Source organism: Lewinella sp., from assembly GCF_050633125.1.
Classification (GTDB): Bacteria; Bacteroidota; Bacteroidia; order Chitinophagales; family Saprospiraceae; genus Lewinella.
Window position 1 is genome coordinate 292 of the sequence record NZ_JBOEFX010000031.1, and the last position, 96,041, is coordinate 96,332.

The window sequence follows — 96,041 nt, forward strand, 5'->3', positions numbered from 1 at the left end:
GTAACTACCAAATCGATAGTTCCTGTTGCTGCGCCGTTACAATCAGCATCCGTCAGAACAGTAGCGTCAACATCGATTTCTAAGGTCGTTGGCTCATCAATTGTGAAGGTTTCAGTATCACTACAATCATTCGCATCAGTCACAACGACTGTATAGGTACCAGCTACTAAACCACTGATATCTTCAGTGCTTTCCATAAAGCCGTCTGGCCCAGTCCAAACGTATGTGAGCGGGGCAGTACCATCATTTACTGACAAGTCAATCTCACCGGTTAAAGCACCATTACAATCGGCTGGAGTTATTGTTGTACCAGCCGTTATTGTTGGACCAGGCTCGTCCTCGATTGTCACGTCTGGCAGGTCAACTGGGCAGTCGCCACCGTTACCGTCCCAACTGCTCCAAAGGTCATAAGTATCTGGAGCAAGTCCTGTTATTGTAAAGCTACCCACATCATCCAGGCTACTGTAGGGATAGGTAGCTCCTCCATCAATACTAAACCGGATTGTCGTACGCACAGGCGCATCAGGGAAACTGAAGGTTATTGTGCCGTTAATATCGCCACAGGTTGCATTACCTTCAACAATACTAGTAATGACAGGAGTTGCCTCCACTATTACGGAGGCTGTCGCTTCATCCGTACATGCTGTGACACCTCCATCAGAGCTAGTGTAGGTACTCGTTACTGTCACGCTATAATTAGTAGTTGCTAATGGTGATACAGAAATCGAAGCTGTCGTTTCACCAGTGTCCCATAAGTAAGTATAACTGCCGTTTCCTGCTCCCGGAACAGCAACAAGCGTCGCTATTTCACCAGCACAGATCGTTTGATCAGCAACCGTCACTGTTGGATTTGGAGCGACTTCTACCATTACAATGTCACGTTCCTTACAACCGTTGACATCCGTTACTCTAACGAAGAAATTATTAACCTGACCACTAATAAGTTCCGCAGGTCCTACCGTCAACTCTGTTGTCGTTGATAAAATTGTTCCTGGATCTGTCGCATTCCACCATTGATAAGTAAAGGGTGGTGTACCAAAGAAGACATTTTCAACGATCAATGTAGTTGATTCGCCTTCACAGATCGTGAGGTCATCACTTACATCTGGTACTGGCAGCGGATTAACATTAACCGTTCCTGTCGCAATCGCTGTACACCCATCTTCATCCGTTACCGTCACCGTGTAGGTGTTTGTCGCAAATACCTCTTCGATCACAATCGAGGATGAGGTTCCTCCGTTACTCCACAAATAGGTGTAAGGTGGTGTCCCACTGCTGACTACTGCTACTAATGTTGCATCTTCGTCTGCACAAAGCGTCACATCTTCAACCGTTACTATCGGGACAGGATCAGCAATAATATCTATACTAATTATTGCGGTACAGTTATTCGCATCGGTAACTGTTACAGTATAGGTACCTGGTGCTAAATCAGTACGATCCTCCGCCGTATCTCCGTCATTCCAAGCATAGGTATAAGGACTCGTACCGCCGTTGACAGTCACGTCAATCGTACCATTGGCCATAGCGCAAGTTTCATCCGTTTTTGTTGCACTTGCCTCTAGCTCGGTTGGCTCAGTAACCTCAAACATAGCGGTGTCTTCACAACCGTTCATATCCGTTACTATCACCGTGTAGGTGCCAGCCGCCAAGCCAGAAATATCTTCCGTACTTGCCGTAAAGCCATTAGAGGCTGTCCAGGCGTAAGTATAGACTGGTGTGCCGCCGCTAATACTCAGGTCAATAGAACCGGATGCTGCGCCAATACAAGTAGTATTTATGACTATGCTACCACTAACATCAATTGCCAGTAAGGTAGGTTCGTTTATCGTGAAGGATTGCGTAGCAGAACAACCGCCATCATCACTCACCGTTACCGTATAGACACCAGCAGTAAGGCCAGTTCGATCAGCAGGGTCATTGATTCCCGCTAAATCATCCCAATCGTATACATAGTTACCTGTTCCTCCTGCAACGTTTAGCGTTATGCCTCCTGTAGCAGCGCCATTACAGTCGGCATCCGAGGACGACGAACCGGTTAATACTATCGGGTCTGCAATTGCAACATTGACAAAAGCAGTATCGGTACAACCAGAATTAGCAAAGACAATCACCTGATAGTTTCCATCTGCATTCGCTGTAAATGTCGCCGATTCCGTAAAGGAGAAGGCATTATTTACATCATTCAGTGGCGACCAAATGTACCCCGCAATACCATCTCCTGGGTTTGCTGGAGCAACGGTTCCTGTCGGGTTGCCCATCAAGGTAACTTCCGTGCCTGCACAAACCAAAAGGTCATCGCCAGCATCGGCAATTGGGTTCAAGTCCGGATCAACAACTACGGTTACTTCGTCTGTACGTGTACAGTTGTTGAGCGTAACTGTCATCGTGTAGGTCGTTGTTACCAAAGGACTGGCAACTGGCTGCGCGGAGGTAATGTCCGTCAACGTTCCATTGTCTGGACTCCAAGTGTAAATAGCACCTATCGGAGCAGATTGCCCTTGAGGAAGTCCAATCTGTACGCTTCCTCCCTGACAAATGGCTTTGTCATCGCCAGCGTCGGCAAAGACTGCCATTGAGATATTAACATCTTGGGTATAAACGCGGGTACAAGCCCCACGAGTAACCGTCAAGGTAACGGTATAAACTCCTGGCGTATCTCCCCAACTCGTCGTAAAGGTTTCTCCCGTACCAGAAGCTGGTGTTGCTGGCCCAGTAGCAGTCCAGCTATAGCTAGCTCCATCAACTGATGTCGCAGTGAAGGTCGTAGGTTCTTCTGCACAAAGGTTCCCCAAACCAGTGATTCCTGAAACGAAGGATGGATCTACCGTTATGGTTACCTCATCTGTAGCGGTACAGTTTCTGGTATCAGTCACTGTTGCAGTGTAGGTCTGAGTGGCGTTAGCCGTCACCGTTACGTTATTACCGGTAAGGTTACCTGGCATCCAAACGACAGACAAGCTGCCTGTGCCGCCGCTCGTGATCGCGGTAAGTGTAACCATATCGCCTTCACAAACGGTAGCATCAGCATTCACACTTATGGTAGGTGCTGATAATTCATTGATGGTAACTACGGTCTCTTCCGAACAACCATTAGCGTCTTCCACCATCACCGTGTAGTCGCCTGCTCCCAACCCTGTAACCGTACCCGTGTTGCCAACATCAGGCAACCAAGTAAAGGTTAGCGGCGCCGTTGCTTGCGTAACATTGACCGTAATTTCACCGTTGCTTTGTCCACAGGCAGCATCGGTTTTAACGATATCCAACTCAGGTAAAGAATTCACCGTCACTATAACTTCATCGGTATTACTACAGCCTAATTCATCGGTACCTGTAACGGTATAAGTAGTCGTCGTAATTGGAGAAACAACAACGTTATCACCCGTCAAAGTACCTGGCTCCCAAACGTAGGAAATTACACCTGTACCTCCAGTAGAGGAAACCGTAAGTGTTGCATTATTGCCAATACAAATCGCCTGATCTGCGCTAGCAGTAACCGTAGGTGGAACAGCGTCATTGAGTACAACAGGTTCACTACCCGCAACAATACAGTTATTGTCTTCGTAGCTAATTTCTATGTTATAACTACCAGCTCCAAGCCCGGTAAATACGTTGCTTGTTTGCCAAATACCTCCATTTATACGGTACTGCAAGTCGTAATCATCACTGTTATCAGTAGCAACAATTGTAATACTACCATTATCGTTACCGTCACATGCTGTAGGATCGACGATAATGACATCGGTAATCTCGGGGTCTTCAACAACGGTAATGGTCACATTGGCTACGCCTGCACAGCCTCCATCACTCGTGACGGTGACATTGTAAATGGTCGTAACGATAGGCAATACATCTACTTCCGCAGTAGTAGCATTTCCTGCATTGGCATCCCACTGGTAAGTCCCGCCACCTGATGCAACAAGGGTAATCAACTCACCAGCTCCTGAACAAATCTCAGTAGATGCTGCTATAACAATAGGTTCAGGTGCCTCGGTCACAGTGACCGAAATATCATCCGTACAGCCATTCACATCCGTTACAGTCACCGAATAGGTCTGTATCGTTTGAGGATTAACGGTAATACTTTCCGTTGTCTCGGTCGTACTCCACAAATAGGACCCGCCAGCACCTGCGCCAGCGGCCGTAAGCACAGTTACTTCTTTTTCACAAACCAGTGGATTACCTACTAAGCTCGCTACCGGATTATCATTCACAACAACCTGTACATTGCTTACAGTAACACAGCCATTGCCATCAGTTACGGTCACATCATAAGTTGCAGTGCCTGTAGGTGCAACCATAATTGAAGGTGTTGTTTCAGTCGTACTCCACAAATAAGAGGCACCTCCACTAGCTGTGATCGTAGTGGATTCCCCATTACAAATCTCCGTGTCGCCAGAGAAAGTGACAACAGGTAATGGATTAACATCAATGGTTACTTGATCCGAATTCATCACATCAAACTGGTAGGTTTCTACGCTGGTCGTTGGGTCAACGTACCAGAGTTCGGCCTCATCCATTGCCATGTTAGTCGTCGTCGTATTGTAAACAACGGCGTATTCCCAAACAAACTCTTCGTCGGAAACACCATCGTTATTATTGTCAATGAAATCGATATAGCCATTACCGTTAAGATCACTGGCGGCGACGAAATAAGCATCGCCTGGCATCAACATTCCGGCGAGGTTAGTGTCCTCTACGCTGATTTCACGCAATTGAAAACCATCTGCTCCACCCAACAGGCGTACTGTGAGGGTGAAGTTGACCTCTTCGCCTGCACAAATTTCTGTACGGTCGGCTACTTTTTCTACATTAATAAATGCACCAGTATAGTTGGATGGATCCGTATCCGTGACGGTTCCTCCTAGCGGGTTGTCCGCTGTAGCTGTTGCTAAATTGGAATAAGTGCCCAAGCCAGCAATACCCGTTTGGGTAAACGTCTGAGATGCACCAGCAGCTAGTGTACCAATGGTACCAATTTGCCCTTCCTGATCATCGTTGACAACCACATTGGTAATGTCTACAGACCCCGTATTTGTTACTACGTACGTCCAAGTAACGGTCGGAGGTGCTGCTGGGTCTACCAAAAGGACTAAACCTGGCAGTGCATCAGCATCAACACCATTCGTTGCTTTTTCAATAAGAATGCCAGCTGTCTGGTTGATAAGAAGGATTACTTCATCCTGGTCGTCTTCTGATAGTATGTCATTTGCAGGAGTAGAATCAATATCTCCACCACTATCGGTGGTAATTTCTGCGCCATTCGTAAGGCTGGTGCCCTGGAAGTTAGTGTTGATCGTTGTTTCTACGATAAAGGTTACCGAAGCCAGAGGATCTAAACTTGGAATCGTAAAGGTTCCATCTCCATTATTGACAACAGTCGTACCATTGGCATTAAAACCAGTAATGGTTAAACCAGCGGGCAAGTAGTCTGTGACTTCCGTACCTTGAGCGACGATGCTACCTTCGTTGGTAACTGTAATCGCAAAATCTACCTGACTGCCCTGGCTGTATGGGCCAGGCGTGCTACCATTAATAGCAATGTCCAATGCCAAATCAAACTGGGTAAGTCCTGCATCAATCGTGATATCTCCTTTGCCGCTTTCCAACACCAAGGTTCCTGTTCTACCCGTAATGGGGTCGGCATTGCTGTCTTTAGTGTTGTCTCCGCCGGTGAATTGTGACGTAAAGGAATAGCCGGCGGGCAATACAAATTCAACTTCGTAATTACCGGGTTCCAAGTCAGCAAATCCGTAAGTACCATTTTCATCGGTAGTCGCCGTACCAACAAGTTCCGGAACATTATTGTAAAGGTTCACCGTTACACCTTCGATGCCCGGCTCACCTGTATCAAATTGTCCGTTTCCGTTAAGGTCTTTGAAGACCAAGTCGCCCAGTTGCGTAAACAAGCGGTAAAGGCCTGCGTCGATATCATTATTCGTTTCACCAGGTGCCAGTGTGAATGGATTGGTGATGCCAGTGAATAGATTCGCATCACTATCAAGCGCACTGTCATTACCACGATTAGGCAATACCCGAATGTAACCCAACGGACGATCAAAAGCGACTTTATAGATTGCACTTGGCAGATTGGTAAATTCGTAGTAGCCACTCGCATTCGTGCTGGTCGTTGCCAGAACATTATCATCTGTGTCAAGTAATTCTACACTGATTCCTTCAATGCCTAATTCACCGGTATTTTGAATCCCGTTGGCATTATCATCTTCCCAAACAAAATCACCGATGATGCCACAATCTAAAATTGTCACGTTAACGGTAGCCGTATCCGTACAACCCGTCGTAGCGGTAACAATCAGCTCAAAGGTTTCATCCACGTTTGCAGTAAGCGTTGGGTTTGCCAAAGTAGCATCATCCAAACCTGTAATTGGTGACCAGCTGTAGCTGGCAATCTCTGTACTCGGCTCTGCCGGCGGAGGAGTACCTGAAGGTGAACCACCCAGCATCACTTCCTCCCCTGGACAAGTCGTTATATCTGCGCCTGCATCTGCAATAGGGTTCTTATTCACATCAACCGTTACCCGTACTTGCTGCGTGCGTACACAACCATTTTGTTCAACCGTCAGCGTGTAAGTAAAATCAAACGGAGGGCTCGCCGTTGTTTGCGGATCGCGATCATTTTCCAGGAAGAGGTTCGGTGTCCAAGTGTACTGAGCGCCTACAGGGCCAGCTTCTCCTTCTGGTAAACCGATGATGACATCACCACCCTGACATACGCTCTGGTCTGGTCCTCCCGAAACGAATACTGCTTGAGTAATTTCAATATTATGAACATAAGTTTCCGTACACAAGCCACGGCTTACCACCAAGGTTGCAGTGTAACTACCAGGAGTTGCGTAAGAAACGGTTACATTGCTTTGGGTAGAGGTCGTAGGTGTGGCCGATCCGTTAAAGGTCCAGCTGTAGGTTGCTCCTGCTACGGCCGGAGCCGCGCTGAACAATACGCCCTCTTCTGCACAAATACTCGCTGGTGCGTTGATACCCGAGACAAATGCTGGATCAACATTGATCGTCATTTGATCTGTAGCTGTACAGCCGTTGGCATCGGTAGCTGTAACTGTATAAGTCGTCGTGGTAATTGGAGCAACCGTTAGGTCATTACCAGATAAGTTGCCTGGCATCCAAGTCAAGGTGACAGGAGCTGTACCACCGGTAGTTGTTGCACTAAGTGTAGCGTTGCTACCCTCACAAATTGTCTGGTCAGCGGCAGCTACTACAGTAGAAGCTGCTAGGTTTTCAATCGCAATACTGGCCGTTCCAAAACAACCATTAGCATCGGTAACTGTCACGTTGTACGTGCCAACAGCGAGGTTCGTCGCAGTGGCTGTAGTACTCACATTTGGTGACCAAGTGTATTGATAAGCAGCTTCGCCGCCGCTTACACTTACGGCAACAGTACCGTTATCTTGTCCGCAGGTAGCATCCGTTTTGGTGAGGGTAGCTACTGGGTTTTCATTGACGGTTACTGTAACAGAAGCCGTAGAGGTACAACCCAACTCATCTAAAACTGTCGCCGTAAAAGTTGTCGTGACCGCAGGCGTAACCGTAATGCTGGCTCCCGTTTGGTTGCCAGGCATCCAGGTGTAAGTCAAGTTACCTGTGCCACCGTTTCCGGCAGCCATAAGGGTAGTACTATTTCCTGCACAGATGGCTACATCTGAACTAACGCTTACCGCTGGGGGGACTACAGGGTTAAGCGTAACTGTACTTGGGCCCACCATACAACGGGCACCAGTGTAGCTTACTTCTACATTATAAGTACCCGCACCTAAACCAGCAAATTCATTGCTCGCTTGCCAAGCACCTCCATTGATCCGGTATTGTAGCGTCGCAGATGCACCTGTCGCTGTGACGGTGATTGTTCCGTTTTCTGTACCATTACAAGAAGTTGGTTGCACAACCGCTACATCTGTAATGACTGGCTGTTCTAAAACGGTGATTATCACGCTAGCTTCATTGGCACAGCCTGCCGCATTGGTGACCGTCACATTATAAGTCGTTGTGACCAAAGGTGTGACGGTAATGGCTGCCGTTGTAGCATCACTCCCATTACTGCCCCACTGATAGCTAGCTCCACCACTGGCCGTCAGTGTTGTTGATTCACCAGCACACAGCTCAACTGAAGCAGCAACGACCGTTGGCGTGGGTGCTTCGTTAACCGTAATGCTCGTTTCGTCGGTACAGCCGTTGGCGTTGGTCACCGTCACCGTATAGGTTTCGATACCCGTTGGGTTAACGCTAATTGTTGCTGTAGTAGCGCCTGTATTCCAGGCGTAAGAACCACCAGCTCCGGCACCCGTAGCCGTAAGAGTCGTGCTTTGTCCGTTACAAACCAATGGGTTTCCGCTAAGCGCCGCTACAGGATTATCATTGACGATAACCGTGGCGCTGGCCGTATTGGCACAGCTATTGCCATCTGTTGCCGTCACGGTATAAGTTGTAGTACTCGCGGGGTTAACCGTGATACTTTCCGTAGTAGCACCGTTGCTCCAAAGGTAATTTGTGCCGCCAGTGGCCGTCAGTGTAGTGCTTTCGCCTTGGCAAATTTCTACATCACCTGCGATCGCAGGTGTAGGGAGTGGGTTTACGTTTACGCGCATTGCATCAGTACGTACACAGCCATTTTCACTTACCGTAAGGGTATAATTGAAGGTAAACGGTGCACTAGATGTTGGTTGCGCAATGTTTGCATTGTTCAAGAAAGTGCTGGGCGACCAACTGTAGGTTGCGCCATTAGGGCCACCCTGTCCGGCAGGAAGGCCTATTTGTACCGTCTCGCCAGTACAGATCGTCACATCGGGGCCTGCGTTTGCGAAAACGGGTGCCGTGATGGTAATGTTATGCGTGTAGGTTTCAATACAAGTTCCACGGTTTACTGTAAGCAGTGCCGTGTAGGTACCCGCGCTGGCGAAGCTTACCGTTTCGCTCGCGTTGGTAGAGGTCGCTGGCGTGGCCGGGCCACTGAAACTCCAACTATAAGTTGCTCCGGATACTGCAGGGCTGGCAACAAACAACACGCCTTCCTGCGCACATACGCTCGCTACGGCATCAATACCTGAGGTGAAAGCTGGGTCAACCGTGATCGTAACTTGGTCTGTAGAGGTACAGCCGTTTTCATCAACGGCGGTGACCGTGTATGTAGTGGTCGTCGTTGGGGAAACGCTTACGCTGGCTCCATTTAGATTACCAGGCATCCAGGTGTAAGTGATCGTTCCGGTACCTTCTTCTGACGTTGCAGTTAGGAAGGTAGCTGTTCCTTCACAAATGGTAGTATTAGCACTGGCTGTTACTACCGGGCCTAGTTCCTGAACGATGGTTCTATTAGCAATATCTACGGGACATTCGTTATTACCCCAACGCACCCAAAGGTCGTAGGTTCCAACAGCAAGGTTACTTACGGTGAAGCTTCCAACATTATCATTGGTAGTATGAGGATAAGTGCTTCCACCATCAATACTGAATTCGATTTCGGTACGGCTACTTTCGTCAGGAAACACAAAGGTAATGGTGCCATTTGCTCCTCCACAGCTGGCGTTGGTAGCCGTGCTGGTTACTTGTGGAATTGCCAGCACATTGACTGTTACCTCATCTGTAGAAGAACAGCCCAACTCATCCGTTACAGCAACCGTATAAACGGTCGTAACAGCAGGGTTTACATTAATACTTGCAGCCGTTTGTCCGGTAGGGGTCCAACTATAAGCAAGCGTTCCTGTCCCTCCGTTTCCGGAAGCCGTGAGGGTTGCTGATTCATTAAAACACATGGTAACATCATCACTTGCTACTACCGTTGGAGGCGTAACAGGGTCAAGGGTTACCGTTACCGGGCCAGCTGGGCAGCGATTACCTGTGTAGCTTATTTCTACATTGTAGGTTCCTGCACCGAGGTTGGTGAAATTATTCCCAAACTGCCAGGTTCCGCCATTTATCCGGTAGCGCAATACACCAGAACCTCCTGTTGCATTTACAGTAATAGTACCGTTTTCTGTACCGTTACAAGAAGTAGGCTGTACAACATCAACAGTATTAATAACGGGTTGTACTAGTACCGAGATGGTAACGCTCGCCTCTGTAGAACAACCGGCAGCATTGGTCACGGTCACCGTGTAGGTAGTCGTGCTAGCTGGAGTAACTGTAATTGCAGGAGTGGTAGCACTATTGCCATTGGTTCCCCATAAGTAACTTACTCCACCACTGGCAGTGAGTGTGGTCGATTCACCAGCACAGATTTCCAATGAAGCCGCTACCACTACAGGTGTCGGCGCATCATTGGCAACAATACTGGTTTCGTCGGTACAGCCATTAACATCTGTGACTGTTACCGTAAATGTTTCTGCGCCTGATGGAAAAACCGTAACACTGGCAGTATTAGCGCCTGTATTCCAGGCATAATCGCCACCCATACCAGCACCACTGGCCGTGAGGGTCGTACTTTCGTCTTCGCACACGAGTGGGTCACCCGTAAGGGAGGCAGTAGGATTGTCATTGACGATTACCGTTGCGCTGGCGGTGTTACTACAACCATTATCATCTGTAACCGTCACCGTATAAGTAGCCGTATTGGCTGGATTGACAGTAATACTCTCCGTTGTTTCGTTATTGCTCCAAACGTAGCTTACTCCTCCACTGGCAGTAAGCGTTGTACTTTCGCCTTGGCAAATCTCCAAATCGCCGGTGGTTTCGGCTACTGGTAAAGGGTTAACGGTCAGCGTTACAGGCACACGACTGGTGGTTGTACAACTACTGGAAACATTGCGCCCTTCGGCATAATAGGTACCAGCAGAAGGAGGTGTAAAGCTTAATGATCCTGCCAACAAGAGGTTGCCTCCGGTAGCAGCATCGTACCAATCAACGGTATTTGCCCCTAAAAGTCCTTGCGAAGGAATCGTTGCAGTGAAAGCAGGAATAGGATCACTGGCGCAGATTACCGCAGGGTTGGCGCTCGTGATTACGGGGTCATAAATATTCGGACAAAAACAACTTGGCGCGGTTACATCAATTGTAACCTGACAGCTGGTGGTATTATTTATTGCCGTAAGGAGTAAATTTTCATCTATATCAACACCGTTAATTGAGTAGTTGCCATTTCCGTTGTTGACCACCGTTCCGCTTGACGCGATTATGGTCTGTGCATTTGTTATATCAACTTCTACATCGTATGTGGTAAAAAGATTTAAAGGATTACAATCACTGCTTACTACTGTAATGGTTGGCACAGGATTAACCGTAATGGTTACGGTATTCGTGACGTCGTTTCCACAACCATTATTAGCATATGCCCTCCGGCGAAACTCCGTAGTTTCGGATATTAATCCAGGATCATAACTTTGCACATTAGAATTAGAAATATCAGCCCAGCTCCCTCCCGAAGGTCTTGACTGCCAACGATAAGATGGAGTGATATTATTACCAGAAGTAGCAATCGGAGTGCCTTCAATCTGTATTGGGTCAAAAGGCCCACAATTGGTTTGGTCACCACTGATGCTACCGTAATCTATGATACGGTCATTGACCACTACGGCTACGGAAGCAGTACCTGTACAGCCTATGCTGTTAGATGCTGTCACATTGAAAGTGGTCGAGACCGTTGGTGTTGTTACTTTTACTGCACCTGTGCCCAATCCGTTGTCCCACTGATACGTGTAGGTACTTTGCCCATCGACTGGAGCCGCAGTAAGCGTTACTGGAGTGTTTTCACAAATTTCATTATCTGAAACCGTCGCAATTATTGATGGGTAATCTGCTACCGTAAAGGTAATCGTGTTAGAAGTGGCATCCTGACAACCGAAACCAGGACAGGAATACATGGCTTGGTACTGGTAAGTGCCTGCGGTCAGCGTAGCATCAGTATTGAGTGTAGCTCCGGCGGTAGTCAATGTAGTCCAAGTACCAGAAGTACCGGCACGAAACTGCCAAATAACACTTTCGCAATCAATACCACCATCTGCTACAGCAGTAAGGGTGCTTGAGGCTCCAGTACATACATCAGCAGCATCGATACTGATGCTGATTTCTGGATCATCCAGGATAGTAACATCAATAGAAGTGCTGGCTATACAGCCATTAGCATCGGTAGTTGTAACACTGTAAGTACCAGAATGAAGAGAGGTTACACTATTAGAAATGACGGCATCTCCACCAGTACTAGTATAACCATTAGGGCCCATCCATTGATAGCTGGACATGCCATTGGGGTTGACAGAAAGTGCCAAGTATTCGCCTTCACATAGGATTACGGAACAATCTTCTTCCTCAAACCAAGCACCGTTGTGGTAGCTTTCGCAAATTAAATTCACAGCATCGTTAACGGTGATCGTTACGATATTTGAAGCCGTATTGGTGCATTCTCCTGTAGATGCTAAACGACGGTATTGGGTCGTTGCCGCCAAGGTGCCAGGATTATAATTTTGCCCGGTTGCGCCGGAAATATTCATCCAAGTACCACTATTACCTGCCCGAGATTGCCACTGATAACTGACCGACAAATCAGAAACTGCTGCGGTGCCCGTAATATTCGCCGGGTCAAAAGCTCCACAATTGGTTTGGTCGCTACTGATGGTGCCAGGGTCAAAATCGACACAATCCACACATTCTTTTTCTACCAAGACAAGGCCCGCGACTACGTAAGATTGGCCGTTCTGATTTGTAGAAACAGGACAAGAGCTACTGCTACCCGTAGGTGATTCTACCTCAATGGTAACTGTAGTGATGTTGCCGGGAACATTGTTAAGTGTAAGCTGTGGCACGGCCAAACAACAAGGTCCGTATACTGCGTCGGGTTGGTAAATCTGCTGAGTAGTTGTAATGCTGCCCGCCGTAGCGGTAATATTTAGAATCCGACAATCTAATGTCATTTCAGAGATAGGCAGGTCGATGACCAAATCCCGGGCAGTATAATCTTCCGGGAAAGAGATGTCAAAAGTAAAACTATCGTGGTAGCCACTGCGAGAAGTATAGGTACCAGAGTTGGCATTGCCAGCTGCTACATTTCGGAAAGCATAAACCACAATAGATTGGAGTTTATTTTCCTGTGCATTATCAATGTAAGTTATTTGAGAGGTTGAGCCCAACACAAGGCCGCGGTAGATTCTCACATTGCTACTCGTACCAGGAGGTGTCGTTCTGGTAAGCGTATAAAAATTACCGCTATCATCTTCAATGTTAACCGTATTCCCAGGGCTACCACCTTTGTATACGATTTCAATCGCGTACTGGTAGATGTTGCTAGAGTTAGGGATACTTACCACAGATACTTCGTCTCCATTCGTACCTGCACCGTAGAAATCGACCCTTACACCGTCTTCACAAGTGAAAGACCAATCGTTAGGTTCAGGAATATCCAGTCCATCAACAATTTGAAAAGTGATCGTTTCGGTATCACAACTGCCCCCATTTCCATTACTTTGGCTATATGCAGTAGCTTCTACAGTATAAGTACCTACACCAATAGACCAAGGGTCAGTGCCATTTGGGTAATCATACGGAGCCACATTCTCTGTTGCCGTACCACTATCACCACCACTGACATTAAAAACAACACTACCTATCGTCCCCGAAGTAAGGGCTGTGAGTCGAAAAGAAGAAGGAAGATCATCAACATTTAAAACAGCTCCATTGGTCAAGGTAACATCACTACCACTGCTAATTGCATCCAATACAAACCCGGTAATATCACCTGAACTATCATCACTGATGGTAAAATCAAAAGGTCCAGTATTACAAGTACCATTACTGTTTTGGATATAAATATAATGGCTGCCTACACTTAGGTCAGTAAAGGTACTACTTGCTTGCCAGGCACCGCCATCGATCCCGTACAGATAACTACCCGTTCCTCCGTCAGCAGTCACAGTCACAGATGCACCAACACCACACACGGCATCAGTGGTAGAAAGGGAAGCAGTGAGCTCACAAGCCTGTTCGCAAGTGTACTCCAAGAAAGGTTGCAAATTGGGGTTATCAGGAATATAGGTCACCAATCGCTCATGAGCACCTGTCAGATTGGAAGAAGTAACGGCAGCAATTGCACTCGAACAAAGGGTATTACAATTATCAATAGTTCCTGTAATGTACCATATAGCTTGGCTAATCGTCGTATAGTTATACCCAAGGCTTTCGCCATTACAAAAGATCCAGTTAATACGTTCTCCTTGCAGGGCTGTATAACCTGCATTGGTAGCTCCTTCTATTCTGGTGAAAGTTACTTCCCCATACTGATAACCCATACCAGGAGTTGGCTCCGTCAGGTTAAAATCGGCACAAAACACGCGTACTGAAGTTCCAATATTACAGTTGTCATCTACATAAGAAATACAGCCTTGGTAATCGTCATCGGTATAGATATAGGTATTAGACGACACCTCCGAGAGATTAATAGTAATCGTTTGGTTATCACAGTTGGTGTAATTAACGGTACCACTACCACAGTTCCCTGTACCACCTCCTCCGCTACAGGAAATACTGCCAAAATCAAAATTACCATTACACCAAAGCCATTCTGTATCACCACAGCCCGTTCGTGTAGCACTTGTTTCTGTTTGATAAATGGTTCCGTCTACTTCGATATAATTAACATAAACGTTCTTGTCACAGCCACCGCTCGTTGTGCCATCATTTGTGAATGCCACTTGTATCTGCTGACCATTATTAAAACCTGTATAGGAGTAGCTCGTCTCTGTGGTCGTGAGCGTAAAAGTCTGCACAGTGGTTCCATCTACGATCAATTGCATTGATTCTGATCCACAGTTTCCTCTTGCCCGAATGGTAATAGTACAACTGACACTTGTTACACTATTTCTTTCAAAAGAAATATTATCTGGTTCTAAACCAGTACGCTCTATAATATTCCCACTACTTATCTTTCCATTCAGTGTGAATACTGACAGAAGTAGTATAGAAAAGCACAGCGTTTTAACAATTGAGTAGCAATGACTCATATACAAAGTGTTGTTTGTGTTTGTGGGTCGTCTTCTAGACAAAGCATCAGAACATAGCAGTAGCTTTTGTCCGTTAATGCCTTGACAAAAAATCAAAAAACAGGTAGTAGATTAACCGGCTATCCGAAGATTTCCTTTTCAAAAAGCTCTCTGAAAATGGGTGCCATTTTCAATTATAAACGAGGGGGAATTGTCAACAGTAATTGTTTACGTAAATTCACTAAAGAAAGATGCGTAAACAAGTAACCGTTTGAAGGGGGAAGGAACTTAATTCTGTGTGATATGAATCGTAATTAACACAAAAATAGACCAAAACAAAGATGCCTCAATCTACTGCTTGTAGATAAAATAAAAAAATGTGACATAAAAAAATGCGTACAAACCTAAGTTTATTCAATAATCTCGCTCTTGCTATTCAGAACAAAAAGTACACTTTTTAAACTTTCATCACCCTAAAACATACACTTACTCCAAATAACCTAATAAATAAAACGAATTAACATACTTTTATTTTAATACTATAAAGTGACAAAAATTACATTCTCAAAATGATCTTATTCTGCAAAAAAGACCTAATAAGGGTATCTTTTCGTGCAAAAAATCACTTACAGAATACTTTCACCATACCCTGAACGACTTAATTTTATGAAGATTTTATTAATTGAAGATGAATTCCCTGCTTATAAGCGCTTACAAAAGCTGCTAAAATTTCAGCTTCCTGATGCCCACATCAGTGAACAGATTGAGAGTGTATCAGGCGCTTTGAAATACCTTTTAAACAACCCTGCCCCAGCCCTTATTTTCATGGATATTCAACTTGCTGATGGCTTAAGTTTTTCCATTTTCGAGCAATCCGAAATTCAAAGTCCGGTGATCTTTACTACGGCTTTTGATCAATATGCACTGAAAGCATTTAAAGTACATAGTATTGATTATTTGCTAAAGCCAATTGAAGAGGATGCTCTCGCAGAAGCCATAAATAAGTATAAAAAATACTACCAAACAAAGAACCAACTGCCGGCGCAAGCGCTCCAACAGTTGGTTCAACAAATGCAGCGCCCGGCCTACCGGGAACGCTTTTTAGTTAAGATCGGCAATTCCTTGAGCTACCTCAGCATCAACGATATTGCCTATTTCTATTCTGATCAAAGCCTCGTTTTTGCTAAAAAAAGCAATGGTAAACAGCACCATTTAGATACTACGCTAGATCAGCTAGAAAAAGAACTCGATCCTGCTCACTTCTTCAGGATTAGTCGAAAAATCATTGTTCATTTAGATGCAATCAGAAAAATAGATCCCTACTTCAATGGACGGCTTCTTCTATCGCTATTCCCTGAAACGGATTTACAAGCAACCGTAAGCAGAGACAGAGTCAATGATTTCAAGGCCTGGCTGGATCGGTAAAATGATTCTCTGGCATTTTTTGTGTCTAGAGTCAATCGAAAACAAAAATCACGCTCCTTAATCAGTCGTTTACGACTTTTGCTTTAGTTTGACCACAAAAAATGTCCGAGAAGGTATTAGTTATCCTTGCGGTTGATACTGATACTAGAACCATCTCCAAAAGGAACGCCCGTTTGAGATTCGTACAGTTCGATATAGCGCTGGCGCACATCATCTGACTGCGTTTTGCCATTGACTTTAAGCCGCTTATCCGATAGCTTAAAAGTGAAGTTCTTCGCATCATCAATCAAACCATCTCTAACTAATTGACGGCTCAGCCAATCTTCATCATTATCGTGATAACGAAGGCCGCGTATCCGTACCTCTCTTTCCATTTCGGCACGGCGTCCTTCCATTTCGGCACGACGCTCCTCCATTTCCACGCGGCGTTCTACCATTCTTTCGCTTCTTTCTACTTCTCTTTCGATACGCTCTTCGTCGATGACAATTCGTAACTCCTCTGCCGACTCCCGCCATTCTTCAATAGCTCGTAGTGCATCTTCTGACACCTCCTCGTCTAGTTCCGATAAACGCGCGCGCAATTCCTCCAAACGTTCGTCATCATCAATGTCAATTTTAAAAACATTCATTGATTCAATATCATCGGAATCAATATCAATTAAGTCGTCTTCGCCTGAACCACGAATGAAGATATGGTCTTCTCCATCTTTGGTTTTAATCTTAATAAGCCCCATTTGGTTGTCTGGTGCAACTCTGAAAATGTGGTCTTCATCATTGTCTTCTTCTATCCAAATATGGTGAGCACCACCCTCTTCATCGCCATCTTCTACCCAAATATGGTGAGCGCCATCCTCTTCGTCTGTCTCAATAACAATGATTTCTGTTGTTCCGTCAGCGTTATGAATTCGTTGCACTTCTTTTTTCTTAATAATCACCCTTGGCGCTGGGGGTGCCGGAGGAGCGGGAGGTGCAGGTACAGCACCCGGTGCAGGCGGTGGCGGTGGGGGAGCTGGTGCAGGCGGTGGTGGCGGCGGTGGCGGTGGCGGAATGCTCGCCATCTTTTCTTCCACCATACTTTCGTACTTAGGGAAATCTGCTTCAGGAATGACCTCGCCATTTATTTTCAGGCTGCGGATTTTTCCGTTCTTAACGGTTACATCCATGGTTTCTCCATCATCATCAATTTCCATACGAACATTCCCTTGCGGCAATGTATCGATCATAACGATAGCTGGATGTTCATCACTAGTAATAATAGTCTCTACGGGCCATGACCAGCCTGCTGTAAGGGACACTAGGAAGGCCAGTGATAAAAGAACACTGGTTACTGCAAATTTTTCTCTCATGTCGGGTTGTTTAACGGGTTGATTTAATATTCTTTGGATACGATTTAAAAGCTGGCGTTTGTTTCCGCCCAATAAACCAAGGGCAAATTGGGTAGGGAGTTGGCGCTGATGCTCAGCTACCGCCAGTAGTGTTTTTGCGTAGGTTAGCGAATTACCGGTATAGCGAATGGCTAGGTCATCACAACATTGTTCACGCAACATGCGGATCTCGGTACCCAACCACCAAATTGCCGGATGATAGTAAAAAACAGCCTCCAGAAACAGTTGAATCGAATTGAGTAGATAATCATAGCGCTGAAGGTGAGCCAATTCATGTGCCAGGATCGCTTCAACTTCCTTCAGCGATAATTGATTAACCAATGCGACTGGTAGTAAAACCAGTGGTTTCAGCTGGCCTATAAGCAATGGCCCTGACACCAACTCAGACAACCTGAGTTCTACCTTACGATGAATTTTCATCTTATTTTTCAACACCTGAAAACGATCTTCCCATGCCGTAGGCACCGGTAAATGATGACTTTGCCGTAAACTGTTCCACCAATAATAACTGACGGACAGGCGTAACAAAAAGAAAATCATGCCTACCCACCACACCACTACGATCAATGGCAGACTAGGTGCAATAAAACTTTCCAGCTCCATCCACCAGCTGGTTGAGCTTGCAAGCGCTGGTGACGTCGGCAACAATGGCAATGCTTCTGTCAGCCCTTGGGTAGCAGGCAAACTAACCGGCAGTAAATAGTAAAAAGTACCAATTGCAACAACCAACTGAGCCAGCAGAGCCGTATAAGCCACATAGTACCGTTTCTTGGCAGTCCACTTGGCTCCCAACTGCAACAGGATTTTCACAATCAGCGCCAGCAAAACCCCTTGCCATAAACTGTGAAGCACTGTCCACCCCAGGGTTTCTGCAATGGGAGAGTCGAGGAATAAGGAAACCATTTTCATACATCCTTGTTTTTATCGTTCTCCATACGGTTGATCAGTGCCTTTATTTCAGCCAATTCATCACCTGATGCCTGGTGTTGCCCCAAGGCTTCCATCACCAACTGGGCAGCTGAACCACGGAACGTCTTGCTTACAAATTGCTTGAGAAGACCGCGTTTTATCGATTGTTCTTCTACTGCTGCCGCATAAATATGCGTACGGCTACTGGTATCTCGCTGCAACAAACCTTTTTCCACCATAAGCTGCATCAGCTTTAGTGTGGTCGTATAACCAATCTCTTTGTGAGCAGAAAGATTTAACAATTCATTGATGCTGCGAACAGTAGCGGGACCATTTGCCCATAGCACCTGCAAAATTTCTAGTTCGCCTTCAGTAGGTTTATTCATATTCCTTTTATTGCGCAAAAAACCAGGGCAAATTCATGAATTTGCCCTGATGGTTAACAACAGCAAGTGATTTCAAAAAACTACGGGGTTATCCCGCAGCAACAGTCTACGAAATAATTCGTACTGCAATGATATACGAAACATTTCGTAAAAGCAAATTATCTACGAAATAATTCGTACTAAAATAGTTGCATATTCTTAACCTGCTCTAATTTGTAAAAGAAGTAAACCACGATATAACAGCCGGAATTCTTTACCTTTACTGCTCAATCAAACGCTTACGCTATGATCCGTGGCCACTTATCCCCTATGGTTTTGCTTATTGCTTTATTAATGATGGTTGCCTGCACCGACACTGGCACTTCGAGCAGTAGTAGTACAACCTCTACACCAGATACCTCTACCACTACACCACCTGAAGAAGATGCGCCCCCTACCCTGAGCCCGCCTGAATGCCAGATTAGCGGAGAGGTGCTAGATGGCAACCGTGTATGGATAAAATCCCCGGACGTACTGGCTGTCATTAAAGCAGATGAAAGCACAACTACCGAAGAACTAGGCCCTAGCCACCGAATACTGGAAATATTGGACGGCCGCAGCTGCGAACAAAAGTTCCAAACCACACTACCGGAAAATACTAGTCCTGATTTCCCCTATTACATTGCCGAGGTACAATACAACAGCGTCAGTAATATTATCGGTATCCAAGGCTTTTACAAGGTTATCGTCTGTGATTTGGAACAAGACTACAAACTCACGGAACTGAAACCGGAATTCTTTAATGAGCGCGAGTATGACGATCCACAGTCAGGCATGGTACAGCGCTTAGAGGTTTGGGAAGACTATCTTCTGGGTTATGCTCAAGATATTGGTGCTTTTGCCTTTGACCTTAGTGACCGTAATGCACCAAAAGCAGTTTTGCCTTTTGCCGAATGGCAAGACCCTGACAACAGCCGCTACCACTCTATGTTTCTGCTTCCTACCGAAGGTGGTGTACAAGCTATCTTGCCTTTTTATGATGCAGAAGAAGATAACTTCATGCTTCACCCTCTTTTTGCTGAACCACAGCGAGTTTCTGATCAGGTAACGCAAGCTGCTCGCAACAATCAGCTATTGGTATTACGCAAGCAAGACGAAAGCCGCACACCGATCGCCATCGACCTGGGGGCGCGTGATTTGGTGGATTTACCCGCCAACGTTGCTAACAAAAACACCCAGGAAATACTGAAGTGGATGCGGGCTCAGCAACAGTAACCCACCATCGCCTACAAGACAAATTCATGAATTTGCCTTGTAGGCGATGGGTTAGAAATCACAACCCGCCCCAAACTCTTTCAACCAAGCCTCCTTTTTTTCGTAATCCGGCATAGCCTGTGCTACCTCGGCCCAGAAGCGGTGCGAATGGTTGAGTTCCACCAAATGCGCCAGTTCGTGAATGATGACGTAATCTACTACTTCCTGTGGCGCAAATAATAGCCGTGTACTCAAGTTAATATTCCCCGAATTGGAACAGGACCCCCAATTGCTGTGGTTGTATTTTAATTTCACGCCTTTGATTGGCCGCTGAAAATATTGCTCATTCAAGGTGTGTACGCGTTGAGTAATTTGGGGCAAATAATCGGCCCCTACCACCCTACTAAGAAGCGTACGGATAGATTTAGAAAACTGCTGCTCGTCGAGATTTTTATCAAGGCGTAGTACAATCTGGCCTTGCTTCAAACTCGCTGCGCTCGTCTTGCGGTCCTCCTTACGTAATCTCAATTCATATTGTCGATCGCCTACCCGTAACGTATCTCCATCCTGATAGTCGGCCTTTTGGTAGCGCTGAAAAAGGCCCTCTTTTTTCTCGTATTGCTTCTCCAGCCACTTCGTTAAACGTTCCCTATGGGCGGTTTCTTCACCAACGGGCAGGTTGATCGGAAACCGCATAATCACGTTATCCTTCCCCATAGATGCTCGGATGCTCCGGCGTTTTTCACGGATAATCTGCGCGGGCACTTCTATCGTTCCTATCTTAAGCTTGATCCACTCCTCTTTCATAGCACCAAACATACAAAATCCCGAACTTCACACAATCGTGAAACTCGGGATTTCGACTAAAATGTATTTACATTGGAAAGAGGATCAGTAACTATTCTATGATCGCATTCTACGGTTGGGACACATTTATGTGTCTTGACCTCAGTAGAGGTCGTCCATTGGTAGAACCATGCTTATTAGGAGTTAAAACGACCTCGGATGAGCACCTTACGCATGCTTAGCAGCAAAAGCTTTCATCACATCGACCAATGCCTGCACACTTTCCAGTTCCATGCTATTGTAGATTGAAGCCCGGAAACCGCCCACGGAACGGTGACCTTTAACACCATCACAGTTTGCTGCAGCCGCAGCAGCTAAAAACGCTTGCTCCAACTCAGCGTATTGATCTTGTAATACGAACGTCGCATTCATCCGCGAACGGTCGGCTGCATCCGTCACTACACCTTTAAACATAGGGTTACGATCGATCTCATCGTAAATGAGCTTCGCCTTCGCCTCATTGCGTGGCACCATAGCTTCCACTCCGCCCTGAGCTTTCACCCAACGGAGGGTCAGCATACTCACGTAGATAGGAAACACCGGCGGCGTATTGAAGGAAGAATCCTTATCAATATGCGTCTGGTACTTCAACATAGAAGGGATCGCACGATTTACTTTCCCCAATAAATCTTTCCGGACAATCGCTAAAGTTACTCCCGCAGGGCCCATGTTCTTCTGTGCACCAGCATAGATGATTCCAAAACGATCAATAGGTAGTGGACGGCTAAAAATATCGCTCGACATATCAGCCACCAACGGTAACTTAGTCTCAGGAAACTCCTGAAACTGCGTACCAAAAATGGTGTTATTAGACGTGATATGAACATACTTTAAGTCTTCAGGAATCGCATATCCTTTAGGAATATAGCTAAAGTTGGTATCCTTACTGCTCGCCAACTCCTTTACCTCTCCAAAGAGTTTGGCTTCTTTAATCGCTTTGGTCGACCAAGCTCCGGTATTGATGTAACCAGCAGTTTCATCCTCGTTTAGCAAGTTCATTGCTGACATAAAGAACTGGCTACTCGCGCCACCCGATAAGAAAAGTACTGCGTAATCGTCGCTCAGTCCCAATAGTTCACGTACTAATGAAACAGCCTCGTCCAAAACTGCAACAAAGCCTTTCGAGCGGTGAGAAATTTCCAGAATAGACAATCCGCTACCATTAAAATCACGAACGGCTTCGGCTGCTTCAGCCATTACACTAGCTGGAAGTATGGCAGGACCAGCGCTGAAATTGTGCACTTTCATATCAGGTAAATTGTTGTTATTATTTTACAAAAATAAGGTTTTTCTAATCCCATGCTATGCTTTCCCCCTCGTACGTTGCCAAAATAAAGTCTAAACTACGATCCGTCTCTTTCGGCTTTTTTTACAATATTTGGGCCAGCTGCCAGATGCCCTTTTCCTAAAACAGGCACAATCCTGATTTTACAAAACTATTGATGGCCTTGAAAACCTGACACCAAATTTTTATCGCCCCGCATCTACAGCTTATATTTTGGTTAATTCTTTTTAAAAAGCTGTTATGCAAAAGATCATCCTGCTTTCTTCCTTACTGATTTGTTTGAGTGCATTATTACTTACCTGTACCCCAAAAACGACAGAAACAGTCACCACGCCTACCACTACAGAACCGGTAAAACCGGTAAGCCCTACCCCTCCTCCTGTAGAACTTAGCCCTTGTCCAAAATTCACCGACGCCCCTAATCAGGATGATGCGGAGACCAACTATGTGCTTTACCGCGATTTTCTCAAAGCTCAAGATTATGACGTAGCTTACAGTTATTGGAAAAAAGTCTACGCTGTAGCTCCCGCTGCCGATGGCCAACGAAACACTGTCTTCTCGGATGGTATCTTTTTCTACGAGTATTTCCTCAGCCAAACCGGAGACCAGGCTTATGTAGACTCTATCTTCGCACTTTATGACGAAATTGATAAATGCTACCCCAAAGGCGGCTACGTCATTGGCCGAAAGGCTTTTGATTACTACTACAAATACGAAGATCGTTCTACGCCATTAGAAACCTTCAACCTATTCAAGGAATCCATAGAAATGGATGGCCTCGACGCCAATTATTTCGTTATTAACCCTTTCACGGCACTCCTTACCGAGCTACACGACTCTACGCTCATTTCAGATGCTGAAGCCAAAGTCTACGCAGATCAGATACTGGCTATCATCGAACACGGACAGGAAAACTGTGAAAACACCGAATGCGAAGCTTGGGAGATCGTAGCCGAATACGCCCCCGTAAGGTTGCAGTATTTTGAAACCGTCAAAGACTTCTACCCTTGTGAATATTACGTAACAAAGTATTACCCAGAATTTGAGGCAGCACCCGAAGATTGCGATATAGCCCGCGAGGTGCTTAGCCACCTCAACTGGGGCGCATGTACAGAAGGCAACGACGCCTATGATACCGTCAAAGCGGTACTCGATGGCAAATGTCGCTACGAGTTTGCAGGCCCTGCCGGTATTGGCGTCAAATGCCTACAGGACGGAGAGTACGATTGTGCCATTGAAAACCTGTTGCTCGCCGCCGAACAAGAAGAAAAGGCCGTCCGGAAATCAGAATTATTACTCCTCGTTGCTAAAATCTACTACGTCCACAAGCGCAGTTACAGCAGTGCCCGCACCTATGCCCAACGCGCTGCCGATGTACGCAGCAATTGGGGCGAACCCTACATCCTCATTGGTCGCATGTATGCCAGCAGTGGTCCACTTTGTGGGCCCGGCCGAGGCTGGGATAGCCAGGTAGTCGTCTGGGCTGCGATCGACATGTGGAATCGAGCAAAAAGCGTCGACTCCTCTTCTGCCGCCGAAGCCAATAAATGGATCAACCAATACAGCCAGTACATGCCAAAAAAAGCTGACGTTTTCCAGCGCAACCTCAAAACCGGCGACAGCTTCTACATCGGTTGCTGGATTCAGCGCAGTACGGTAATTAGGACGGCGAATTGATATAATTGTTGATGGTTGATGGTTGATGGTTGATGGTCAAAATACTTTCAACCTCAATTCCCCAACTCCAGCTTTAAAAAGGTTGATGGGACAAGCAAGCTTCAACCATCAATTATAGTTCTCCCACATTGCCCCTGAGGGAAGATTTGCCGTGCTAATCTCTAAAATCATGCATGCCCGCCACCCCGCAGATCGGGGGGCGGCCGGGCTATCCGCTCTTATGCATTGCTGCGCATTGCATACCGCTACTATCCCTGCCTGTTACGTGCCTTCCGGCCCGTCGGGCTCCGCTAGCTGCGCTACGCCCCTCTGTCAACCACCTTGCCAAATCCCCATTTAGCCCCCTAAAGCTTCGGTTTAACCTCGTTATAACAAAATTAACGGCGGTCATTTAATGGTCACTTAGAGAAAAAAGTTAATTTTAGCCGAATTATAATTATTTACACGAAAGTCTAAAACAGATTGCCTCCGTTAAATCACATGATGGTAGCGATATTTTATACTAACATCCTTTTCTAAATTACCGCTTACATGACCAATCACGACAATGATCCTTTTAAAGACCAGCCAGAACTTTTCGGTCATCCGGTAGGGCTTTATTTCCTCTTTTTTACGGAAATGTGGGAGCGCTTTTCTTACTACGGCATGAGGGCTATCCTTACCCTTTTCCTGGCGGCTCCGATTTTACTCAACGACCCACAATCTGGCTATGGCTGGAGCAATGCAGAAACACTGTCGTTTTATGGTACTTATACCATGTTTGTCTACCTAACCTCTATTCCTGGAGGCATCATTGCCGATCGTTATATAGGACAAAAAAACGCGGTCATGCTCGGGGGACTTCTCCTTTGTGCAGGGCACGGTATCCTTGCTATCAACCAGGAATGGGCCTTCTTCTCTGGTTTGGTACTTATCGTACTTGGTGTTGGCTTCCTCAAGCCTAATATTTCTACCATGGTTGGGGGCCTTTACAAGCAAGGTGACGCACGTCGTGATAAAGGTTTTTACATTTTCTACATCGGCATCAACTTAGGTGCATTCTTCGGTGCCTTATTAGTAGGTATCGTAGCTGCGAGATACGGCTGGCACGCTGGCTTTGGCCTTGCAGGTATCGGCATGGCACTCGGCCAGATCGTTTACATCTACGGCCTTCGTTACCTGAAAGGTGTCGGCAACTTTATCGGCAAAGCAGACTCTCCTGACAAAGAGCTTATGAAAAAACCACTAACAAAAGTCGAAAAAGACCGGATGTTAGTCATGTTCCTGTCTTTCCTCATCATTATCGTTTTCTGGGGAGCTTTTGAGCAAGCCGGAGGGTTGATGAGCCTTTATACCGAACAAAAAACAGATCGTACCCTTTCTTTTGCTTTACCACTTATTGGCAATGAGGTACCTGCTGCTATTTTCCAATCCATCAATGCCTTTTTCATCATCGTTCTTGGTACTGCAGTTGGTTCTTTTTGGTACAAATGGGCTAAAAAAGGCAAAGAATCTTCTTCTCTTTTCAAAATGGCCATTGGTGTCATCATCATGGGTACGGGTTTCCTTTTCATGAGTAAAGCGAGTACAGAAGTAGTAATGGGCGACAATGGTGAGTTGGCACAAAAATCAGCCATGATTTGGCTGACCCTCGCTTATTTATTCCATACCATCGGAGAACTTTGTGCTTCCCCGGTAGCCCTTTCTTTTATCACCAAGCTGGCGCCGGTCAAATATGCGTCCTTTATGATGGGCGCTTACTTTGCTGCCACAGGCATCGGCAATAAACTAGCCGGATTGATCGGCGAATCGGCTGCTGGTTCGGGTGATTTCCAGACCTTCACCGGAATCGCTGTATTCTGTGTCCTCTTTGGCATTTTAGTACTGGCTATCCTCAAGCCACTGAAACGTCTGACCCATGGCGCAGAAGAATTGGACCCAACAACATAGTATTACCTTCTAAATTAGTGGCCTAAAGTAGACTTATCTACTTTAGGCCACTTTTCACAAAAGTATACGGCCTTAGCCCTACCTATCCATTCATAAAACTGATTAATTAACGACAATAATGAGTAATTCTACAGATTCCTTCTTCGAGTCGAAAGTCTTGGGGCACCCCGCAGGGCTTTTTGTACTCTTCTTTACCGAAATGTGGGAGCGCTTTTCCTATTACGGTATGCGTGCCCTATTGGTTCTCTTTTTCACCGCGTCCATTGCCGATAGTGGTTGGGGATGGCCACGAGAATGGGCGCTTGCCATCTTTGGTACTTACACCTCGCTGGTCTACCTTTCTACCATGATCGGTGGCTACATGGCGGATAATAAAATTGGTTATCGCTGGGCCGTCGTTATTGGGGCCTTACTGATGACCCTGGGGCATGGTTGTATGGCCTTGGAAACCCAATTCTTCATTTACTTGGGGCTTACCCTCCTCGTCTTTGGTAGTGGCTTCTTCAAACCCAATATGACCTCCATCATATCTGAGATGTACAAAGACCGCCCGGAAAAGAAAGACGGCGCTTATACGATCTTCTACATGGGGGTTAACGCAGGTGCCTTTTTAGGAATTCTCCTTTGCGGCTACCTGGGCGAGAAGGTTGGCTGGAGCTGGGGCTTCGGCGTCGCTGGTATCTTCATGCTCTTTGGGCTATTGCAGTTTTGGTTAGCCCAGGGGATTTTTGGTGACGTAGGAAAAGTACCTGACCCTAATAGCATCGCCAAACAAGAAACTGCAAACTTATCAGTAGTTACGCAAGTAAAACCTTATGAAAGTTGGCAAAAAGCCGTAGGTGCTCTAGCCCTGGTAGGTGCTGTGGTTTGGTTGTTTTTGGGTATGAATATCGCTTTAACCCTCGCTGGTATCTTGGCACTGGTCTTCTTTTTCAGCCGGTTCTCCATGTTTACGGCCGAAGAAGACGAGGAAGTTCGTAATCCATTTACGATGCCGCAAAAAGTCATCGCAGGTATCGCCGCTGCTCTAGGTTTAATCTGGATTATCAACGATCCTGCTTCTAAAATTTCAGAAGGCCAATTCAACCTTCTCGATTTCTCCATCAATGGTGTAGATGGTACCGGTATTACGATCTTGGTAGCCCTGACCATGTTCATCTTTTTATTGATTTATCGCTTGGCGATGTATGACCGAATCACCCGCGACCGGATGATTGCCGTATCGTTCTTTGCCTTTGTGACCATCTTCTTCTGGGCTATCTTTGAGCAAGCTCCTGGCTCACTCACCATCTTTGCCAATGATTACACCGAGCGGATGCTTGACGGCACAGCCGCATCCGTCTACAAAGTGGTCAACTCCTTGATGACCCTAATTCCTTTAGGAATCATTTCATGGGTATTGTATAAGTTATTCCGGCAGACGTTTGCCAAATACAGCTTATCTAACATCTTTCTGGCCCTAAGTTTTGTAATCGTTTGGGGAATTGCCATCTGGATGTTGAGAGAAGAATATTTCAAAGATGCTACGGAAGTACCTGCTTCTTGGTTTGGGGTTTTAAACTCCCTCTTTATCATCACATTCGCTCCGCTATTTTCTAAATGGTGGGAAAGTAAATACAATCCTAATGCCAACACTAAATATGCCATCGGTATGTTTCTACTAGGCTTGGGTATGGCTTGTGTGGCCATCGGTGCGCGTGACATTGAGCCTGGTGCTAAAACAGCTGCGGTGAGTATGATCTGGTTGGTATTGGTCTATCTCTTCCATACACTGGGCGAGCTATGTACTTCTCCTGTATCATTGTCTTACGTGAGTAAGCTGGTACCAGGGCGTATGATCGCCTTCATGTTTGGAATCTGGTACCTGGCTGTTGCTATTGGTATGAAGTTGGCGGGTGTCTTCGGCGAAAGCTCCGAAGCCATCGCTGCTGAACACGGCCTGAGTTATTTCTTCTGGATTCTTACCGCTATCTCGGTAGGTGTCGGGGTGTTATCAATGGTCCTATACCCGGTTATACGTAAACTCATGCACGGCGTACGTTAATTCGCCATTTTTATAAAAAATAGGAAAGCGATGATCGGCCAAAAACTGATCATCGCTTTTTTCATATACCTAATCGTCGTAACGCATACCAATTAATTTTTTCTTTACGCGCTTATCTTACAAATCATTAGATTTACATTATAAAGTATTTTGTCTTTACCCTGTGTCCTTTCCCATCACCTTACGTTATCCATATATACACTCCTCTTTTCTGAAAGGTGGTACTTGTACCCTTACTTTTTACGCTAGTATTATGGCTCATCACTGCGCCTGACTTACTGCTACCTCTTCATGTAAAAGCATCAACATTAGTAACTATGCAAGGCTTTATTTCCTACTTCAGCATCTGCTTTTTTATTCTTTTTTCGCTGACCAATTCAGCAGCACAATCGGCTATTTGGCAAAACACCAGTACCAATCAATTAAGCGACCAAGAAGAACGAAAAATTACACCTAACCGATTTCGCGTTTATCAGGCAGATACCACTGCTTTAAAAGATCTCTTAAGGTCTACTAGTCACGAAAGAGAGGTCAACCCCAGACAAAGTCCCCACCAAATCACCCTACCTACTCCGGATGGCGAATGGGAAACCTTCCAGTTTGTCGCCTACGACCTCCTACACCCACAGTTGCAAGCAACCTGGTCGTACATCAAAACCTGGCGAGGCGTCAGTACCACCAATCCAACGACGACCGTAAGACTCGACTGGACAGCCCGCGGCTTTCACGCCATGATACTTGAGCGAGGAAACACCTGGTTTGTCGACCCTTACTATTGGAACCAGCGAGATTATTACCAAGTTTACTACAAAAGACATTACCCGCAACCTGACGAAACATTCGAATGCCATACTGAAAGCGACCGCGACCCCATCACGGAAGAGAACTCCGTAGTGAGGGCCGGTGATTGTAATTTCCGAGAGTACCGTCTGGCCCTTGCTTGTACCGGTGAATACGCAGATTTCCACGGCGGCACCGTCTCAGGCGCAGCCTCGGCGATGGCCACTTCTATGAATCGTGTCAATGGCGTTTACGAAGCAGATTTAGCGATACGCCTGGTGCTGGTAGCCAATAATAACGACCTCGTCTACCTCGATGGCGGCACCGACCCCTACACAAATGGCAACGGGGGTACCATGCTGGGAGAAAACCAAAGCACTTGTGATGACGTCATCGGTACCGCCAATTATGATATCGGGCATGTATTCAGTACCGGTGGTGGTGGTGTTGCTTATTTACGTTCGCCCTGTAGAAGCAATAAAGCCGGTGGCGTAACCGGCAGAGGCGCTCCCGTAGGCGATCCCTTTGACATTGATTATGTCGCGCACGAAATGGGTCATCAGTTTGGGGGCAACCACACCCAGAACAACCCTTGCAACCGCTCCTCTGCATCCATGGAGCCTGGTAGTGCTAGCACTATTATGGGTTACGCCGGCATTTGCTCTCCTAATGTGCAGTCCAACAGTGACGCCTATTACCATGCAAGAAACATTCAGGAAATTGCCAATTACATGGAAACAGGGGAAGGAAACAACTGTGCTACCATTATTGACATGAGTAACTCCGCACCCAATGTCACTGCTGTCCAGGATTACGATATCCCCGGTGGTACACCTTTTGTACTTACCGGCAATGCTACCGACCCCGATGGCGACCCCATCAGCTACTGCTGGGAACAATATGACAATGAAGTAGGAGAAGACATGCCGCCGCTTCCTACCAACACCCAAGGACCTATGTTCCGTTCTTTTGACCCCGTCGCTGAACCAGAGCGTTATTTCCCGCGCTTATCTGACCTCGTCAACAATGTAGACCCCGAGTGGGAAACCCTCCCGGAAACAGACCGTGACATGGATTTTCGGCTTACGGTTCGGGATTTTGATGGCAACTACGGCTGTACTACTGAAGACCAAATAAGACTCAGTGTTGATGCTGATTCCGGGCCGTTTTTAGTCACTAATCCCAACACCAATATTAGCTGGTCGGAGAACAATACCGCTACCGTCGAATGGGATGTAGCAGGTACAAATACAGCGCCCATCAGCTGTAGCAACGTCGACATTCTTCTTTCTTATGACGGAGGGCTAACCTACCCGGTTACGCTGGTAAGTAACACCCCTAATGACGGCAGTCATAGTGTCAACGTTCCCGCTGGCACCTCGACTACTGCCAGGGTTTTAGTGCGATGCACCGACAATGTCTTTTTCGACATCTCGAATACCAATTTCACCATCACAAATAGCGTAGTGCCCAATTATACCTTTAGCTATGAAGGAGGCACTTTATCTGCTTGTGCCAGTGCCAGTGCTTCTTTGGATTTCATCGTAAGCACTACCAGTATTGGTGGCTACAATGACCCCATCACCCTTTCCGCCACCAGTGTACCCGTTGGCGTTAATGTATCTTTTTCTGCAAACCCCATTAATCCTGGAGACAATGTGACAGTAACCGTCAGTGACTTCAGCAGCCTATCTACAGGAAACTATACCGTTGAAATCGAGAGCAATAGTACTGCTGGCAACCTATCTACAAGTCTTCCGTTTCAGCTCACGGCCGCTCCTGCAGCACCTGGACTCATTGAACCCGCCGATGGTTTTGATGGCGCTTCTATATTCACTTATTTCAACTGGAATACAGTAGCCTCTGCGGATTCTTATATCCTTGAAATTGCCGAGGATATGTTTTTTAGCAATATTGTTTTCTCAACGACAACGAGCGAGACTGACCTCGTTCTTTCAGAAAACCTAGACGGTGATATTAGCTACTACTGGAGAGTAATCAGCAGTAGCGATGAATGCGGCCTGGGCTCTAGTTCTACGGTCAGGTCTTTCATAACAGAGCCCTGCTTCCTTTATGAAAACAATGAAAGCCTAGCTATCAGTAGTGGAGCAGCTGCCGATTATTCATCAGTGCTAAATATTCCTGACGGAGGAACAGTTCAAGACCTAGACCTCCTAAACCTTGATATAACCCACACCCGTAGCGGAGACCTAGAGGTGTCACTGGAAGCACCAAACGGAACAATTCGCAACCTCTTTAGCTATATATGCGGGAACAATGACGATGTCTTCCTAAGTTTCGACGATGGAACAGCGAACAATATCAGCTGCCCCCTAAATACCGGTGAAAAAGTTAAACCTAATCAAACCTTCTCCTCGTTCAACAACTTGGAAATGAATGGCGACTGGGCCTTAAACATCCGCGACAATGTCAGTCAAGAAGGAGGAACATTAAATGGCTGGAGCATAAAAGTTTGTACGAAAAACTTTTCGCCGCTTCCTGTCACTTGGCTAAGCTTTGCAGCTAAAGCTCAATCAAAGGCTATTGCCCTTCAATGGACAACGACCCATGAGGAGGACAATGCCGGATTTGACCTTGAAAGAAGGTCAGAACATGAGACTGATTTCCGGCCAATTAGCTGGATTCCAGCAACGGACAATCCAACCGTTACCAATCATTACGCCCACCTTGATGAAGAAGTACAACAGGGTCTCACGTACTATTACCGGCTACGGCAGATAGACTACAGTGGCAAGGCATCTTATTCTGAAATTCGTTCCGCAGCAATCGCTACTTCTACTCCGCAGTGGTCTTTCTTTCCCAACCCTACAGCAGGCGACCTGCAATTAAGGTGCTGGAATACCACACAGACGGTAACACTTAAACTAATTGATGTTCAAGGAAAAACCTTGCAGGAATGGACTATCAATTCAGGAGATGTTACCTCCCTGAATTTGACCAACTACCCTGCCGGTGTTTATTGGCTAAAAGCCAGTACGCAAAACTGGGAAGCAGTTGAGCGAGTCATTAAAATTTAAGTGGGAAATCGGAAGTGGGAAATCGGAACGTGTGTACTTAGTGGATACGGTCTTCCTGCCGGAGAAGTAAAACACGCTATAAGAACACCAATACACTTCCCACTTCCGCTTTCCCACTTCCGACTTTAAATTATCGACTCTTCATCGCGATCTGCAATTGAAACTCGCCTTCTTCGGCTCCTTCGGGGCCAACGACTACTATTAAAGCCTGATAAGGGTTATTGATCGCCAGAATATTTTTTACGGTACGGGTGTGATCCTGGGTGCGGTTTACATAGTTGCGGTCCCATTTATGATCGGCTTCACAGCGGATACAGCTGCTGAGGTTAGGGACGAGGTTGTCTTCGGTAATCTGGCCCGCTTGGTAGGCATAGAGGCTATAATTGGCTGATTTATCCGTTGGGACAACCGTGATTTCCAATTCTGAATAGCGAGGAATATCTACCAGATACATCACATGGCGGCCTCTGAATTTGCTCGCCTGGGTCTCTGGAAAACAAGCTACAGAACTGTTCCAGGCCCACGATAGGTCTTCCATAATCACACCATTCTCTAGGGTTCCTGCGAAGGCCACTGTTTTATTGGGGACCAGCTCCAGTTTGGTAATTTCTTGGGCAGTAGCAGAAAAGGTGAGGCCAAACAAGCAAAGTGTAAAAAGTAATTGATTAAGCATAGGGTAAGGTTTTAGAAAAAAAATAGCTGACATCGGTAACGAAACGCCAAAACGCCAGATAAACGTATGTAAGCACTCTGGCGGGAGTGCCAAAGCTAATCCTAAAATCTAAAAACCTTTTCTATGAAAACATTGATTACCCTCTTAATTACGATCTTTTCCTTCTTCTTCCTCACCGCACAGAATGACATCTGCCAGATTGATTTGCCTTCCACGAGAGTGGCGGCCTATGCGCACGGCGAGCAAGTAGAATTTACTTTTGAATACAGTATTGACGAGTCGGGTGGTGCACGCATTTTTGCGCGGCCATTCACCAACGGCAACCTTACGCCCGGTTACGGGGCCAGCGGATCGCCTATCTACAATGGCGATGGTACGGGTAGTTCTTTCTTCACCATCAACAGTGGCAGTGTGGTGGTTGATGAAATTCGTTTTCTCATTACCACTGCTGACCAAACTGCTACATTGCGGGAGTTTTACATCCCCGTCACCTACCAGTTTGGAGAAAATGGTGCCAATAATTTTTCCTTTACACAATCGCAGGAAATTGGCTCTCTACTGCTCGGTGAGCAGGTAAACATCACCTTTGACTACAATGTTTCGCACCCTGGCGGTGCCCGTATTTTTGTGCGTCCATTTACAAACGGTAACCTCACGCCAGGATATGGGGCTTCTGGCTCGCCTATCTTTTCAGGTACGGGAAGCCATACGGCCAATTTCAGTATCAATTCCGGTAGCAATATCCATGTAGACGCCTTGCGGGTAACCATCCTCAATGAAAGCCAAACACAAACGCTCAACACCTTCTTTATTCCCGTAAACTGGTACTGGAGTACCGTCAAGGTCACTAATTTTAATGCTGTAGGAGGCAACTACTTTGCCAATGGCGACAACGTTACCATTGAGTATGATTACGAAACCACAGAAGCTGCTGGAGCACGTATTTTCCCACGGCCATTCACCAACGAGGGGCTTACGCCTGGCTATGCTGCTTGCGGTTCTCCCGTCTATACTGGCAGTGGCTCATCAGCTTGCAATTTCACCATTAACGGAGCCAATCGGCGTGTCGATCATATCCGTTTCCAGGCTACCAATGCTGATCAAACGGAGGTGCTCCTGGAGATGCTGCAACCGACGGACTTGTTCTTCGGTAATGTGTTGATCGAAAACCTGGTGACGTGTCCCCCGTCGCCAGCACGCCTACTCCACGGTGAGCGTGTCAATGGCTATTTTGATTACACCAACAGCGAAAGCGAAAGCGGCCGTTTCTTCTTCCGTCCGGCGACGAATGGCAGCCTTTCACCTGGTTATGCTGCCGCTGGCTCTCCAGCTTACCCAGTGGGTAGCAACGCTGGCGACAGCTATTTCACCATCACGAGTGGGGATGTTATCGTTGATCAAATTCACTTTTTATTGGCCAACGAGAGCCAATCTGAAGACTGGGGCACTTACCGGTTCAATGTACATTACCAATACGGCGACGCCATGGTTTCGGCCAACGAAGAACTGACAGCATTACCGGAGCACCTGCAATGGCAAATGGCCCCTAATCCTGCTCAACAGCAAACGACACTTTATCTTCGTAGTGAACAAAGTGAAGAAGCTAGTATAGTGATCATGGATGCTTACGGCAAAGTACTACAGCAGTCTAAATCTCTCCAGCTTCTTGCTGGCCAGGAAATCCAGTACGTTTTAGATTTGGAAAGACTTGACTTGCCTAGCGGACTCTACCTTGTTCAGTTGCGTAGTGAGACGTTCCAGTCTACCCAGAAGTTGATTGTACAATAGGCGATTTTTGCCTAAAATGAGACTCAGTTTGAACTAGTCTATTGAACCATCATAAGGGATTATAAGGTCATTTAAGAACTAAAACAAAGCGCTTATATGTTCTTATAATCCCTTGCATGGTTCAAATTAATCGCCCTAGAAAGTCCTCTCTATTCTTACTGCACAGCAGGCTGCATGAAAAATAATATCCCTATCTTCCCACTAAAACCCAATGCCTGCCACTACGCTACTACATGTACCCACCGCTGAAGACATTCGTGAAAGCCATCGCCTGATCCAGCCACTTATCCACAGAACACCGATCATGACTTGTGAGGCGATCAATGAAATGACTGGTGCAGACATTCACTTTAAGTGTGAAAACTTCCAGAAAATTGGCGCTTTCAAAATGCGGGGTGCAGCCAATGCCGCCAGCAGACTGACTCCCGCTCAGCTGGAACAAGGATTGGCGACCCATTCCTCTGGCAATCACGCCCAAGCCGTAGCCCGAGCTGCTCAAGTATTGGGCGTACCCGCCTTTATCGTAATGCCCAAAAATGCACCGGCTGTAAAAGTAGCCGGAGTCAAAAGCTATGGTGCCGAAGTCGTTTTTTGCGAATGCACTATAGAAGCTCGTGAGACTAAACTGAATGAAGTTATAGCACGAACGGGAGCTTACTTTATCCATCCTTTCGATGATTACAACGTCATAGCTGGTCAGGCAACTGCTCCTAAAGAACTGCTAGAAGACGCTAATTTACCCTTCGATATAATTATGGCGCCTGCCGGTGGCGGCGGCTTACTCTCTGGCACTGCACTTGCAGCCCACTATTTCACACCAGACACCCAGATAATAGGGGCAGAACCTTTTGAGGTAGACGATGCTTACCGGTCTTTCCACAGCGGAAAAATAGAGCATAACGCAACCATTAATACCATTGCTGACGGTTTACGCACCTACCTCAGTGAAAAGACGCTGGCCATCATCCGGGAGCATGTTACCGATATCCTGAGAGTGGAAGAAGAGGCCATCGTTCATGCCATGCGACTAGTATGGGAACGTATGAAAATCATTATTGAACCCAGTTCTGCTGTACCTCTGGCAGCAGTACACGCTTATCCAGAAGTTTTCAAAGGAAAAACGGTAGGCATTATCCTCACAGGAGGTAATGTAGACATAGGGAATTTGCCTTTTTGAAGAAACAGCTGCTCAAAAACTGTACATTAGCATCCCATTTTAATTTCCCAGTAGTTTTTACCTCCATTACAGGAATTATTTTAGGCTAACTGGCATTGATATGACTATAAAACATCCACCTGCCCCCCCTACAGGGTAAAGTAAAAAATACGAAATGAAAAGGATTTTAACGGGTATTCAAAGTTCAGGAAAGCCTCATTTAGGGAATGTTCTAGGAGCTATTCTCCCAGCGATTGAATTATCGAAAAAAGCGGACAATGAGTGTTTCTTTTTCATAGCCGATTTACACTCTCTTACCACGATAAAAGACGCTGAAGCTCGCAAAAACAACGTCTATTCCGTCGCAGCTGCATGGCTTGCCTTTGGTTTTGATACGGGTTCCAACTTCTTCTATCGCCAATCTCGGATTCCTGAGGTTTGTGAATTAACCTGGTACACGAGCTGCTTTATGCCTTTTTCGCGCTTAAGTCTAGCGCACTCTTTCAAAGACAAATCTGATCGATTAGAGGATGTTAATGCGGGGCTGTTTTTATACCCTGTATTGATGTCATCAGATATTTTACTGTACGACGCAGAGATGGTTCCTGTTGGTAAAGATCAGAAACAACACCTTGAGATCACGCGTGAATTGGCACGAAGAATTAACCACCACTACAAGACAGAATTGTTTGTCGTTCCAGAAATTAAACTGGACGAAAAGGTAATGATCATCCCCGGAACGGATGGCCAAAAGATGAGCAAATCCTACAATAACTACATCGACATTTTCAAGCCCAAAAAGCAGCTTAAAAAGGATGTAATGAAAATTGTGACGGATACCAAAGCACTGGAAGACCCTAAAGACCCCGACACTTGCAACGTCTTCCAACTGTATGCTACCGTAGCCTCTCCGGAACAAATCGAAGAGATGGCCGCGAATTACCGCGCTGGCAACTATGGTTATGGTCACGCCAAAACAGCCCTTTTTGAGTTGCTTTGGACCAAGTTTGAAAAGGAGCGTGAGCAATACGATTACTACATGAATAACCTAGACGAAGTGGATAGGCTATTGAGTATCGGCGAAGACCGCGCACGCGAAACGGCAGTAAAGGTTTTGGATAGGGTAAGGAAGACGCTTGGGTTTTCTTAGCGTATGCGAGCAAGCAGAAAATGGCAACACTATGATACCCTAGGCAAATTGACGCATTTGTCGCAAGCTTTAGCGATTGTTGAAGCCGATTCTCACGGTTGTTTCTGGGGCTAAAGGGCTACGGCTGGGACACACCTCGACCAAAATCAGGAGTGAGATCAAGAAAAAACACCTCAGAGAGGTCGAATATTGGTAGAAAAGAATAAACAAATAAGGAAACGACCTCTACCGAGGTCAAAACACATAAATGGAGACTGTTCATTAATGTGTGTCTGATGAATAATTGCCGAAATGTATCTACTTGATAACCAGTAATAAAAAATCTCTGCGGGCTCTGCGGCTCTGCGCGAGACACACTATTTTGAACATTCTCCATAAATGTATCCCAACCGCAGGGCTAAAGAGAGAGCACAAAAAATGGTATAGGCATAAACCTCCTTACCCAAGCCGAGCTTACCGGATATACATCCATAAGATTTCCGTGTTCTCCTACCTTTGATTTATCACTTTGATTTTTTAGTCTTTTTCTTGTACTTACTATCTTTCCATTTGTTTGTACCTAATTCACTCGAAGCAATTAATTCTTTAAGCCGCTTTATTTTAGTTTTTTCTTGTACAGCAGAAATCACCCAGTATACCGAATGCTTCTTATACGATGGCGCAAGGGATTCAAAATAGGCCCAAGCTTTTGCGTTTTTCTTAAACTCATCTTCAAAATCACTTGGCAAGTTTAGTTCTTTTTGCCTGAAGGCATAATCGTAAGGTTTACTTTCAGCTCTGTTTTTAAAAATTTCAATCCCAGCTGGTTGCATTAAACCCTTCTTCGTTAGGTTTTCAATTTTTTCTAAATTGACAGGGCTCCAAACACTTGTTTTTTTCCGTGGCGTAAATCGGATTTGATAAGAATCTTCATCTATAGACCTCCGAACACCATCAATCCAACCAAAACAAAGGGCTTGATCAACTGATTGCGACCAAGTCATACTTGGATATCCACTTTTTACTTTATAAAAACCAACAAACAACTCTGTCTTTTTGTCATGGTTATTTGCTAACCATTCTCTGAATAGTGCTTGTGTCGGAAAGAACATTGGTTCATTCATAGGAAAGCTTCTTCAATTTTACGGATTTTTTGGTTGTATTTCTTTTGATCGCACACTATCACTTCACTACCCTCCTCACCCGTTTTACGCGCTTCAGTACCAAGATTCTAAAAATCAGTGCTGCGACGATAATGAGGCCGCCAATAATAGCCATTGCACTGGGGCGTTCGCCAAAACCGATGGCTACCCATACCGGGTTGAACAGTGGCTCGATCATGGTGAGTAAGCTGGCTTCTGTGGCAGTGGTACGCTTGAGGCCATAAGTGAATAACAAATAGCCCAACCCCATTTGAATAAGTCCCAAGTAGGCCAGCATGAGATGCTCGGAGCCGGTAAACGTTTCTGCAGCCATCAGGCTAGGTAGACCAACCAACACCACCAGAAAGTTACCCCAGAAAACGGCGGATACATGATATTCATGAGGATTCGACCGCTGCCCAAGCATGAACCCTGCGTACGCCACGCCCGACAAGGCGGCAATGAGTAAGCCCAAACCGCCGGATACGTCCAGCCCTTCCATAAAGAAGAGGCTCATTCCTAGAAAGCAGAGGATCGTCGTAATAATGTTAATGCGCTGGTATTTCTGCTTAAACAGCAAGGGTTCCAGCAGCAGCACGTAGGCTACTCCTGTATATTGTAGGAAGATGGCATTGGCCGCCGTTGTGAGCTTGGTAGCCGTAACAAAACAGATGAGCAGCGCCGCATAAAAAAGGCTATTCCATAAGGTCAGCCAGTTGAAAGTAAAGACTTTCATACGGTAAATTGCGAAAAAAACCAACATCGTATACAGTGCCCGAACACACAAGATCGTAAACGCTTCTTGAGGTAACCATTTGATAAAAAGCCCGGCACTACTCCATACCAATGCCGCCAACAAAACCGCGACTAAGCCTTTGTTTCTTTCGTTCATTCTTCAACAATTATTGATTCTCTGACATTTTTTTGTGTTTAGAGTCAAGCGAAAACAAAAATCACGTTCCTTACCAGTCACTTACGATTTTTGCTTTAGCTTGACCACAAAAATTGTCAGAGAAGGTAATTATTCCGCTAAACGAGCCATTATTGCCAGTAGCTTTCGGCGAGCATCACCACCGCTACCTTGGTAATTATTCAACAAAACACTAAAAGCCAAGACCCTACCTGAGCGACTGGTCACATAACCGGAATAGGCCCTTACCTGCTCCAGCGAGCCACTTTTGGCACGCAACTTCCCTTCAGCTGCCGTGCCTTTGAGGCTGTTTTTCAGGCTACCCGAGCGCCCCGCCAAAGGAAGACTTTCCCAAAAAACTTGCTGAATATCCTCATCTTGATACATGGCACTCAGCAAGTCACAGAAAAATGCTGGCGGCAGCACATTCCTCGGTGCCATCCCTGAGCCATCATAAAGCAACACTCCGCCAAGATCAAGTCCACGGCTTTCCCAATACGTTTTGATGGCCTCCAAACCTGCCTCTGCACTACCCTCTCCGTTCGCCTTTTGGCCAATAGCGCGTAGCAGGGCTTCCGCGTATAAATTGACGCTTTCCATATTCGTACGATCCGCGATATGCTGTAAGCGTGGGCTTTTATGCGTGTACAGTACCTTGGGTTCCCCTAGCGCTGGCAAGGCATCCCCTAGGCTGCGAGCAGTCGCTGGTGGCCGTAAACACAAAATTCCTACAGACTCCAATGTGCGCTGCAATTGCTGAGCTGCAAATAAAGGAGGATCAGGTATAGCTCCTTTGATAGTAAACGAGCCACTTCCCACCGGAATAGTGCCCCGCAGGTGGCGCTGATAGGTATAAGGAGCACCGTATATATAGGCATTATCGCCCGACCCACGGCCTGCGCTTTTTACCTCATTGGCAAATTGCAACCCGGGAATATCAGGCGAAATATTTGCTATGGGAGGAACGGCACCAAGCTGACTCCGTTGCTGAAAACGCAGATAGTACAAATTATCGTGTAAATTAAGCCCAAAGGCCCCACAGCCATAGTAATTCCCCATATCCAACCATTGCCAGTGGCTACCATTTGCGGCTGAACTAAAAGCGCGTTCATCGGTAATCACCCGGCCGGTAATCTGCCGAATACCTGCTTGCTGTACCGCTAAACTGAAACGTTCCAGCAGCGCTTCCAGGCCAGGGGTTCCTTCCATATCTGGCGAACCCAGGCTGGGGTCACCACTGCCGACGAGGTACAAATTGCCGCTGAGTACCCCCTCGGCATCCACATATCCATCGTAGGCCAGTTGTGTTTCAAATTGGTAATCAGGGCCCAGTATCTTCAAGGCTGAGGCCGTCGTTAGTAACTTCAAATTAGACGCCGGAATAAGACTTCTTTCACTATCATGCCCTGCCAACAATTCTCCTGTTGTAGCATCCGCAACTGCAATGCCCACACTTGTGTGCGTAAAATAATCGTCGGCTACCCATTCATCAATACTTGCTTGCAGCGACGTTTGCGCAGCGAGGACAGTATTTACAAACAACCCCAGCAAAAAGAAAAACAGGATACGGCGATACATAAGTTCGGTATTCATTATCTAATCGGCAATTTCGACAAGCAATATCGTAATAATGGAGATGTCCTAAAAGCTTTTATAGCCAGAAGAAGAATGCATAAAAAAAGCTCACTGCCTTGGGAGTCGCTTATTCAGGAAAACAAGCATAAAGGCAGTGAGCATAAAACAGTAAACTGTTCTTTGGTATTTTAATGCATATTAAAAACTACTGCACCAGTATTCTTACTGTTTTTTGTGCAGCGCCACTTTTCAAACGGAGCAAATAAGCCCCCGCCGGCAAGTTGCTTAAATCCAGTTGCTGAACACCCCTACGAGCAGATAGACGCTCATTCCTCAACTGTTGTCCATGTACACTGAAGACCTCAACAAAGAGATCATTCGCAAGTTCACCAGTAAGAGAAATTTGTACAGGGCCAGTCGTTGGATTCGGCCAAACCTCAAGGCGTGTGCCCGCCAGTTCCAGTACCGCATTGCTCTCCATAACCGTGAAGATAAAGAATCCAGAGATTGATTCTCCACAATCATTGACCGCCGCAACTCGCCAATAGTATTGCCCCGGTGCTAAACCGGCGGTATAGCTTGTGCCGTTAACTGTTTCCGCTAAGACTACATCTGTGAAGGTATCATCCGTGGCAATTTCCAGCCGATAGCTATCTGCGCCATCTACTGCTGTCCAAGAAAAATCTACCGGATTATCTCCTGGCAGTTCCGCCGTATTTCCAGGTAGCAGTGGCACAGACAGCGCCGGTGCTGTTTCTACATTGATGGTCACCTGGCCAACATTACTGTAGCCTTCACCCGTAATGGTTACCGAAAGTACGTAAGTCCCTGGAGTTATCCCAAGGAAGTTATCCCATACGAGGCTCAACTCTCGAGTATCTGTAGAAAAACTGGAGCTAAAACCGTTAAAATCGGTAGCAGGCATAGCACTGATAGTCACGGCATGCTCATCTCCAAGACCTTCACCAAGAGTAAATACTGCCGTTGTTTGATCCGTCAAACAGCTGTTCAGCATAGGCTGGCTAGCACTAATGGAGATATCCGGGCTGGTGGTGAAACTAAAAATTGGGCTGGGAGTTCCCGCACCACAATCGTTATTACCTACGACTTGCCAATAGTAAGTGGTATTGTAGAGCAATACGCCGGGCTGAACCGTTGGATTAAGGGCTGGAAAGACCAGAATCGGGTTACTTAAATCAGCATTTGTGGATAAGGTCAACAGGTAGTCTGTTGCATCTACCAATGGTGTCCACTGTACCAGTGTCGCCAAGTTTATATCGGTGGCACCGTCGGCGGGAGTGTTCAACACAGGGGCCCCTGGGGTGCTCAGTATTTCGAGTCCAACTATAGTTGTTGCCACCTCTACACCATCGGTACCTTGCAATTCGATATTAAAGTTGCCACTGCTCGTAAGGTTGTTAAGGGTAACGTTTACAGTCCCTCCAGGCATCACAGGGTTCGTTTCAAAGTCAGCAGTTGCGCCTCCAGGCAAGTTACTTGCACTAAGCGTTACAGGGCCATCGAAACCTGAACCTACCGTAAGTTCAACCACTGCGAAACTGCCATTACAAGTACTTAGTTCATCCACTGAAGGAGTCAGTACAACATTCGCAGGGGCCAGTGTACAAATTTCCAGGTTCCACCCCAATAAGTCTCCACCGTCCGCATTCGCATTGTCAACGATGGTCAGTATCCAGAGGCCATTGGCTTCTTCTCCGGCAAAAGTACTGAAGGGTTCTGCTGGTTGAAAATCGCCCTCAATGGCTGTACCCTCAGTTTCACAGGTTCCTTGAAATTCTGCAGCCGTTGCTGTTGCGTCATCAGAAAAACTGGCAAATATCCCTTCTTGGTTACAACTAGGTCGATTGAATAAGTCGATAACCGTCCCGGAAGGTGAAGTTAGAGTCGCATTAAGGTCACCCATCCAAGTATGGTTACTACTAAGGTTGGTGAGGCTTACACTCTGGATTTCTCCCGTTTGATTGACCATCAAAGCAGAGGTAGTGACTGTACCAAGGGCTGGACCAATAGTAATTCCTTTCGTAGAAGCGGTACTAATCGCACAATTGACCGCTATTGTGGTGAATTGGAAAGCTTCTGACCACTCTCCTTCTCCACATAAATTGGCGTAACGTACGCGCCAGTAGTAATTCGTAAGAACGTCTAGTGTAGGGGTAAGAAAAGAGGCTTCGGTAAGGTTTGTTCCTGTGTCAATGATATTGGTAAAGTCTGGATCAGTAGCAATTTCTACATCGTAGTTCTCCGCCAGCGGCTCTGGCATCCAAGAAAGTAATAGATTCGGATACTGATCAATCGCCATATTTTCTGGAACAAGTAAAGTTGCCCCAACAGGCACACCATTGAAAACAGTAAGCATAATGTCTTCGCTAGTCTCACTCGTGCCATCGGTACCCTCTAAACTCACATTAAAATCACCGCCGGTCAGGTTGTTAAAAGTAACCGTGATAGTGCTACCAGGCATTGCGGGGTTCGTTTCAAAATCAGCTGTTGCTCCACTTGGCAGGTTAGTAGCGCTAAGTGTTACGGGGCCAGCGAAGCCGTTACCTAAAGTAAGCTCTATTACCACAGAATCATCACAGGTACTCAGTTCGTTTACAGAAGGAATCAAAACAACTTCAGAAGGTATCTCCGTACAAACTTCCAGGCTCCATCCTAGCAAAGCACCACCGTCTTGGTTCGCATAATCGGTAATTGTCAATGTCCATTCGCCGGTCGCTAATTCACCCGAAAAGGTGCTGAAAGGCTGAGCAGGCTGAAAATCGCCTTCAATGGCTATGGCTTCCTGGGAACAGGTATTTTCAAAATCATTCGACGTTGCCATAGCATCATCATAGAAACTGGCTAATATTCCTCCACGGTTACACCCAGGGCGATTAAACACGTTAATAACTGTTCCTGTTGGTGAAGTGAGGGTCGCATCAAGGTCACCCATCCAGGTATGATCGCTACTAAGATTAATTAAGCTTACATCGACAATGAAACCAGGCTGGTTAATGGTCACGGTAGAAGTGGTAACCGCCCCTGCATTAGGGCCAATCGTAATTCCTTTGGTCGAAGCAGAGGAAGAGGTACAATTCAGGTCAAATGTGGTAAACTGAAACGGCACTGACCATTCACCGGCACCACAAAGATTATTCGAACGAACCCGCCAATAGTAAACCGTTAGAATATCCAGGCTTGGGGTCTGAAATGTAGTCTCCTCCAGGTTCATCCCTGTACCAATGACATCTGAGAAAGCTGGATCTGTAGCAATTTCTACATCGTAACTATCTACCATTGCTTGCGCAGACCAGGAAAGCGTCAGGCCTGCAAACTGGTCAACGGCCATATCTGCCGGGCTCAACAACGTTGCAGGGTCAGGAGCTGCTGTCAAAATATTGAGGCTTAGTTCTTGATTACTCTCATTGGTGCCATCTGTACCATTAAGCGTAAAGCTGTAATTCCCTTCGGCAAGGTTCTCCGTACCCATAATTGTCATCTGGGTGCCTTCGCCTGGGTTTACAGTTGTTTGGTCAAATACAACCGTCAAACCTGTAGGGAGATTGACTAACGAAAGGGTCACCGGCCCCGAAAAGCCTTCATTGACGCTGATATCATAACTGGCAACGGATGGCGCACATAAGGTTTGCTGAACAGGGTCTGCACTTGCAAAAAAGCTACACTGCATTTGCGATCGTCCTGAAATTTGAAGTACACCGGTATTGTCTGGATCCAGCCAATCACGTAAGCGAGTGCTCGGGGTTCCCCCTCCTTCCCAGGAGAAAAACATCCAACCGTAGCTATCATAAGCATCATTATTACAGGAAGCATCGCCACCATGCAATTGGCCAATGACTTGTTTATTTGTATTAAAAATCGGTGAGCCGGAAGAACCGCCCTCTGTCGTACCGATATCCCAATCTTCGATAATCAGGTGGTTGCCCGCAGCATTAGGGGTATCTCCTGGATAAAACCCTGAATAAACGCCATCAAACTCAAAACTGATCCGCTTTTCGTCGGTACTAGGGTGATGGATGCCAATGATCGTATCCGTTGCAATTACTTCGCGAGCATCCCAACCTGCAAACCAGGCATTGGCTGTTTCTGAAACAGGATCATCCAATTCCACCAAAGTCATATCTGATGGGCCATAAGCTGCGCGAAAGATGGAACCTGAATTAAAATCTGCCAAAGAGCCGTTTCCTACTCCTCCGCTGGCTCCTGTTCCGGGTTGGCGACAAACACTGTTGATATAATTCCAGTAAACCACCAAACTTGGTGCATTGCCATTATTGACACCACAGTGGTTGGCCGTCATAAAAAAGGGCGTACAATCTTGGCTCGCATTATTGACAAGAAAACCCGTACAAAATGTGTTTCCATTAAAGCCCATAACAGCTACCGATTGGATAATATCACGGTACTGATCTACAATCCCCCAACCATCAGCAGCACCACAAACGACATCCAGGTTACAAGAACCAGAGAGTACACTGGAAGCAATATCACCAAAGCCCAAAAAGTCGTGGTTTACCGATTTCAAATGAAGGCGTAGTTCACTTTGGCGAGCTACTGGCAGGCTTACCTCGATGACCAGTTCATCGCCAGGAATAACCGGCGTCCATAATTCTTCGTGTTCTTCATTATCGGCTGGCGTGAAAGGCCCTTGTACGAGCGCACCATCCGGGGTATACAACATCAGCTGCCCGCCTTGAGGCATACGAAATTGGTCGAAACCAAAATTAATTGACTTAGCTCCTGGCGAAGGTACACGTAGCCGCCAGACAGCAGTGCCTTTATTGATTTCCCAAGTACCATGAGTATTTGGAGAAACGTCCACCTCCATGGTCTCGGCAAAGCGCGGTGCCACACCAGGGCCACGACGAACCTCTTCCGCTTGTAGTAATTCTTCGTTATCCAGTGCTGGTAGTTTTAATTGTTCTACCTGACTGAGTGGTGTTGTAGTTGCTGCTATATTCTGTGCGGCGAGGCCATTAAGCGTTAGGCATACCGTCATTAGCAACAAAAGCATTGTCGTAAGCTTTTGCATATCCCTGATGTTGTTTGATATTGTCAATATATTTTGAGCTATTCCCTATCACCCAAAATTAATGGAATTGTGCAGATACCCCCAATAACACTGAATGTTTTAGCACCGTTGCAACAAAGAAACTAGCCTGTTATTGTGGTGACACTTATTCGCTCACTCAATCAAAATGATTACCTGTCATTTTTGTACCTGAAGTCAATCGAAAATTTTCACTTTAAATATTCATACAAAAACTCGTGAAGCTCCCTCTCTGAACTGTCAGACCGGTATAAAATCTCGCCCGTAGCAGGTGCAATAAAAACATAGGTAGGGTACCTGTCCACCTCTAAATATCGAATCAGGGTATTGGTGTCGTCCAATTTTTCAACGGCGGAGATTCCTGGAATTTCTCGCTCGGCGATATAGGCCATGATTTCTGCGTCTGACTCGCGATGTTGTGCTGTTACGCTGATCATGTCCATCCCGTTTCGCTGTAATAGTGGATAAACACGCTGAAGTTTTGGAATTTCTGCTTGACAAGCACCACACCACTTTGCGCCAAAGTAGATCAGATAAGGAATCGTTCGGTCTATTCCGAGGCTATCCCAATTGATGCTGGTATTATCTGCTGCCACCCATTCTTGAAAAAAGGTACCAGCTTTGTAACCGTAAAGCGGCTCATCCTTAGCCAATTCTTCCACTTGAATTGTTTTTTGGCAATAATCAAAGGCTGAAAACTTGAATTTACGGCCACCTAAGACAAATACTTCGTGCTCTTTATAATAGTGATTTTCAGAACTAAGCAACTTAAAATCGCCTTCGCCACCAACTTTGATTTTCACCTCCGGCAAGAAAGGCCAGACCGTTACATCATAGCTAGCATCCTCTACTTGAAAGGAAGTGGTATACAACTGATACGGACTAAAATAGATGTTTCCTCCATCAAACTTGATCTTTACCGGAAGGTTAATAATAGCGGCGTCTTCCGCAAGACTTCCAAAAGGATAAAATTGTAATTCCAAAGGGTCAAGAAGAGGCAAACGATAAATATCGTATCGCTCAAAAACAGCATCTCCATCCTTATCCACTATAAGGTAATCATCGCCTGCGTGACGCAATTGTGCATAATAAACCGGGTGGCAAACCATCCCTTCCGCAATTTCACCACGCAAAAGGTTGTGAATTTCTAAGCTATGAATATTCGTAATACGTCCAGAAGAAAATGTATCCAGGTTGAATTCAAAATCCGTGATATCCAAATTGGACCTTGAACCAGAATAGGTTAGAGAGCCTTTGAATAGGAGTGTATCTTGTAAGGTTAATATCGTTTGACTATTGGCCACCAAAGAGGCGAATAGGAATATTCCAAAGCATATTCCGGCTTTTAATTGTAGAGAAAGCATAGCGGTCTGGACTTGTTTCAGAAGAAAATTTAGGTCTTACCTATACCAGATATAATGCATATTTTAGTTTTAGTAACACTCCTTCTGCAAAATACCGCCAAAAAAGAGCTGCCATACGCTGGCTTTATTGCCCTACAGAGTAGGGTCCTTAACACGATGAGGAGGTCACAAAAAATGTTCACCAGAAGGCTTTTCTAGCAAAAAAACAACTAAGATGATCGAAAAACAATCAAAATCAGATATAAAAAATCATAATAAACACCGCATTCAATTACAAGTTAATTAACTAATAACCAGGTGGATACAACTAAACAGTTGCTTTTACTAAAAAAATGAGGCACAACACTAATACAAAATACCATCTGGAATTTCGCTAATTACTCCCTTATCTTTGAGTTGTTATTAAGGATAAGGAAATCACATTCACATGAAAACAGGATCATAGCATCCTGAAAAATTACACGGTTTTTTTAGATTCTCCGTGAAGACGGAGTATCTGAGTTTTAGGGTACCAAAACCGAACACTTCCCCTTAGTGTTCGGTTTTTTTTATTCTGCCTTCTAATAGAACCCCAACTTCAAAAAAAAACCTCTGTACTTAGCTAAGTACGGAGGTTTTCCTTTTATCGCAAGTGGTTATTCTACACCTACAAACTATATCAATTTTAGACCTTCTATTTCTATTAAGCGGCTTTCAACCTACTCAATTTTGATCTACCCAACTTCTCATCTGCATAAGCTGCAGTAATTTCGAAAGTCGTGATTTCCTTCTGCCCTGGTAGCTCAAACATGGCATCGGTCATGATGGCTTCGCAAATAGACCGCAAGCCACGGGCACCAAGCTTAAATTCCAGTGCTTTTTCAGCAATCAGATGAATTGCATCTTCGGTGAAGGAGAGTTCAATACCTTCTAATTCGAACAATTTCTTATACTGACGTAGTAGGGAGTTTTTCGGTTCTGTTAGAATCCGAACCAAAGACTCCTGATCTAGTGGGTCGAGGTAAGTTAGTACCGGCAAACGGCCTAATAATTCGGGAATCAATCCAAAAGACTTTAAGTCTTGATGATTGACATAGCTCAACATATTTTCCCGATCTATCTTTTCTTTTGTCTCACCTCGGTAGCCAATTACCTGGGTATTTAAGCGACGGCTGATAACTTTTTCAATGCCATCAAAGGCTCCACCACATACAAAGAGAATATTACTGGTATTGATTTTCACCAGCTTCTGCTCAGGGTGCTTACGGCCTCCTTGCGGTGGAACATTCACATCGGTACCTTCCAGCATCTTCAACAAAGCCTGCTGAACGCCTTCTCCTGATACATCACGAGTGATACTAGGGTTGTCAGACTTGCGAGCAACCTTGTCTATCTCATCAATGTATACAATACCACGCTCTGCGGCAGAAACATCATAATCACACACCTGCAACAAGCGACTAAGAATACTTTCTACATCTTCGCCTACGTAGCCTGCTTCGGTAAATACCGTTGCATCAACAATAGCAAAAGGAACATTTAGCAAACGAGCAATCGTCTTTGCTAACAAGGTCTTACCTGTGCCAGTACGCCCCACGAAAACAATATTGCTTTTTTCAATTTCAACCTCATCTTCCGCTACGGGCTGGGCCAAGCGTTTGTAGTGATTGTATACCGCTACTGATAGTACTTTCTTAGCATCATCCTGGCCAATGATATATTCATCGAGGCGTTGCTTAATTTCCTGTGGTTTATAATTGATCTTACTGCTAAAAGCTGGCGCTTCACCTGGTTTGCCTTCCGTAGGGCCATTAGGGTTCGCACCGCCATATAGCTCTTCTTGAACAATCTCACCAGCCTGCTCTACACAAACTTCACAAATATGTCCTTCAATACCGGCGATCAGGATCATCGCTTCCGACTTATCCCGGCCACAAAAGGAGCAACGGTAATTTTGTTTGGTACGACGCATAACTATATTTTGATACTGTTCTTTTTACAAAAAAAGAACCCACATTAGGTAGTTCTATAAAGATACTCATAATGTGGGTTCTTGTCCAGCCTTTGGGGTTATTTCTCCTCTGCGGCTTCGCGTGAGCTGTTGCGGTCTAGTACTTCATCTACCAAGCCGTAAGCTTTGGCTTCACCGGCAACCATCCAGTTATCACGATCACAATCTTTCTCGATAGTATCGTAATCCTGTCCGGTATGGTGAGCAAGGATATCATAAAGCTCTTTCTGCATCTGCTTGATGAGCTTGTAGCTGATTTCCATGTCAGAAACCTGTCCCTGCATACCACCTAGTGGCTGGTGAATCATCACCCGGCTGTGTGCCAAACAAGTACGCTTACCTTTCGTACCAGCAGCAAGTAATACTGCCCCCATAGAAGCAGCCAAGCCAGTACAGATGGTGCCTACGTCTGGTGCTACGTACTGCATAGTATCGTAAATGCCCAAACCAGAAATTACCGAGCCACCAGGGCTATTGATGAACATCTGCACATCGCGCTTGGGGTCAGTAGACTCCAGGAAAAGCAACTGTGCCTGGATAACATTGGCGACGTAATCGTTTACAGGTACTCCCATAAAGATAATACGATCCATCATCAGGCGGCTAAATACGTCCAGACCTACGATATTCATCTGGCGTTCCTCAATAACATTAGGGGTAAACCCTTGAATATTAGGAGCCATAACCGGGCCTGACTTCTCAGCATATTTTTCCAGATGCATGCTACTCATACCCAAGTGTTGGGTAGCATACTTCATGAATTCATTCTTATGAAACATGTAGGTTAATTTTGATTACTTCATATTAACAACAAGCAGCCCGGGAGGTTGACTTGGCTTATTCTTCTTCTTCAAGAAGGAGGTTCTGCGCCTCATTTTCCGCCTGAATTTTTGCTACAATTTCTTGTAATTCTTCAGGAGTAATCACCTTGTCGGTCAAGGTGAATTCTTCTTGCAAGCGGATGCTGAGCTTATCGTTCATCAGTTCATCGAACTTCTCGCGAACGCTTTTCTCTTCGTTCATCATCCGATCAACCATGCCGCTAATCATCTCTTCGTTCAACCACTCGGGGCGCTGGCCACCGAAATAGCCCATGACTTGCTTGGCAAAGCTTTCTTTTACTTCCTCTGCGGTTACATCCAGTTCTAGCTGTTTGATCAGTTTCTCCCGAAGCAGGGTCCATTGTAGTCCTTTCAGGAAGCCATCGAAACCTGCTTCAACGTTTTCTTCCGTATTCTTTTCGTTAGAAGTTACCAACCAACGCTTGAGGAATGTTTCTGGAAATTCCAATGGGTTCTTTTCCATCAAAAGTTCCTGCACATTACGGAACAGCAATGCATTGGTCTGTCCCTCAAAATGCCCGCGATAATCTTCTTGAATTTTTGCGAGTGCTTCCTTTTCGTTGCTCACATCACCCTCACCAAAAGCTTGCTTGTAGAAATCTTCATCCAACGCTGCAAGCGTGTGGCGGCTGATCTTGTCGATCGTCAAAGAAAACGCCTCCGAAACTTCACGATCGTCATCTTCAGCTAAGCCCAGGAGGTACTTGCGTACATGGTCTACCGTAGTATTCGCTTCGAGGTTAAATACATCAAGCACCGCACTGTCGCCAATTTTCTTTCCAAGGAAAGCTTCTTTAGCATCATCGGTTATATTCTCAATGAAGAGGGTAAATTCCTTATCTATACCACCTTCTTTAGGCTTCTCCCCATCTAGTTCTACTGCCTTGAGGGTAATGATATCACGCTCAGCTACTGCGTCTTCTACTTCTTCAGACACGCCAAAACGACGGCGAAGGTTTAATAACTCTTCGTCTAGTTTATCAGCGGCAGGCTCTACAACAAGTTTCTCCAGCGTTTCCTCGTTACCAAGTCCCTGCAATTCAAATTGCGGAGCCAATCCAAGGTCAAACTTGAAAACGTAGTCATCAAGGTTTGACACGCTGAATTCAAACTCTTCTTGGTCTTTAGAAGGAATCGGTTGTCCTAAGAAATCGATTTCAGCCTCCTCGTCATAAAGAAACTTAGACATTTCCTCCTGCAACTCCTTATTGACAACTTCTGCCAGAATGCTGCGACCAAACATCTTCCGTACAACCGACATCGGGATATTTCCTTTGCGGAATCCCTTTAGCGAAGCCTGTTTGCGGTAACGCTTAAGCTCTTTCTGAAAATCAGCTAAATAATCTTCCTTTGCAACGGTCACCGTGAGGGCAACGTTCAAAGCATCGATATCCTCTCGTGCAATAGTAGCCATAGAATATTAGAAAAATATGTTTTGCAAAAATTTGATCGTTCGTTACTGACCAACAACTTAAATAGACCTACAGTTGTGTCAACGATCGTTATTCATTGTGCCCCGTACCTTTGATGAGTACCGGACAAAAAAAGGATGGCAGCGAACACTCACTCCATCCTTCTCGATATACCTTATATTAAAGAGCTGTAATTCTGCTCTCCTAAAAATGTGTGCGGGTGGAGGGACTTGAACCCACACGCCGTTAAGCACTAGATCCTAAATCTAGCATGTCTACCAATTTCATCACACCCGCAATAAATACCTAGTAAACTGATCTTTTCAGCTTACTGCTTTGTTAAAAAGCGACGCAAAAATAAGGTTTATTTTTTAATAAACTAGTCTAATGATAAAATAATGTAGAAGAATTGATAAAAATTTCTTCCTGAGCCGTCAAAAATACGCTATCCTACGAAATTTATATACTCAAACAGGTAGCCTTCCCTTCCTTTAAGCTCTCCAAATTCCCCACATACACCGCCTTAACCCCCTTGTCTATCGCCGCAAAGGCATTATCCAATTTGGGCAGCATGCCAGAATGTACGACTCCTTCTTTTTTTAACATCCCGTACTTGGTTGGATCAATGTGCTCAATCACACTTTCATCGTTATCCGCATCCATAAGTACGCCTGGTTTTTCAAAACAATACTGTAATTCGACTTCATAATCCGCCGCTAGTGCTACCGCAATGCTGGAGGCGATGGTATCGGCATTGGTATTCAACAATTGGCCTTGCTTATCATGGGTGATGGCACAACATACCGGAAAAAAACCACCTTCTAGAAGCTTCACAAAGCCTGCTGTATTAATGGCATCAATATCTCCCGCAAAGCCGTAGTCGATATCTTTGACGATGCGCTTGTGTGCTCGGATGAGGTTGCCATCAGCCCCGCTTACGCCCAGAGCGTTGCAGTTTTTAGTTTGTAGTTGAGCAACCAGTTTTTTATTGATTAAGCCAGCATACACCATCGTTACGACCTCCAGGGTCGCGGCATCCGTAAGACGGCGCCCATTTACCATTTTCGCTTCATGTCCCATCTTTTTGAGCAATTCACTGGCTTCTCGGCCACCTCCATGCACCAAAATAGCAGGGCTTTCAAAACTGGCAAAAAAGGAGAGCGCTTGGTCCAACGCATCAGGGTCGGCCAAAACATTGCCCCCCATTTTGAGAATACGTAACATGCTGGTTGCTTTTGCAACAAAGTTAATACCGTGCCCCGACAATCTCCAACAGCGTGTGGGATTCTTTGCCTACATAAATCTCCAGTTCTTTATTCAAAAGTCCGGTGGAGTAATACTTGGCCGGAGCGGTTAGTTTTTTGATGCCGTAGCGATTCGATTGCAAAATAAGGTAGGCCGTGCCAAATTCTTCTGCCATATCACGAATTCTAACCTTGATGCTTATCTTTTTACGGTTTGTGATATCTCTGCCAATTTTCATGTAACTAGGCAGAAAAACCGCCGCAGAAATGACACCATAAAACGTCAAACAAATCAAGAATACGATACCTAGAGAAGCCGTCCCTCCCGTGAAGATGGCCGCAATGATGAAACCAAAAAGGAAGAATCCAGCCACCATAAATAATTGCTTGACGATACTTTGGCGGGCATCATGAAGTGTAAAAATATCCTTTGAACTCATTTCCACAGGAGTGGAATCCGTTTGTTTGGTATTGGCGGAGGTGTTTTCTCTTGCCCCCTTACCTGTGGCAGTATGGGTTGTTGACTGATAAGCTGTCCTTGGTTCTTGCCTTGGGGTTTCCGTAACTGGAGTAGCAAAATTAGCTTGCGCGGAAGCCGTGGCGCCCTGATTACTAGCTGTGGTGGTAGCACGTTCAAACTGTTTGCCTTTTTCCAGATAGGCCGCTACTTCCGCAAACAAGGCCTCGTTTGTGGGTGTAACCGCAATCGTTTTTTGGTAATACGCTAAAGTATAGAGAAGTGGATAATTTTCTTTATTCACATTACGGCTCCTGATATCAGCCTCCCAGTCCAGCTTGGCAAATTTACCAAAGTAAACTTTCAACAGCTCGTTAAAAAGTGACTTCTGAACATGGTTTGGTAGATACTCCGGTGACATATTGTATAAAAATGCCTTTCCGAAAATCTTACGTTGAACTTCCTCCTCCTCATTCACGGAGGAATGCGCCACCCAGGAATAGATACAAAAACCGACCAGTCCCAAACATAACAACATGAGAACTGACTTCATCATCACATTTGACCCTCGCATACTAGAGGAAAGCATGAGCCCCCCAAACCCGAGCAGCCCAAAGTGGATTTTTGCGTAAGCATGTAAAACATCTATACCTCTAAGCGGAATATCTATACCCAGGTTATCACTGATTTTGTAGATACAGCCTGTAGGAAACAAAGGTAGGCCCAAAATAAAAAAGCGGGTTCTGAGGCTCTGCCCATCGTAACTATTTCTGCCAGGCATATTGATTACTCCAATTCTCATATTCTAAGTCTTTTGTTACGACTCTATTGTATAGAAATTTAAAAGGTAACCAAATGCCTCCCTAATAAACTACACCTCATTTCCTCCGATAAGCGTACCGCTCTAATCCATAGCCTGTCCACCCTCCAAGGGTATAACTTACGATATCACTCCATAAAAAGCCATACCCCAAAATCAATCCGCCTAGTCTATAGTTTCTAATATTATTAATCCAATCTGCCTGATACAACTGAAAAAATTCAATGAGGTAGCAAATAATGATACTAATCACCGCTACTTTAAAGGTCTCCGTTCGGGGCAAACAGCATCCTACCCCTAAAAAGACCATCAAGGCATACAAGTAATCCCCCAGGTAAGGATAGATCAAACGGGGAACTACACTCGTCCGAGACAACAAGCCCAGCGCAATAGTAGCCACAATTAATACCAGGTATAGTTTTCTACTTCTTTTCATTGCGCAACTTGATCAAGTTCCTGCCTTAGCTAATGTGCTTATGTGAGCCGTCACAGGTTGGCATTTTCTTCGACAATCCACAAACACAATCATGAAACCCTTTGCCGTCGAGGATTCTTTGGGCATACTTTTCAATCCTTGCTTCTTTGGTTTTAGATTGCTTGGGTGCAGAAAAATAGAGCAAGTATCCTTTTTGCCGTCCTGGTGTCAAAGCCTCGAAAGCAGTTTTCAAGGCTGAATTTTTATCAAAGCTATTTTGTAATTCCTCCGGAACAGCAAAGGCATCAACGGGCTTATACGCCACTTTCAAACCAGCTTCTTCTACCTCAGCCGCTTCATAGATGTAAGCTTTCAAAACGGGCTCCAGCTCCACTATTTCACGAACACTGGTGAACCGAACTACGCGTGCCGACTGCGTATTCTCTCCCGGCTTGGCCAAAATATTATTGGGATCTTTTAACAAGGCTCCTTTAAAAAAGCTAAGGTTACAACAGTCTTTTAAAGCACCTATAATAACAATATTACTTTCTTGAAACGTGTAACAGGGCCCCCTCCATTTCCACTCTTCCTGCAATTGACAATCAAGGATAATTCTTCTCAGCTCTTCCATTTCTGGCCGCCACTTTTTGGCTTTACCCAAGAAATCATCAACCTTTGAATTCATCTTTTATTCTTTTAGTAATACAAAATATAAGAACTTCAACCTCAATCCACTCTTCCCAACAACCGCTGCAACACCGCCTGCGCTGCATAAAGTCGATTACCCGCCTGCGGCAATACCAATGATTGCGAGCTATCCAATACGGCGTCACTCACCACTACATTCCTTCTCACTGGTAGGCAGTGCATAAAATAGCCATTATCCGTCATATCCATTTTCTCCTTCGTAACCTGCCAGTTTTCTGCTACAGGCTGTGGTTTTCCGTAAGGGCTTAGTGGTGACCAGTTTTTGGCGTAAACAAAGTCGGCACCGGCAAATGCTTCTTTTTGATTATAAACTACTGGCGTATCCTTAACGAATGCCGGATCAAGTTCATACCCCTTTGGGTGTGTTAGCACCAAGTCGACAGGGGCAGCTTGCATCCATTCCAAGAAAGAATTACTCACTGCTTGGGGCAACGCGCGCGGGTGAGGTGCCCAGGTCAGCACTACTTTTGGACGAATACGCTTTTTGTACTCCTCGATGGTTACCCAGTCAGCCAGGCTTTGCAGTGGGTGCCGAATAGCGGACTCAAGGCTCACAACAGGAACCGAAGCATACTTGATAAAAGCATTCATCACTTCGTCTGCATAATCTTTGTCTTTATCCTCCAAGCCAGGGAAAGAGCGAACCGCCAGGATATCAGCATATTGGCTCATCACCCCGGCAGCTTCACGAATGTGTTCGGCTGTACCTCCATTCATCACCGTTCCGTCGGCAAATTCCAGCTTCCAACCGTCTGCTACATTGAGGGTCATCACATTACAGCCCAGGTTTTTGGCCGCCAATTCAGTACTCAGACGAGTACGTAGACTAGGGTTAAAAAAAACCAAAATGACAGTCTTGTTTTGCCCCAGTGCTTTATTGGTGTAGGGCGTCTTTTTCAAAGCCAGCGCTTCAGCTACCAAACTAGCTGGATCATCAATATCGTAGACGGAAGTAAATTTCTTCATTGCCAATTACTTTTCGGAGTGAGTTCCAAAAATGCAGCTTTTGCACGAAAAAACCAGAAGACGAGAGAGAGGTTTTTTGTGGGGAGTTCCACTCGCTAAGGAACAGCACGAAAATAAAAACCGATTTTGTTTTCTACGCAATGATAAGGCTCGTGGGATACTCGTTTCACTCGCAGTAGTGTTTGCTGGGATGGGGCATCTTTTAGGAGAAAGAAAAGCCCACTTTAGTTAGACACCGTTGAATGTACACTCGCAAAACCGTGAGCACCAGCTCGAACACTAAAAAAGGCCATCCCACCGAAGCAGAATGACCTTTTCCCTTTCTTTAAACATATAACACTAAGCGCTTTCCAGGGCCGCAGCACCACCAACAATCTCGAGGATTTCGTTGGTGATCGACTCTTGACGTGCTTTATTGTAAGATATTTTCAGATCACGCAGTAAGTCATTAGCGTTTTCTGTAGCAGCATCCATGGCCGTCATCCGGGCACCATGCTCAGAAGCTTGGGTATCCAGGTTAAACTTATGGAACTGCGTTTGTAGAATACTTGGCACCAAATGGCTCAACAAACCTTCTTTGCTAGGCTCGAAGATGTAATCAGCGCGGTGGTTATTAGTAGCACCTTCCTCTGCTTCTACCTTCGGTACTGGTAGAAAAGGAACATGAACGGTATTTTGAACCGCTGCATTACGGAATTCCCCGTAAGCAACTTCCACCGCATCAAAGCGACCATTTTTAAAATTGTCCATCAGGTAACTAGCGACCTTTTTGGTATTTTCAAAACTCAGATCATCAAACAGGTTGACGTAATCGGAAATGATGTTGACTGAGTCAGCGTAACGCTTCTTGAAATACTCGTTGCCTTTCTTACCAACAAACAGCATCGTGAGGTTGCCACGTGCGTGAACATCAGCAAACTTACCCTCCATAGCGGCGAGTGCTGCTTTGATCACATTCGTGTTAAACGCTCCACAAAGACCACGGTTAGAAGTAACCACGACAATACAGGCACGTTCGACTGGACGCTCCTGGCCAAAAACAGTACCGGCATCTCCTTCCAAGTTAGAAAGGATATTGCGCAACATACTGTCCAGCTTGTTGGCATAAGGACGCATCTGAGTGATCGCATCCTGTGCACGCCGCAGCTTGGCTGCCGAAACCATTTTCATGGCTTTGGTGATCTGCTGAGTATTTTTGACCGAAACAATCCGGTCACGGACTTCTTTTAAATTAGCCATCGGGGGCAAACTTTATTATAAAGTATTCACAATTTGAAACAGGGCTTTTACCGCGCTGTTTACTTCTTGTACTGAGCGGTCAACTCCTTCGCCAAAGCTTCTACTTTAGCAAGATCGTCCTTCTCGTACTTACCAGCACGGAAGTTGTCCAGTACACCTTGCTCACGGCGTTCCATCTCAGCGAGGAAGAATTCTTCGAATTCTTTCACTTTCTCAACAGGAACATCACGCAACAAGCCTTTGGTACCTAGGTAAATGATAGCGACCTGCTTTTCTACCGTTTCCGGAGAATACTGAGGCTGCTTCAGGATTTCCACGTTACGCTTACCTTTTTCGATTACCGAAAGGGTAGCCGCATCGAGGTCAGAACCGAACTTGGCAAATGCTTCCAATTCGCGGTACTGTGCCTGATCCAGTTTCAAGGTACCAGATACTTTTTTCATTGACTTTACCTGTGCAGAACCACCTACCCGGCTTACCGAGATACCTACGTTGATCGCCGGACGAATACCTGCGTTGAACAGGTTAGACTCGAGGAAGATCTGACCGTCGGTAATCGAAATTACGTTGGTAGGAATATAAGCAGAAACGTCACCAGCCTGTGTTTCAATGATCGGCAAAGCCGTCAAAGAACCACCACCTTTAACGATACCTGCGTCTTTCAAGCTGTCAGGAAGGTCATTCATATTCTGTGCCAAGCCATCATCAGCGATTACCTTTGCGGCACGCTCCAACAGACGACTGTGCAGGTAGAATACATCACCAGGATATGCCTCGCGACCCGGAGGACGACGAAGTAGCAGCGATACCTCACGGTAAGCTACAGCCTGCTTAGACAAATCATCATAAATAATCAGTGCAGGACGACCGGTATCCCGGAAGAACTCACCGATAGACGCACCCGCAAATGGTGCGTAAAACTGCAATGGAGCAGGATCAGCAGCAGAAGAAGATACGATTACAGAGTAAGGCATTGCACCATTCTCTTCCAATACGCGAGCTACCTGTGCTACCGTTGAAGACTTCTGTCCACAAGCTACGTAGATACAGTAAACAGGCTCACCACGATCGTAGAATTCCTTCTGGTTCAGGATAGTATCAATAGCAATCGCCGTCTTACCAGTCTGGCGGTCACCAATGATCAATTCCCGCTGGCCACGACCGATAGGAATCATCGCATCGATGGCTTTGATACCTGTCTGTAGAGGTTCGTTTACCGGCTGACGGTAAATAACACCAGGAGCTTTACGCTCCAAAGGCATCTCATAAGTAGTGCCCGTGATTTCTCCTTTACCGTCGATAGGCTCACCCAATGGGTTCACTACGCGGCCAAGGTATCCTTCTCCTACGTTAATAGATGCAATACGGCCAGTACGATGAACACGTGAACCTTCACGAAGGCCATCACTAGGTCCCATCAATACTACACCAACATTGTCTTCTTCCAGGTTCAGTACGATGGCCTGAACGCCGGTTTCAAATTCAACGAGCTCACCCGCACGGGCATTCAACAAACCGTAAACGCGAGCGATACCGTCACCCACCTCTAATACGGTGCCGTATTCCTCCAGCTGAGTAGCACTGTCAAAGCCTGACAGTTGCTGCTTAAGGATTGCGGAGATTTCATCAGGTTTTACGTCAACCATGATTTATAATTATTTTAAGAATAATAATTTACTAATTAAGCAAGTAAGCTGCGCTTCACTTCTTCCAGCTTCTGCGCGACACTGGCATCGTAGATTTTGTCATCTAATTCGAGGACAAGTCCACCGATCAATTCAGGGTTTACAGCCGTTTCAATTTCTACAGACTTGGCGGTTGCATCACTTGCAGTGAGCTTAGCTTTTAGTGCCTCTAAAGCGGCAGCACTCATTGGCTGAGCAGTGGTCACCTTTACGGTAGAAATATGCTTGATCTTCTTGTACTGAGCGATAAACTCTTCGGCAACTTCTGGTAAGTAAGGTTCGCGACCTTTATTTACCAGGATGCGCAGAAAAGCCATGGTCGTTTCATCGTACTTATCGAGAAACAAGGCATCGAGGATCGAAAGCTTCTTGCGAGCATTGACGATAGGGCTCTTCAACAGCAGGTAAAAGTCCCGGTTCTTGCTCGCGGTCTGAAAAGACTTCACGTCCTCCAGTACCCGGTCGAGCTTGTTTTGCTCCCGAGCCAAGTCCAACAAGGATTTAGCGTAGCGTCCTGCGATTCTTTGTACTGACATGCGCCTGTTGTTATTATATTACACGCCGTGTGGCGTCTAAATCTTATACGCCATTAAGGCGTATGATCAATTAAGCTTGATATCGTCTACCAAAGTATTGACGAACTGCTCCTGCTCTTTATCGCCGGCCAGTTGCTTGCGCAATACTTTTTCTGCAATATCAATCGCCATAGCACCTACTTCTTTCTTAAGTTCGGCCATAGCAACCTTACGCTGGTTCTCGATTTCCTGCTGGGCGTTGGTAACGATCTTCTTCGCTTCTTCGCGCGCCTGATCCTTCGCCTCTTTTACGATCTGATCCTTCGTTTCTTTGGCTTCTTTCAGCATCCGGGCACGCTCTTCACGAGCTTCTGCCAGGAGCTTTTGGTTTTCGGCCTGAACGTTAGACATTTCTTCACGAGCATTCTTGGCTTCGTCCAATGCTTCCTGAATGTCGTTGTCACGCTTTTTCAAAGCGTTCTGGATAGGCTTGAATGCCATCCGTCCTAGTACCGTCCACAGTACAATAAAGATGATAGACGTCCAGAAGATCAAACCTGGATCTGGCTTGATAACAGAAAAATCAGCTAACAGAAAAATATTCATTGTCTATATATTTTGCTTTTGCTTTACGCAAAAAGAAAATGGCAATTCTTTTTAAAGATCAACCGTGGCCGCAGCCAACCGCTACGGCCACTGGTTGGTTCTTTGATCGTTCGCTAAAATTAGCCAGCCAAAAGGCCAACTACGATAGCAAACAGTGCTGCACCCTCTACAAGGGCAGCAGTAACGATCATGTTGTTACGAATATCACCAACAGCTTCTGGCTGACGTGCGATAGCGTCCATTGCGTGGCTACCAATCAAACCTACACCGATTCCGGCTCCCAATGCGGCAATACCTGCTCCAATTGCACCCATGATAAAGTGAATTTTATGATTAAAAATATGTTGAAGTAAAGCCACAATACAAGATTATGACTTCACAAACTAAAATCTAATTAATGTGCGTGTTCGTGGTCGTGGTGTTCGTGCTCTTCTACTGCAGCTCCGATGTAAGAGGCCGTCAGAATAGCGAAGATAAACGCCTGCAAGAACGCTACCAACAACTCGATCAAGTTCATAAAGGCAGTAAACAAGCCACCGATGAACGCGCCTGTTGCTGCACCACCTACACTGTTTCCATTATCACCAAACAAGAAAATCAATCCGATCAAACTCAGGATGATAATGTGACCTGCTGAGATGTTAGCAAACAAACGAATCATCAACGAAAACGGCTTGATGAAAAGGCCTAAAACCTCTACGATGGTCAAAATTGGCTTTACGAAAGTCGGTACACCCGGCATCCATACCACGTGTTCCCAGTAATGTCCGTTACCATGAATGTTGGTAATAATAAAGGCCAATACCGCCAATACCAGTGTTACAGCCAAATTACCTGTTACGTTGGCACCACCGGGAAAGAAAGGAACTAGCCCTAGGAGGTTACAAAACAGGATAAAGAAGAACAAGGTCATGATGAATGGCTGAAAGCGCTCGTACTTGTTTTCTCCAATCATTGGCTTCGTCACCTCATCACGAATAAAGGTGAAGAACGGCTCGAAGAACGACTGGATACCAGAAGGTGCTTTACCTTCATTTTTCTTGTAACCTTTGGCTACTGCTCCCCAAATGAAGATCAATAACAAAGAAGCCAAGATCATGGTAAACACATTCTTGGTGATTGAAAAATCGTAGAAAGAAGTAATACCTCCGCCCAAGATGCCACCATCTAAGGTAGAAGGCTTATCCAATTTCCAAAGCTCACCTTTAGCACATGCGTAATAAACGTCCTTTTCTTTGGTCTTTCCTTTTGCGTCGGTAGAGGTTTCTACTTTATGTAGAATACCGTCGAGGTGTACTTCGCCCATAGGAAAGTTGTCGTCAGCAATACGATTTGCGCGACCATGGTTCAAAACATAACGATCAACAGCTGATTCCCCATGATGGAACATGCTACTTGTACCAGTTGTCCAGCCATGCTCAGGCGCGTACAAGAATACAGGAAGTGGAATGTGGATACCTTTCCAGATATGGAACTCATTGGCATCAGCAATGTGATTCATTACAGTAGATACCGGATCGTACTCGCCATCCTCGGCATGATCGCCACAACCGCCGTGCTCACCCTCGGAGGCATGGGACTGCTCATGGCTATCGTGGTCGTGATCGTGGTCATGACCATGATCATCGTGCTGAGCAAAAACGGGTCCGGACAACAGTGCCAGAACCACTACGAAAAGATAAGATGAGAAACGGGAAGATACTTTCACGCTACGTCGCTTTTTGGTCGTTTGTTAAAACCTGCGCAAAAGTAGATACTTTAACCCGTTTAAAAAAACTCCCTTTATCTTTTTTTAACACAAAGTAACACAGAGGAAATACTGATAAACAGTAAGTTAGCAAGTAATATGGCATTTTTACTACTGCTACGTTAGCCAGATGAAGCACAGTGCCATCATTTGTTTGTCGAAAAAACTTTTGCACAGAATATATTTTGGCAAGCTTCTTTTGATTCCCCCTGCTTTTCTTGCTAAATATTCTTTCATCAACTAGTTGCCATACGTACACTTTTATTTTACCTTACCCTCAATCCTTCAAAAGGAGCTGTACATATAGAGCTTGGTAAGGACAACTTAAATTTGCAGCAATGCAAAAAACAGAAAAAACGGGCTTAGTACTCTCTGGTGGTGCAATCAGAGGAATTGCCCACCTAGGCGTTCTCAAATTTCTCCAGGAAGCAGAAATAGAGCCAGACATCATCGCTGGAGCTAGCGCCGGTGCTTTGGTAGGTGCTTTTTATGCGGCAGGGTATACCGCTGAGGAGTCCCTTGCTTTTTTTCTTAAAAACAAACCGATCACCTGGCGCAATTACGCCCGTCGGAAACCTGGCATTCTGGTTTTTGACCGCTTCGCCCAAAGCCTGGCCGAACAATTTCCTATTGATCAATTTTCGGCACTAAAGAAACCACTCTTTATTACGCGTACAAACCTGGAGACAGGCAATGGAGAAATTGTTAATGAAGGGCCATTGATTAAAAACTTACTGGCTTCTGCAGCTTTCCCGCTGTTGTTTGCCCCCATTGAAATCAATGGCGTATTGTATTCCGACGGAGGGATCACTAATAATTTCCCCATTGAACCTTTACTGCCGCTTTGTAAAAAAACATTGGGCATCTATGTCAACCCACTCCCGCAGAAGACAGCTGCCAAATTAAAAACTGCCTTTACCGTTGCAGAGAGGGCCTTTCAAATCAGTGTCACCCAGACCTCTCTCCCCAAATTCCGGGAATGCAATATCGTCATCATTCCAAAAAGACTGGAAGAATACAGCTTGATCAACACCCGGCGAATTAAAGAAATTTTCCAGATTGGATACCAAGCCGCTTTTCAGGAGCGCAGTGCGCTCGAGAAGTTATTCACCAAGTAAATCGCTCTGAAATAATAACTTAGCGCTTATTCCTAATGCGTGTCAAGCTCTCAATGCCCCAACATGAATTCAGTCAAGAATTGCGCTTCCCCCTATTCCCTGCCGCTATAAACTACCGGAATTCATAGATATCAGACTTTACAGAAACTAGGTATATACAACCTAAACGGAATAAATATTTTTGCCATATATAAGGAGCCTTTCTCTATAGCCTATCTATCTTTTTTGCCTAAAAGAACAACGTAAAAATGCCATAGTATCCCTATGGGGTAAGTTCATCTGTCGTTTTCAATAAACGGAGAGGTGGCCAAACTTATCTTTTCGCAACACCCAACATTAAACACCAACTACAACATTTTTATCATTTTTTCAAACCCTATTTGATGAAAAAAGCCATCAACAGATTCGGGCGACATTGTTCCCAATCATCCATTCCATTTCAACGATCTTTTTTAGTCTTATTTTTCTTAGCAGCAACCCTTCAACTTAGTGCGCAATTGGCCACCTGGGGTTTTGAAGGAGAAACAACCACTGCCAGTAGCATGGCAACTGACGTAACTGCCAATAATGCTGCCTTTGGTTCAGGACTTGGTAGTATCAACTTCTTCACCGGCAATGGCGGTGGAGATGCCTACTCTGCTAATAACTGGACCACCAGTGGTTCTATTGACACCGATGATTACCTAGAGGTAAGCATCAGCACTGATGATTGTAACCTACTAGAAATTCGTGGCTTCGATTTTGATGAAAGACGCTCCGGCACCGGGCCTGGAAACGTTTTTGTCGAAGTTGATTTCACATTAGCCGACGGCACCACAGGGTCTTCCGGTGTAGCTTCAGGTTCAATACCTGACAACAGCAGCTGGCGTAGCCAATCCTTTGTTTTTACCTTGAATTGCACCGCAGCTACCTTCCGTATCTATGGATACAATGCAGAAGGAAGTACCGGCACTTGGCGGTTCGACAATATCGCTATCCAAGGCACAGTAGCTTTCGAGGACACACCACCTACGGTAACCTGCACCGAATTCAGCGAAACATACACTTCTATTTGCCCAAATTTCCTTGGCCCTAACACCATTACTACTCCTACTTGGATTCTAATTGGCGCTGATGGCGAAATCGGCTCTACAGCGGGTGGTACTTTCAATCAAACCATCGATTTATCCGGCTGTATAATTGATAACGATACCGACTTGGCAGACATCGAATATAGCACTATCGATTCTTACGAAGAAAACAGAGGGGACTGTAGCATCACTATCGTCAACGAATACGCCTTCCGCGATGCCTGTGGCAACGTGGCGGACGAAACCGTGTTGGTGAAATTCGTATTTGAAGACCCAGGTGTAGATCCTGACATTACTTGTCCGGCTGACGCTACGGTAGAATGCGGCATGTCTACTGATCCTGCTGATACGGGAGAAGCTACCGCCGACGACGATTGCCCCGCTAATCCTGTGGTCGCTTTTTCCGACTCCTTTATGGCAGATGGCTGCGGTTCAGGTACCGGAATCATTGCCCGAACCTGGACGGCCACCGATCAGTGTGGTGGCACTTCAAGTTGCGTACAAGAGATAGAGATCGTCGACACAACTCCACCTAATGTAAGCTGTGCAGAGTTCACGACTTTCTTTGATGGTGGGTGCTCCAGCTCTTTGTCACCGAACGTACCCTCGGGTGGCTTTGGTCCTATTCCCCTGGATGGTATGATTACCGTTGGTATCGGAATTGGTACGGGAGCAACTTACAATCTCGACCTTAACGGCTGCGTAAGTGACGGCTGTACGGATGGCTTCACCGGTATGGGAATTCGTCTGGTCAGTTCCGTTGAAGGCACCGCTGATTGTGGCCAAACACTGACCAACACCTACGACATTCAGGATGCGTGTGGCAACATTTCTCCTGACCTTGTGACCATTGTCGCCACTTTCGGTGATACGGAAGGCCCGGAGGTAAATTGTGCTGAGTTTACCGCCACCTACGACGACTGCCCCGATGGCCTGGGGCCAAATAGCCCGAACGGAGCATGGCATGACGTGCCGGACAACGGTACGTTTCTCGCCGCTTCCGGAGGCAGCTACATCGTAGTGGTAGACCTCAACGGTTGTGCCATGGATAACTGTAGCGACCTGACGGACCTGGAATACACCCTCTTCGATTCTTATTCCGAAGATGTTGAGCCAGGCTGTTCCATTACCCTCGTCAATGAATTTCAATTACGCGATGCCTGTGGCAACATCTCTGACGACTTAATTGTCACTAAAATCACGATTGAAACTTCTTCTACTACCCCTCCTGCTATTAGTTGTCCGGATGATGTAACCGTGGAATGTGGCATGTCCACCGATCCTACAGCGACTGGCGAACCAACCGCTACCACGGAGTGTGGTGATGCTATTGTTACCTTCAATGATGAGTTCGCTGCCAACTGTGGCTCTGGTACCGGCGTTATCACCCGTACCTGGACGGCGACCAATGCTTGTGGTAGCAGCTCCTCTTCCTGTGTTCAGATCATCACAATAGTAGACACCGAAGCACCTGAAGTAAATTGTGCTGAATTCACCATGACTTTCGAGGGCTGCCCAGGTCCTTTAGGCGCGAATACCCCCGACGGAAATTACTTCGCGATCGGCCCTGACGGTGGCTTTACAGCTGCTTCGGGCGGATCCTATACCATGTTTCTTGATTTGAGTTGTATTACCGATGCTTGTAGTTCTCTTGCGAATCTGGAAGTGACGCTAGCCGATTCTTACGAAGAAGATCGTACAGATTGTTCGGTGACGCTGATCAACGAATTCTTCGTGCGTGACGAATGCGGTAACGTTGCGGACGACCGTATCATTACCCGTTTCACCATCCAGAATACTTCGGGTGTGATGATCGCTTGTCCCGCTAATGCCGATCTCACTTGTGGCGATTCTACCGATCCTATGGATACGGGTATGGCTACTGCCTCCGATGCTTGCGGTGATCTAACAGTAAGCTTTAGCGATGAAATCACGATGCGGTGCAATACTGGTGCATACGTCATCATCCGTACTTGGACGGCCACGGGGTGTGGAGCACCTGCTTCTTGTGAGCAGCTTATTTTCCTGCGGGATGAAGAAGCTCCTGTTTTTGACGCAGCCTGTCAGGTTGACCTCACCTTCACTACAGAAACTGGTGATGTATGCCCTGCCGATGCGATCATTTCACTCAGCGAAGGCGACGAACTCAGCACTACTGATACCTGGACCGTAGGTGGAAACGCGGTACCATCCCTTGATGGCTGTGTGAGCGACAACTGTGCGCTAGACGAAGAGATCACCATCACGGTGGATGATATCACCATCACCGACGACGGTACCTGCAACCGCAATATTGCCGTGACCTTCATCGCTGATGATGGCTGTGGAAACGACTCCGAGCCGTTTACACTGAACTATACTTTCATCGATGATACAGCACCAGTATTCGATCTGGCTTGCCAGATTGACGCTACTTTCTTTACCGAAGATGGTAACGTCTGCCCCGCCGATGCCACCATCTCGCTGAGCGAAGGTGACGAAATCGACGTATTTACCGGCTGGACCGTGGGCGGAATTCCTATTCTTCCTCTACAAGGCTGTGTAGGTGACAACTGTACCGACGAAGGCGATCTAACCATCACCGTTGATGACATTACCGTGGTGGACGATGGCACTTGTAGCCGCGTGATCACGATTACCTTCATCGCCGACGATGGTTGTGGTAATTTCTCCGAGCCGTTCGTGTGTAACTATACCTTTATCGATAATACTGCTCCCGTTGTGAGCTTTAACGGCATCCCCGACGGTGGTACTTACACAGTGGAGTGTGACTTGCCTTCCACCACCTGGGATCCATTGATCGATATTGGCGAACTGACGATCACTGACAACTGCTCCGCTATCAACTTTGCAGGGATTACAGAAGTACTAACGCAACTGTACGACGGGCCTTGTGTAGGCAATGTCCTCACTCGTTGGCAGCAGGTATTTACCGTGCAGGATGTATGTGGTAACACTACGGTCTACACCCTCTTCACCGAGATTATTGACACTACACCGCCGGTATTCGAAAACTCGCCCGCCGATGTGACCATCGAGTGTGACGAGACTGCGCCAGTTCCAGCAATGGAAGCTTTTGACTCCTGCTCCGAAGTAATCTACAATTTCAACGAGGTACGCACCAACGGCGACTGCCCCAACAACTACACCCTGACCCGCACCTGGCTGGCTTCGGACGGTTGTGGTAACACCAGTGTAGAAACACAGATCGTAACGGTCGAAGACACCACCCCACCGGTGTTTGAGTTTGTTGACGAATACGTAAGCGGCTACACCCCAGGGCAAGATGTTTTCATCGAATGTTCTGAATACGGCAATATCTCACAGATCATTGCTAGTGCGGCTACTGCTTATGACAATTGTAGCGGTGTTACCCCAGTGGTTTACCAACTGGTTGACCTAGGTGGTTTTGATTGTGCCGAATATGGTTATTCTGGCCACTTGATCAGCACCTGGTTTACCGTTGACGAATGTGGCAATGCGGCTACAGCTACCATCAACTGGTACCTCGTAGACGAAACGGCACCGACCTTCCAAGGACTGCCCGCAGATGCTTGTGCCAGCCTGGACAACCTGCCACCAGTGGCGGATGTACAAGCTGTGGATGACTGTGAATTGGCCGTGATGACTTTCAACCAGTCGGACCCCATTGACTGCGACGGTGGCCAATACATCGAACGCACCTGGAATGCAGAAGATGCTTGTGGAAACACCGCTAGCTACACCCAGCGCATCAGTCTGAACAACAGCAACGGACCAACGATCACCATCGACTACCCAGAAATTGGCGACGTGATGGACGGTGACTTGGTGCAACTGCCTATTGATTGTGATCAGGATATTGCCTTCTCTGTGGAGGAACTGGAAGCAGCGATCAGCATAGGTAGTGGTTGTGGAAGTGGTGAATCCAGCATCGAACTCAACCTCATGGACGAGGGCGATTGTCAAGAGGATGGTTACTTTGCGCGTTACCGCTTAAGCGTGGTAGCGACCGATGCGTGTGGCAACACCGCTAGCTTGGGAATCATGATCGACTTTGTGGATATGACGCCACCTGTAGTGAGTAGCCCGAATGAACTTACCCTGAGCTGTGGCGACGACATTCCGATGATCGAAGCGACGGACGCTTGTGGAGAGATTGCCAGTATGACTTTTGTGGACAGTGCGCCTATCGAAGTGAGCTGCTCGGCGAACCCCGTCGCTTACGACCGAACCTGGACGGTAACGGATAATTGCGGTAACGCAACAACCTTTGCCCAAAGCATCATTGTACTTGACAATGAAGGCCCGGTGTTCAGCGGCGTGCCTGCTGATATGTGTAACAATACCGGCATTGACGTGGTCGTCACAGCAGTGGATGGCTGTACCGGTGATCAAGCACAGGTCTTCCTTAATGAAGTAATGAGCAGCGAAAGCGGTTGTGGCGAGGTGCTCACCCGCACATGGACAGCAACCGATGCTTGTGGTAACACAAGTACCGCCACTCAGCAAGTATTCTTTGATGACGACGTTGCGCCGACCATCGAATTCACCAGTGATCTACTCTTCGGACTGGAAAGTGGCGACGAGTTGTTCCTCAACGTAGGTGATGGCTTTGGTGATCCTAACGATCCATTGCTGTTAACTTCCGATGATGTAACCGTGACCGATAACTGTGCAACGATAATTGCCGAAGTAATTATGGAAAGCTCCATTTCCGGCGATTGTGCAGCCGACGGCTATCTAGCGCAGTACGATTACAAGTTTATTGCTACCGACCCTTGTGGAAACACCAGCTCGGCTAGCCTGACGGTCTTCTACGTGGACGGCAACGCACCGAATTTCTTCAATGTCCCTGCGGATGTAGAAGTATTCTGTGCAGCAATTCCCGCAGTAGCAAACGTAACAGCTAGCGATGATTACGACGAAGCAGTAGAAGTGATCTTTTCGGAAACGCAGATCGCTACCCCTGAAGGCGTTTTGATTACCCGCACATGGACAGCAACGGATAAATGTGGCAACACCAACTCCGTAAGTCAGGAGATACTGGTCGTAAACAATGACCTTGATGCAACCTTCAGCTTTGGTAGCGATGTGATTGAGTGTAACAGCGACAACAACCGCCTCGGTGTCACTGCGATGGGAGGAACACCTCCTTACAGTTATCAGTGGCAGCTGACCTTCCCACTGGAAGATGGCTACATTACGACCGACCCAACGCTGGCTGGCATCCTGTTTACGATGGGATACATCACGCAAACTTTCAGTGTATTAATCACTGATGCCAATGGTTGTGAGTACCTCGCTTCCGTAACCGTAGTGTGTGATTACTCTGACGACGAAGGCGACTTTACGGGCAACGGCAGCAATGGTGCTGTGAAACTCAATGTTTACCCCAACCCTGTAAATGACCTATTGCAAGTGAAAGCCAATGGGCTGGAAGACGCACCGGTAACGGTAGCACTGTACAACCTATTCGGCCAGGAGCTGTCTCGTACAGCGGTAGATAACTGGACGCAGGAAGGATTAACCATCGATACGCGCCGTTTCCCTAACGGAACTTACCTCCTACGCCTGACGGCGGACGGGCAGGAAGTGCAAACCAGGGAAGTGGTGATTTTGCATTAACGCAGGTGCGATGTGCGTCGTGCGAAGTGCGAAGTGCGTCGTGCGAAGTGCGAAGTGCTTGAGATAGTATAAAAAAGCGCCTCGGGACATAGCTGTTCCGGGGCGTTTTTTTGTACTCGCACGGGCTGAAACCCATGCTACTCGCGGAACGGGCTTCAGGCCGTTAGTCTGGTGCGTAGGCCGTGAGGCCGAAGCTCGGGGCCGGGACGGCGCAAGGACAAGTGGATGGTAACGGTATGCAATGCGCAGCACTGCATAAGAGTGAACAGCCCGGTGCCGATCCCGTCCTGACTAGAAAAGTCGGGATGGGAGACGGCATGGCCCACAATTAAATTTTTTATGTTAAAATCTTGATTACAGTTGCTTACATATAACAAAATATACTATATTCACTAATCTGTGACTTAGCTTATTCCCAAAAACACTAACCATGACACCAGCCCACACTCCTTATCGGCTATTTAGCGCCTTTCTATTAGCCCTCCCCTCTCAAAAGAATGCATATTTATATAACGTTTTCCTCCCCTGCTAGCATTTGCTTGTAACGTTTCTCTAGAAACGGGTATAAAAAGTAATTAAACACTATAACTGTTCAACCTGTAAGGTGGTAATCATTGCTATTACGCTCCTTACTACGCTTTTGTTTCCAAACATATAGACACCACATTTCTACTTAAACACACTTTCTTAATCTAAAACTTTATTATGAAAAACCTGTATGTATTAAGCCGTGCTGCTTGGTGCTTAGTTTTGATGCTCCTGATTTCAGGCTTCGTCGAAGCACAGTCTACCACGCTCTCTGGCAAAAAGCTCAACACCCGTCATGCCGAGCTCAACGAGAGCTTTGCCGTCTACGAAGTATTTGAGCTGGACATTACAAAAGTACAAGCGCTTACACAAAGTGGTAATGCTTTTGATTTCTCTTTACAACTGGGCCAGCAAGACTGGGATGTGTATCTGGAACACAACGACCTACGCGGGCCGAATTACCGGGAAGTAGCCATCACTGATGAAGGCCATGTGCTAATGCCCCCTCGCCCTAATATCACCTTTAAGGGGCGTACGGGTACAGCTGACACCCGCTTTACAATCACAGAAGACTACATGATCGCTCGCCTTGTAAAAGGCGATAACGTTTATTACTTGGAACCGCTGAGTCGTTTGATTGACGGACTGCCTAAGAATCAGTACGTTTTTTATGAAATAAATGACATCCTGACCGACCCTGCGGTAGAATGTGTACACAATGCCGGTAAGCGGTATGCCGTACCTCACCCCGATGATCCGAAAGGTACTACCGATCCGCTGAGGATGATGGCGGAATGTGTGGAAGTTGAAATGGCTACAGCTGGGGATTTTACGATGTTTACCAGGTACGGTTCCGTAATGGACGTTAATGATTTCATCCTCAACGTCACCAACCTGATGGAACCGTTGTATGACGATTTTAGCCTTAGTTTTGTGATCGTCGATCAATTTGTAGCGACGACCTTGGCTTCTGACCCTTTCGATGCTGCGGGAGATGAAGCTTTCGATATTCTCGATGCTTTCCGGCCGTGGGCAGGAATGAACTTTGTCAACCATGACCTTGGTCAACTTTGGACAGCCAAGGACATCCGGGGTTGTAACGATGATGACGACGACGACGACTCCACCAATTTCACACTGATTGGCTGTGCCGATGCTATCGGTGATGTGTGTGGCAGCAACCGATATAATGTATGTGAAGACTTTTCGAACTCTTCCAACTGTCTACGAGCCTTGAGTGCTCACGAAATTGGCCACGTATTCGATGGTGTTCACAATCAAGCAGTTAACACCACTATCATGTGGGGGAACATTGTTTGCGGTGCTACCACCTGGACAGCGAATAATATCACGCGTATTCAAAACCATATTGATTCGCGTGACTGCCTGGCAGCCTGCGACCCTTGTGACCTGGATGATGATGCTCCAGCCATCACCTGTGGCACTTTTTCCATGGAGTTTGACCGTTGCCCGACCCCATTGGGCCCAAACACCCCGAATGGCAGCTGGGTAAATGTAGGAGCAGATGGCATGTTCAACGTAGCAGCTGGTGGTAGTTCTATTTTAACGGTTAATCTTAATGGTTGTGTTACCGACATGACCTCTGATTTTGCCAATATCGACTATATGTTGGTGGACTCCTACCAAACGGGCATCTGCCCAAAATCGATCTTCAACGAATTTGTACTGCGTGATGAATGTGGTAATGTGAGCACTGACCGGATCGTTACGGAACATATTTTCTCGGAAGACGACGCCCCGATCATCACCACAAATGCCATGAACATGACCGTAGAATGTGATGGCAGCGGCAATACCGCCCAACTCAATGCCTGGCTTAACAGTCATGCCGGAGCAATAGCTGATGATTGCACAGCCATCTCTTGGTCTAACAACTTTACAGCGCTTTCTGATGGCTGTGGAGCCACTGGATCGGCTACCGTTACCTTCACTGCTACTGATGCCTGTGGAAATACAGCAATCACTATGGCTACCTTTACTATTGAGGATACGCAAGCTCCGGTGATCACGACCACTCCTGGATCGATTGACGTAGACATAGAATTTGATAATGAAGATGACGTATGTCCGGCAGATATAGCTTCTGTTTCCTGTTTCAGCTCGAACCACCCGGAGACTCCGATTTCGGTGTCATTCGTTCTCTTCGGTGGAGATGTGTTAGGAAATTTCCCTGGCCCTGCGCTAGCAGATATCGATGAGGATTGTGGTTTGGATCGGGTATTTTGTCAAATTGGAACTGTAATTGCTGACGCGTGTGGAATTTCCGTAGAGATTTTCTGGACGGCGGAGGATGCCTGTGGTAATGAATCTGATCCTTTCTTACAGCTTTTCACCTTCACGGACACGGGCGAACCGGTCTTTGATCTGGCTTGCCAGATCGATGCGGTATTCACCACCGAAGACGGTAATGTATGCCCCGCCGATGCGACCATCTCACTGAGCGAAGGCGACGAACTCACCGTATTTGACGGTTGGACGGTAGGTGGTATCCCTATTCTTCCCCTCCAGGGCTGTGTAGAAGACAATTGCGCCGACGAAGGCGATCTGACCATCACAGTGGACGACATCACTGTTGTGGACGACGGCACCTGTAGCCGCCTCATTACCGTGACGTTCATCGCCGATGATGGCTGTGGCAACTTCTCCGATCCGTTTGTGTGTAACTACCTGTTCATCGACGATACTGGCCCGGAAGTGAGTTTCAACGGTATTCCTGACATGGGTACCTCCGTCGTAGAATGTGACCTACCCTCTTCCACATGGGACCCACTGATTGAAATCGCTGATCTGACCATCACCGATAACTGTTCAGCTATTGACTTTGCAGGAATTACTGTAGAACTCACTCAGCTTTACGATGGCCCTTGTGTAGGTAATATGCTTACGCGTTGGCGGCAGGTGTTTACGGTGCAGGATGTGTGTGGCAACACGACCGTTTATACCCTCTTTACAGAAATTATCGACACGACACCGCCGGTATTTACCTCTTCTCCCGCTGATGTAACCATTGAGTGTGATGAGACGGCGCCACTCCCCGAGCTCGAAGCCTTTGACTCTTGCTCAGAAGTGGTCTATGGCTTTACCGAGGTTCGTACGGATGGTGACTGCCCTTACAACTACACCCTCACGCGCACCTGGACAGCCACCGATGGTTGTGGTAATAGTGACGATGTGGTGCAGGTGGTTACCGTAGAAGACACCACCCCACCTGTCATTGAATTTGTTGACGAATTCGTCAGCAACTACACGCCGGGGCAAGATGTCTTCATCGAATGCTCTGAATACGGCAATATTTCCTTAATCATAGCTAGTGCAGCAGCAGCTTTTGATAATTGTAGCGGTGCTGTAGCAACGTCTTATGATTTAGAAGACTTAGGCGGCTTCGACTGTAGCGAATATGGCTACTCCGGTCACTTGATAAGTACCTGGAAAGCCTTTGACGAATGTGGCAATGGGACCATCGCTACTATCAACTGGTACCTCGTGGACGAAACGGCACCTGTATTACAGGGAGTACCCGACGATATTTGTGCCAGCACGCTACCGCCTGTGCCCAACGTACAAGCTGTAGATGATTGTGAATTTGCGGTGCTAAGCTTCAACCAATCGGAGCCTATTGACTGCGAAGGCGGACAATATGTAGAACGGACCTGGACGGCTTCTGACCTTTGTGGCAACACCACTATCGCTACCCAGCGTATTACTCTCAGTGATTCCGACGGACCGGCCATTTCCTTTGACCATCCCGAAACGGGTCCTGTAACTGATGGAAGTGTGATACAGTTCCCCGTTGATTGTGACCAAGCTGACGATGTCCTTTTACTTGCGACGCTAGAGGCTGCGGTAAGTATCGAAGACGGTTGTAACGCAGGTGAATCTTCCATTGGTCTAGAGCTATTAAGCGAAGGCGACTGCCTCGGCGAAGGTTATGTCCGGCGTTACAGGCTCAGCGTGAGTGCGACCGATGCCTGTGGCAACAGTTCCTCTTTTGGGTTGTTAATCGACCTGACTGATGAAACACCACCAGTAGTGACCAGCCCTGCTGAAATCGTCCTCAATTGTGGGGAGAGCATCCCGATGTTGATGGCGACCGATGCTTGTGGCACCATCGCTAGCACGACCTTTGAGGATAGCCAATCTATCATCGCAAGCTGCCCCAATGCCCCTCAAGCTTTTGAGAGAATCTGGACCGTGACCGATGCTTGTGGTAATGCGACTACATTTGCACAAAGCATCACCATCATCGACAATGAAGGCCCTGTTTTCAGTGGCGTTCCCGCTGACGCCTGTAACGACACCACACTAGACGATCAGGTGACTGCCTTTGACGAATGTAGCGGCGCTGATGTACAAGTTTCCATGATGGAGGATATGAGCAACGAACCCGGTTGTGGACAAGTGCTCACCCGTACCTGGACAGCCACTGATGCTTGTGGGAATATGAGTACGGCTACCCAGCAAGTCTTCTTTGATGACGAGAATGATCCAGCTATTACCTTCACCCATCCATTGCTCTTTGGGCTGGAAAGTGGTGACGAACTGTTCATCTCCGTAGGAGGTGGCTTTGGCGATCCTAATAATCCGTTGATTTTCACTTCAGCGGATGTGGAAGTAAGCGACAACTGTGCTAGCAACCTGACCGCTGCAGTCTCTGTAACAAGTACTGCTTCGGACGACTGTGCAACAGATGGCTTCCTCACGGAATACCAATATGAGTTTATTGCTACGGACCCTTGTGGCAACACGGCCAAGGCCAGCCTTACGGTGTACTACATCGACAAAGGGAGCCCTGACTTCTTCAACGTACCTGCCGACGTGGAGGTCTTCTGTGATGCGGTACCTCCTGTAGCAGAAATTATCGTTAGTGACGACTACGATGAAGATGTAGAGGTTGTCTTCAGCGAAACCATGACGGCAACGCCGGAGGGTGTGCTCATTACCCGTACCTGGACTGCCACCGACGATTGTGGCAACACCAACCAAGCTCAACAGGAGATCCTAGTGGTTGACAATACGCTCAGCGCTGAGTTTGTCGTTGATGGTGACCCTGTCATCTGTAATTCTGATGACAACTTGCTAGGAGTGATTATCAGCGGAGGCACACCTCCTTACAGCTACGAATGGCAACTGACCTTCCCACTGGAGGATGGTTATATCACTTCTGACCCCAGCCACTCGCAAATTCTTTACACCATGGGCTTCATTACCCAAACGTTTACGGTAGTTGTAAAGGATGCTAATGGTTGTCTGCTTACCCAGTCGGTCACTATCGTTTGTGATTACTCTGGCGAAGAGCAATTAACGAACGGTGGCGATGGCCCAACAGCGATGAATATTTACCCGAACCCGGTCAATGAGCGCTTACGCGTAAAGGCCGATGGATTGGGCAACCAGCCCGTTGCTGTAGGCATCTACAGCCTATATGGTCAAGTGATGTTCCAGAAAGAACTGAACTACTGGCCACAGGAAGGTTACGAGATTGACACTCAAAGGTTACCAAGTGGTACTTACCTTATCAAGTTGGAAACAGAGGGCCTTGATCCTATGATTCAGCAGGTGGTGGTGCTTCACTAAGCGGAGTGCGGAGTGCGGAGTGCGGAGTGCGGAAAATACTTCCGATTTCTGACTTCCCACTTCCGACATTGGGTGCGACGTGCTTGAAATAAATTGAAAGCGCCTCGGAACATCACTGTTCCGGGGCGCTTTTTTTGTTTAGTGCGTAGGCCGGGAGGCCGAAGCCCGGGGCCGGGATTCCGATCTTCTATCGAAACAAGCGCAAGTGGATGGCAACGGTATGTGCTCAATGGCTCGGCCATGAACACATAATAGTGAACAGCCCAAGGCATGGCACACACAAATGTTACTTCTTGTACTAAAACTCCGTTGGCTCTGCCTCTGAGATCACCAAGGGTATGGCATTGCGAATATCCTTTTGATGCTCGATGGGCAAGCTTTCGTAGTGCTGCTGGTAATAACGTTGGGCGGCTTCCTCCCACAGTTCCTGGTAGGCTCCTTTGAGTTCATTGTAAACCAGCAGGTAGCTTTCAAAGCTGGTGGCCCGATCATTGATCAGGGAGAGTACTGCCTTGTTGGAGGCTTCGGCCAGTTTAGTGTTTGCTTGTGGGTTCATAATGAAAGTTTTCACCCGTTCACGAACATCCTCAAGCGCAATCTCTTCATCGCGTAGCATAAGCTGGTTATTGGCATTGATCGAGATTCGCATCAGGTTGCGCTCCTTGATGGGCACGGGTTCATACGTCATATCCCACGGCGGCAATTTTACCAAAATGCCTTTATCTGACATAATGGTGGTGGTAACTAAAAAGAAAATGAGAAGGAGGAAAGCGATGTCGGCCATGCTTCCAGCATTTACTTCCGGAGCGGCTCGTCTGGCAATGGTTCTTTTCATGACAGGTAAGATTGTGTGAATAATGTAAAATGCTTACCTGGTAGTTTATGTATACCTAAAACAGATGACGCCTTTGCTAAAAATGGTGCTTATCTTTGCGTTCGTACATAAAAAATCAGAGAAATACATGGACGCCAATTTCTTTTTCAAAGCCCTGCACGTAGTCGGTTTCGTTTCCTGGTTTGCCGGCCTTTTCTATTTGGTACGCATTTTTGTGTACCTGGTGGAAGCCGACGAGCGCGAAGAACCCGCTCGCGGTATCCTGACCGAACAGTTTCAGGCGATGGCTTGGCGCGTGTATAAAATCATTTGTAATCCGGCCATGATGATCACTTGGACAGCTGGACTTTTGATGCTGGGGCTTGATTTGGCCGGCGTGACCTCTTATGCTTACTTTTCAACGGGCACACCGGGGTGGTTGCACCTCAAGTTGCTGCTACTTGTGCTACTTACTGTCTATCATCTTTATTGCAAAAAGCTGATCATCAGAATGGAAGCCGGAGAGCGGCCGCTTTCCGCTTGGCAGTTTAGGATGTTCAACGAAGTGCCTACCCTGTTTTTGGTGAGTATCTCTTTTATTGCCGTCTATGGCAAAGTGGGGAGACTCAATTACATTTATTTACTATTAGGAGTGGCCCTTTTTGCCGGGTTGGTGTACCGAGGTGCTGTTGCTTACCGTAAACGACGTACTTTACCCCCCGAAGAATAAATGCTCTTCCCTTAGACTAAAGTATGCGGCTCATCCAGCCCCTTAAGTTCCTGTGTTTCCGTTTGGTCTTTCAAGGTAAAGACGAAACACGTTCCACCTGTGCCAACAGGTTCAAAATGGATATCGCCCTGGTGCATTTTAACTACCTTCCGGCAGATTGAAAGACCAATGCCCATGCCACTGGTTTTCTGCTTATCCAAGCGTTGGAAAGGTGAAAATATTTTTTCCTGAAACTGCTCTTCTATGCCAATGCCGTTGTCGGCGAATCTAAACAACCAATGTCCCTTCTCTTCTTTACAAGAAATTTTTATCACAGGATCTTGTGCAGACCTAAATTTTATCCCATTGGAGAGTAAGTTTTGAAAAAGCTGTATTAGACCAATCTCATTCCCGTAAATGGTTGGTAAATCATCACTGATGATCGTCACCTGATGATCGGCGATCTCTGTTTTAAGGTTAGCTTTTACCATCGTTACGACTTTATTCAAATCCGTATCAGCAAAGATGTCGATTTGGTTACTCACTTTTGCATACTCTAATAGTGCATCGATAACGCCATTCATCTGTTTGACGCCATTCACAATAAAATCTACAAACTCATTTCCTCTTTCATCGAGTAGTTCCGCATATCGCTTTTTGATTAGTTGTGAAAAACTAGCAATGGTACGCAACGGGCTTTTCAAATCGTGAGAGGCGATGTAAGAAAACTCTTCGAGTTCCTTATAAGAGCGTTCTAGCTTTTGAATATTATTGGCTAAAAGCAGGGAATTTTTTTCGATTAAGGCTTTCTGCTGAGAGAGTTGCTCATTGGCCTCTTTTATGACAAGTTGTTTTCTTTCTAAATCTGCGATGGTTGCATTAAGGATATTAACAACTATCAATTTATCTTTTTCAATACGCTTCATTTTAAACTCCTGGCGTTGAAGTTTTTTCTGAAGTTTTCTGAGTCCTATTTCTAAAATATTCCGCTCCTCTTCACTAACTGTCTTTAATGAATCAACGCTTAGTAATAACTCCTGTATCATCATTACTATTTTTCTTTTAAAATAACTAAAGCGCAAGTTTCATTATGAAACTCGCATCTCCCTGTCCCGTCATCACCAAACTCTCCATAGGATAAAAAGCCAATCATTGGTTGATTCCATAAGTCATAAATACCTTTTATTTCATCTTCCAACATAGGTCCAAAAGCACCATGCCGGCCTTTGCAGGAAAATAAAATCAAGCCCTCTGCTTCGGGCGTGCTTTTCTTTAACTCTCCAAACTCCTCAATGGTCTGATCAATGATTTCAAACCCAGGCGAATTAGAAAACTGAAATTGTTCTCCCTCCTTTACCCCTCCTGCCAGTGTTATGGATCCTTCCTTTTCATTTACAATGATTGGAGAACGCAATATTGAAGCACCTTCCCCTCTAAGAATTTGAAGTGGGTAATTGGTTTGAATAGAAATCAATGGATCACTTATCAGACGGTCTTTAGACATACCAAAATAACGAATAAAGACATCGTAGGCACGTTCTCCATTGATGGTATAAATTACGTTTCCTACAGCCTTGGTTATCGTATTCACTCCTCCAACAGGTGCCCAACCACTTCTAGCTAAACCTTTAACTATAATTTTATCGGTATCTAATACCAGTACCACTAGCCCTTGATCGGTCAAATGATGATTAGTAAACACCGTAGTACTTCTCATTTCCAAGTCATCACCGGCTAGCCCTCCATACGTTGGCAAATCTCGCCCTGCTCCTGTTCGGATCCCCCTAATGATTTGTTCAGCGTCAACGGCCAAACCACCTGACATAATAATCAGCGCTGGATTCTTGTATTCCTGCATTGCTCTTTGAGCAAGCTTTACAGAAGCCTCATAGACGGCTCCATCTAGGTAATCTTCATATAACAACTGGTAATAAGCGGTATTAATTTCAAACAAGAGCACAGAAATAGCCCCCTCGTAAAGTTCTGCATCTACAATTTCTCCGGCGGTACTACAACCAACAAGGTCAATATTCGCTCCAACAAAAACAGCTCTCACTGCCTCAATATCTTGCTGCTTAGAACAAAAGACTACCGCTAAGTTAGGTTGGAATTCAGTCTCCTGACTGGAAGCCAAAGAAGCTTTTAACTGGTCTATCGAATTACTTTGGAAAGAATAAGTTTTCACAATAGGGATAATTTAACTTGTTTTCTACCAATATTACTGGTGAACAAAGAAGAAAAACCGATTGATTTCGGCACCTAATTTACACAAGAAATTCTCTTTACTGATATCAACCTACCAGCAACTTAAATGTAACAATAAATTCTGTATGTTAATTAAAATGGCAAACAGTGCAAGCTCCCTACGAACTCAACAGTTGGAGTGTAACCCAAACTAAAACAGGGTATCAATTACTCTTTTTATGGAGCAACTGACACCCTGTTTCTTAAAAGTATCATTACCTTACTCGCTTACCGCGTCAGATACATATAGCGTTGACGATCCAATTCTCTAAAGAATGGATCTGTCAAATCTTTAATAAAGTGGATGGCCTCGCCAGTAGATTTCATCTCAGGGCCTAATTGCTTGTCTACATTAGGGAATTTATCAAAACTAAAGACAGGCACCTTAATAGCAAACCCACTAGGGCGAGCATGAATGTGATAATCCTTGAGTTTCTTCACGCCCAGCATGACCTCTGTAGCAATTTTCAGGTAAGGCACCTGGTAGGCTTTGGCAATAAAGGGGGTCGTACGTGAAGCCCGAGGATTGGCCTCGATGACGTAGACTTTTTCGTCTTTGATCGCAAACTGAATATTGATCAAACCACGGGTATTGAGTGCCTTGGCCAGCTGCTCTGTGATTTCTACCATCTTATTCACTACCTCTACCGAAAGGCTGTAAGTCGGCAATACCGCTGCCGAATCACCTGAGTGTACGCCCGCCGGCTCGATGTGCTCCATGATGCCCATAACATGAACATCATCGCCGTCGCAGATCGCATCCACTTCGGCTTCCTTCGCCCGATCCAAGAAGTGATCTACCAACACCCTATTGTCGGGCATGTGCTTAAAGATATGCAGCACGTGACGCTCCAACTCCTCATCGTTGATCACAATACGCATATCCTGGCCACCAAGGACATAGCTCGGGCGTACCAGCACCGGATAGCCTACTTCGTTGGCCACCGTCAGCGCCTGATCGGCATCATCAGCTACACCATAGTCAGGATAAGGGATCTCTAATTCTTTTAGAAGATCAGAAAAGGCTCCGCGATCTTCGGCCAAGTCCATACTCGTATAGTCGGTACCAATGATCTTGATGCCTCTACGGTGCAGGGTCTCTGCCAGCTTCAGGGCCGTTTGCCCGCCCAACTGGACGATGACGCCTTCTGGTTCTTCCAGTTCAATAATTTCCTCCAGGTGCTCCCAGTAAACGGGCTCAAAGTAAAGTTTGTCCGCGACATCAAAATCGGTAGACACGGTCTCCGGGTTACAGTTCACCATAATGGCTTCGTAACCTGCTTCTTTGATCGCCATCAGGCCGTGTACACAGCAATAGTCAAACTCGATCCCTTGCCCGATCCGATTGGGGCCGGAACCTAGTACAATGATTTTCTTTTTATCGCTGGGGATACTCTCGTTTTCTCCATCGAACGTACTGTAGAAGTAAGGCGTCTGGGCTTCAAATTCGGCAGCACAAGTGTCTACCATTTTGTAGGTACGACGTACGCCAAGCGTTTTGCGGTGCCGTGTCACCTGTTCCTCTCCTACCCGTAGCACCCAAGCGATCTGAGCATCAGAGTAGCCTACGACCTTCAGTTCACGCATGAAGCTCTCGGGAATATCCTCTGCTACATTAAAGCGCATCAAGCGTTCTTCCATCTCCACCAATCGCTTGATCTGCTGAAGAAACCATGGGTCAATTTTGGTGAGTTTATGGATGGTTTTGCTTGGCACTCCTAGGCGCATGGCATCTTTAAGGCGAAAAATCCTATCGTCACTTACTTTTTCTAAGCGCGTAAGGATATCTTCGGTTCTAATCCATTCTTTCTTATCAGCCCCTAGGCCTGCACGTCCTTGTTCCAGGCTTTGGCAGGCTTTCTGTAAAGCTTCCAGGAAGTTTCGGCCAATAGCCATCACCTCCCCTACGGACTTCATCTGTAAGCCCAACTCATGATCTGCTCCGGGGAACTTGGCAAAGTTCCAGCGTGGCATCTTCACGATGACATAATCAAGCGTAGGCTCAAAATAAGCAGAGGTGGTTTTGGTAATCTGGTTTTTTAATTCATCCAGTGTATAACCAAGCGCTAACTTAGCCGCAATTTTTGCAATCGGATATCCGGTAGCTTTACTCGCCAATGCGGAAGAGCGACTCACCCGTGGGTTGATTTCGATTACAATCAGCTCCTCCGTTTCAGGATTTTGCGAAAATTGGATATTACACCCTCCTGCAAAGTTACCCAGAGAACGCATCGCCTGAATAGACTGGTCACGCATTTCCTGGTAAGCTGTATCTGAAAGTGTCATCGCTGGTGCTACCGTGATAGAATCACCGGTATGAATACCCATTGGGTCCAGGTTTTCTACCGTGCAAATGATCACTACATTGTCTGCAGCATCACGTAAAAGCTCCAACTCAAACTCTTTCCACCCCAAAACGGCTTTTTCTACCAACACTTCGTGCGTAGGGCTCATGTTCAAGCCGTGGCGCAACTTGGCATCAAACTCATCTGCGGTATGTACAAAACCACCACCGGTACCGCCCAAGGTATAGGAAGGGCGAATCACCAAGGGGTAACCAATCTTCTGAGCAGCTTCTTTGCCTTCCAGAAAAGAGTTGGCAATAAAAGAGGGAGCAACTCCTAAACCAATATCAATCATGTGTTGTCGGAAGGCCTCTCGGTTTTCGGCCAGCTCAATGGCTTCCAGGTCAACGCCAATTAATTTAACGTTGTATTTCTCCCACAATCCTACTTTTCCTGCTTCAATCGCAAGATTAAGGGCTGTCTGACCGCCCATTGTTGGCAGGACAGCATCAATCTGGCGTTCCCGCAAAATATGCTCGAGGCTTTCTACCGTGAGCGGCAACAAATGGATATGATCCGCCGTCACCGGATCAGTCATGATCGTTGCGGGGTTGCTGTTGATCAAGGTTACTTCGATACCTTCTTCCCGCAGCGAACGCGAAGCTTGGGTACCAGAATAATCAAACTCGCAAGCTTGACCAATAATAATAGGACCACTCCCAATGATGAGAACGGAACGAATTGACTGATCTTTTGGCATGGTTTTGCAATTTTGCGGCGTTTGCTATCCTAAAAATTAAGGAAAGTGCTGGATAGCAAAACATAGGTTCGGCACAAATTGCGGGCAAAGATAGGCACTGTTGCTTTAATAGTAATACTGTTATGCAAAATATCTCCAAAATAATCTTGTATATTGGTCTTTGCCAAAAGAAATCAAAGAATCTTAAGAAACAGCACGAAAACAAATGGCAATTTTGTTTTTCATAATATGTTGAATAAACGGTTCACTTAGGAACAGCACGAAAATAAAAAGCGATTTTGTTTTTTACAATAGTTGAATAAGCACTTCATTTAAAGCGTTTTAACTATTTATAAAACTTGAAAAACCTCGAAGAAGCAGCGAAGCTAAATCGCTTTTTATTTTCTGCATAATACCTAAAGTGTGTAATTCTCTGAAAAACCCAAAAAAATTGCCACTTGTTTTCTGCGCAATATGCAAGTACATGAAAGTCAAATTTTGCGGTGCCGCTCAGGAAGTTACAGGAAGCGCTCATCTACTCACCCTCGAAGACGGTTATACCATCTTACTGGATTGTGGCCTCTATCAGGGCAACGACAAAGAGATGAAGGATTTTAATGAATCTTTCCTTTTTGACCCCGCCAAAATCGACTGCCTTGTTCTTTCTCACGCCCATATCGACCACACGGGCCGGGTCCCTAAACTGGTAAAAGATGGATTTCGAGGCAGCATTTTCGCCACCCATGCCACGCGTAGCCTCTGTTCTATTATGCTACTGGACAGTGCTATGATCCAGGAGCGAGATGCACAATACTACAACAAACGCAACCCTAAAGACAAAAAAGAGCCGCTGTATACCTCTAAGGATGTACACGAAACCATGAAGCTCTTTACTGGCTGCCCTTACGACAAATGGATCAATATTCGTGATAATGTCCAGGTACAATACCGCGATGCCGGCCATATCCTTGGTAGTGCCAATGTGACCTTACGTATCCACGAAAGCAATCGGACCATTCACTTTGGCTTCACCGGAGACATTGGCCGCCCAGATCGCCCCATCCTGCGCGATCCACAAAAGATGCCTGCTGTTGACTACATGATCTGCGAGTCTACTTACGGTGATCGTATCCACGATGAAAAACCTCAAGAAATAGAAAGATTTCTGCGTATCATCCACGAAGCCTGCATCGGACGCAAAGGCAAACTGCTTATTCCGGCCTTCAGTATAGGCCGCACTCAGGAGATCGTCTACATCCTAGACCAACTAGAGACCCAAGGGCGACTGCCCAGGATTCCCGTTTTTGTAGACAGCCCACTTGCGGTAAATGCCACCACGATCTTTGGCGCTCATCCCGAATGCTACGATGAAGACCTGGAGAGATATCTCCTCATCGACGACAACCCTTTCGGTTTCAACAACTTGCAATACATCAAAAAGGTCGAAGCTTCCAAGGCACTCAATAGTATGGAAGAGCCTTGTATTATCATCAGCGCCTCCGGTATGATGAATGCGGGTCGCTCCAAACACCACCTTTTTAATACCATCGAAGACCCGCGCAACACCCTACTGCTAGTAGGCTATGCTTCGCCACAAACCCCTGGTGGGAAAATTCGCAATGGGGCTACTGGCCTCAAACTCTTCGGCCAATACAAGAAAGTACGCGCTCATGTAGAGCAGATGGATTCCTTCAGTGCTCACGCCGATCGCAATGAGATTCGCGAATTCCTCCGCGGCCAAGAACAGCATACCAAAAAAGTATTCCTTGTTCACGGTACCATCGACAGGCAGGAAAGCTTGGCAGGATTGCTGAACGATGTGGGTTTCCAGGATGTTCAGATACCTGAATTGGGACAAGAATATGATTTGTAGGGTGTAAAAGTGTAAGGGGGTAAACGTTCGCACCCCGCACTTAGCACTCCGCACCAAAAATCGGAAGTCGGAAGTCGGAAGTTTTTTCGCACCCCGCACCCCGCACCCCGCACCTAAAAAGGTGTAAAGGCTGAAAAAGTGTTAGAGTGTATGCCGAAGGCATGGCCATGCCAAACGTCCGCACCTCGCACCCCGCACCCCGCACCTCGCACCTAATCCTAATCCTATTTCTACAGTAAAATCACAAGTCTGAAATCTAAAAACGCCCACCACCAAGAAGATAAAAACCACGCCACCCTACGGTGGGAAAACGGCCAATGGCGTAGCCTCCCCGACGATGCCATCACCCCCGAGTGGCCATTAAGCATTGGCATCTACGATCCTCAGCAAGACGAAGCCGTTGACCTGGCAATTACCATGCGCACGCCTGGTGCCGACGAAGCACTCATTTATGGCTATCTGTTTACGGAAGGTATCATTCATCGGGCCAGCGACATCGCAACGGTCAAACTCATCAGCCCTACCGAGGCACTCGTGACACTACAGCCTGAGGTAGATTTTCGCCCCGACAACTATCACCGCTTTGGCTATACCAATTCCAGCTGTGGCCTGTGTGGAAAAACCGATTTAGAACAACTCCAGCGCACTTTCTTTCATTTTCCAATTCCAGGTAAACCTACCGTATCCCCCGCCATCCTCACACAACTGCCCGATTTGTTGGCACAGCAGCAAGAGGTCTTTGGCCACACAGGAGGCATACACGCTGCGGCTTTGTTCAACACAGCTGGCAAGTTACTGGCCTTGCAGGAAGACGTTGGGCGACACAATGCCCTCGACAAGCTTATCGGCAGTAGCTTGCAACAAGCCCAATTTCCCTGGCGCGACAAGCTCGTCTTGCTCAGCGGTCGCATCAGTTTCGAACTCGTTCAGAAAGCCGCCAGCGCAGGCACGCCACTACTTGCGGCCATCGGCGCTCCCTCCTCTCTGGCCATACAATTGGCGGAGGAAAACGGCATCACCCTCATTGGCTTCCTTCGTCAAGACCGGCTGAATGTATATACTTACCCGGAAAGGATTGTGGGCGAAATGTAAGGAGAGTACCCCCAAATAGTGTGTCTCGCGCAAAGACTTTTTACAGCTGGTAATCCGTCAGATACATTTCGATGACTTTAATTAGACACAGTTGGGTGGACATTCCTAACCATCCCAATGCATTGCGCCTAACAGCTAGGCCTTATGTATTACATTACATTTTTAAATCTATAGCGTCCCTCCTTCGGGCCAGTTCCTCCAGTTAGTATTTGTGCTCTCTGATAATTTGCTTAACCTATTGAAATCATCATTCACAAAAGCATGAGCTATCTTAATGAAGGTCTCAGTTTTACTTGGCAGTTCATCTTCTACTAAATCGGGATGCCACCACTCCTCTAACCTAATTTTTTCATTTAGATCTCTATGCGTTATTTGTAGTAGTTTTTCTGTTGAAAGAAATGGCTTTTCAACAATTTGAGGCCAAATCAGTCTGAGATAATCTTGAATTCCAATATAATCACCGTCTATCGAGATTTCAGCTTTTAAATACTGTTCTTTTTGATGTACTAATTCATATTCAATTCCATCAATCAAAACACTCTTGGCATGAGGATTTAAATAAAATTGATATTCTTCATCAAATGCTTTTTGACCATTGATATCATCCGTAAAGTAGAAGAAATTTTCGTTTTGCAGCCCAGGCCTACAGCCTGGAAAATTTCCATATATGTGTACAGCATTGTTGATTCCATCATGGCCTCCCCCTCTAGTACTGAATCCAATTACTTCAATCGTAATTCCCCAATAATTCTTCGAGCTAAATAATGTCATTCTTGAGTCAATGAGATAAACATATCCATTATCTAGCATCGGGAACGTAAACTCTCCTGCACAAGAATCAAGTTGCTGTAATATCTTTTTGACTTCTCTCCGTTTCTTGATCCACTCAATCATAATTCATGAAAAACTTATCTGTTTCAGGGCACAACATCTTCTTTCAATCTTATATTTCACCCAAGAGCTGTATGTAGTTTTTAATATCGTCGCAACCCTTTGCCACATCACATCATTTATTCTTCCTCAAAAAGTCCGGCAACTGCCTCAGCGCAGCCAGTTCTCTGTAAGCATCACGCGCTTCCTGTGCAGGTACCCCAAAGTAAAGCTTCCCGCCTTCCAGGTCTTTGCTCACGCCAGCTTTCGCCGAAACTATCGTCTTATCGCCAATGGTTACATTCTGGGCTATCCCTGCCTGCCCATAAATCACTACTTCGTTGCCAATAGTACAATTGCCCGCTATTCCTACCTGTGCAGCAAACAAGCACCTCTTTCCTACCTTGGTATCATGCCCAATCTGCACCTGACAGTCAAGCTTGCTGCCAGCGCCTATGATGGTATCGCTCGAAACGCCCTTATTGATCGTACAATTGGCGCCAATATCCACCCCGTCTTCCAGCACAACCCGCCCGCCAGAGCGCCATTTATGAAACCCTGCCGCTGTCTTCTTGAAGTAAAAAGCATCGCTCCCTATCACCGCGCCAGCCTGCACAATTACCTCATCGCCCAGTACAGAATGATCACCGATGTAGGCATTCGCATGAATGTAACAATTCTTACCTATCACAGCCTGCTCTCCTACCATCGCCCCTGGTTCTATCGTCGTACCTTCCCCTATCAGGGCACTGCTTGCAATATTTCGCTGTAGCGGCTGCAACGGTCGGTAGCGCCAAACCAAGTCATTATAAGTCGTAAATGGGTCATCTACCACCAGCAAAACCTTTCCGGCAGGCACCTCCGCAGCTTTATTGATCAAGATAATCGTCGCCGCCGACCCCAGCGCTTTGGCGTAGTATTTCTCTACATCCACAAAGGTGATATCCCCTTCTTCTACGTGGTGTACTTCGTTTATGCCTGTCGCCAGCAAATCTGAATCTCCCAACAATTCAGCACCTATCTGCTCTGCTAGTTCACTTACTGGCAAGGGTAATGGAAATTTCATAGAATATTTATCTTAGTATTGCGCAGAAAATAAAATGCGATTTATTTTCGTGCTGTTCCTTATTGTCCTTCATCTACTGCAATAATACCTTCCACCTGCTGGATTTTGGCATTCGAAAAATTCTGGTCAGCCCGAAAGCCGTGGCCATAAATAATTTCTCGGGCAGTGGTTATTTTCGCAAATTTCTTGGTAAACACCTCTTCATCCTTCTCTCGCCAAATCAGCTCTTCTGTCTCCAGCTTCTGGTTCTCCACGCTTTCCCACACCACACTATCACGCACAATCACTTCTCCACGACGGTCGTAGCGTATGGCATATTTAGCCACCATGGTGCTGGTGATCGTCTCTTCTGGCCCAAAAAACTCTACCAACACGCCTTCCACAAATTCCTGATAAGGCTCCGTACGATCCAGGTTATTCAACATCACCGGGCCCGTAATCCGTACCTTCACCTGCGCCGAATCACTGTACAGTATCTCCACTTCTTCTACCCGCTCCACCTTTACATCCAGGCGTGCTTTCAAGGCTTCTACCTCTGCCAGGTCATTCTCACAACCCAATATACCTATCCCCAACAATGTTACTAAAACCAGCAGTCTTCTCATCTTCTCTTTCTGTTTTTTGGGCGCTCCCCCTGCGGGGTCAGGCTGTCCACAGCTCACTTTGTTCGGCCCCGGCTGCACCGGGTCTCCCCTGCGGGGCCTGTTACCATCCTTAGCGCAAGCGAGGTTTGAAAGTAAGTTGCAAAATCAAGCTCTCCCAAAACCTCGCAGTAAAAGGTACTTGGTACTTCGTACTTGGATCAGGCGAAACCCGCTGGTCAGGAGACCAGCAACATATTACATCTTAGTCCGGAGACTAAGATGAGCCTTCGTACTTGTTAATTGGGTCGGCTAAAACCCAATGGGCTACCAAGTACCTTCTACTAAGTACCCAGTACCTAATACGGGTGAGGATCACCCTAAAGCACCATCTCCGGCACTTCGCCTTCAATAATCAAGCGCCCTTCTGTGGCGGCTTGTATTTCTTCTACCGACACACCCGGTGCCCGTTCAATCAGCTTGAAACCATTCGGTGTCACATCCAATACGGCCAGGTTGGTCACTATTTTCTTCACACATTGCACGCCTGTCAGTGGTAGCGTACATTGGCGCAGCAGCTTCGATGCTCCTTTCCGATTGGTATGCATCATCGCTACGATGATGTTCTCGGCCGATGCCACCAAATCCATCGCACCACCCATGCCTTTTACCATCTTGCCGGGTATTTTCCAGTTGGCAATGTCGCCATTATCGGCAACCTCCATTGCGCCCAGCACCGTCAGCTGAATGTGCTGCCCGCGAATCATTGCAAAACTGGTAGCAGAATCAAAAATAGCTGCTCCGGGCATAGCCGTTATCGTTTGCTTACCCGCGTTGATCATATCCGCATCTTCCTCTCCTTCATAAGGAAAAGGGCCCATACCCATAATCCCGTTCTCTGATTGAAAAACGACATTCAGGCCTTCTGGCACGTAGTTCGCAATCAAGGTCGGTATACCGATCCCCAGATTCACGTACCAGCCATCTTGTAATTCTTGTGCAATCCGTTTCGCAATTCCTGTTTTATCTAACATCGATTTCTTTTTTATATCGCTGGTCTCCCGACCAGCGTAAAACCCTCTGTGTCTATGTGGTAAAAAACATCACCCCTATCCTCGGCTACGCACCGTCCTTTGCTCAATCCGTTTTTCGTATTTCTCTCCTTGAAAAATACGCTGTACAAATACCCCTGGGGTATGCACAAAGTTGGGATCAAGCTCTCCGGGCTCTACCAGCTCTTCGACCTCCGCAATCGTGATCTTACCAGCCATCGCCATCACTGGATTAAAGTTTCGTGCCGTGCCTTTGTAGATCAGGTTACCAAAGCGGTCTCCTTTCCAGGCTTTCACTATCGCAAACTCTGCCGTCAGGGCATCTTCCAAAATGTGAGGTTTACCATTAAAGTAGCGGACTTCTTTGCCTATGGCCACTTCCGTGCCATAACCAGCCGGCGTAAAAAAGGCAGGTACTCCAGCACCGCCAGCTTGGCAGCGAGCGGCCAGCGAACCTTGAGGGATAAGGTCCACCTCTAGTTCTCCACTGAGCATCTGGCGCTCAAACTCATCATTCTCTCCTACATAAGAAGAAATCATCTTTCGGATTTGCTTCTTCTGCAATAGTAGGCCCAATCCAAAATCATCCACACCAGCATTGTTAGATATACAAGTCAGGTCAGAAACCCCTGCTTCCACCAGCGCAGCAATGCAATTTTCTGGTATTCCACACAAGCCAAAGCCCCCCAGCATGATCGTCATCCCATTGGATATTCCGCTGATAGCTGCTTGTGCATTCGCAACAACTTTATTCATTTATTTTGGTATTATTTTGGCTAAATCTTGCAGCTTCAAAGTTAACTATCCTTACGGACAATCGGTGAAATATCGTCCATTATCCCCGCCAGTGGTTGCGTTCCGTACTGCTTTCCCCTCGCGGTCATCTTAATCAAGTAGTCCAAGCGCTGCTGAGAGACCTCCTTGCGGGAAGGGCCAGCCTCCATCACCCACCCTACTTTGAGTCGCTGATAGAAATGAGGGAAGTTTTGGAAATTCTCCCACACCTGTTCCTCTTCTTGCAGCTGAGCAGCCACCCACTCCGGTATTTCAAAAGGATCATCAGGGCTCCCAATCTGATCAACGATAGCAGGGGCCATGCCCGCCGGCGTCATCAAACCCAAATGCTGTAGTTTCCAAAACCGCTGGCGATTCAGCTCCGATAAGAAACTTTTCTTCACTCGACGAGGCGTAATTCGCTGTACTCGGCTTTCTTTATCCAGTTTTTTCACTACACCATCAATCCAGCCAAAGCAGAGACATTCCTCTACGAGGTCATCATATGGCAATGAGGGCTTCCCTGTGTCCTTACGGAACATCCGCAGCCATATTTCCGTCTTGGTTTGGTGATGTTCCTGCAACCAGTTGCGCCAATCAGCACGTTGATGAGGATAAAAAATTTCGGTTATTTCGGGCATAAAAGAGCAGAATTAAGTCAACTTCCAAGATAACGAAAATTGAACAGCAGCTCGACAATAAAGACAACTTCACCGAACAAAAAAAGAACCGAAACCATTACCAACAGGCAATGATTTCGGTTCTTTTGAACGTCTATTTTAAACAGTACAACTGTCTTTCCTGACAGCTAATTAAGCAGTTGCTTAGTACTTGATAGAGAAGACGAAGTTATCTCCATTTGCCTCATTAGCAGTAGTAGCCGGGTCATCTGCCACGTAGTTAATTGCATCTACACGGATCAGGTAATAGTTATTGTTAGCAAAAACAACGAACAAGTCATCTACTGCTACAGTTCCTGAAACATCAGTAACCGCTGTTTCTACACAGGTAGGACTTTGGCTTACGCCATCAGAAAGGGCAACGCCATTGTTCGTGTAAATATCACTAATAACTTCCTTCTTGGTAACCTCATCGAAACTGAAGTTTTCAAGCTGAGATACATCAACCTTCACCATATTAGCACCATTAACGGTACCAAATTCGGCGCGCCAGTTTTCAGCAGGAAGAGTAACGGTACAGTCGATACCTAAGTCACGAATTTCTGCGCCAATATTTGCAGAACCTGTACCTGTACCATCAGCAAGTTTCAAACCACCGGTACCTGCAGGGCCAGCCTGGTTCAACAATACACCAGTAAGTGTTTGAGAAAGAGGAGTACCTGGCTCTTCTGTCGTTTCGATTACGATGTCAACAGCGTCCGTTTCACCACTGTCATCAGTAACAGTAAAGGTGTAGGTTGTGAAATCGCCAACGGCTTCCGTACCACTTGGTGCGATATCAATACTGTAAGTCACTCCATCTTTGTCTGTCCCGAAAAGTACAAGAGCGTTTTGAGTAGTAACTGCACCACCATCGATGGTCATGCGGCCAGTAGCAAGCTTACTGGTTCCTTCTTCAACCAGCAGGTTACCCAACTGCGCATCTCCTTTGCTCATGCGGATTTTCACAGAGAAACCCTCACCTAGTATTACCTCACTGTCAGCATTCAAGAAGCCAGGATCAGCAACAAAGCTGATTTCAGGGCCTAGTGGATCCACTACTATAGGGTCTTCTCCACAAGAAGTGAAAAATAAAGCGACCATTACAAGTCCTAATCCAGTTAGCTTTAGCACAAAGTTTTTCATTCTGTTAATTGGTTTGTATAAAAAAGTAAGTCGAAATCGACTTTTTATTATTGATTTAAAGTAATCGGTTCATTTACGTCAAAGACGGGGAAAGTATTGTGTTTGTCATGGCAAATATCGTAGGATTTTTATTAAAACTTCGATATCTGCCCCATTTACAAGTACATTAACCTTTTCTTAAACTATCACAAGCCTACTTAATGTTCGCAATAGCTTTGTTAAACTTTAGACGTAGTATCAAGACCTTTGTCACAAAAAGGGGGCTGATTTAAAAAAATGCTTTCTTGCTCTTCGTAATTCCTGACAAAAAGCTGACTACGTTCCATCTTGATGGTATTACATAGCCCCAATTTTATCCGTAGTTTTGCCCACACACCCAAAAAATGATATGAAAGTCACGGAATACTTCGAGCAAGCTAAAGATCAAACGCTGATCTCCTTCGAGGTGCTGCCTCCTCTTAAGGGAGGACGTATGCAGGATATCTTTGCCGCACTCGATCCCTTGATGGAATTTAAGCCACCTTTCATTGATGTCACTTACCATCGGGAGGAATTTATTTACAAAAAAAGAAAGAGCGGTTACTACGAAAAAACTGCCATCCGTAAGCGCCCGGGCACCGTTGGTATTTGTGCATCCATCATGCACCGCTATGGTGTAGATGCCGTCCCTCACCTTATTTGCGGTGGTTTTACAACCGAAGACACGGAAAATGCACTCATCGACCTCAACTTTCTCAATGTCGACAATGTGCTCGCCTTGCGTGGTGATGCGCGTAAATTCGAAGGAAAGTTCATACCCGAAGAAGGTGGTCATGAATTTGCCCTGGATCTCATCAAGCAGGTGACAGATATGAATACCGGCAAATACCTCGACGCAAATATCGACAACGGGGCTGCTACCAACTTCTGTATTGGCATTGCTGGTTACCCAGAGAAACATTTCGAGTCGCCCAATCTGGAACTCGACCTCGCGTATACCAAAGCCAAGATTGATGCAGGGGCTAACTATATAGTCACCCAAATGTTTTTCGACAACAAAAAATATTTTGAATATGTCGATGCTTGCCGAGCAATAGGGATCAATGTCCCCATTGTTCCCGGCCTAAAACCGCTGACAAAAAAATACCAACTCAACAGCATTCCTCGTTTATTCCACATTGATATGCCCGACGATCTGGTAAAAGCAATGACCGTGGCAAACACCCCTGAAGCGCGGCAAGAAGTAGGCATAGAGTGGTGTATTGCACAAAGTAAAGAGCTAAAAGCAGCGGGAGTGCCTTGCCTCCATTATTATACCATGGGCGATTCTTCCATCATCCGCCGGATAGCAGAAGCCGTTTACTAAAAAAAACTAATTAATATGGCCAAAATTCTTCCTAAGCTTAACAGCAGCCTGCAAGACTTCATTAAAGAACAGCAGTTGTTTTTTGTGGCTACCGCTGATATTGATGGCCGAGTCAATCTTTCACCAAAAGGACTGGACAGCCTAAGAGTACTCTCTCCTAATCGCTTGCTTTGGCTTAACCTCACCGGTAGTGGCAATGAAACAGCCGCTCATTTACTTGGTGTCAATCGTATGACGCTGATGTTTTGCTCCTTTGTGGGCAACCCGCTCATTTTACGGATCTATGGCACCGCCCTAACAATTCATGCCGCCGATCCGGAATGGGAAGAACTTTACGCCCATTTCCCCGACCTTGCAGGTGCCCGCCAGATTTTTGACGTCCAGATTGAGAGTGTCCAAACCTCTTGCGGCTATGCCGTGCCGCTTTATGATTTTGTGGATCAGCGTAGTCGCCTGCTTACTTCTTTCGAAGACAAAGGGCCTGAAGGCACCCAATCTTACTGGGCAGAGAAAAACATGACAAGTATTGACGGGAAGCCTACGGGGATACTCAACTAGCGCTTATTCTAATGAAATCAAAAGCACCTAAAGACGCTGAAGCTTTCCCCTCAAAAGCCGATGCCATGGCAGAGCTTCTCTCCGATTACCCAGAACTAGGAGAAGGGCTAGAGGAGATGGTAGATCAAGACAGCGATGGGGTGGTCAGCCTGGTGGGTATTTTCTCCCTTTTGCAATTAAGGTTGCGTGCCGTATTGGGGCTCATTCCCCACTCAGCTCCAAGAGACCCTGAACAGCCAGGGGCTGGCGGAGAATAAAATTTTCACGACCTTTGCCCTAATATTGCGCAAAAAAAATGGGACTTTCTTTACTTATCAGTAGAACAATACTTTGGATTACCAAACCCCCATATTGATTACCGGTGCTACCGGATTCGTTGGATCGTATACCGCCCGTTTGCTCCTTCAGCAAGGCTATACTCAAGTACATGCTTTACGACGGCCTGGCAGCCAACTTACCCTTTTAGGAGCTGCCGCCGATAAAATAATCTGGCACGAAGCTGAACTCGAAGACTACTTCAGTCTGGAAGCTGCACTAGAAGGCATCGACACAGTAATCCATTGCGCAGCGCTGGTTTCTTTTGCTCCTCGCGACAAGGAAAAACTGCTCACCATTAATCGTAAAGGCACCCAATATTTGGTTGACGCTGCCCTTTTTCAAAAGGTGCGACGGTTGATTCATGTGAGTTCCGTTGCTGCATTAGGACGGAACAATCACGGGCATCTTATTTCTGAAAGCAGCAAATGGGAAGATGGTAAACTGGTGAGTAATTATTCTCGCAGTAAATTTCTGGCCGAACTAGAGGTCTGGCGCGGGCAGGAAGAAGGTATGTCGGTGGCTGTTGTATACCCTAGTATTATTCTTGGCGCAGGCCACTGGTCAGAAGGCACTGCAAAAATGTTTGCTTATGCGCAACAAAGTCCTTCCTATTATCCTTCAGGAAGTACCGGCGTTATCGACGTAAGAGATGTTGCCAAAGCAATTTTGATGACCCTCAAACGCAACGAAAAGAACGACCGGTTTCTTCTCAACGGCACCAACCTCAGTTATCAAGAGCTATTGAATCAAATGGCCTCTGCACTCAACGCTTCACCTCCTCGCAAACCTTTACCTAAATGGGGTGCACTAATGCTGGCGCTGTTAGAAAAAATCCGCACCTTATTTACGGGTGACTCTCCGTTGCTTACACCAGAAACAGTTCGGGCGACCTACCAAAACTACGTTTACGACAGTCGCCACTCCGAAGAAACGCTAGGGATGACTTACAGAGATGTCACAACCACTATCGAAGAAACTGCCACTTTGTTTAAGGCCACAGAGGGGGAAAGGAGTGGGGTTTTGGGTTTATAAATACGCAAAACGGCATTTCTGCTTGCACTCCGACGCACAACGCCGACGCCGAATGGATAAGTATCAATAATCAAAAGATCTACTAAACCTAGTAGCTTAAAAAACAACCTTTGTGAAAACCTTTGATGAAGAAACATCTAAATATTTAGGCATTACTCAGTTTTATTTGCAGAATTATTTTGCCCATTCTGAAGAACAATCAGAATCACTCATATCATCATTTTTCAATCAGTTTAGCTTTGATGAAGATGATATTCATTATAGACATGCTTATGAATGGGCTGTAATCATTCACTTTGTTATTTTTAAAGGTTTGCCTTTTGACAAAGCAAATGACAAGACGTTAAATGGGGAATTCAGCGAAATCCCAGAGGATGCAATTAAGTATTTTGCGGAAAATTATTTTGATTCGAGTAGACAAGGGTTTTGAAAGCATACAGGAGTAGTTCTTTGGAAACAGACCTAGCTATGAAGGTGAGAAATAATTACCTGTTGGTCGGAAGACCAGCGTAGAATACGCAAAACGGTATTTTGCGTACACTCCTCCGACGCAGGCAAAGTCAACGCCGAACGCAGCGTTGTATTAGTTCTAAACCCGCCCAAGTTAATGCCAAATTAAAGGGGAGCGCAACGTGTCCTCCTTTGGAGGAGGTGTCCGAAGGACGGAAGAGGGCCGCACAATGGCACCGCAAGCAAAGTGGGAGGTCTTCGCGGTTGGTAGGCCGCCCTTGCGGTGAGTGCCGCCCTCCCTCGATTCTTTGAATCGGTCCCTCCAAAGGGACACATTTTGTGTGATACTAGTGGCAAGAATATCATTCAGCCGAAGCAATGGATAAAGGCCAACCTTGCGTTAAACAGTTACCTTGAAATAAACGATTGCCCCACTAGCGCGTCTAATCGCAAAATTATCTTTCATGTCCCTACGCATCAAACACCTTTATCAACGTGCTGGCTTTGGACTCAGTCCTTTGGAGTGGCAAACAAAGAAGTCGCTTGACATTGACCAAGCCGTTGACGATCTTTTTCAGGAAGCCAACGCTGCTGCTCCGCTTACTGTTATTGATTTTGAAGACCTGGCTGAAACGGTGATGGAAGACCGTCGTAAAGCTGGCAAGTTGCTTACTCAACAGTATACCCTGGAATGGCTCGACCGCATGGCAGCTCCTACCGAGAGTGCATTGCTGGAAAGGCTCACCTTGTTTTGGCACGACCATTTTGCCTGTCGCTCCGTTTTTGGGCACTTGGCTATTCGTCAGCTTCATACGCTGCGTGAACACGCCCTTGGTTCTTTCCGTGACCTTTGCCTCGCGATAGCTCGCGATCCGGCTATGATCCGATACCTCAACAACCAGCAAAACAAGAAGGACAGCCCTAACGAAAACTTTGCCCGCGAGGTATTGGAACTTTTCACCATTGGGCCTGGCCATTATACCGAGCAGGACATCAAAGAAGCCGCGCGTGCGTTCACAGGTTGGAGCAGCACCTACAAAGGGGAATTCCGTTTCCGCGCGGGGCAGCACGATTACGGCAGCAAAACATTTATGGGCCAAACCGGCCGCTTTGACGGCGCCGATATTATCGACATCATTCTGCAACAACCCGCTACGGCAAACTTCCTGGTGCGTAAATTTTGGGCCTATTACGTAAG

At 46.3% G+C, this 96,041-nt stretch carries 58 protein-coding genes and 1 tRNA gene; 22 read left to right on the forward strand and 37 right to left on the reverse strand.

The genetic code is table 11. From position 1 onward, the window contains the following. A partial coding sequence (locus tag ACRBG0_RS08645; RefSeq protein ID WP_431486501.1) for an SdrD B-like domain-containing protein occupies positions 1–14,951 on the reverse strand: 14,951 nt, incomplete at its 3' end. A 645-nt stretch (positions 14,952–15,596) separates the two neighbouring features. Here ACRBG0_RS08645 and ACRBG0_RS08650 point away from each other — a divergent pair. After that, on the forward strand, positions 15,597–16,355 hold the full coding sequence (locus ACRBG0_RS08650; protein WP_431486502.1) for a LytR/AlgR family response regulator transcription factor: 759 nt from the start codon (positions 15,597–15,599) through the stop codon (positions 16,353–16,355). Positions 16,356–16,471: 116 nt separating this feature from the next. On the opposite strand, the gene ACRBG0_RS08655 is transcribed toward ACRBG0_RS08650, so the two are convergent. Next, the gene (locus ACRBG0_RS08655) at positions 16,472–18,649 is read right to left on the reverse strand and encodes a M56 family metallopeptidase (RefSeq protein ID WP_431486503.1); all 2,178 of its coding nucleotides are present in this window, start codon (positions 18,647–18,649) and stop codon (positions 16,472–16,474) included. After that, complete coding sequence (locus ACRBG0_RS08660; protein WP_431486504.1) at positions 18,646–19,035, reverse strand: BlaI/MecI/CopY family transcriptional regulator; 390 nt, start codon at positions 19,033–19,035, stop codon at positions 18,646–18,648. Before ACRBG0_RS08660 ends, ACRBG0_RS08655 begins: the two co-directional genes overlap by 4 nt. Before the next feature lie 285 nt (positions 19,036–19,320). Between ACRBG0_RS08660 and ACRBG0_RS08665 the strand changes: the two genes are divergently transcribed. Next, on the forward strand, positions 19,321–20,289 hold the full coding sequence (locus ACRBG0_RS08665) for a hypothetical protein (protein ID WP_431486505.1): 969 nt from the start codon (positions 19,321–19,323) through the stop codon (positions 20,287–20,289). A 51-nt stretch (positions 20,290–20,340) separates the two neighbouring features. Here the strand turns inward: ACRBG0_RS08665 and ACRBG0_RS08670 are convergent, their stop codons facing one another. Next, a complete protein-coding gene (locus tag ACRBG0_RS08670; protein WP_431486506.1) occupies positions 20,341–21,075 on the reverse strand; it encodes a M48 family metallopeptidase in 735 nt (244 codons plus the stop codon). Positions 21,076–21,282: 207 nt separating this feature from the next. After that, positions 21,283–22,362, reverse strand: coding sequence for a 3-phosphoserine/phosphohydroxythreonine transaminase (serC, locus tag ACRBG0_RS08675; RefSeq protein ID WP_431486507.1), 1,080 nt, complete (start codon positions 22,360–22,362; stop codon positions 21,283–21,285). 277 nt (positions 22,363–22,639) lie between these two features. On the opposite strand from serC, the gene ACRBG0_RS08680 reads away from it, so the two are divergent. From ACRBG0_RS08680 to ACRBG0_RS08695, 4 genes are all read left to right on the forward strand, one after another. Next, a complete protein-coding gene (locus tag ACRBG0_RS08680) occupies positions 22,640–24,076 on the forward strand; it encodes a hypothetical protein (protein ID WP_431486508.1) in 1,437 nt (478 codons plus the stop codon). A 531-nt stretch (positions 24,077–24,607) separates the two neighbouring features. Beyond that, a complete protein-coding gene (locus ACRBG0_RS08685; protein ID WP_431486509.1) occupies positions 24,608–26,005 on the forward strand; it encodes a peptide MFS transporter in 1,398 nt (465 codons plus the stop codon). A gap of 118 nt (positions 26,006–26,123) precedes the next feature. After that, positions 26,124–28,049 carry a peptide MFS transporter gene (locus ACRBG0_RS08690; RefSeq protein ID WP_431486510.1) on the forward strand — a complete coding sequence of 642 codons (1,926 nt, stop codon included), beginning with the start codon at positions 26,124–26,126 and terminating at the stop codon, positions 28,047–28,049. 317 nt (positions 28,050–28,366) lie between these two features. Then, entirely contained in the window at positions 28,367–31,867 is a 3,501-nt protein-coding gene (locus tag ACRBG0_RS08695; RefSeq protein WP_431486511.1) for a reprolysin-like metallopeptidase, read from the forward strand. Between the two features lie 130 nt (positions 31,868–31,997). Here ACRBG0_RS08695 and ACRBG0_RS08700 read toward each other — a convergent pair whose 3' ends face one another. Then, positions 31,998–32,540 carry a hypothetical protein gene (locus ACRBG0_RS08700; protein ID WP_431486512.1) on the reverse strand — a complete coding sequence of 181 codons (543 nt, stop codon included), beginning with the start codon at positions 32,538–32,540 and terminating at the stop codon, positions 31,998–32,000. A gap of 123 nt (positions 32,541–32,663) precedes the next feature. Between ACRBG0_RS08700 and ACRBG0_RS08705 the strand changes: the two genes are divergently transcribed. The 4 genes from ACRBG0_RS08705 to ACRBG0_RS08720 all read left to right on the forward strand — a co-directional run bounded on the left by ACRBG0_RS08705 (position 32,664) and on the right by ACRBG0_RS08720 (position 36,748). Next, positions 32,664–34,328, forward strand: coding sequence for a T9SS type A sorting domain-containing protein (locus tag ACRBG0_RS08705; protein WP_431486513.1), 1,665 nt, complete (start codon positions 32,664–32,666; stop codon positions 34,326–34,328). A gap of 211 nt (positions 34,329–34,539) precedes the next feature. Continuing rightward, the gene (locus tag ACRBG0_RS08710) at positions 34,540–35,505 is read left to right on the forward strand and encodes a threonine ammonia-lyase (RefSeq protein WP_431486514.1); all 966 of its coding nucleotides are present in this window, start codon (positions 34,540–34,542) and stop codon (positions 35,503–35,505) included. 154 nt (positions 35,506–35,659) lie between these two features. Then, positions 35,660–36,634 carry a tryptophan--tRNA ligase gene (gene trpS, locus ACRBG0_RS08715; protein WP_431486515.1) on the forward strand — a complete coding sequence of 325 codons (975 nt, stop codon included), beginning with the start codon at positions 35,660–35,662 and terminating at the stop codon, positions 36,632–36,634. A 3-nt stretch (positions 36,635–36,637) separates the two neighbouring features. Next, positions 36,638–36,748: a DUF3024 domain-containing protein gene (locus ACRBG0_RS08720; protein ID WP_431486516.1), complete on the forward strand. Its 111-nt coding sequence runs from the start codon at positions 36,638–36,640 to the stop codon at positions 36,746–36,748. Between the two features lie 389 nt (positions 36,749–37,137). Here the strand turns inward: ACRBG0_RS08720 and ACRBG0_RS08725 are convergent, their stop codons facing one another. The 20 genes from ACRBG0_RS08725 to atpB form a co-directional block, all read right to left on the reverse strand. Beyond that, positions 37,138–37,737 carry a YdeI/OmpD-associated family protein gene (locus ACRBG0_RS08725; RefSeq protein WP_431486517.1) on the reverse strand — a complete coding sequence of 200 codons (600 nt, stop codon included), beginning with the start codon at positions 37,735–37,737 and terminating at the stop codon, positions 37,138–37,140. 58 nt (positions 37,738–37,795) lie between these two features. Then, the gene (locus ACRBG0_RS08730) at positions 37,796–38,647 is read right to left on the reverse strand and encodes a DMT family transporter (protein ID WP_431486518.1); all 852 of its coding nucleotides are present in this window, start codon (positions 38,645–38,647) and stop codon (positions 37,796–37,798) included. 129 nt (positions 38,648–38,776) lie between these two features. Then, positions 38,777–40,258, reverse strand: coding sequence for a D-alanyl-D-alanine carboxypeptidase/D-alanyl-D-alanine endopeptidase (gene dacB, locus ACRBG0_RS08735; RefSeq protein WP_431486519.1), 1,482 nt, complete (start codon positions 40,256–40,258; stop codon positions 38,777–38,779). Between the two features lie 187 nt (positions 40,259–40,445). After that, entirely contained in the window at positions 40,446–45,290 is a 4,845-nt protein-coding gene (locus ACRBG0_RS08740; protein WP_431486520.1) for a proprotein convertase P-domain-containing protein, read from the reverse strand. Positions 45,291–45,499: 209 nt separating this feature from the next. After that, a complete protein-coding gene (locus tag ACRBG0_RS08745) occupies positions 45,500–46,672 on the reverse strand; it encodes a TlpA family protein disulfide reductase (RefSeq protein ID WP_431486521.1) in 1,173 nt (390 codons plus the stop codon). A 682-nt stretch (positions 46,673–47,354) separates the two neighbouring features. Next, positions 47,355–48,623 carry an ATP-dependent Clp protease ATP-binding subunit ClpX gene (gene clpX, locus ACRBG0_RS08750; RefSeq protein ID WP_431486522.1) on the reverse strand — a complete coding sequence of 423 codons (1,269 nt, stop codon included), beginning with the start codon at positions 48,621–48,623 and terminating at the stop codon, positions 47,355–47,357. Positions 48,624–48,721: 98 nt separating this feature from the next. Further along, positions 48,722–49,441 carry a ClpP family protease gene (locus ACRBG0_RS08755; protein ID WP_020538457.1) on the reverse strand — a complete coding sequence of 240 codons (720 nt, stop codon included), beginning with the start codon at positions 49,439–49,441 and terminating at the stop codon, positions 48,722–48,724. A gap of 58 nt (positions 49,442–49,499) precedes the next feature. Continuing rightward, complete coding sequence (gene tig / locus ACRBG0_RS08760) at positions 49,500–50,918, reverse strand: trigger factor (protein WP_431486523.1); 1,419 nt, start codon at positions 50,916–50,918, stop codon at positions 49,500–49,502. A 213-nt stretch (positions 50,919–51,131) separates the two neighbouring features. Further along, a tRNA-Leu gene (locus ACRBG0_RS08765) sits at positions 51,132–51,213 on the reverse strand. Between the two features lie 162 nt (positions 51,214–51,375). Further along, on the reverse strand, positions 51,376–52,140 hold the full coding sequence (argB, locus tag ACRBG0_RS08770) for an acetylglutamate kinase (protein WP_431486524.1): 765 nt from the start codon (positions 52,138–52,140) through the stop codon (positions 51,376–51,378). Positions 52,141–52,162: 22 nt separating this feature from the next. Next, positions 52,163–53,419 (reverse strand): hypothetical protein, encoded by a 1,257-nt coding sequence (locus ACRBG0_RS08775; protein WP_431486525.1) that lies wholly within the window; start codon positions 53,417–53,419, stop codon positions 52,163–52,165. Positions 53,420–53,495: 76 nt separating this feature from the next. Then, on the reverse strand, positions 53,496–53,873 hold the full coding sequence (locus ACRBG0_RS08780) for a DUF2809 domain-containing protein (RefSeq protein ID WP_431486526.1): 378 nt from the start codon (positions 53,871–53,873) through the stop codon (positions 53,496–53,498). A gap of 25 nt (positions 53,874–53,898) precedes the next feature. Next, on the reverse strand, positions 53,899–54,537 hold the full coding sequence (locus ACRBG0_RS08785; RefSeq protein WP_431486527.1) for a DUF1801 domain-containing protein: 639 nt from the start codon (positions 54,535–54,537) through the stop codon (positions 53,899–53,901). 41 nt (positions 54,538–54,578) lie between these two features. Then, complete coding sequence (locus ACRBG0_RS08790) at positions 54,579–55,526, reverse strand: N-acetylornithine carbamoyltransferase (protein ID WP_431486528.1); 948 nt, start codon at positions 55,524–55,526, stop codon at positions 54,579–54,581. 339 nt (positions 55,527–55,865) lie between these two features. After that, entirely contained in the window at positions 55,866–56,765 is a 900-nt protein-coding gene (gene atpG, locus ACRBG0_RS08795) for an ATP synthase F1 subunit gamma (RefSeq protein WP_431486529.1), read from the reverse strand. Between the two features lie 59 nt (positions 56,766–56,824). Then, positions 56,825–58,411, reverse strand: a complete 1,587-nt coding sequence (gene atpA, locus ACRBG0_RS08800; protein ID WP_431486530.1) for a F0F1 ATP synthase subunit alpha — start codon at positions 58,409–58,411, stop codon at positions 56,825–56,827. Positions 58,412–58,446: 35 nt separating this feature from the next. Further along, a complete protein-coding gene (gene atpH, locus ACRBG0_RS08805; protein ID WP_431486531.1) occupies positions 58,447–58,986 on the reverse strand; it encodes an ATP synthase F1 subunit delta in 540 nt (179 codons plus the stop codon). 66 nt (positions 58,987–59,052) lie between these two features. Continuing rightward, positions 59,053–59,571, reverse strand: a complete 519-nt coding sequence (atpF, locus tag ACRBG0_RS08810) for a F0F1 ATP synthase subunit B (RefSeq protein ID WP_431486532.1) — start codon at positions 59,569–59,571, stop codon at positions 59,053–59,055. Positions 59,572–59,690: 119 nt separating this feature from the next. After that, the gene (gene atpE / locus ACRBG0_RS08815; protein ID WP_020538440.1) at positions 59,691–59,885 is read right to left on the reverse strand and encodes an ATP synthase F0 subunit C; all 195 of its coding nucleotides are present in this window, start codon (positions 59,883–59,885) and stop codon (positions 59,691–59,693) included. Positions 59,886–59,965: 80 nt separating this feature from the next. Continuing rightward, positions 59,966–61,279, reverse strand: coding sequence for a F0F1 ATP synthase subunit A (atpB, locus tag ACRBG0_RS08820; RefSeq protein ID WP_431486533.1), 1,314 nt, complete (start codon positions 61,277–61,279; stop codon positions 59,966–59,968). Positions 61,280–61,656: 377 nt separating this feature from the next. Between atpB and ACRBG0_RS08825 the strand changes: the two genes are divergently transcribed. The 3 genes from ACRBG0_RS08825 (at position 61,657) to ACRBG0_RS08835 (ending at position 75,236) form a co-directional block, all read left to right on the forward strand. Further along, complete coding sequence (locus ACRBG0_RS08825) at positions 61,657–62,436, forward strand: patatin-like phospholipase family protein (RefSeq protein WP_431486534.1); 780 nt, start codon at positions 61,657–61,659, stop codon at positions 62,434–62,436. Positions 62,437–62,819: 383 nt separating this feature from the next. Then, complete coding sequence (locus ACRBG0_RS08830) at positions 62,820–69,113, forward strand: T9SS type A sorting domain-containing protein (RefSeq protein WP_431486535.1); 6,294 nt, start codon at positions 62,820–62,822, stop codon at positions 69,111–69,113. 705 nt (positions 69,114–69,818) lie between these two features. Next, on the forward strand, positions 69,819–75,236 hold the full coding sequence (locus ACRBG0_RS08835; RefSeq protein ID WP_431486536.1) for a zinc-dependent metalloprotease: 5,418 nt from the start codon (positions 69,819–69,821) through the stop codon (positions 75,234–75,236). A gap of 298 nt (positions 75,237–75,534) precedes the next feature. Here ACRBG0_RS08835 and ACRBG0_RS08840 read toward each other — a convergent pair whose 3' ends face one another. After that, positions 75,535–76,071: an ExbD/TolR family protein gene (locus ACRBG0_RS08840; protein ID WP_431486537.1), complete on the reverse strand. Its 537-nt coding sequence runs from the start codon at positions 76,069–76,071 to the stop codon at positions 75,535–75,537. A 127-nt stretch (positions 76,072–76,198) separates the two neighbouring features. Between ACRBG0_RS08840 and ACRBG0_RS08845 the strand changes: the two genes are divergently transcribed. After that, on the forward strand, positions 76,199–76,780 hold the full coding sequence (locus ACRBG0_RS08845) for a CopD family protein (protein ID WP_431486538.1): 582 nt from the start codon (positions 76,199–76,201) through the stop codon (positions 76,778–76,780). Between the two features lie 11 nt (positions 76,781–76,791). Here ACRBG0_RS08845 and ACRBG0_RS08850 read toward each other — a convergent pair whose 3' ends face one another. The 3 genes from ACRBG0_RS08850 to carB form a co-directional block, all read right to left on the reverse strand. Beyond that, the gene (locus ACRBG0_RS08850; protein ID WP_431486539.1) at positions 76,792–77,808 is read right to left on the reverse strand and encodes a sensor histidine kinase; all 1,017 of its coding nucleotides are present in this window, start codon (positions 77,806–77,808) and stop codon (positions 76,792–76,794) included. Positions 77,809–77,810: 2 nt separating this feature from the next. Then, positions 77,811–78,944 (reverse strand): FIST signal transduction protein, encoded by a 1,134-nt coding sequence (locus tag ACRBG0_RS08855; protein WP_431486540.1) that lies wholly within the window; start codon positions 78,942–78,944, stop codon positions 77,811–77,813. Between the two features lie 287 nt (positions 78,945–79,231). Further along, a complete protein-coding gene (gene carB, locus ACRBG0_RS08860) occupies positions 79,232–82,048 on the reverse strand; it encodes a carbamoyl-phosphate synthase large subunit (protein WP_431486541.1) in 2,817 nt (938 codons plus the stop codon). Between the two features lie 463 nt (positions 82,049–82,511). Between carB and ACRBG0_RS08865 the strand changes: the two genes are divergently transcribed. Together ACRBG0_RS08865 and fdhD are read left to right on the forward strand one after the other, a co-directional pair. After that, a complete protein-coding gene (locus tag ACRBG0_RS08865; protein ID WP_431486542.1) occupies positions 82,512–83,900 on the forward strand; it encodes an MBL fold metallo-hydrolase RNA specificity domain-containing protein in 1,389 nt (462 codons plus the stop codon). A 249-nt stretch (positions 83,901–84,149) separates the two neighbouring features. Further along, the gene (gene fdhD / locus ACRBG0_RS08870; RefSeq protein ID WP_431486556.1) at positions 84,150–84,992 is read left to right on the forward strand and encodes a formate dehydrogenase accessory sulfurtransferase FdhD; all 843 of its coding nucleotides are present in this window, start codon (positions 84,150–84,152) and stop codon (positions 84,990–84,992) included. A gap of 168 nt (positions 84,993–85,160) precedes the next feature. On the opposite strand, the gene ACRBG0_RS08875 is transcribed toward fdhD, so the two are convergent. From ACRBG0_RS08875 to ACRBG0_RS08905, 7 genes are all read right to left on the reverse strand, one after another. Further along, complete coding sequence (locus ACRBG0_RS08875; RefSeq protein WP_431486543.1) at positions 85,161–85,886, reverse strand: DUF7003 family protein; 726 nt, start codon at positions 85,884–85,886, stop codon at positions 85,161–85,163. A 112-nt stretch (positions 85,887–85,998) separates the two neighbouring features. After that, entirely contained in the window at positions 85,999–86,928 is a 930-nt protein-coding gene (locus tag ACRBG0_RS08880) for a UDP-3-O-(3-hydroxymyristoyl)glucosamine N-acyltransferase (RefSeq protein WP_431486544.1), read from the reverse strand. A gap of 59 nt (positions 86,929–86,987) precedes the next feature. Then, on the reverse strand, positions 86,988–87,533 hold the full coding sequence (lptC, locus tag ACRBG0_RS08885) for an LPS export ABC transporter periplasmic protein LptC (protein ID WP_431486545.1): 546 nt from the start codon (positions 87,531–87,533) through the stop codon (positions 86,988–86,990). Positions 87,534–87,889: 356 nt separating this feature from the next. After that, positions 87,890–88,543 (reverse strand): CoA transferase subunit B, encoded by a 654-nt coding sequence (locus tag ACRBG0_RS08890; protein ID WP_431486546.1) that lies wholly within the window; start codon positions 88,541–88,543, stop codon positions 87,890–87,892. A 75-nt stretch (positions 88,544–88,618) separates the two neighbouring features. Further along, on the reverse strand, positions 88,619–89,317 hold the full coding sequence (locus tag ACRBG0_RS08895; protein ID WP_431486547.1) for a CoA transferase subunit A: 699 nt from the start codon (positions 89,315–89,317) through the stop codon (positions 88,619–88,621). Between the two features lie 41 nt (positions 89,318–89,358). Next, positions 89,359–89,976 (reverse strand): YdeI/OmpD-associated family protein, encoded by a 618-nt coding sequence (locus tag ACRBG0_RS08900; protein ID WP_431486548.1) that lies wholly within the window; start codon positions 89,974–89,976, stop codon positions 89,359–89,361. 183 nt (positions 89,977–90,159) lie between these two features. Continuing rightward, positions 90,160–91,140 (reverse strand): hypothetical protein, encoded by a 981-nt coding sequence (locus ACRBG0_RS08905; RefSeq protein WP_431486549.1) that lies wholly within the window; start codon positions 91,138–91,140, stop codon positions 90,160–90,162. A gap of 388 nt (positions 91,141–91,528) precedes the next feature. On the opposite strand from ACRBG0_RS08905, the gene ACRBG0_RS08910 reads away from it, so the two are divergent. The 6 genes from ACRBG0_RS08910 to ACRBG0_RS08935 form a co-directional block, all read left to right on the forward strand. After that, entirely contained in the window at positions 91,529–92,485 is a 957-nt protein-coding gene (locus tag ACRBG0_RS08910) for a methylenetetrahydrofolate reductase (RefSeq protein ID WP_431486550.1), read from the forward strand. A 15-nt stretch (positions 92,486–92,500) separates the two neighbouring features. Beyond that, a complete protein-coding gene (locus ACRBG0_RS08915; RefSeq protein ID WP_431486551.1) occupies positions 92,501–93,043 on the forward strand; it encodes a pyridoxamine 5'-phosphate oxidase family protein in 543 nt (180 codons plus the stop codon). A gap of 11 nt (positions 93,044–93,054) precedes the next feature. Next, positions 93,055–93,300 (forward strand): hypothetical protein, encoded by a 246-nt coding sequence (locus tag ACRBG0_RS08920; RefSeq protein ID WP_431486552.1) that lies wholly within the window; start codon positions 93,055–93,057, stop codon positions 93,298–93,300. Positions 93,301–93,373: 73 nt separating this feature from the next. After that, the gene (locus tag ACRBG0_RS08925; RefSeq protein ID WP_431486553.1) at positions 93,374–94,393 is read left to right on the forward strand and encodes an NAD-dependent epimerase/dehydratase family protein; all 1,020 of its coding nucleotides are present in this window, start codon (positions 93,374–93,376) and stop codon (positions 94,391–94,393) included. A gap of 112 nt (positions 94,394–94,505) precedes the next feature. Continuing rightward, a complete protein-coding gene (locus tag ACRBG0_RS08930; protein WP_431486554.1) occupies positions 94,506–94,823 on the forward strand; it encodes a hypothetical protein in 318 nt (105 codons plus the stop codon). A gap of 484 nt (positions 94,824–95,307) precedes the next feature. Continuing rightward, the coding region (locus tag ACRBG0_RS08935) for a DUF1800 domain-containing protein (RefSeq protein WP_431486555.1) at positions 95,308–96,041 on the forward strand (734 nt) is incomplete at its 3' end.

Coding starts and splice junctions, on each gene's coding strand:
- ACRBG0_RS08650 (WP_431486502.1), top strand. CDS start 15,597: ATGAAGATTTTATTAATTGAAGATGAATTCCCTGCTTATAAGCGCTTA.
- ACRBG0_RS08655 (WP_431486503.1), bottom strand. CDS start 18,649: ATGAAAATGGTTTCCTTATTCCTCGACTCTCCCATTGCAGAAACCCTG.
- ACRBG0_RS08660 (WP_431486504.1), bottom strand. CDS start 19,035: ATGAATAAACCTACTGAAGGCGAACTAGAAATTTTGCAGGTGCTATGG.
- ACRBG0_RS08665 (WP_431486505.1), top strand. CDS start 19,321: ATGATCCGTGGCCACTTATCCCCTATGGTTTTGCTTATTGCTTTATTA.
- ACRBG0_RS08670 (WP_431486506.1), bottom strand. CDS start 21,075: ATGAAAGAGGAGTGGATCAAGCTTAAGATAGGAACGATAGAAGTGCCC.
- serC (WP_431486507.1), bottom strand. CDS start 22,362: ATGAAAGTGCACAATTTCAGCGCTGGTCCTGCCATACTTCCAGCTAGT.
- ACRBG0_RS08680 (WP_431486508.1), top strand. CDS start 22,640: ATGCAAAAGATCATCCTGCTTTCTTCCTTACTGATTTGTTTGAGTGCA.
- ACRBG0_RS08685 (WP_431486509.1), top strand. CDS start 24,608: ATGACCAATCACGACAATGATCCTTTTAAAGACCAGCCAGAACTTTTC.
- ACRBG0_RS08690 (WP_431486510.1), top strand. CDS start 26,124: ATGAGTAATTCTACAGATTCCTTCTTCGAGTCGAAAGTCTTGGGGCAC.
- ACRBG0_RS08695 (WP_431486511.1), top strand. CDS start 28,367: ATGCAAGGCTTTATTTCCTACTTCAGCATCTGCTTTTTTATTCTTTTT.
- ACRBG0_RS08700 (WP_431486512.1), bottom strand. CDS start 32,540: ATGCTTAATCAATTACTTTTTACACTTTGCTTGTTTGGCCTCACCTTT.
- ACRBG0_RS08705 (WP_431486513.1), top strand. CDS start 32,664: ATGAAAACATTGATTACCCTCTTAATTACGATCTTTTCCTTCTTCTTC.
- ACRBG0_RS08710 (WP_431486514.1), top strand. CDS start 34,540: ATGCCTGCCACTACGCTACTACATGTACCCACCGCTGAAGACATTCGT.
- trpS (WP_431486515.1), top strand. CDS start 35,660: ATGAAAAGGATTTTAACGGGTATTCAAAGTTCAGGAAAGCCTCATTTA.
- ACRBG0_RS08720 (WP_431486516.1), top strand. CDS start 36,638: ATGCGAGCAAGCAGAAAATGGCAACACTATGATACCCTAGGCAAATTG.
- ACRBG0_RS08725 (WP_431486517.1), bottom strand. CDS start 37,737: ATGAATGAACCAATGTTCTTTCCGACACAAGCACTATTCAGAGAATGG.
- ACRBG0_RS08730 (WP_431486518.1), bottom strand. CDS start 38,647: ATGAACGAAAGAAACAAAGGCTTAGTCGCGGTTTTGTTGGCGGCATTG.
- dacB (WP_431486519.1), bottom strand. CDS start 40,258: ATGAATACCGAACTTATGTATCGCCGTATCCTGTTTTTCTTTTTGCTG.
- ACRBG0_RS08740 (WP_431486520.1), bottom strand. CDS start 45,290: ATGCAAAAGCTTACGACAATGCTTTTGTTGCTAATGACGGTATGCCTA.
- ACRBG0_RS08745 (WP_431486521.1), bottom strand. CDS start 46,672: ATGCTTTCTCTACAATTAAAAGCCGGAATATGCTTTGGAATATTCCTA.
- clpX (WP_431486522.1), bottom strand. CDS start 48,623: ATGCGTCGTACCAAACAAAATTACCGTTGCTCCTTTTGTGGCCGGGAT.
- ACRBG0_RS08755 (WP_020538457.1), bottom strand. CDS start 49,441: ATGTTTCATAAGAATGAATTCATGAAGTATGCTACCCAACACTTGGGT.
- tig (WP_431486523.1), bottom strand. CDS start 50,918: ATGGCTACTATTGCACGAGAGGATATCGATGCTTTGAACGTTGCCCTC.
- argB (WP_431486524.1), bottom strand. CDS start 52,140: ATGTTACGTATTCTCAAAATGGGGGGCAATGTTTTGGCCGACCCTGAT.
- ACRBG0_RS08775 (WP_431486525.1), bottom strand. CDS start 53,419: ATGAGAATTGGAGTAATCAATATGCCTGGCAGAAATAGTTACGATGGG.
- ACRBG0_RS08780 (WP_431486526.1), bottom strand. CDS start 53,873: ATGAAAAGAAGTAGAAAACTATACCTGGTATTAATTGTGGCTACTATT.
- ACRBG0_RS08785 (WP_431486527.1), bottom strand. CDS start 54,537: ATGAATTCAAAGGTTGATGATTTCTTGGGTAAAGCCAAAAAGTGGCGG.
- ACRBG0_RS08790 (WP_431486528.1), bottom strand. CDS start 55,526: ATGAAGAAATTTACTTCCGTCTACGATATTGATGATCCAGCTAGTTTG.
- atpG (WP_431486529.1), bottom strand. CDS start 56,765: ATGGCTAATTTAAAAGAAGTCCGTGACCGGATTGTTTCGGTCAAAAAT.
- atpA (WP_431486530.1), bottom strand. CDS start 58,411: ATGGTTGACGTAAAACCTGATGAAATCTCCGCAATCCTTAAGCAGCAA.
- atpH (WP_431486531.1), bottom strand. CDS start 58,986: ATGTCAGTACAAAGAATCGCAGGACGCTACGCTAAATCCTTGTTGGAC.
- atpF (WP_431486532.1), bottom strand. CDS start 59,571: ATGAATATTTTTCTGTTAGCTGATTTTTCTGTTATCAAGCCAGATCCA.
- atpE (WP_020538440.1), bottom strand. CDS start 59,885: ATGGGTGCAATTGGAGCAGGTATTGCCGCATTGGGAGCCGGAATCGGT.
- ACRBG0_RS08825 (WP_431486534.1), top strand. CDS start 61,657: ATGCAAAAAACAGAAAAAACGGGCTTAGTACTCTCTGGTGGTGCAATC.
- ACRBG0_RS08830 (WP_431486535.1), top strand. CDS start 62,820: ATGAAAAAAGCCATCAACAGATTCGGGCGACATTGTTCCCAATCATCC.
- ACRBG0_RS08835 (WP_431486536.1), top strand. CDS start 69,819: ATGAAAAACCTGTATGTATTAAGCCGTGCTGCTTGGTGCTTAGTTTTG.
- ACRBG0_RS08840 (WP_431486537.1), bottom strand. CDS start 76,071: ATGAAAAGAACCATTGCCAGACGAGCCGCTCCGGAAGTAAATGCTGGA.
- ACRBG0_RS08845 (WP_431486538.1), top strand. CDS start 76,199: ATGGACGCCAATTTCTTTTTCAAAGCCCTGCACGTAGTCGGTTTCGTT.
- ACRBG0_RS08850 (WP_431486539.1), bottom strand. CDS start 77,808: ATGATGATACAGGAGTTATTACTAAGCGTTGATTCATTAAAGACAGTT.
- carB (WP_431486541.1), bottom strand. CDS start 82,048: ATGCCAAAAGATCAGTCAATTCGTTCCGTTCTCATCATTGGGAGTGGT.
- ACRBG0_RS08865 (WP_431486542.1), top strand. CDS start 82,512: ATGAAAGTCAAATTTTGCGGTGCCGCTCAGGAAGTTACAGGAAGCGCT.
- ACRBG0_RS08875 (WP_431486543.1), bottom strand. CDS start 85,886: ATGATTGAGTGGATCAAGAAACGGAGAGAAGTCAAAAAGATATTACAG.
- ACRBG0_RS08880 (WP_431486544.1), bottom strand. CDS start 86,928: ATGAAATTTCCATTACCCTTGCCAGTAAGTGAACTAGCAGAGCAGATA.
- lptC (WP_431486545.1), bottom strand. CDS start 87,533: ATGAGAAGACTGCTGGTTTTAGTAACATTGTTGGGGATAGGTATATTG.
- ACRBG0_RS08890 (WP_431486546.1), bottom strand. CDS start 88,543: ATGTTAGATAAAACAGGAATTGCGAAACGGATTGCACAAGAATTACAA.
- ACRBG0_RS08895 (WP_431486547.1), bottom strand. CDS start 89,317: ATGAATAAAGTTGTTGCGAATGCACAAGCAGCTATCAGCGGAATATCC.
- ACRBG0_RS08900 (WP_431486548.1), bottom strand. CDS start 89,976: ATGCCCGAAATAACCGAAATTTTTTATCCTCATCAACGTGCTGATTGG.
- ACRBG0_RS08905 (WP_431486549.1), bottom strand. CDS start 91,140: ATGAAAAACTTTGTGCTAAAGCTAACTGGATTAGGACTTGTAATGGTC.
- ACRBG0_RS08910 (WP_431486550.1), top strand. CDS start 91,529: ATGAAAGTCACGGAATACTTCGAGCAAGCTAAAGATCAAACGCTGATC.
- ACRBG0_RS08915 (WP_431486551.1), top strand. CDS start 92,501: ATGGCCAAAATTCTTCCTAAGCTTAACAGCAGCCTGCAAGACTTCATT.
- ACRBG0_RS08920 (WP_431486552.1), top strand. CDS start 93,055: ATGAAATCAAAAGCACCTAAAGACGCTGAAGCTTTCCCCTCAAAAGCC.